The organism is Brevundimonas sp. UBA5866 (genome assembly GCF_002432125.1).
Classification (GTDB): Bacteria; Pseudomonadota; Alphaproteobacteria; order Caulobacterales; family Caulobacteraceae; genus Brevundimonas.
The window spans coordinates 31,878-131,692 of record NZ_DJFS01000079.1; the positions used below are offsets into that span (position 1 = coordinate 31,878).

Annotated in this window: 107 protein-coding genes and 4 tRNA genes; 34 read left to right on the forward strand and 77 right to left on the reverse strand. The window is 60.6% G+C overall.

The window, feature by feature from the left end:
- A partial coding sequence (locus B3H86_RS10390) for an LON peptidase substrate-binding domain-containing protein (RefSeq protein WP_292053578.1) occupies positions 1–993 on the reverse strand: 993 nt, incomplete at its 3' end.
- A 257-nt stretch (positions 994–1,250) separates the two neighbouring features.
- On the reverse strand, positions 1,251–2,519 hold the full coding sequence (clpX, locus tag B3H86_RS10395; protein WP_242913428.1) for an ATP-dependent Clp protease ATP-binding subunit ClpX: 1,269 nt from the start codon (positions 2,517–2,519) through the stop codon (positions 1,251–1,253).
- Between the two features lie 266 nt (positions 2,520–2,785).
- On the opposite strand from clpX, the gene B3H86_RS10400 reads away from it, so the two are divergent.
- Entirely contained in the window at positions 2,786–3,373 is a 588-nt protein-coding gene (locus B3H86_RS10400; protein WP_292053579.1) for an HAD-IB family hydrolase, read from the forward strand.
- Between the two features lie 21 nt (positions 3,374–3,394).
- Here B3H86_RS10400 and B3H86_RS10405 read toward each other — a convergent pair whose 3' ends face one another.
- The 5 genes from B3H86_RS10405 to tig all read right to left on the reverse strand — a co-directional run bounded on the left by B3H86_RS10405 (position 3,395) and on the right by tig (position 7,547).
- Positions 3,395–3,715 carry a hypothetical protein gene (locus B3H86_RS10405; protein WP_292053581.1) on the reverse strand — a complete coding sequence of 107 codons (321 nt, stop codon included), beginning with the start codon at positions 3,713–3,715 and terminating at the stop codon, positions 3,395–3,397.
- Positions 3,716–3,748: 33 nt separating this feature from the next.
- Positions 3,749–4,279 (reverse strand): cytochrome b, encoded by a 531-nt coding sequence (locus B3H86_RS10410; protein WP_292053583.1) that lies wholly within the window; start codon positions 4,277–4,279, stop codon positions 3,749–3,751.
- Positions 4,280–4,376: 97 nt separating this feature from the next.
- Positions 4,377–5,018 carry an ATP-dependent Clp protease proteolytic subunit gene (locus B3H86_RS10415; protein ID WP_292053825.1) on the reverse strand — a complete coding sequence of 214 codons (642 nt, stop codon included), beginning with the start codon at positions 5,016–5,018 and terminating at the stop codon, positions 4,377–4,379.
- A 107-nt stretch (positions 5,019–5,125) separates the two neighbouring features.
- A complete protein-coding gene (locus B3H86_RS10420) occupies positions 5,126–5,998 on the reverse strand; it encodes a hypothetical protein (protein WP_292053584.1) in 873 nt (290 codons plus the stop codon).
- Positions 5,999–6,203: 205 nt separating this feature from the next.
- Positions 6,204–7,547: a trigger factor gene (tig, locus tag B3H86_RS10425; RefSeq protein WP_292053586.1), complete on the reverse strand. Its 1,344-nt coding sequence runs from the start codon at positions 7,545–7,547 to the stop codon at positions 6,204–6,206.
- A 174-nt stretch (positions 7,548–7,721) separates the two neighbouring features.
- Here tig and B3H86_RS10430 point away from each other — a divergent pair, with 174 nt between their 5' ends.
- A complete protein-coding gene (locus B3H86_RS10430) occupies positions 7,722–8,423 on the forward strand; it encodes an MBL fold metallo-hydrolase (protein WP_292053588.1) in 702 nt (233 codons plus the stop codon).
- A gap of 143 nt (positions 8,424–8,566) precedes the next feature.
- Entirely contained in the window at positions 8,567–8,809 is a 243-nt protein-coding gene (locus tag B3H86_RS10435) for a general stress protein (RefSeq protein ID WP_292053589.1), read from the forward strand.
- Between the two features lie 56 nt (positions 8,810–8,865).
- Here the strand turns inward: B3H86_RS10435 and egtD are convergent, their stop codons facing one another.
- The 7 genes from egtD to B3H86_RS10465 form a co-directional block, all read right to left on the reverse strand.
- Positions 8,866–9,786, reverse strand: coding sequence for an L-histidine N(alpha)-methyltransferase (gene egtD / locus B3H86_RS13905; RefSeq protein WP_312820771.1), 921 nt, complete (start codon positions 9,784–9,786; stop codon positions 8,866–8,868).
- Complete coding sequence (gene egtB / locus B3H86_RS13910; RefSeq protein WP_312820772.1) at positions 9,762–11,015, reverse strand: ergothioneine biosynthesis protein EgtB; 1,254 nt, start codon at positions 11,013–11,015, stop codon at positions 9,762–9,764. Before egtB ends, egtD begins: the two co-directional genes overlap by 25 nt.
- Before the next feature lie 84 nt (positions 11,016–11,099).
- Complete coding sequence (locus B3H86_RS10445; protein ID WP_292053591.1) at positions 11,100–12,311, reverse strand: acyl-CoA dehydrogenase family protein; 1,212 nt, start codon at positions 12,309–12,311, stop codon at positions 11,100–11,102.
- Positions 12,312–12,428: 117 nt separating this feature from the next.
- Positions 12,429–12,731: an SCP2 sterol-binding domain-containing protein gene (locus B3H86_RS10450; RefSeq protein WP_292053593.1), complete on the reverse strand. Its 303-nt coding sequence runs from the start codon at positions 12,729–12,731 to the stop codon at positions 12,429–12,431.
- A gap of 125 nt (positions 12,732–12,856) precedes the next feature.
- Complete coding sequence (locus B3H86_RS10455; protein ID WP_292053595.1) at positions 12,857–13,537, reverse strand: TorF family putative porin; 681 nt, start codon at positions 13,535–13,537, stop codon at positions 12,857–12,859.
- 179 nt (positions 13,538–13,716) lie between these two features.
- Complete coding sequence (locus B3H86_RS10460; protein WP_409450217.1) at positions 13,717–15,099, reverse strand: ammonium transporter; 1,383 nt, start codon at positions 15,097–15,099, stop codon at positions 13,717–13,719.
- A gap of 281 nt (positions 15,100–15,380) precedes the next feature.
- The gene (locus B3H86_RS10465) at positions 15,381–16,235 is read right to left on the reverse strand and encodes a LysR substrate-binding domain-containing protein (RefSeq protein ID WP_292053601.1); all 855 of its coding nucleotides are present in this window, start codon (positions 16,233–16,235) and stop codon (positions 15,381–15,383) included.
- Between the two features lie 109 nt (positions 16,236–16,344).
- Between B3H86_RS10465 and B3H86_RS10470 the strand changes: the two genes are divergently transcribed.
- Both B3H86_RS10470 and B3H86_RS10475 read left to right on the forward strand, forming a co-directional pair.
- Complete coding sequence (locus tag B3H86_RS10470; RefSeq protein WP_292053603.1) at positions 16,345–16,887, forward strand: DUF4865 family protein; 543 nt, start codon at positions 16,345–16,347, stop codon at positions 16,885–16,887.
- 133 nt (positions 16,888–17,020) lie between these two features.
- Positions 17,021–17,656, forward strand: a complete 636-nt coding sequence (locus B3H86_RS10475) for a glutathione S-transferase family protein (RefSeq protein WP_292053605.1) — start codon at positions 17,021–17,023, stop codon at positions 17,654–17,656.
- A 178-nt stretch (positions 17,657–17,834) separates the two neighbouring features.
- Here the strand turns inward: B3H86_RS10475 and B3H86_RS10480 are convergent.
- Positions 17,835–17,926: transfer RNA gene (locus B3H86_RS10480), tRNA-Ser, on the reverse strand.
- Positions 17,927–18,065: 139 nt separating this feature from the next.
- On the opposite strand from B3H86_RS10480, the gene B3H86_RS10485 reads away from it, so the two are divergent.
- The 4 genes from B3H86_RS10485 to B3H86_RS10500 are packed head-to-tail and all read left to right on the forward strand — an operon-like array spanning position 18,066 to position 22,923.
- Positions 18,066–19,616, forward strand: a complete 1,551-nt coding sequence (locus B3H86_RS10485) for an exopolysaccharide biosynthesis polyprenyl glycosylphosphotransferase (protein ID WP_292053607.1) — start codon at positions 18,066–18,068, stop codon at positions 19,614–19,616.
- On the forward strand, positions 19,616–21,070 hold the full coding sequence (locus tag B3H86_RS10490; protein WP_292053610.1) for a lipopolysaccharide biosynthesis protein: 1,455 nt from the start codon (positions 19,616–19,618) through the stop codon (positions 21,068–21,070). The genes B3H86_RS10485 and B3H86_RS10490 overlap by 1 nt, the downstream gene beginning before the upstream one ends.
- Positions 21,071–21,114: 44 nt before the next feature.
- Entirely contained in the window at positions 21,115–21,993 is an 879-nt protein-coding gene (locus B3H86_RS10495; protein ID WP_292053613.1) for a glycosyltransferase family 2 protein, read from the forward strand.
- Positions 21,994–22,923 (forward strand): glycosyltransferase family 2 protein, encoded by a 930-nt coding sequence (locus tag B3H86_RS10500; RefSeq protein WP_292053616.1) that lies wholly within the window; start codon positions 21,994–21,996, stop codon positions 22,921–22,923.
- Here B3H86_RS10500 and B3H86_RS10505 read toward each other — a convergent pair.
- Together B3H86_RS10505 and B3H86_RS10510 are read right to left on the reverse strand one after the other, a co-directional pair.
- Complete coding sequence (locus B3H86_RS10505; protein ID WP_292053618.1) at positions 22,912–23,610, reverse strand: hfsB; 699 nt, start codon at positions 23,608–23,610, stop codon at positions 22,912–22,914. The genes B3H86_RS10500 and B3H86_RS10505 overlap by 12 nt on opposite strands.
- Before the next feature lie 44 nt (positions 23,611–23,654).
- Positions 23,655–25,052: a GumC family protein gene (locus B3H86_RS10510; protein ID WP_292053621.1), complete on the reverse strand. Its 1,398-nt coding sequence runs from the start codon at positions 25,050–25,052 to the stop codon at positions 23,655–23,657.
- Positions 25,053–25,213: 161 nt separating this feature from the next.
- On the opposite strand from B3H86_RS10510, the gene B3H86_RS10515 reads away from it, so the two are divergent.
- Positions 25,214–25,888, forward strand: coding sequence for a polysaccharide biosynthesis/export family protein (locus B3H86_RS10515; protein WP_292053625.1), 675 nt, complete (start codon positions 25,214–25,216; stop codon positions 25,886–25,888).
- A gap of 29 nt (positions 25,889–25,917) precedes the next feature.
- Here B3H86_RS10515 and B3H86_RS10520 read toward each other — a convergent pair.
- From B3H86_RS10520 to B3H86_RS10545, 6 genes are all read right to left on the reverse strand, one after another.
- Positions 25,918–25,994 (reverse strand) — tRNA-Pro (locus tag B3H86_RS10520).
- 56 nt (positions 25,995–26,050) lie between these two features.
- Positions 26,051–26,524, reverse strand: a complete 474-nt coding sequence (locus B3H86_RS10525) for a DUF192 domain-containing protein (RefSeq protein WP_292053627.1) — start codon at positions 26,522–26,524, stop codon at positions 26,051–26,053.
- A gap of 28 nt (positions 26,525–26,552) precedes the next feature.
- On the reverse strand, positions 26,553–27,071 hold the full coding sequence (locus tag B3H86_RS10530) for a cold-shock protein (RefSeq protein ID WP_292053631.1): 519 nt from the start codon (positions 27,069–27,071) through the stop codon (positions 26,553–26,555).
- Between the two features lie 229 nt (positions 27,072–27,300).
- Positions 27,301–27,375, reverse strand: a tRNA-Glu gene (locus B3H86_RS10535).
- 112 nt (positions 27,376–27,487) lie between these two features.
- The gene (recJ, locus tag B3H86_RS10540; protein ID WP_292053827.1) at positions 27,488–29,293 is read right to left on the reverse strand and encodes a single-stranded-DNA-specific exonuclease RecJ; all 1,806 of its coding nucleotides are present in this window, start codon (positions 29,291–29,293) and stop codon (positions 27,488–27,490) included.
- Positions 29,294–29,414: 121 nt separating this feature from the next.
- The gene (locus B3H86_RS10545) at positions 29,415–29,861 is read right to left on the reverse strand and encodes a hypothetical protein (RefSeq protein WP_292053634.1); all 447 of its coding nucleotides are present in this window, start codon (positions 29,859–29,861) and stop codon (positions 29,415–29,417) included.
- Positions 29,862–29,935: 74 nt separating this feature from the next.
- Between B3H86_RS10545 and phaC the strand changes: the two genes are divergently transcribed.
- Together phaC and B3H86_RS10555 are read left to right on the forward strand one after the other, a co-directional pair.
- The gene (phaC, locus tag B3H86_RS10550; protein ID WP_292053637.1) at positions 29,936–31,903 is read left to right on the forward strand and encodes a class I poly(R)-hydroxyalkanoic acid synthase; all 1,968 of its coding nucleotides are present in this window, start codon (positions 29,936–29,938) and stop codon (positions 31,901–31,903) included.
- Between the two features lie 23 nt (positions 31,904–31,926).
- Positions 31,927–32,280 carry a hypothetical protein gene (locus B3H86_RS10555; protein WP_292053640.1) on the forward strand — a complete coding sequence of 118 codons (354 nt, stop codon included), beginning with the start codon at positions 31,927–31,929 and terminating at the stop codon, positions 32,278–32,280.
- Positions 32,281–32,325: 45 nt separating this feature from the next.
- Here the strand turns inward: B3H86_RS10555 and B3H86_RS10560 are convergent, their stop codons facing one another.
- Positions 32,326–33,384, reverse strand: a complete 1,059-nt coding sequence (locus B3H86_RS10560) for a COX15/CtaA family protein (RefSeq protein ID WP_292053643.1) — start codon at positions 33,382–33,384, stop codon at positions 32,326–32,328.
- Between the two features lie 137 nt (positions 33,385–33,521).
- Here B3H86_RS10560 and B3H86_RS10565 point away from each other — a divergent pair, with 137 nt between their 5' ends.
- The 3 genes from B3H86_RS10565 (at position 33,522) to B3H86_RS10575 (ending at position 34,845) form a co-directional block, all read left to right on the forward strand.
- Entirely contained in the window at positions 33,522–33,773 is a 252-nt protein-coding gene (locus B3H86_RS10565; RefSeq protein ID WP_292053646.1) for a transglycosylase, read from the forward strand.
- Positions 33,773–33,976 carry a DUF2842 domain-containing protein gene (locus B3H86_RS10570; protein WP_292053649.1) on the forward strand — a complete coding sequence of 68 codons (204 nt, stop codon included), beginning with the start codon at positions 33,773–33,775 and terminating at the stop codon, positions 33,974–33,976. The genes B3H86_RS10565 and B3H86_RS10570 overlap by 1 nt, the downstream gene beginning before the upstream one ends.
- Before the next feature lie 104 nt (positions 33,977–34,080).
- Positions 34,081–34,845, forward strand: coding sequence for a TylF/MycF/NovP-related O-methyltransferase (locus B3H86_RS10575; protein WP_292053651.1), 765 nt, complete (start codon positions 34,081–34,083; stop codon positions 34,843–34,845).
- 65 nt (positions 34,846–34,910) lie between these two features.
- Here B3H86_RS10575 and B3H86_RS10580 read toward each other — a convergent pair.
- The 7 genes from B3H86_RS10580 to B3H86_RS10610 all read right to left on the reverse strand — a co-directional run bounded on the left by B3H86_RS10580 (position 34,911) and on the right by B3H86_RS10610 (position 39,015).
- Positions 34,911–34,987 (reverse strand) — tRNA-Pro (locus B3H86_RS10580).
- Between the two features lie 71 nt (positions 34,988–35,058).
- A complete protein-coding gene (locus B3H86_RS10585; RefSeq protein WP_292053654.1) occupies positions 35,059–35,448 on the reverse strand; it encodes a MerR family transcriptional regulator in 390 nt (129 codons plus the stop codon).
- A gap of 2 nt (positions 35,449–35,450) precedes the next feature.
- Positions 35,451–35,759, reverse strand: a complete 309-nt coding sequence (locus tag B3H86_RS10590; protein WP_292053656.1) for an integration host factor subunit alpha — start codon at positions 35,757–35,759, stop codon at positions 35,451–35,453.
- 75 nt (positions 35,760–35,834) lie between these two features.
- Positions 35,835–36,812, reverse strand: a complete 978-nt coding sequence (locus tag B3H86_RS10595; RefSeq protein ID WP_292053658.1) for a beta-ketoacyl-ACP synthase III — start codon at positions 36,810–36,812, stop codon at positions 35,835–35,837.
- The gene (gene plsX, locus B3H86_RS10600; RefSeq protein ID WP_292053662.1) at positions 36,809–37,876 is read right to left on the reverse strand and encodes a phosphate acyltransferase PlsX; all 1,068 of its coding nucleotides are present in this window, start codon (positions 37,874–37,876) and stop codon (positions 36,809–36,811) included. Before plsX ends, B3H86_RS10595 begins: the two co-directional genes overlap by 4 nt.
- Before the next feature lie 93 nt (positions 37,877–37,969).
- Positions 37,970–38,491 (reverse strand): YceD family protein, encoded by a 522-nt coding sequence (locus tag B3H86_RS10605; protein ID WP_292053665.1) that lies wholly within the window; start codon positions 38,489–38,491, stop codon positions 37,970–37,972.
- Positions 38,488–39,015, reverse strand: a complete 528-nt coding sequence (locus B3H86_RS10610; RefSeq protein ID WP_292053667.1) for a ubiquinol-cytochrome C chaperone family protein — start codon at positions 39,013–39,015, stop codon at positions 38,488–38,490. Before B3H86_RS10610 ends, B3H86_RS10605 begins: the two co-directional genes overlap by 4 nt.
- A 91-nt stretch (positions 39,016–39,106) precedes the next feature.
- Between B3H86_RS10610 and B3H86_RS10615 the strand changes: the two genes are divergently transcribed.
- The gene (locus B3H86_RS10615; protein ID WP_292053669.1) at positions 39,107–39,586 is read left to right on the forward strand and encodes an outer membrane protein assembly factor BamE; all 480 of its coding nucleotides are present in this window, start codon (positions 39,107–39,109) and stop codon (positions 39,584–39,586) included.
- A gap of 60 nt (positions 39,587–39,646) precedes the next feature.
- On the opposite strand, the gene B3H86_RS10620 is transcribed toward B3H86_RS10615, so the two are convergent.
- The 11 genes from B3H86_RS10620 to hemA all read right to left on the reverse strand — a co-directional run bounded on the left by B3H86_RS10620 (position 39,647) and on the right by hemA (position 47,772).
- The gene (locus tag B3H86_RS10620; protein WP_292053671.1) at positions 39,647–40,015 is read right to left on the reverse strand and encodes a hypothetical protein; all 369 of its coding nucleotides are present in this window, start codon (positions 40,013–40,015) and stop codon (positions 39,647–39,649) included.
- 112 nt (positions 40,016–40,127) lie between these two features.
- Positions 40,128–41,117 carry a thiamine-phosphate kinase gene (thiL, locus tag B3H86_RS10625; RefSeq protein WP_292053674.1) on the reverse strand — a complete coding sequence of 330 codons (990 nt, stop codon included), beginning with the start codon at positions 41,115–41,117 and terminating at the stop codon, positions 40,128–40,130.
- Positions 41,104–41,598 (reverse strand): transcription antitermination factor NusB, encoded by a 495-nt coding sequence (nusB, locus tag B3H86_RS10630; RefSeq protein ID WP_292053828.1) that lies wholly within the window; start codon positions 41,596–41,598, stop codon positions 41,104–41,106. Before nusB ends, thiL begins: the two co-directional genes overlap by 14 nt.
- Positions 41,599–41,633: 35 nt before the next feature.
- The gene (ribH, locus tag B3H86_RS10635) at positions 41,634–42,122 is read right to left on the reverse strand and encodes a 6,7-dimethyl-8-ribityllumazine synthase (RefSeq protein ID WP_409450215.1); all 489 of its coding nucleotides are present in this window, start codon (positions 42,120–42,122) and stop codon (positions 41,634–41,636) included.
- On the reverse strand, positions 42,092–43,225 hold the full coding sequence (gene ribB / locus B3H86_RS10640) for a 3,4-dihydroxy-2-butanone-4-phosphate synthase (protein WP_292053677.1): 1,134 nt from the start codon (positions 43,223–43,225) through the stop codon (positions 42,092–42,094). The genes ribH and ribB overlap by 31 nt, the downstream gene beginning before the upstream one ends.
- Entirely contained in the window at positions 43,225–43,815 is a 591-nt protein-coding gene (locus B3H86_RS10645) for a riboflavin synthase (protein ID WP_292053680.1), read from the reverse strand. Before B3H86_RS10645 ends, ribB begins: the two co-directional genes overlap by 1 nt.
- A 3-nt stretch (positions 43,816–43,818) precedes the next feature.
- Complete coding sequence (locus B3H86_RS10650) at positions 43,819–44,445, reverse strand: RibD family protein (protein ID WP_292053683.1); 627 nt, start codon at positions 44,443–44,445, stop codon at positions 43,819–43,821.
- Positions 44,445–44,924, reverse strand: coding sequence for a transcriptional regulator NrdR (gene nrdR / locus B3H86_RS10655; RefSeq protein WP_292053685.1), 480 nt, complete (start codon positions 44,922–44,924; stop codon positions 44,445–44,447). Before nrdR ends, B3H86_RS10650 begins: the two co-directional genes overlap by 1 nt.
- A 9-nt stretch (positions 44,925–44,933) precedes the next feature.
- Positions 44,934–46,217 (reverse strand): serine hydroxymethyltransferase, encoded by a 1,284-nt coding sequence (glyA, locus tag B3H86_RS10660; protein ID WP_292053688.1) that lies wholly within the window; start codon positions 46,215–46,217, stop codon positions 44,934–44,936.
- A gap of 98 nt (positions 46,218–46,315) precedes the next feature.
- On the reverse strand, positions 46,316–46,549 hold the full coding sequence (locus tag B3H86_RS10665) for a DUF6898 family protein (RefSeq protein WP_292053691.1): 234 nt from the start codon (positions 46,547–46,549) through the stop codon (positions 46,316–46,318).
- Positions 46,546–47,772: a 5-aminolevulinate synthase gene (gene hemA / locus B3H86_RS10670; protein WP_292053694.1), complete on the reverse strand. Its 1,227-nt coding sequence runs from the start codon at positions 47,770–47,772 to the stop codon at positions 46,546–46,548. The genes B3H86_RS10665 and hemA overlap by 4 nt, the downstream gene beginning before the upstream one ends.
- Positions 47,773–48,004: 232 nt before the next feature.
- Here hemA and hemB point away from each other — a divergent pair, with 232 nt between their 5' ends.
- On the forward strand, positions 48,005–49,012 hold the full coding sequence (gene hemB / locus B3H86_RS10675) for a porphobilinogen synthase (protein ID WP_292053697.1): 1,008 nt from the start codon (positions 48,005–48,007) through the stop codon (positions 49,010–49,012).
- A 28-nt stretch (positions 49,013–49,040) separates the two neighbouring features.
- Here hemB and B3H86_RS10680 read toward each other — a convergent pair whose 3' ends face one another.
- A complete protein-coding gene (locus B3H86_RS10680) occupies positions 49,041–49,544 on the reverse strand; it encodes a flavin reductase family protein (RefSeq protein ID WP_292053702.1) in 504 nt (167 codons plus the stop codon).
- Between the two features lie 111 nt (positions 49,545–49,655).
- Between B3H86_RS10680 and B3H86_RS10685 the strand changes: the two genes are divergently transcribed.
- Together B3H86_RS10685 and B3H86_RS10690 are read left to right on the forward strand one after the other, a co-directional pair.
- The gene (locus tag B3H86_RS10685) at positions 49,656–50,558 is read left to right on the forward strand and encodes a flagellar motor protein MotB (RefSeq protein WP_292053706.1); all 903 of its coding nucleotides are present in this window, start codon (positions 49,656–49,658) and stop codon (positions 50,556–50,558) included.
- Positions 50,559–50,678: 120 nt separating this feature from the next.
- A complete protein-coding gene (locus tag B3H86_RS10690) occupies positions 50,679–51,419 on the forward strand; it encodes an arginyltransferase (protein WP_292053709.1) in 741 nt (246 codons plus the stop codon).
- On the opposite strand, the gene B3H86_RS10695 is transcribed toward B3H86_RS10690, so the two are convergent.
- The 7 genes from B3H86_RS10695 to kdsA form a co-directional block, all read right to left on the reverse strand.
- On the reverse strand, positions 51,416–52,453 hold the full coding sequence (locus B3H86_RS10695) for a M48 family metallopeptidase (RefSeq protein ID WP_292053712.1): 1,038 nt from the start codon (positions 52,451–52,453) through the stop codon (positions 51,416–51,418). The two genes, B3H86_RS10690 and B3H86_RS10695, sit on opposite strands and share 4 nt — an antisense overlap.
- A gap of 7 nt (positions 52,454–52,460) precedes the next feature.
- A complete protein-coding gene (locus tag B3H86_RS10700; protein WP_292053715.1) occupies positions 52,461–53,030 on the reverse strand; it encodes a LemA family protein in 570 nt (189 codons plus the stop codon).
- A gap of 98 nt (positions 53,031–53,128) precedes the next feature.
- On the reverse strand, positions 53,129–55,330 hold the full coding sequence (parC, locus tag B3H86_RS10705) for a DNA topoisomerase IV subunit A (protein ID WP_292053718.1): 2,202 nt from the start codon (positions 55,328–55,330) through the stop codon (positions 53,129–53,131).
- A gap of 61 nt (positions 55,331–55,391) precedes the next feature.
- Entirely contained in the window at positions 55,392–56,501 is a 1,110-nt protein-coding gene (locus B3H86_RS10710; RefSeq protein ID WP_292053720.1) for a DUF3089 domain-containing protein, read from the reverse strand.
- Positions 56,501–57,502, reverse strand: coding sequence for an ADP-glyceromanno-heptose 6-epimerase (rfaD, locus tag B3H86_RS10715; RefSeq protein WP_292053725.1), 1,002 nt, complete (start codon positions 57,500–57,502; stop codon positions 56,501–56,503). Before rfaD ends, B3H86_RS10710 begins: the two co-directional genes overlap by 1 nt.
- Positions 57,499–58,968 (reverse strand): D-glycero-beta-D-manno-heptose 1-phosphate adenylyltransferase, encoded by a 1,470-nt coding sequence (gene rfaE2 / locus B3H86_RS10720; RefSeq protein ID WP_292053728.1) that lies wholly within the window; start codon positions 58,966–58,968, stop codon positions 57,499–57,501. The genes rfaD and rfaE2 overlap by 4 nt, the downstream gene beginning before the upstream one ends.
- A 27-nt stretch (positions 58,969–58,995) precedes the next feature.
- A complete protein-coding gene (kdsA, locus tag B3H86_RS10725; protein WP_409450218.1) occupies positions 58,996–59,880 on the reverse strand; it encodes a 3-deoxy-8-phosphooctulonate synthase in 885 nt (294 codons plus the stop codon).
- A 147-nt stretch (positions 59,881–60,027) separates the two neighbouring features.
- Between kdsA and sseA the strand changes: the two genes are divergently transcribed.
- Positions 60,028–60,864 (forward strand): 3-mercaptopyruvate sulfurtransferase, encoded by an 837-nt coding sequence (gene sseA / locus B3H86_RS10730; RefSeq protein ID WP_292053733.1) that lies wholly within the window; start codon positions 60,028–60,030, stop codon positions 60,862–60,864.
- Here the strand turns inward: sseA and B3H86_RS10735 are convergent.
- Positions 60,861–62,147, reverse strand: a complete 1,287-nt coding sequence (locus B3H86_RS10735) for a dicarboxylate/amino acid:cation symporter (RefSeq protein ID WP_292053736.1) — start codon at positions 62,145–62,147, stop codon at positions 60,861–60,863. The genes sseA and B3H86_RS10735 overlap by 4 nt on opposite strands.
- 61 nt (positions 62,148–62,208) lie before the next feature.
- Positions 62,209–63,318, reverse strand: a complete 1,110-nt coding sequence (locus B3H86_RS10740) for an amino acid ABC transporter substrate-binding protein (RefSeq protein ID WP_292053739.1) — start codon at positions 63,316–63,318, stop codon at positions 62,209–62,211.
- A 76-nt stretch (positions 63,319–63,394) separates the two neighbouring features.
- On the opposite strand from B3H86_RS10740, the gene metC reads away from it, so the two are divergent.
- Both metC and B3H86_RS10750 read left to right on the forward strand, forming a co-directional pair.
- On the forward strand, positions 63,395–64,573 hold the full coding sequence (gene metC / locus B3H86_RS10745) for a cystathionine beta-lyase (protein ID WP_292053741.1): 1,179 nt from the start codon (positions 63,395–63,397) through the stop codon (positions 64,571–64,573).
- Between the two features lie 69 nt (positions 64,574–64,642).
- Entirely contained in the window at positions 64,643–65,824 is a 1,182-nt protein-coding gene (locus B3H86_RS10750; protein WP_292053744.1) for a DNA cytosine methyltransferase, read from the forward strand.
- A gap of 92 nt (positions 65,825–65,916) precedes the next feature.
- On the opposite strand, the gene B3H86_RS10755 is transcribed toward B3H86_RS10750, so the two are convergent.
- The gene (locus tag B3H86_RS10755) at positions 65,917–66,654 is read right to left on the reverse strand and encodes a hypothetical protein (RefSeq protein ID WP_292053747.1); all 738 of its coding nucleotides are present in this window, start codon (positions 66,652–66,654) and stop codon (positions 65,917–65,919) included.
- Between the two features lie 87 nt (positions 66,655–66,741).
- Between B3H86_RS10755 and B3H86_RS10760 the strand changes: the two genes are divergently transcribed.
- Positions 66,742–67,362 (forward strand): TIGR00730 family Rossman fold protein, encoded by a 621-nt coding sequence (locus tag B3H86_RS10760; RefSeq protein ID WP_292053749.1) that lies wholly within the window; start codon positions 66,742–66,744, stop codon positions 67,360–67,362.
- Between the two features lie 105 nt (positions 67,363–67,467).
- Entirely contained in the window at positions 67,468–67,758 is a 291-nt protein-coding gene (locus B3H86_RS10765) for a CC_3452 family protein (RefSeq protein ID WP_292053752.1), read from the forward strand.
- 71 nt (positions 67,759–67,829) lie between these two features.
- Here B3H86_RS10765 and gltX read toward each other — a convergent pair whose 3' ends face one another.
- From gltX to B3H86_RS10780, 3 genes are all read right to left on the reverse strand, one after another.
- The gene (gltX, locus tag B3H86_RS10770; protein WP_292053755.1) at positions 67,830–69,164 is read right to left on the reverse strand and encodes a glutamate--tRNA ligase; all 1,335 of its coding nucleotides are present in this window, start codon (positions 69,162–69,164) and stop codon (positions 67,830–67,832) included.
- Between the two features lie 144 nt (positions 69,165–69,308).
- On the reverse strand, positions 69,309–69,743 hold the full coding sequence (gene dksA / locus B3H86_RS10775) for an RNA polymerase-binding protein DksA (RefSeq protein ID WP_292053758.1): 435 nt from the start codon (positions 69,741–69,743) through the stop codon (positions 69,309–69,311).
- A 191-nt stretch (positions 69,744–69,934) separates the two neighbouring features.
- On the reverse strand, positions 69,935–70,357 hold the full coding sequence (locus B3H86_RS10780) for a flagellar assembly protein FliX (RefSeq protein ID WP_292053760.1): 423 nt from the start codon (positions 70,355–70,357) through the stop codon (positions 69,935–69,937).
- Between the two features lie 182 nt (positions 70,358–70,539).
- Between B3H86_RS10780 and B3H86_RS10785 the strand changes: the two genes are divergently transcribed.
- From B3H86_RS10785 to B3H86_RS10800, 4 genes are all read left to right on the forward strand, one after another.
- Positions 70,540–71,658: a flagellar basal body P-ring protein FlgI gene (locus B3H86_RS10785; protein ID WP_409450216.1), complete on the forward strand. Its 1,119-nt coding sequence runs from the start codon at positions 70,540–70,542 to the stop codon at positions 71,656–71,658.
- Complete coding sequence (locus B3H86_RS10790; RefSeq protein ID WP_292053763.1) at positions 71,658–71,969, forward strand: rod-binding protein; 312 nt, start codon at positions 71,658–71,660, stop codon at positions 71,967–71,969. The genes B3H86_RS10785 and B3H86_RS10790 overlap by 1 nt, the downstream gene beginning before the upstream one ends.
- Entirely contained in the window at positions 71,969–72,406 is a 438-nt protein-coding gene (locus tag B3H86_RS10795) for a flagellar basal-body protein FlbY (protein WP_292053765.1), read from the forward strand. The genes B3H86_RS10790 and B3H86_RS10795 overlap by 1 nt, the downstream gene beginning before the upstream one ends.
- 92 nt (positions 72,407–72,498) lie before the next feature.
- Complete coding sequence (locus B3H86_RS10800; protein WP_292053769.1) at positions 72,499–74,094, forward strand: EAL domain-containing protein; 1,596 nt, start codon at positions 72,499–72,501, stop codon at positions 74,092–74,094.
- Positions 74,095–74,155: 61 nt separating this feature from the next.
- Here the strand turns inward: B3H86_RS10800 and B3H86_RS10805 are convergent, their stop codons facing one another.
- Positions 74,156–74,290 carry a hypothetical protein gene (locus B3H86_RS10805; protein WP_292053771.1) on the reverse strand — a complete coding sequence of 45 codons (135 nt, stop codon included), beginning with the start codon at positions 74,288–74,290 and terminating at the stop codon, positions 74,156–74,158.
- Positions 74,291–74,433: 143 nt separating this feature from the next.
- On the opposite strand from B3H86_RS10805, the gene B3H86_RS10810 reads away from it, so the two are divergent.
- Positions 74,434–74,955, forward strand: a complete 522-nt coding sequence (locus B3H86_RS10810) for a group III truncated hemoglobin (RefSeq protein WP_292053773.1) — start codon at positions 74,434–74,436, stop codon at positions 74,953–74,955.
- 123 nt (positions 74,956–75,078) lie between these two features.
- The gene (uvrA, locus tag B3H86_RS10815) at positions 75,079–78,012 is read left to right on the forward strand and encodes an excinuclease ABC subunit UvrA (RefSeq protein ID WP_292053775.1); all 2,934 of its coding nucleotides are present in this window, start codon (positions 75,079–75,081) and stop codon (positions 78,010–78,012) included.
- A 60-nt stretch (positions 78,013–78,072) separates the two neighbouring features.
- Here the strand turns inward: uvrA and B3H86_RS10820 are convergent, their stop codons facing one another.
- Positions 78,073–78,933 (reverse strand): hypothetical protein, encoded by an 861-nt coding sequence (locus tag B3H86_RS10820; protein ID WP_292053777.1) that lies wholly within the window; start codon positions 78,931–78,933, stop codon positions 78,073–78,075.
- Between the two features lie 16 nt (positions 78,934–78,949).
- A complete protein-coding gene (locus B3H86_RS10825) occupies positions 78,950–79,861 on the reverse strand; it encodes a hypothetical protein (protein ID WP_292053779.1) in 912 nt (303 codons plus the stop codon).
- Positions 79,862–79,973: 112 nt separating this feature from the next.
- Here B3H86_RS10825 and trmFO point away from each other — a divergent pair, with 112 nt between their 5' ends.
- Positions 79,974–81,395 (forward strand): methylenetetrahydrofolate--tRNA-(uracil(54)-C(5))-methyltransferase (FADH(2)-oxidizing) TrmFO, encoded by a 1,422-nt coding sequence (gene trmFO / locus B3H86_RS10830; protein ID WP_292053781.1) that lies wholly within the window; start codon positions 79,974–79,976, stop codon positions 81,393–81,395.
- A gap of 39 nt (positions 81,396–81,434) precedes the next feature.
- On the opposite strand, the gene B3H86_RS10835 is transcribed toward trmFO, so the two are convergent.
- The 3 genes from B3H86_RS10835 to B3H86_RS10845 are packed head-to-tail and all read right to left on the reverse strand — an operon-like array spanning position 81,435 to position 83,100.
- Positions 81,435–82,211, reverse strand: a complete 777-nt coding sequence (locus B3H86_RS10835; RefSeq protein ID WP_292053782.1) for a sulfite exporter TauE/SafE family protein — start codon at positions 82,209–82,211, stop codon at positions 81,435–81,437.
- A 4-nt stretch (positions 82,212–82,215) separates the two neighbouring features.
- Positions 82,216–82,749, reverse strand: coding sequence for a rhodanese family protein (locus B3H86_RS10840; protein WP_292053783.1), 534 nt, complete (start codon positions 82,747–82,749; stop codon positions 82,216–82,218).
- Between the two features lie 33 nt (positions 82,750–82,782).
- Entirely contained in the window at positions 82,783–83,100 is a 318-nt protein-coding gene (locus tag B3H86_RS10845) for an ArsR/SmtB family transcription factor (RefSeq protein WP_292053784.1), read from the reverse strand.
- Between the two features lie 68 nt (positions 83,101–83,168).
- Between B3H86_RS10845 and B3H86_RS10850 the strand changes: the two genes are divergently transcribed.
- A complete protein-coding gene (locus B3H86_RS10850) occupies positions 83,169–84,050 on the forward strand; it encodes an MBL fold metallo-hydrolase (protein WP_292053785.1) in 882 nt (293 codons plus the stop codon).
- A gap of 3 nt (positions 84,051–84,053) precedes the next feature.
- On the opposite strand, the gene B3H86_RS10855 is transcribed toward B3H86_RS10850, so the two are convergent.
- The 11 genes from B3H86_RS10855 to B3H86_RS10905 form a co-directional block, all read right to left on the reverse strand.
- Positions 84,054–84,353, reverse strand: a complete 300-nt coding sequence (locus B3H86_RS10855; protein ID WP_292053786.1) for a hypothetical protein — start codon at positions 84,351–84,353, stop codon at positions 84,054–84,056.
- A gap of 1 nt (position 84,354) precedes the next feature.
- Positions 84,355–84,981, reverse strand: coding sequence for a squalene/phytoene synthase family protein (locus tag B3H86_RS10860; protein ID WP_292053789.1), 627 nt, complete (start codon positions 84,979–84,981; stop codon positions 84,355–84,357).
- Positions 84,982–85,105: 124 nt separating this feature from the next.
- On the reverse strand, positions 85,106–86,086 hold the full coding sequence (secF, locus tag B3H86_RS10865) for a protein translocase subunit SecF (RefSeq protein ID WP_292053790.1): 981 nt from the start codon (positions 86,084–86,086) through the stop codon (positions 85,106–85,108).
- Positions 86,086–87,684 (reverse strand): protein translocase subunit SecD, encoded by a 1,599-nt coding sequence (secD, locus tag B3H86_RS10870; RefSeq protein ID WP_292053794.1) that lies wholly within the window; start codon positions 87,682–87,684, stop codon positions 86,086–86,088. Before secD ends, secF begins: the two co-directional genes overlap by 1 nt.
- A gap of 43 nt (positions 87,685–87,727) precedes the next feature.
- Positions 87,728–88,015: a preprotein translocase subunit YajC gene (gene yajC, locus B3H86_RS10875; RefSeq protein WP_292053834.1), complete on the reverse strand. Its 288-nt coding sequence runs from the start codon at positions 88,013–88,015 to the stop codon at positions 87,728–87,730.
- A 182-nt stretch (positions 88,016–88,197) separates the two neighbouring features.
- Positions 88,198–89,268, reverse strand: a complete 1,071-nt coding sequence (locus B3H86_RS10880; RefSeq protein WP_292053797.1) for a peptidoglycan DD-metalloendopeptidase family protein — start codon at positions 89,266–89,268, stop codon at positions 88,198–88,200.
- Between the two features lie 143 nt (positions 89,269–89,411).
- On the reverse strand, positions 89,412–90,056 hold the full coding sequence (locus B3H86_RS10885; RefSeq protein ID WP_292053799.1) for a protein-L-isoaspartate(D-aspartate) O-methyltransferase: 645 nt from the start codon (positions 90,054–90,056) through the stop codon (positions 89,412–89,414).
- 10 nt (positions 90,057–90,066) lie between these two features.
- Complete coding sequence (surE, locus tag B3H86_RS10890; protein WP_292053800.1) at positions 90,067–90,858, reverse strand: 5'/3'-nucleotidase SurE; 792 nt, start codon at positions 90,856–90,858, stop codon at positions 90,067–90,069.
- A 9-nt stretch (positions 90,859–90,867) separates the two neighbouring features.
- Positions 90,868–92,196 (reverse strand): serine--tRNA ligase, encoded by a 1,329-nt coding sequence (gene serS / locus B3H86_RS10895; RefSeq protein WP_292053803.1) that lies wholly within the window; start codon positions 92,194–92,196, stop codon positions 90,868–90,870.
- A 96-nt stretch (positions 92,197–92,292) separates the two neighbouring features.
- The gene (locus B3H86_RS10900) at positions 92,293–93,597 is read right to left on the reverse strand and encodes a YceI family protein (RefSeq protein WP_292053805.1); all 1,305 of its coding nucleotides are present in this window, start codon (positions 93,595–93,597) and stop codon (positions 92,293–92,295) included.
- 75 nt (positions 93,598–93,672) lie between these two features.
- Positions 93,673–94,383, reverse strand: coding sequence for a YceI family protein (locus B3H86_RS10905; RefSeq protein ID WP_292053807.1), 711 nt, complete (start codon positions 94,381–94,383; stop codon positions 93,673–93,675).
- A 197-nt stretch (positions 94,384–94,580) separates the two neighbouring features.
- Here B3H86_RS10905 and mutL point away from each other — a divergent pair, with 197 nt between their 5' ends.
- On the forward strand, positions 94,581–96,491 hold the full coding sequence (gene mutL, locus B3H86_RS10910) for a DNA mismatch repair endonuclease MutL (RefSeq protein WP_292053810.1): 1,911 nt from the start codon (positions 94,581–94,583) through the stop codon (positions 96,489–96,491).
- Between the two features lie 16 nt (positions 96,492–96,507).
- On the opposite strand, the gene B3H86_RS10915 is transcribed toward mutL, so the two are convergent.
- Positions 96,508–96,984 carry an Ltp family lipoprotein gene (locus B3H86_RS10915; RefSeq protein ID WP_292053812.1) on the reverse strand — a complete coding sequence of 159 codons (477 nt, stop codon included), beginning with the start codon at positions 96,982–96,984 and terminating at the stop codon, positions 96,508–96,510.
- A 155-nt stretch (positions 96,985–97,139) separates the two neighbouring features.
- Here B3H86_RS10915 and B3H86_RS10920 point away from each other — a divergent pair, with 155 nt between their 5' ends.
- Positions 97,140–97,607 (forward strand): low molecular weight protein-tyrosine-phosphatase, encoded by a 468-nt coding sequence (locus tag B3H86_RS10920; protein ID WP_292053814.1) that lies wholly within the window; start codon positions 97,140–97,142, stop codon positions 97,605–97,607.
- A gap of 16 nt (positions 97,608–97,623) precedes the next feature.
- Here B3H86_RS10920 and B3H86_RS10925 read toward each other — a convergent pair whose 3' ends face one another.
- The 3 genes from B3H86_RS10925 to rsmD form a co-directional block, all read right to left on the reverse strand.
- Positions 97,624–97,953, reverse strand: coding sequence for a DUF2322 family protein (locus B3H86_RS10925; RefSeq protein WP_292053816.1), 330 nt, complete (start codon positions 97,951–97,953; stop codon positions 97,624–97,626).
- A 72-nt stretch (positions 97,954–98,025) separates the two neighbouring features.
- Positions 98,026–99,042, reverse strand: coding sequence for a Kelch repeat-containing protein (locus tag B3H86_RS10930; RefSeq protein WP_292053819.1), 1,017 nt, complete (start codon positions 99,040–99,042; stop codon positions 98,026–98,028).
- A gap of 19 nt (positions 99,043–99,061) precedes the next feature.
- Positions 99,062–99,637, reverse strand: a complete 576-nt coding sequence (rsmD, locus tag B3H86_RS10935; protein WP_292053820.1) for a 16S rRNA (guanine(966)-N(2))-methyltransferase RsmD — start codon at positions 99,635–99,637, stop codon at positions 99,062–99,064.
- Between the last annotated feature and the right edge of the window lie 178 nt (positions 99,638–99,815).

Consider the following 99,815-nt stretch of genomic DNA (forward strand, 5'->3'; position numbering starts at 1 on the left):
GATGATGCGCTCCTTGACCTTTTCCAGACCGTAGTGGTCGGCTTCGAGGATGTCCTCGGCTTTGGAAAGGTTGATCGGCTTGGTCTTGGCCTTGCCCCACGGGATCGACAGCAGCCAGTCCAGATAGTTACGGACGACGGTCGATTCCGCCGACATCGGGCTCATGTTGCGCAGCTTCTTCAGCTCCGCCTCGGCCTTCAGTCGGGCTTCTTTCGACAGGCGCGTCTTGGCGATGCGCTTTTCGAGTTCAATCAGTTCGTCACGGGCATCGTCGGTCTCGCCCAGCTCGCGCTGGATCGCCTTCATTTGCTCGTTCAGATAGTACTCGCGCTGGGTTTTCTCCATCTGGCGCTTCACGCGCGAGCGGATCTTCTTCTCGACCTGCAGGACCGAGATCTCGCCTTCCATCAGGCCATAGACCTTCTCGAGGCGCTCGGTCACGCTGACGGTTTCCAGCAGCGACTGCTTCTCGGCGATCTTCACGGCCAGATGCGCGGCCACGCTGTCGGCCAGCTTGGACGGCTCTGCGATCTGCGGGATGGAGCTGAGGGCCTCGGGCGGGACCTTCTTGTTCAGCTTCACATAGTTTTCGAACTGCTCGATGACGGCGCGCAGCAGGGCCTCGGACTGCGAGGCATCGCCCGGCTCGTCGGCGATTTCGACAGCTTCAGCTTCGTAATAGTCCTGACGGTCGGTGAAGTTGATCAGGCGCGCGCGCGACTTTCCTTCCACCAGCACCTTCACGGTGCCGTCGGGCAGTTTGAGCAGTTGCAGGACGGTTGCCAGTACGCCGGTCGGGTAGATGGCGTCGGTCGCGGGATCGTCGTCGGTAGAGTTCTTTTGGGTGGCCAGCAGGATCTGCTTTTCACCCTTCATGATCTCATCGAGGGCACGCACGGATTTTTCGCGGCCGACGAACAACGGCACGACCATGTGCGGAAAGACAACGATGTCTCTCAACGGCAGGACTGGGAGGATTTTGCTCTCGGTCATGGTGCTTACTTTCGCGGGGCCTTCGTGAATCTCCGGCCCGCCAAAGCCGATCCGCATGAACAACCTGTCCCGCTTACCGACTCGGCCCGCCTATCAGGCGGCTTTTCAAAAAGAGTATGTGGGACCTGATATTGCCGGTTCAAGCTTAACAGACCATCGACCCACAGAAGTCGAAGTTTCAGTGTTGCTCATGGGCCATAAACGCAACAAGGCGGCCCGATGAAGGACCGCCCTGCCCGTTTAAGTTTGCCTTAAGGTCAGGCTGCCGGATCGGCCTTCTTCTTCTTCGATTCGGAATAGATCAGCAGAGGCTGGGCACGGCCCTCGATAACCTCGGCATTCACCACCACTTCTTCCACGCCCTCATAGGTGGGCAGGTCGAACATGGTTTCCAGCAGTACACCTTCGAGGATCGAACGCAGACCACGCGCACCCGTCTTGCGGGTGATGGCCTTCTTGGCGACAGCCGACAGGGCGTCGTCGGTGAAGGTCAGGTTCACGTTCTCCATGTCGAACAGGCGCTTGTACTGCTTGACCAGAGCGTTTTTCGGCTCGGTCAGGATCTTGATCAGCGCCTCTTCGTCGAGGTCTTCCAGCGTGGCCAGAACCGGCAGACGGCCGATGAATTCCGGAATCAGGCCGAAACGCATCAGATCGTCCGGCTCGACTTCCTTGAGGATTTCGCCGGTGCGACGCTCGTCCACTTCCTTGACCTTGGCACCGAAGCCGATGGACACGCCATCGCCACGGGCCGAGATCACCTTTTCAAGGCCAGCGAACGCGCCGCCGACGATGAACAGGATGTTGGCGGTATCGACTTGCAGGAACTCCTGCTGCGGGTGCTTGCGGCCACCTTGCGGCGGGACCGATGCAACCGTGCCTTCCATGATCTTCAACAGGGCCTGTTGAACGCCCTCGCCCGACACGTCGCGGGTGATCGAGGGGTTGTCGGACTTGCGGCTGATCTTGTCGATTTCGTCGATGTAGACGATGCCGCGCTGGGCGCGTTCGACGTTGTAGTCCGACGCCTGAAGCAGCTTCAGGATGATGTTTTCGACGTCCTCGCCCACGTAACCGGCCTCGGTCAGGGTGGTGGCGTCGGCCATCGTGAACGGCACATCGATGATCCGCGCCAGGGTCTGGGCCAGTAGGGTCTTACCCGAGCCGGTCGGACCGATCAGCATGATGTTCGACTTGGCCAGCTCGACGTCGTTGTTCTTCGCCGCGTGGTTCAGGCGCTTGTAGTGGTTGTGCACGGCAACCGACAGCACCTTCTTGGCGTGCGATTGGCCGATCACATAGTCATCGAGAACGTCGCGGATTTCTTTCGGGGTCGGAACCCCGTCCTTCGACGTTTTCAGCGTGATCTTCTGTTCTTCGCGGATGATGTCCATGCACAGCTCGACGCATTCATCGCAGATGAACACGGTCGGGCCCGCAATCAGTTTGCGGACCTCATGCTGGCTCTTTCCGCAGAAGGAGCAGTAGAGCGTGCTTTTGGCGTCAGTGCCGGCGGCTTTGGTCATAGACCCATCTCACTCTCCGCCATTTCCACCGGGATTGGTGCAAAAGGCGACAACCTTGATGTTAGACACTAGAATCTAAGCAGCAAAGTCTTCAAAAAATAACAATCACCCATCAGAGGTTCCGCCACAAGCCCGTTTGGGTACCGTGACGCCAGAAACGTCACTCCGCAGGAAGTATGGGGAATACAGGCAGTATGTCACAGATGGGTAATGAGGACGCTTCGCGCCAGTCCCCTTTTCGCACAAGCGAAATGCCAAAGGAAATAGTGGCGTTCGATTTTGATGGCACTCTTTCGATTCGCGACAGTTTTACCGATTTTCTCAAGTGGCGGGTCGGTCCTCTGGCATGGCTGGCAGGCATGGCGCGGCTGGTTCCGGCGGCGATTTCCTATCTGGGGAACCGCGACCGCGGAAAGATCAAGGCCGCATCGGTGCGGGTCTTCCTCAAGGGCATGCCGCGCGATGTGCTGTCCGCCCAGGCCGAGGCCTATGCCGACGAACTTTGGGGGCGCTTCATGCGTCCGGATGCATTGACCAAATGGAACGAATGGGGCGAGCGCGGGGTGCATCGCGTGATCGTCACCGCGTCTCCTGAAACGACCATCGCCCCGTTCGCCCAGCGTCTGGGGGCCGAGAACCTGATCGGCACGCGGTTGGAGTTCGATTCCGATGACCGCGTGACGGGGCGTTTCGAGACGCCGAACTGCCGCCGCGACCAGAAGGTAAAACGTATCCAGGCCGTCTATGGCCCTGATGTGCGCGTTCGGGCGGCCTATGGCGATACGTCGGGCGACGAACAGATGATCGCTATGGCCGAGGAAAAAGGCTTCCGCGTTTTCACGCAGAAGCCCTGATTTTTCTGATGCGGGCGGTGATCAGTTGCCGTCCGCGTCCACATCGAAGTTCACGGTCTTGCCGCGTGATGCAGGCTCCCAGCCCGCCTCGATGATCGAACGGACGGTGTTTTTCAGCACTTCCAGATCGATCTTCTGCTTCTCTAGATTCGGAGAGCCGTTCGGGCGGTAAAGCGCCGGGTACTGGGCCACGGCCTCACGCTTGTAATCCTGATGGCGGAAGGCGATGGCGATGCCTTCCCAAGCGTTCTTGCCCACCGGACGCTGCTGCCGGCGGAGTTCCCAAAGATAGACGTCGCCATCGACCTCTATCGTGCCCTTGGTATCGTTGGTGTACTGCATGGCCGTGCCGATAGCACAGAAAAGCCCGACGGATCAGCCCGCCATGCGCTTCAGCGTGCCGTCCTTCCAGACGAAGTGATGGACAAGCGCCATGATCAGGTGGCCAACGATGGCAACCAGCAGCACCCAGCCCAGTTCGCCGTGCCAATCGCCACCCAGCTTGGTCATCCACTCGATCCTTTCGTGACCGCCCGCCATCAGGGGAATGCCGAAAGGCTCGAACGGACGGCCTGAACCATACTGGCGGATCAGGGCAATCGCGGGCACAGCCAGCACCAAGACGTACAGGGCCAAATGCCCAATGACCGCCAGCCTGCCGATCAGGCCCTCATGCGGCTTTGGCCGACGGGTCAGGTTCACCAGTCCCCACAGCGCACGGATCACGGCCAGCACAAACAGGGTGAAGCCGACGGGCTTGTGGCTGCTGCCCCATGTCTCGGTCAGGGGTGTTTCGCCCAGAGCGGCCCCCGCGACGACACCACCCAGTTGGTAAACCAGCAAGGCCGCCATGACCCAGTGCAGCACGCGCGTCACCAGACCGTACTTCAACCCGTTATCGAACATGCAGCCTCTCCCGCCTCAATCCGCTGTCAGCAAACATGATTCGGGGCGGCCCGATATATCGGACCGCCCCGCGTCATTTTGTCTTTGTGCTTAAGGCTTAGGGAGCCTTCACACCGTCTGCATCGGCCTGAAGGCGGCGGTCGTAGACGTGGTCCACGATGCCCCATGCCTTGGCCTCCTCAGCAGTCATGAAGTGGTCGCGGTCAAGCGTGCGCTCGACCTCTTCGTAGGTGCGGCCGGTGTGCTTGACGTAGATTTCGTTCAGGCGGCGCTTGGTGGCGATGATGTCCTCGGCGTGGCGTTCGATGTCCGAAGCCGTGCCGCGGAAGCCGCCCGACGGTTGGTGCACCATCACGCGCGCGTTCGGCAGGGCCACGCGCTGGCCGGCTTCACCGGCCGTCAGGATCAGCGAACCCGCCGATGCGGCCATGCCCATCACCACGGTCGAAACCGGCGAGCGGATGTATTGCATGGTGTCGTAGATCGCCAGCGCCGAGGTCACCTGACCGCCCGGGCTGTTGATGTACATGCTGATTTCCTTTTTCGGATTTTCCGATTCGAGGAAAAGCAGCTGGGCGCAGATCAGCGAGGCCATGCCGTCTTCGAACGGGCCGGTCAGGAAGATGATGCGTTCACGCAGCAGGCGCGAGAAGATATCAAACGCACGCTCGCCGCGGCTGGATTGCTCCACCACCATTGGAACGAGGTTGTTGGAGATGTAGTCGATCGGATCGCGCATGTGGGCCTTTTCGAGAATCTCGGGGCGACTCACAGCCGCCCTCAGCAGGTTTCAGGATATCATCACCCGGCAAGGGCGATGCAAGGCCACATGCACCGATTGTTCGATTAAGACCGATCCGGGGACTCTGCTTTCGCCTGATTGCGCTCCAGCGGGCGGATCTGGCGGGTTTCCATCAAACGGGCGATCTCTCCCATCTGCTGGTTCTTGGATACGCCGGTCAGCTCTGCGCTGTAGAGAGCGCGCAGATAGGCCATGTCCCAATCACTGATGCTGGCGAACTGGCGGTCCGTCGGGAACGACAGGATGGAATCGAAGCCCGAGAAGTCAGCGTCCAGATCGACCTGGGAATAGGCGACCATAGCCGCGAAGTCGGCCACTTGCTGCGCGTTCGACCCTTCGAGTTTATCGAAATCGACGATGATGATCACACGACTGATGTCGTCACGGATTTCAGTGCGCAAACGCGAGGCGGTGCCCTTCACCATTGGAGGCTCTTCTTCACCGGGCAAGCGTACAGCGACCTCACCGGTGTGGGCATCCATCGGGATAGATACATGCCACCAACGGATCGGAACATCCGACGTCTGGAAGCGCTGCAAGGCCGCGCGGTTGCGGGACATGCTACTTATTCCGGGATTGAAGACCTTGGGGCGGGCATCAACCATGCCCTTTGCCAGGGCCGCCGCATCATTGGAGGCGATGATCAGAATATTGGGGGCACAGCCCGGTTCGCCGGGCTCCAGACCGATATCCATACCGATCTGGGAGACGCGATCCACGACATACTGGGCCATGTCTCCGCGCATGTTCACCGCGCCGACACAGACATTCCGTTGAAATCTGGCGACGCGCAGATTGCGGTCCGGAACGGAGATTTCATCCAGAAAGCTGCGGATCTGCCGATCTAGTGAGCGACCGGAAACAACCACATCATCAACCGCCGTCGGCGTATCGGTGGCGGACTGGGGGACTTGCATCGCAAGCGATCCAGCAAGCGCGAGGGCAGCGATTAACATAACAGACTCCGAACGGTTTCGGATGCCGTACCATCGCTATTTCTAGACCGACAGTTAAATCGAAGAATGAATTAGGGCGAACTGGTGGCGAAATCTTCACGCCGCGCAAACATTAAGGGCGGCGCTTTCGCGCCGCCCTTGAACGTTTTCAGCGAAGTGAAACCGATCAGGCTTCTTCTTCGTCCTTCAGCAGCTCTTCCTTGGTGATGGCTTCATCCGTCACCTTGGCGACCGAGACGATCAGGTCCACGACCTTCTCCTCGTAGATCGGAGCGCGCAGCTGGGCGGCTGCGTTCGGGTTCTGACGGTAGAAGTCCAGAACCATACGCTCTTGGCCCGGATAGTTGCGGGCTTCGGCCATGATGGCGTTCGACAGTTCCTGATCGGTCACGTTGACGTTGTTCAGGCGGCCGATTTCGGCGAGCACGAGGCCCAGACGCACGCGGCGCTCGGCGATCTTCTTGTACTCGGCCTTCAGTTCGTCTTCCGACTTCTTGGCGTCGTCTTCGGTCAGGCGGCCAGCGTCCTTGTCGGCCGAAACCTGAGCCCAGATGCCTTCGAATTCAGCCTCGACCATCTTCGGCGGCAGCGGGAAGTCGTGACCTTCGTCCAGAACGTCCAGCAGGGCGCGCTTCAGCTTGAAGCGGGCAGCGCCAGCGTATTGCTGGTTCAGGTTGGCCTTCAGCAGCTCTTTCAGCTTGTCCAGCGACTCAAGGCCGATGCGCTTGGCGAACTCGTCGTCGATAGCGGTTTCGACTTCAGCCTTGATAGCCTTGACTGTGACGTCGAAGGTCGCGGCCTTACCGGCCAGGTGAGCGGCTTGGTATTCTTCCGGGAAGGTGACCTCGATGGTCTTCTCTTCGCCGACCTTCGCGCCCTTCAGCTGCTCTTCGAAGCCCGGGATGAAGCGGCCCGAACCGATGACCAGATCAGCGTCGGTCGCAGCGCCACCGTCGAACTCGACGCCGTCGATCTTGCCGACGAAGTCGATGGTCAGTTGGTCGCCTTCGGCGGCCTTGACGGTCTTGCCCTTCTTGTCCTCGTAGGACTTGGCTTGCGAAGCCAGTTCCTTGAGGGCTTCGCCCATGTCTTCGTCTGAAGCTTCATAGGTCGGACGCTTCAGTTCGAGCGTCTTCGGGTCAACCGGGGTGAATTCCGGCATGACTTCCAGCGACATTTCGTAGGTCAGGTCTTCGCCGCCGGCGATAACCTTGTCCATGTCCGAGATCAGCTTCATCTCGGCCGGAGCGGCCGGACGAACCTTCAGCTCGTCCAGAGCGCCCTGGCTCGACGAGTTCAGCTCGGCGTTGATGATTTCGCCCATCAGGTCGCGGCCGAAGGTCTTCTTCACGTAGGAAGCCGGAACCTTGCCCGGACGGAAGCCCTTCAGCTTCATCTGCGGAGCAACTTCCTTGATACGGGCTTCAAGCTTTTCGTTCAGCTCTGCAACCGGAATGGTGACCGCGATAACGCGGCTAAGGCCTTCGTTCGACTTTTCGACGACTTGCATGGTCGGATATCTGACGCTCTGGGGCGACGCCCAAAAGGCGCGCGGGTGGAATAAAGCAAAAGGACCGCCCCACCGGAGCGGCACCCTCGAAGCCCGCCCTTATGTCGATCTGAGCCGCTTACGTCAACGCGCAGCGGGTTTCTTTGATGTCCTCACGGCGCTATTTCAGTGTTTATGAACCAGCAAACCGCACCCATTGGCGTTCTCGTCAGCCCTGTCACACCGCTCCAGCAGAACTGCACCATCGTCTGGTGCACCCGGACATTGAAGGCTGCGGTCATTGATCCCGGCGCTTCGGCACAGGCCTTGTTCGATGAAATCAAGCGCCGTGATCTGACACTGGAAGCCATCTGGATTACGCACGGCCACCTTGATCACGCCGGCGGCGCACAGGATCTTCAGGACATTTCGGGGGTAGACATCATCGGCCCGCATACCGCCGACCAATTCTGGATCGATATGATTCCCGATCAGGGGCTGCGCTGGGGCCTGCCCGATGCCCGAACCTTCACCCCTACCCGCTGGCTGTCTGATGGTGACAAGGTGTCGCTGGGGGAAACGGAGTGGGATGTCTACCACTGTCCCGGCCATACACCCGGTCACGTGATCTTCTTCAACCGTGCCGCTCGATTCGCACAGGTCGGCGACGTGCTGTTCCAAGGCTCAGTCGGACGCACCGATTTCCCCCAAAGCTCGCATTCGGACCTGGTCAACTCGATCGTCCAGAAGTTGTGGCCGCTGGGCGATGACGTCACATTCATTCCCGGACACGGTCCGCACTCGACATTCGGTCAAGAACGCAGAACCAATCCCTTTGTTGGTGACGACGTTGTAAATAGTGATAAATTGTCAAATAATAACGTCGGTCCGGCATGATTAACTGAATTTAATGTGAGCTTTTACAAGCTTTTGAACGAGAGAACCCGCGAAGGTTGTAAAATCGACATAAGGAACCGGAACCTTAGCCGCCGCTGACTCCTTCTTTCTGTGAGTGCCAAGTCTAAAAGGGAGTTCGCATAATGGCCGATCAAGTACCGGCTAAGCCTTCTGGTATTTCCAAGCGTGGGTTCGCATCTATGGATCCCGCTCGCCAACGTGAAATCGCCCGCAAGGGCGGTGCAAGCGTACCGTCTGAAAAGCGTAGTTTTTCTCAAGACCGCTCTCTCGCCGCTCAAGCGGGTCGCAAGGGCGGCGAAGCATCCCACGGCTCGCGCAATAAGGCCGATCGTAAGGATCAACCTGTTCCGCCGCGCGCCAACTGACTGTGGCAGACTGAATGATAAAGGGCGGCTCGAAAGAGCCGCTCTTTTCTTATGCCCTAACAGGCTTCAAGCAGTGCCAGTGCGACGGACGGTGCAGGGCTTTCGACCCATTCGACGGTTTTCCAGCCCGCTTCACCCGCAAGATCATCCACACGTCTGCGATCGAATTTGCGCGAACTTTCGGTATGCAGGCTCTCGCCTTTTTCAAAGGCAAATTCGTGATCACCCAGTTTGACGGTCTGCGGCCTCAGCGCTTCCAGATGCATTTCCATGCGTGACTGTCCATCGTTCCAGACGGCGCGATGACGGAAGGCCGTGATGTCAAAGTCGGCTCCCAATTCACGATTGGCCCGTTCCAGCAGGTTCAGGTTGAACTCTGCCGTCACGCCTGCGGCATCATCATAGGCTGCCACCAGAACATCCTCGTCCTTGATCAGGTCGACGCCGAGAATGAACAGGGCCCCTTCGCCCAGCATGCGCCGGGACGATTCCAGCAAATGCCTGGCTTCTTCGCGCTCCAGATTTCCGATGGTCGAGCCGGGGAAAAAGCCGACCCGCCTTCCGTCAGGCAGATCCGGCGGCAAGTCCGGCAGATTGGCGAAATCGCCCAGCACAGGCCGGATATCGATCTGCGGATAATCGGATTTGAGCGATGCGGACGCCTGTTCAAGAGCTGTCTTGCTGATATCCAGCGGAACATAGGCTTTGATTTCAGGTATGGCATCCAGAACGATGCGCGTCTTTTCGCTGGCCCCGGACCCCAGTTCGACCAGTACCGCGTCCTCACCGATGGCCTGCCTCCATTGCGGTATCGTGGACGTCAGCAGGGCCATTTCCTGACGTGTCGGATAGTACTCGGGCAACTGGGTGATATCTTCAAAGAGCTCTGACCCCTTCGCGTCATAGAGCCATTTGGGCGATATCGATTTCGGTACGGCACTCAGCCCTTCGATTAATTCACTGCGAAAGGCCTGCATGCCACCTCCGGCTTTTGTTGAAGGCCGTGTGCCAGCCTCAGGCCCGTGAAGGCCCAACGCTGGTGGGGGTAATAGAAGTTGCGATAGGTCGCGCGCACATGGTCACGCGGGGTGGCAAAGCTGCCCCCTTTCAAGACCATCTGGTTCGCCATGAACTTGCCGTTGTATTCGGCGGCCGTGCCTTCGGTCGGTTTGAAACCGGGATAAGGCGCGTAGGAACTCTGGGTCCATTGCCATACCTCGGTGTCCAGGTTCGAGAAGTCGCCGGCGCGGGTTGTGGCGGCGTATTCCCACTCTGCCTCCGTCGGAAGGCGTGCCTGCGACCAGCGGGCAAAGGCATCGGCTTCGTAATAGCTGATGTGGCGGACAGGCATTTCCGGATCGACAGGCTTTTCTCCCGTCACCGTAAAGACGGTCCAGTTCTTCCCGACTTGGTGCCAATAGGCCGGACTGTTCCAGCCTTCGGATTTTACGACCGCCCAACCGTCGGAAAGCCACAGCTCGGGCCTGCGGTAACCCCCGTCTTCCATAAAGGCCAACCAGGCTTTCTGGGTCACCAGATCGGCATCCAGCGCAAAGGCATTCAGCCATTGGCGGTGAAGGGGCATTTCATTGTCAAAAGCAAAGCTATCATCCGGCTCATGGCCGACGGTGACCAGCTTTTCGGCGAAATGAACCTGTCCGCCCTTGGGGTGTGACAAAGGCGCATGTCTTGGCTCTTCGGCCCACAAGGCTGGAGCAAGGGGATTGCAAGAAAACAGGTGCAGCAGATCTTGAACAAGCAGTTCCTGATGTTGCTGCTCGTGGTTCAATCCCAGCTGGAAAAGATAGTCTTCTTCCGCTGTAAAAGGATCGTTGAAGCGGGCCGCCATCCTGCGGTCCACCTCGGCTCTGTAATGCATCACCTCGTCGAGCGAGGGGCGTGTCATCAGGCCGCGTTGGGGGCGCGCCACCCGTTTGCCGAGCGCTTCATAATAGGAATTGAACATCTCCTGGAAGCGCGGATCGACGGGCATATAGCCTTCCTCGCGTCCCAGTATCATGGCCTCGAAAAACCACGTCGTATGGGCCAGATGCCATTTACCGGGGCTGGCATCCGGCATCGACTGCGCCCCGAGGTCCTCGGAAGACAGGCCTGACGTCAGCTGGAGTGTTTTGAGCCTGATACGGTTGTATTTCTCGTGCCGGACAGTCTCGGCCAGCGGTAGAGGTCTTGGAGCAGGACGCATCGTTTCCCTCTGTATGTCGGTGCGTTGATCGCGCCGTTACAGAAGGAAACGCGGTCCGGTCGTAGGGCGTTCCCCGACCGTTGATTACCCGACAGAAGCCACGGCTCTTGCGGCATACTCCAGTCGCGCGATCGTGCGGTTATGGACTTCGTCCGGACCATCAGCGATGCGCAGGGTCCGAACGGTCGCGTAAAGTTCGGCCAAAGGCGTGTCCGCAGAAACCCCGGCACCGCCATAGGCTTGGATGGCGTCATCAATGACCTTCAGGGCCATACGCGGCGCGGCGACCTTGATCTGGGCGATCTCGGATCGGGCCCCCTTGGCTCCGACCTCGTCCATCATCCATGCCGCTTTGAGAACCAGCAGGCGGCACATTTCGATCTGGGTCCGGGCTTCGGCGACGCGCTGTTCCCAGACGGAATGCTCGGCCAGAGCCTTGCGAAACGCCACACGGTTCAACAGACGGTCAACCATCAGCTCCAACGCCCGTTCGGCGGCCCCGATCACCCGCATGCAGTGATGGATGCGGCCCGGTCCGAGACGCCCTTGCGCGATCTCGAAGCCCCTGCCCTCGCCCGCAATCAGGTTCTCTACGGGAACGCGGACGTTTTCCAGCACCACTTCCGCATGGCCGATGGGGAGTTCGTCATAGCCGAAGACGGACAGCATCCGCTCGACGCGGAAACCGGGGGTATCGACGGGAACGATGACCTGACTTTGCTGCTGGTGAACCGGCGCGTCGAAATCGGTTTTGCCCATGACAATGGTCATCGCCAGATTGGGGTGCGCCATATTGGTTGACCACCATTTGCGGCCATTGATCACATAATGGTCGCCATCCCGCTCGATGCGGGTTTCGATATTGGTGGCGTCGGACGAAGCCACAGCCGGTTCGGTCATCAGGAAGGCGGACCGGATATCTCCGTCCATCAGCGGTTCCAGCCACTGGCGTTTCTGCTGCTCGTTTCCATAGAGATGCAGCACCTCCATATTGCCTGTGTCGGGGGCGTTGCAGTTGAACACCTCGGCGGACCACAGGTGGCGGCCCATCATTTCGGCCAGCGGGGCATAGTCCTGATTGTTCAGGCCCGCGCCGTGTTCGCCCGGCAGGAACATGTTCCACAATCCGGCTTCTTTCGCCTTTGCCTTCAGCTCCACCATGACCGGCGAATGAATGCGGGGATTGGCGCGCACAGAGGCAATGTAGGCATCCTCCTGCGGGATGACATGATCCTGCATGAAGCGCGATAGCCTGTCCTGCCAGGCCAGAGAACGATCGGAAAAGCGAAAATCCATGACACCCCTCCCCTGGGGTCTGTTGGGTTCGTTGCTCTTTGAGTGGCGACTTTGAACCAGAAAAAAGGCGCGGCTCCTGAGAACCGCGCCTTACTTTTCAGCCTAACCGGCCAAGGATCAACGACCCTTGAGCAGCGGAGCGAGCTTTTGTGCGAGCATCATGTCGCCAGCGACCTTCAGCTTGCCTTGCATGAAGGCCATCATCGGGTCCAGACGGCCTTCGGCCAGGGCGATGAAGTCGTCCATCTTCAGCGAAACGGTCGCATCGGCAGCGTTGTCGTCATTGGTGACGGTGTTGTTGATGCCGTCGATGAAGATCTTGCCGGCTTCGCCGAGGTCCAGCTTGATGGTCTTGCCGAAGCCGCCGTTGGTGTTGATGGCTTCTTGGATTTTTGCGGTGATTTGAGCCAGATCGGCCATGAGCGTCATCCCTTAGACGTTTGATACCCAAGAGCTAGCGGTTGCCGGCCCCCGTGCCAAGATCACCTAGCGTAAGGCTTTTTCACTTTCATCAGTTATTTTCATCGATGAAAACAGCGTAGCCGTTAGAATGACACCCCTATACCGACCGTAACGCGGGCATCGCTGAGCGAGGAGCGCACACCTGAATCCCAGTAGCGTAGGTCAAGTGCCAGATTTTCGGTGAAGGCGTACCCTACCCCTGCGTTCCAGGAGTTGTAGTCGGTTCCCACATCGAGATATTGCCGCCCCACACCGCCGGATAGCGACCATTTGTCGTCAATCGCATAGCCTATCGTGGCTTCGACATAGGTCGCCTGCTCGTCGATGCCGAAGAAGTCAGGCGAATAATAGACAGCGCCGCCTATCGTCAGGGCATCGATGGTCTTGGACAGGCCCAGTTTGAATTCGACGAGGTTGTAGTCGCTACCGTCAGGCGCTCCGACATAGGTGAAATAGGTCAGGCCCACATCGTAATCCAGGCCGCCAGCCGTACCGGTTACACCGGCATAAAAATCCCACTCGAGATCCGTGCCGTCGCCGAAGTCCACGGTCGATGCCCAGGTTCCGGCGTAGAACGGGCCATAGTTGAAATCGATACCGCCCTGAACGGCTGCATCGCCATCGGTCTGGCTGAAGCCTCGGTAGACATAGTCACTGATTACACCGGCATTGAATGACCATTCGGGCACGGGCTCTTCGGCCATAGCGATTGCAGGAAAGGTCGTCAGGCCCAGCACGGCAAGGCCAAGGATTGCGTTTTTCATGATGTATCCCCTGGAAGTCGTTGAACTGTAGGCACGCCAAATCCACCGACAGCGAAGAGAGGGCCGTCGGGTCACCGAACTCGTTACTCAGGGAAGGCTGCGTGCCGGATGGCGGTGGGAGGACACACCACCCGGCACGACTTGGGTATCAAGGGGCAAAGCCCCTGCGGTTTTACCGCTTAGGAGACAGGCTCCAGAGCCTCACCATGCAGGTGGGTGTCGAGGCCCTCGTCTTCGACCTTGCTGTTGACCCTCAGGCCAACGGTGTATTTGCAGATGACCAGTACGATCAGCGTGCCGATGGCACTCCACAGTATGGTCCAGACCAGACCCATGAACTGGGCCAGGACGGTTGCGCCTTCCGACAGGTCGTTCACGGCGGTCGTCGCCAGAACACCCGTCAGCAACGCACCAACAAGACCACCCGCACCGTGCAGACCGAAGGCATCCAGGCTGTCATCGTATTTCAGCAGCTTCTTCAGCCACACCGAAGAGATATAGCAGACCGGGCCGGACACCAGACCGATGATCAAAGCGCCCATCGGGCTGACGAATCCGGCGGCGGGCGTAATGCCGACCAGACCGGCGACGATGCCCGACAGTACGCCGATGAGCGACCATTTGCGCTTCTCGATGCGCTCGATGAACTTCCAGCTGAGCGAACCGGCAGCCGCGGCCACCAAGGTGTTGATCAGAGCAACAGCCATAAGGCCGTCTGCGGCCCCGGCGGACCCTGCGTTAAAGCCGATCCAGCCGACCAACAGCAGCGAAGCGCCGATCATCGTCAGAACCGGATTGTGCGCTGTGATCGTTTCGACGCCGTAACCCTTACGGGCACCGAGGAAGATCGCGCAGACCAGACCCGCCACGCCGGAGTTCACGTGAACCACAGCGCCACCGGCGAAGTCGAGAACGCCGTCCTGACCCAGGAAGCCGCCGCCCCAGACCCAGTGGGCAATGGGCGCATAGACGATCAGCGACCAAAGGGCGATGAACAGCAGCAAACCTGAATATTTGATCCGCTCGGCAAATGCGCCGGTGATCAGGGCGGGCGTAATGATGGCAAATGTCAGCTGGAACGACAGCCACAGATATTCAGGAATGCCGGGCAAGGCCGAATAGGCCGTATCCTTGGTCACGCCATTCAGGAACAGGGCGTCAAAGCTCCCGACGAACCTGTTCCAACCCTCGTCGGGATTGACCCCGAAGGCGATGGTGTAACCGGCAATCATCCAGACCAGTGTCACGACGGCGAATGACGCGACCGATTGGGTGATGGTGGCGATAACGTTCTTTCGGCGCACCATGCCGCCATAGAACAGGGCCAGACCGGGCAATGTCATCAGCAGCACAAGGGCTGTCGATGTGCCCAGCCATGATGTTGCGGCCGCATCCAGTTCCAGCGGAACCTGATGTGAAAACAGCGCCGGAGCGGTTTGCTCTGACGCTGTTATGGCGGCGCTAGCGATGTTGGTCGCTACCTCGGGAGTAGCTGCGGCACATGCCGCACCGGCGGTGAGGAGACCACCGGCTATACAGGCCAGGGCGGCAAGCCCCGGCATAATGCTTTTTGTGTGCGTCACTTGAGTATCCCCCTCTTCGTTTACGCATATGCGAAATGTTTATCGCAACCGCGAAATGAGCAAGAGGAAAAATGCCCGCTTCTGGATTATTTTTTCATCAGGATGGATGCTAGCCGCAACCGAGGAAAATATTTATGCAATCTATCCTAGATTTAAGAGGTTTGTTGCGCGACATTTTCAGTTCACGCCGCATCTTTTTCCGAATTTTTCAAATCTTGAATGTTGGTTGAATGGGCGGTGACATGCTGGAGCGTGACGTCTTAGACGATGTTGGCCAGGGCTTCGGCGACAGTGCTCAGCCCCTGCCCGCGTCGACAGACAATGACATCCAGCGACGGCAGTTCAGGCAGAGTGCAATCTTCCCCAAGCACCCGAACACGCCCCGTCAGTCCCAAGGTGGTGCGCGCACTGATGCCCATGCCCGCCGCCGTTGCGGCCCACAGTCCGGTCAAGCTGGAGCTGACGAAGTTATGCCGCCAGACAATCCCCGCCCTATCCAGTGCAGCGGTGGCCCAGCGACGCATCAGGCACGGGGCCTCCATAGAGATGAGCGGCAAGGCCGCGTCCGAACCGGGCGACCACGGCACGGGATGATCCGCCGAGGCGATCCACCGCAAGGGTACGGACCCGATCACCTTATGGTTTTTGGTAATGACGCCGGTATCCCACGCCAGACCGACATCCACCTTTCCGCTGTGCAGCGCCTCGACCAGTTCGGATGTCCGCATAATGCGCGTGTCGATCTTTTCACCGGGGAAACGTTCTGCAAAGCGGGACAGAATGTCTGTGAGCAGGCCGTCGCCGAAATCGGGCCCCACGGCCAGACGGACCCAGCCTTCACGCCGATGCCCCTGAACGGCGCTGACCGCCTCATCGTTCAGTTCCAGCATGCGGCGCGCATAGGCCAACATGGTTTCACCGGCATCGGTCAGCACCAGTCCGCGCCCTGCCTTCTTCAGCAGCAAGGCACCGACCTGTTCTTCCAACTTATGCATTTGGGTGCTGATGGCCGAGGCGGAGCGTCCCTGCGCGTCAGCGGCCTTTGAAAAGCTGCCCAGCTCGATCCCGGCCACAAAGCTGCGAAGGACGTCCAGATCGAAGGTCACACGGGCCATGTGTTCGTTCCAAAAAGCCGAAGCCGTATTTTCAAACATCCAAATTATAAAATGCATCCTTGGGTGTCACTTCTTTCCCGTCAAGCCACCACCATCGGGAGAAAACGACATGCTGGCGATGCAGTACAAAATCGACTTTCCGGACAAGTTCGACATGGACCGGATCCGGCAGAGGATTGCCGACAAGGGACACCTTTTGGACGGCTACGAAGGGCTGGTGTTCAAGGCCTACCTCTATTCGGAAGCTGACAACGCCACGTCCCGGAACCGCTATGCGCCGTTTTACGTCTGGCATGACAGTCAGGCGATGTGGCGCTTCTTGGGAAGCGAGGGATTCGCAAAGCTGTGCGAGGACTTCGGGCGTCCCAAGGTGAACGTCTGGTACCTGAATGACCGGAAGATTTTCCGCGACATCGACCAGACATCCCACGTCATGATCGGTGAAAGCCAGCGCAAGCCCATGCCGTCACTCGCCTCTGCGAATGACCCCGGCTGCCTCGCCGTTATCGAGGCGATCGATCCCTGGAGTTGGGAGTCAGTCACCGTCTACTTCGCGCGCATCCAGCCCAGCGCGCACAGCGACAGGGCCACCTATGTCTGCGGCTATCTCGCACACGGGGCAGACTTCGATTCCGTCAAAGCAACGGTTTGACCCAAGGCCCTTATTCGACGCGTCATGACCTTGCATCAAGATGGCGTCTGCCTCCTCGCAGATGGGCGCGGCGGCCCCACACCTTCACCGGGTTACCGCCGTGCCCTACCGACCGTTCCTATCGGAGGACAGGATGTACACCCTCTATTATTCACCTGGCGCGTGTTCGATGGCCGTGCACATCGTTCTGGAAGAGCTGGGCGTTCCCTACACGCTGCAACTCGTATCGGTACGCAGCCGCGACCACGAGCACCCCGACTATCTCAAGATCAATCCCAAGGGCCGCGTGCCTGCCCTGGGCGTTGATGGACAGATACTGACCGAGGTCGGGGCAATCCTTCCCTATCTAGCGGATGCCCATCCCCGGGCAGGGCTTTTGCCCGTTGATCCCCTCGCCCGTGCGCGGGTTCAGGAACTGATCTCTTGGCTGTCCAGCGATGTGCATGCGGCCTTCAAGCAGGTGTGGCGCGCCGAACGCTTTTCTATCCACGAGGATGACTATCCGGCGATCAGGGCCAAGGGGAAGGTGAACGTCAGCAGCTTCATCGGCGACATAAACACCCTGCTGTCCGACGGCCGCACCTATGCGACAGGCAATCTGTACACCGTCGCTGACCCCTATCTGCTTGTCTATTACGGCTGGGCCCGCTCGGTCGGTATCCCGTTGGATCAATATCCGGCCTTCGGCACCTATGTCGCGCGATTGCTGAAGAACCGCCCTGTCATCGCTGCCGTCATGCAGGCCGAAGGTCTACCTCTGGCAGCCTGAGTTCACATTTACCGGCGTTCCAGTTTCAAACCTGCCCTCGGCCCTATGGTCGGGGGCTTTTCTGTCGCGTAGCAGCTTGTGTCAGATTGGTCTGCTAGGGTTTCCACCTGATCCAGATGCAGCACCCATTTGCGATAAACCCCCGCCCTGTGCGGGAAAGCCAGTCCACAAAAGGGACTGGCGGAGACGGAGGGATTCGAACCCTCGGTACCCCTTACAGGGTACGACGATTTAGCAAACCGTTGCCTTCAGCCACTCGGCCACGTCTCCGGCAGGCGCGCTGGATAGCCCGTAACTGTCGGGTACGCAACGGGGATTTCAAAAAATCTGCGCGTTAACCGCGGCTATTACGCTCCAATTCAGATTTCGGTGTAATACGACACTGTAATGGCGGTCCGTTGGGGGATGGGTGGGCGTATATTCTTACAAAGACCGCGCGCAATCGGCGCGGCTGGAGGCTGTCACGGAGGGGGCAAACGAATCAGCCAAAGCTGATGCGAAGCCTTCACGGCACCGTCGCGGCCCTTTTCGCCCGCTGTCATGGACCAATGCACGGCAACGCGCCGCCTATCGCCTGAGGGTTTTCTATTACCGCGGTATCGATCTGGCCCTGACTGCCACGCTCACCCTGGGCTGGGTCACCTATCCGGGCGGCATCCATCAGATCGGACAGATTACGCTGGCACAGTTCGCGCCCTATGCCTTGGGCTGGACCGTGGCCATGTGGTTCATGCTGGCTTCAAGTCTTTACAGCTTCACGTCGCCAAGGGGCATTGTGCGCCATGCTCTGGTTGCCGCCCTGTGTGCCGGATCGGGGGCGATAGCGGGAATACCGCTCCAGCTGGTTGTTGAGACTGCGGATATCGGGCGCTTTTCTGGCTGGGCCATCGCCTTGGCTGGATGCATCCTGGTTCTGCACACCATCTGGGCTGCGGCCATTTCGCGGGGCCGACGAACAGGGGCCCTGATTCCCAATGTCGTCCTGGTCGGTGCCACACGAAGCGCCGAGCGTATGGTACAGGCAGCCCTGAACCGTCGTGACGTAAATATCATCGGCATATTCGATGACCGAAACGACCGCGTACCCGAGGGCATAGCCGGCGTTCCGGTTCTGGGCACTACAGACGAGCTGTTGGCGCACCATCTGACACCGTATCTGGATTGTATCGTATTGGCCGTTCCCGCGGAGGCCAGCGAGCGATTGCGCATTCTAGAGCGTCGGCTGTCGTCACTGCCCAATCGCATAGCGACCCTGATCCAGAGCGCGGACCCGTCCAATTCAGAGATCGGTGCGGCGCTGGACAAATTATCGGCAACGCCCGTGGCCGCGCTACGCCGACGGGCCCACCCCGAGCTTTCCGCTTTCTACAAGCGGCTTCAGGATGTGCTGATCGGCGGTATCGCCCTGTTGGCTCTGTCGCCGCTGCTGCTGCTCATCGGTCTATGGATAAAGTTGGACAGTCGCGGGCCCGCCCTGTTCAAACAGGAGCGCCACGGTTTCAATCAGGAACGGATTGTCGTCTGGAAGTTTCGCACCATGCGCATAGACCGCATGGATCGATCCGGTGCGCAGCAGGTCACCCACGATGACGACCGTATTACCCGCGCGGGCAGGTTCCTGCGTGTCACCAGCCTGGATGAACTGCCTCAACTGTTGAATGTGCTGAGGGGCGAAATGAGCCTCGTCGGCCCCCGCCCCCACGCCATATCCATGCGGACCGGCAATGTCGTGTCCTCACAGATCGTAGCCGAATACGCCCACCGGCACCGTATCAAGCCCGGCCTGACGGGCTGGGCGGCCATCAATGGATCGCGCGGCCCGATGCATACCGCCGAGGAAGTGCGCCGTCGGGTGCAGTTGGATATCGACTATATCGAGCGCCAAAGTTTCTGGCTGGATGTCTGGATCATGCTGCGGACGCTGCCCGTCTTGCTGGGTGACAAGCTGGCGGTACGCTGATGTTTGTACGCGGACTGATGGGCTATCTGCCCGCAAACCTGCTGCAGGCGTTGATCGGTGTCGTCAGCATATTGGTTTTCACGCGCCTGCTTACGCCCGAAGAGTTCGGCATCTATGCGCTTTCGTTTGCACTGATGGCACTGGTTCATGTCGCCGTGTTTTCATGGGCCGAAGCGGCGATGGAGAGACACTGGGCGGCAGAGGTGTCGCCGAACAGGCAGCCGGTGCTTTATGCGACCCTTTACAGGGCTCTGCTGGTGCTATCGGTCGCTTTTGTCATCGTGATCATACTGGTCTGCGCCTTTTTGCCGGTTTCTGATGTTTTAAGATCGGCCGTCCTTGTCGCCCTGTTGGGCGTGCCGGTACGCAGCCTGTTCAACATGGTGAAACTGGCCCATCGGGCGCGCGGTGACGTGGTGCGGGCCGCCGGACTGGATATCTATTACACCCTTTGTGTGTTCGCTGTCGGTGTTGCCGCGGCCTTTATAGGTGCCGGAGCCAGCGCCCCGTTGATCGGTCTGCTTGTCGCTCCATTGGCGATTTTGCCGTTTATCCTGCCGACAGAGTTGGCCAAGGCGCGCGACGGCATCTGCGAAGGAGCCTCGCTAAAGCGGTACGCGCGATACGGCTATCCCATCTCGCTGTCTCTGGGCATGGCGCTGGCCCTCGCCTCTACCGATCGGTTCATGCTGGAGTGGTTGATGAACGCGGCCGCGGTCGGGGCCTATCACGCCAGTTACAGCATTGCGAACCGGACACTGGACGTGATTTTCATATGGTTGGGGGCTGCGGGCGCACCGGCCATGATCATGGCTCTGGAACGCGGTGGCCAAAGCGCGCTGTCTGTCGCGGCCAAGGACCAGTTCCGCATCTTCATGCTGGTGGCCATTCCAGCGGCTGTGGGCGTCGCCCTTGTCGCAAGGCCTCTGTCCGAGGTGGTGATCGGTGAGGCACTGAGGGCGGATTCCGCCTTGGTGACGCCCTGGATCGCGCTGTCCGCCTTGATGTCCGGATTTCTGTATTACTATTTCAATCAGGCTTTTACGCTGGCCAAGCAAACCCGCGTGCTGCTGCTGACCATGCCTTTGCCTGCGGTGGCCAATATCGGATTCAACTGGTTTCTGATCCCCCGGATGGGGATCGAGGGAGCGGCCATCGCGACCGTTCTCGGATATGGCGTTGGCCTGTGTGTCTCCATCGCTGTGGGCCGCCATGTTTTGCCCATGCCCGTGGCGTGGCGGGACACTGGCAAATGCCTGATCTGTGCCGGTGTGATGGCATTGGCGGTCATTGCGATACCGAATCTTGGCGGCCTGTTGGAACTGGTGCTCAAGAGCATGGCCGGGGCCGTCGTTTATGCCGCGTGCGCCTATCTTCTGGATGCCGCAGGTGTGCGTCAGCTGGTTGTGAACCTCAAAACTGAAATCCTCTCCAGACCAAAGGTGCGGGCGTGATGCAGACCCTGCACAATCCGGCGTGGCATGAAGCGCGGCCAAGCATGTCAGTCTTGATCCCCTTTCTTCGGGAAAGTCCCGCAGATCTGGTCATCGGTCTTGAGGAACAGGCCCGCAATCTGGATCAGACCATAGAGATCGTGATCTTTGATGATGGCACCTGCGACCAAGCCCTGACGCATGAACTTGAGCGTTTGCTTTCGGGATTGAGGGTGCCGGCCCGCCTGGTCAGCAGCCGCACCAACCACGGACGGGCCAGGGCGCGGAATCTACTGGCGCAACAGGCCCGCGCAGAGGTCTGTCTGTATCTTGATGCCGATATGAGAATGGTTTCGCAGCAGTTTCTCGCGCAATGGATGAAGTATCATAACGACCGCGCGCCCCATCTTGCCTTCGGCGGCTTCGTCGTTACGGGTCCTGTCGATCCGGCCTTCGAGGTCCATTGTGCAATGGCGAGAGGCAGCGACTGCCTGACGGCGCAGGAACGGGCGCGGGATGCCGCAAAGTATGTCTACACCTCGAACCTGCTCGTCCGCACCGAAGTGGTGCTCAAATATCCTTTTGACGAAACATTCTCGGGTTGGGGGTGGGAGGACGTGGAATGGGCCCTTCGCGTCTCCAGGGACAATCCGGTCACCCATATCGACAATCCGGCGCACCACAGCGGTCTGGATACGGTCGAAGTCCTGATGGCAAAGTACAGGCAGTCCGTGGCGAATTTTGCGCGCATATTGGCCGTGCATCCTGAGACTGTTATGCGGTTCAAAGCCTATATGGTCGCGCGCTGGCTCAATCGCATGGGTATGGGCGCAGCAGCGGCTTCATTAAGTCAAAGGGTTGTGCGTCTATCAGTCGCACCGGTGTCCGCAAGAGCGTTCGCGCTGAGACTTTATCGCGCCGCGCTTTATGCGCAGGTGGTCTAGATGGCGGTCGTTACGGTCATGATCCCGACCCTGCGAAGGCTTGAAGCCTTGCAGCGGGCCGTCCGATCACTGTTCACGGCAGGGAATGCACGACACATCGCCCGACTGGTCATTGTCGATAACGACCCCAATGCCAGTGCGCGTGAGTGTGTGGGCGCTCTGACTGCCGAGGCTCCCTTCCCCGTTCTATATGTGCTTGAATCGGTCGCGGGCGTCGCAACAGCCCGCAACACGGGCCTGGGGCACGTGGGCGACAGCCAGTTTGTGGCCTTTCTTGATGATGACGAGATGGCATCGCCGGATTGGCTGGACAGTTTATGCAAGGTCCAACTGCAAACCGGCGCGGATGTGGTTTTTGGCCCCATCCGCGGTATCTCGACATCTGCGGATGAAGACCTGAAGCCTATGGTCGAGGCTTTCTTTTCACGGATCGGTCCTGCGCACGATGGCTTGATCGACCATGCCTATGGCTGTGGTAACAGCATGGTCCGGTGCGCGGTTCTGGACATGCCCGACGCGTTCGAGATTGCGGCAAACGAGACAGGTGGAGAGGACGACATTCTGTTTTCCCGTCTCAAAGCCAAAGGCTGCCTTTTCGCCTGGGCGTCACAAGCCTGGGTTGAGGAGCACGCATCGCGAGAAAGGTCACGTTTGGGATATCTGCTGAAACGCGGATTTGCCCGCGGGCAGGGTCCAAGCCAGACATCGCGCGCAGAGCGTCGTTGGCTGGCCCTACTGGGATGGATGGCTGTCGGTGCGGCGCAGTTTGCGGCCTTTGGGCTGGCGGCACTGATAGTGCGCCCCGTTTCCAGATCACGGGGCTATGCCCTGATGCTCAGGGCCAGTGAAGGCTTGGGAAAAGTCTTTTGGATGACGGTTTTCGAGCCGCGTTTGTATGGCGCTGCCCTGAATGGAAACTCAGGCCAGTAATCTTCTGAGGGCGCGTGGCGGCCTGTAGGTGGCGCGGTTGATCACCACACCCGACAAACGCCCACCTGCGGCTTGGATCTGTTGGGTAAGATGGCGTGGCGGATCGACATCCGCCCCCTCGCCTACGACCAACACAATGTCATCCATGAACGGAGCCAGTGCGAGCGCAGTATCATCGCGGTCCAGCGAGGGTGCATCGACAATGACAACGTCGGCATGAGCGGCCAAGGCTGACCAGTAATCACCCTGTTTGACGACAAAGGCGTTCTGTCCGGCCTTGATGGCCTCGTGCTGGAAGCGCGTGACGTACAGGCGTCGGCCTAGGAAGGCCTGCGCGGTCAACAACCGGGCCGGTCGAATGCGCTGTCCGTTTTCATCGACAAATGGCGGGCGGATGGCAAAGAAGCAGGAACCATCCGGAGAGCCCGCCACGACAGCACCCGAGCGGCCAAAGCGTTCAGGCTGTTGGATCACCTGCACCTGTTGCCTTTGCTCCATCAGATCGGCATCGACCAACCAGATCGGCCGGTTCGCCCGCACCGCCGCCAATCGAGAGAACTCTCTGGCAACGGTGGATGTACCCTCGCCCGAAACGGCGCTGACAAACATGATCAGCCGACCGCGATGGCTGGGCGCAGCGCCAAGCGCTGTCCACAAGCCTGCCATCTCTGCTGTCAGGTCGATCATCCGAATCGGTTCGCCTTTAAATCACGGCGCGATCCTAACACGGCTTAGCTTTTTGCAGGCGCTACAGCTAACACCGGAAGATTAAACGTACGGCGGGCCGCCGATGGCGTCAGAACGCCTTTGCGGGTGAAGACCCTGATGAGGCCGGCACACAGGGCGGTAATGCCCGAGAACATCAGCAAAACCACCATCAGGGGCAACTTCATGCTGTGACCGCTGAGCGGCGGCTGGGCACGCTCGATAACCGTCACATTGTCTGCCCCCGCCGAGACGAGTTCGCTATCGGCACGGCTTTGGGTTTCGCGCTGCTGGAACTCTCGAATGGACTGGCTCAGCACTTCGCGGTTGCCAGCCAGGGTGGCATTTCGCGATTCCAGCTCGGTCAGCCGTGACAGCTTGGCGGTGATATCGGCCACCTGGCCGTTAATGACGCCTAGACGCGCCCGCAATGCATCACGCTCTGCCAAAGCCGAGATGCGGGCGGTTTCCATTTCGACCCAGACCGGATTGGGGCCGGTGCGCACCTCTTTGGCCCCGACCGAAGTTCCGGTTTGAACGAAGGCCTGAAGCTGACGGATGCGGGCGTCGATTTCCTGTACAGGCGGGGCATCGGCCTGATAGCGGGACAACAGATTTTCACGCTCCGTGCGAAGCTGCAAAATCTGGTCCTGTGCCGAGACATTGAGGTCCTGCTGCAAGGCGATTTCTGCCGGCGTTCCCGCTTGCTGCGAAGCGATAGATGCGGCCCGCTGGCCTGCCTGGTTCAATTGAGCCTGCACGGCAAGACGCTCTGCGAACAGGGTTTGATAGCTCTGCGACAGGGCGGCCTTGGCCGTTGCAAAATCGCCTATGGCATTTGATTTGAGGAAATCCTCATAGGCACGGTCGGCAGCCTCCAGCTCCTGCTCGAACGCCGCGCGCTGGCTACGGATGGCTGGCGTCGCGCGATCGCGGAACACTTCGCGGCGATAGGTCAGATAGTGATCGATGACCGAGTTCAGAATCTGGGCGGATTGCCTTGGATCATGGCTGGCATAGGTCAGTCCAATCACCGGGCTCTCGGGCGAGACATTGATTTTGAGGGACCGGCTCAGGGTATCGATAGCGGCGGCTTCAGCGCGGGCTGCGGCGACAGGGGTCCCTAGCGGCGGATGGAAGGTCTCTACGCCCATCGCGCGCACGACGCGCTGCTTGACTTCAAGGCTGTTGAGGATCGCGGCTTCCGATTGGGCCACCTCGGACGGCAGCGGTGTGGTGCTGTTCCCCGCGCCGACGCGGGGTTGGTACACATATTCCTGACCGATACCGACAAACAGGGACGCACCGGCCGAGTAGGTCTTCTTGAGGCCGAGAATCGCGACGGTCCCCAGCGCCATAAGCACAAAGAAAACAAGGCCCATCAGCCATAGCTCGCGCCACAGGAGCGCGATGACATCAAGCAAGCCATATCGGGGTCGCCCGTGTCCGGCACTGGAAGCCGCCATTCTGTCCACGTCCGCTGAAATTAACCTCGGCTGTATCCATGCATGAACGGCGTTAATCAGACGTGAACCATAAATCCCGATGTTCTTTCAGGACAAGTCGGGGGATGGTCGGGATCTTGATGATTGATCGCAGAACAATATGGCTCGGTGCCATCACGGCCTGTGCAGCCGGTAGCCTCTCTACGCCTTATGCGTGGGCTTTGGATCAGGGCTGGTCAGCGCATGAGCCGGAGTATGTGCTGTTTCCCGGTGATGAGCTGGATATTGCACTGCCCGCGGCTCCGGAGTTGAACCGTACAGCCGTCGTTGCCCCTGATGGCAGGTTGTCATTGCCGTTGGTGGGTCATGTCGCCGCGAGCGATCTGACCCTCGCGCAGCTCGAAGCGCGGATTTCGCAGGCCTATGCCAGTCATTTGATCCGCCCGGCCGTCGAGATAACCCTGCGCAGGGCCGCCCCCGCCAAAATCTGGATTGACGGGCAGGTCCGCACGCCCGGTGCCTTTGATCTGCCGGGGGAAGCCATTGATGCCCGTCAGGCCATACTTCTTGCGGGTGGAGCAACCGTGGGTGCCCGATCCAGACGCGCCCTGCTGATCCGAAGAGGCAGTGATGGCCTGCCGCGGTCCACCATCGTGGACCTAGGCGCGCGCAGCCAGAACGCCCCGCGCGTCTATCGCGGCGATATTATCTTTGTGCCCAGAAATGCGGTCGGTGAAATCGGTGCCTACATGTCGCAGATACGCGACGCGCTGCCGGTCGGCTTCAGCTATGCCCTGAATGGACGCTGGAACTAGGCGATCTGGATTTCAGGAAGGTTATTCCGTGGTCGGGGCACAAGGATTCGAACCTTGGACCCCCTGCTCCCAAAACAGGTGCGCTACCAGACTGCGCCATACCCCGAGCCGCGGAAGTCGCTCTGATGCCACGATGCGCGCGGCTTCGCAACAGAAAAACTTCTACGGTTTGAAGAAGTTGTGTTTAACGACGTCGCCAGGCTTGGCACCGATTTCGTCCGCTCGACCAGCGCGCAGCTCCAGCACACCGTTCGCCGCACCATAGGATGGGATCGGCGCATCCGAATAGGGTGTGGTGTGTTTGGCGATGGAAATGATCTTTCCATCAGGTGCGATGTAGATGATGTCCAGCGAACTGGGCGTATTGCGCATCCAGAAGGATTGCTCGCTCGCGCGCGGGAACTGGAACAGCATGCCCCGATCATCCTCCAGCGGAGGACGGAACATCAGTCCCCGCGCACGCGAGGATTCATCGTCAGCGATTTCGACAAGAAACGAATGCTCGCCCGAGGCCGTGACTATAGACAGCGGCTCTAACGGGCGCCCGCGCTCATCTACGGCCTGTTTGCCAGCGGCGCAGGCCGAAAGGGTAAGACCGACAGCGATAAAAGCGAGGGTGCGGCGCGTGAACTTCATTGAATCGCCTCCGAATAGAGGCGTGAACTTACTGCGCCGGACGAATTTCGGCTACCACCAATCCTTTAGGCCCCTCGGCAAAACGCACGTCCACGGCGTCACCCGGCAGAAGGTCCTCAAGGCCATTGCGGCGAAGCGTCTCGACGTGGACGAAAATGTCGCCCTCGGCGCTATTGCGTACGACGAATCCGTAGCCCTTGGTTCGGTTGAACCATTTCACGACGGCCGGCTCCATCTCGCCGATAGGCGTGGCAGCGACGCCGCTACGTTGGATCAGCGGTCGTTGCGGGCGCGGTTCGGCCACAGGCTCAGCCAGATCGATAATGGTTACGACCTGCCAGCCTTTGGCTCTGCGCGCGCACTCGATGCTGATGCGGGCGCCCTCTTCCGCGTCTTCACGGCCCAAATCCCTCAGGCTCGTGACGTGCAGCAGGACATCCTTTTGATCGGTTATGCTGGGGTCATCGGGCACGATGAAACCGTACCCCTTCCCCGGATCAAACCATTTCACGCGCCCCTCGACGCGAACGGTATCGTTTTCTTCCATCCCCACGGACCCAAGCAAAGCAGACAAGGTGTTCAATCTTAGCGAGAAGCTTCAGTTGAACGAACACCGAAACGTAACACAAATTAAGTGTCTCGCAGAGTGAAAAATGATTCTTTTGCACCGTTGTTATTTAAAACTCTACCAGAACGCGCATGGCGAAACAGTAAGAGTCCGCATCAAGGTGCAGAAAAATCAATATTTTGGGGAGGGTTTTATGAAAAGCTCCGCGTGGCAGTCCCTAGGGGAATCGAACCCCTCTTTTCAGGTTGAAAACCTGACGTCCTAACCGATAGACGAAGGGACCGCGGCGCGAACGAGTGGCTTGATAGTTGCCATTTTCGTGGATGGCAACCTGCCTCAAACGATTTTCTGTATTTTTTTTCAAAGACCTGCGGGTGCCGAGCCCTTTCGGCCTGCTAGGAACTCATTCGGGGGTCGGCAACATCCTCGATCTCGAGCTGGACGCCGCGCCGACCGTTCCAGTCATCGGCTTTCAGGCGCCCAGACACGCACAGCCCGCCCTGACCAGACAGCAGGGTCTGGCCAAGCGGCAGGTCCGCACAGCGCCAGGCGATCGCGCGTACCGATGCACCATCCGGCCCGACCAGACGGCAGCGTACGTGCCCTCCGTTCATGGCCATTGGCTCACGGACCTGCATATGTTCGAACGCAAAAACAGGTTCGGGATTGGCAGGACCATAGGGTGCCAGCTGCTCGAAACTTTCGAACAGGTCGCGGGTGGCCGAGCGCGCATCGATGAGGGCATCGATCTCAACCCAGTCCATAGCAATCGCGGCTTCCTGCTCTCCTGAAAGAGCTTCATTCAGATAGTCGCGAAGAACATCCAGCTTGTCGCTTTCGACCGTCAGGCCCGCGGCCATCGCGTGCCCTCCTCCCGCAATGAGGACGCCCGCTTCCCATGCCTTTTGTACGGCGCGGCCAAGGTTCATGCCCTGCTGGGAGCGCCCCGAGCCCTTGCCGATCCCGCTGACTGGATCCAGACCGATAACGACCACAGGTTTGCGCCAACGTTCGCGCAGACGTCCCGCGACAATACCGACAACGCCGGGGTGCCAGTCTTCATCGCCCACAACAACACAGGCGGAATCATCCTGATGGGCACCCGTCGCCTCAACGCGTCGGATGGCCTGTTCCGTTACATCGGCCTCAACGTCGCGGCGCGCACGGTTCAGCATGTCCAGCTCTTCGGCCAGCATTGCGGCCTCTCGCGGATCATCAGTGGATAGCAGCTGCGCGCCCAGATCGGACTTTCCGATTCTGCCGCCCGCATTGATCCGTGGCCCAAGAACGAAGCCTATGGTTTGCGACTTGGCTTCGCCGGTTTCCGATCCTGCGGCACGCATCAGGGCAGCCAGACCGGGATTGCGCCACGCCGAAAGGGTTTTCAGACCCAAACCGGCCAAGGCACGGTTGAAGCCGGTCAACCGTGTGACGTCGCAAATGGCCCCCATCGCCGCCAGGTCCAGCCATTGGCGGATATCCGGTTCAGGCGTGTTGGCGAACAGTCCACGGCGACGGCCTTCGCGGTTCAGAGCTGCCAGAAGCACGAAGACCACGCCCGCCGCCGCCAGATTCCCCTGCCCTGACGGACACCCCGGCCTGTTGGGATTGACCACAGCCAGACACTGGGGTGGCTCTTCGCGCATCATGTGGTGGTCGATGACCACGACTTTCAGACCGATACTGGCCGCATGGGCGACGGCTTCATTGGCGGCGGCCCCACAGTCCACTGTGATCACCAGGTCCGCGCCACTGGCCTTCAACCTGTCAAAGGCGGGCGCGCTGGGCCCATAGCCTTCCTTCAGCCTGTCCGGCACATAGATAGGAAGATCGGCACCGATGGACCGGAACCAGCGCACCAGCAGGGCGGCACTGGATGCACCATCGACGTCGTAGTCGGCAAAGACGTGGATGCTTTCATTGGCTTCGAGAGCGTCCAGAATCGCATTGGCGGCCTTGTCCATATCCATGAAGCTGGATGGATCGGGGAACAGCGCCCGCAACGTCGGTGTCAGAAAGTTCTGCCCTTCCTCCGGCCCGACCCCGCGCGAGGCCAGGGCGCGCGAAAGCGCCTCACCCAATCCGAGTGACTGCATATGTGCGCGGGTGACCGCAGGATCGGCCGGGCGCATTCGCCAAGCGCGCCCCGACAACGAGCGGCTGAAGCCCAGAAACGACGAAGGTGTCAGATCATCCGCCATAGCGGTCACGCATTATCCTTTGATCCGGGGCAAGCGCCACAGAACGACAGGGCTCAAGGCGACGCTGATTCTAGGAAGAACATAAGATGGCGTCACTATCGGACGCACCACGGTTGCTCGCCTAACGAAGCGAGCGATCGATAGGTGGCGGAGCCTTGGCGCGCTGCCTCAGGGATTCGGCAAAGGCTTCGATCTGTGCAGGGGTGTCGGCCGTGGGAATGGAGACTTGATCACGCGCCAGACGTTCGCGGATCTGAGCCACATATTGGTCCGCGCTCTCGGTCAAGGCCCAGTCGATGGCGGCGACCTGCGTCTCCAGTGCGGACTGCGACTGCTGCAGCTGGCCGACAGACGAGCGCACATAGGCGGCGTCGGGCACATTTACCGGAGCGGCCGGAAAGTCTTCCAGGCGGGGATAGTCACGCTTCTCCGCAACAATCTGTTCGATACGCGGCGTCAGCGGAGACGAAGATTCGGATGTCGGATTCGTCGCACAGGCCGCCACTGCGCCGCACCCTGCGACAACAGCGATCGTTCGAAGCGAGATTTTCACAAGATACGCGTTCATTTCACCCACCGATATATGCCAACATGTGGACGCGAGGAAGGCGCGAGACACTTTCGTGCCCAAGGAGGACGGAAATGGCCAAACCCGTGACGCCCACCACGACCAAAAAGACCGCGCCCAAGGCCGCGTCAAAAACGGCGTCAAAGCCTAAACCGGCAACCAAGCCGAAAGCCTCGTCCAAGCCGAAAGTCGCGGCACAAGAAGCCCATACAGCATCCGCTGATCCTTCGCCCCAGACCTCTGCCAAAGCTGAAAAGGATCATGGCAGCGGCTTCGGAGCCGAGCAGTTGCAGCAGATAGAGCAGTTGTCGCTCAACCTCGCCAAGGCTGCGATGCTGGCCCAGTCTGCGGTTGCCGAGGCCGCCCTGTCCCAGGCCGACCGCCCGGCGGCCTTGAGTGCGGATCCCTTCAACGTCACCCCCGCGATGGGGGCCGTCATGACCAGTCTGGCCGCCAAGCCCGACAAGCTGTTTCAGGCCCAGGCCGATCTGTTCGGGCGATATATGAACCTGTGGTCCTCCGCCACGCGTCGCGCCTGGGGACAGCCGGATGATGAGCCTACCCCCGCGGACAAGCGGTTCCGCGACCCAGCATGGTCTGAAAATCCGCTCTTTGACATGATGCGCCAGTCCTATCTGACGACAGCCGACTGGATGAACAATCTTGTCGCCAGCGCCGATGACATCGACCCTAAGGTCAAGCGCCAGGCCCAGTTCTTTACGCGCCTGCTGACCGATGCGCTGTCACCGTCGAACTTTCTCGCCTCCAATCCCGTCGCGCTCAAGGCTTTGGCCGAGACGAACGGCGAGTCTCTGGTTCGTGGCATGCAGAACTTTGCCACCGACCTTGAAAGAGGGCGTGGCCGTCTCTCAATCCGTCAAAGCGATGACAGCGGTTTTGAGGTTGGGGTCAATGTCGCCACCGCACCGGGACAAGTGGTCTGGCGTGACGAACTGTTCGAGCTGCTTCAATACGAACCGGCGACCGCGCAACAACACGCCATTCCGTTGCTGATCTTCCCGCCGTGGATCAACAAATTCTACATTCTGGATCTGCAGCCCACCAACTCTATGGTGCGCTGGCTGACGGCGCAGGGCTTCAGCGTATTTGTCTGTTCCTGGGTAAATCCAGACAGGGACAAGGCCCATTTCAACTTCGACGACTATCTTGAAAAAGGCATCTACCGCGCCGTCGAAAAGGTTTTGGAGCAGACCGGCCAGACCAAGGTGAATACCGTCGGCTATTGCATCGGCGGCACCTTGTTGGGCGCAGCCCTCGCCCATGCCGCCGCCAAGAAGGACGCGCGCATCAACAGCGCTACCTTCTTTGCCGCCCAACATGATTTCGCCGAGGCGGGCGATCTCACCCTCTTTACCGACGAGCATTGGCTGGCCGAGATCGAGCGCCAGATGGACGATGCCGGCGGTGTTCTGCCCGGCGCGGCTATGGCCGACACCTTCAATGCCCTTCGCGGGAACGATCTTATCTGGTCGTTCTTCGTGTCGAACTATCTGATGGGCAAATCTCCGCAGCCATTCGATCTGCTGGCGTGGAACGCGGACCAGACCCGCATGCCCAAGACCCTCCATCTGGAGTATCTGCGCAAGATGTATGGCCAGAATGCCCTGGCCAAGGGCGAGATGCAGATGGGCGGGGTGAAGATAGACCTGTCACGCGTAAAGATACCCGTCTATTTCCAGGCCAGCCGCGAGGATCATATTGCGCCTATGCGCTCGGTCTACCGTTCGGCGCGTCTGTTCGGCGGCCCCACCACCTTCACGCTGGCCGGTTCGGGCCATATCGCGGGCGTCATCAATCATCCGGATGCTGCGAAATATCAGCACTGGATCAATCCCGCGCTTCCCGAAACAGTCGAAGAGTGGCAAGCCGGCGCCGAACAGCGCCCCGGCAGCTGGTGGCCGCACTGGGCCGCATGGCTGGCGGGTCATTCCGGTAACATGGTCGAAGCCCGCAATCCCGAGCGCGGGCCTCTGCCCCCTATCGAGCCAGCACCCGGCTCATACGTTAAGGTAAAGTCTTGATGCGTCTCGAACCCAATGCCCTGTTGGCGGTCACTACGGGCTGTTCACTGGGGCTGTTGATCGGCAGTGCGGCCATTTTCGGTGAACCGGGCCTGCTTTTGAAATATGTGCTGATCGCGATAGTCGTTACGGCAGTATTTCCGCCGATGAATAATTTCATGCGTCGTCGCATGGGTTTGCCTACCAACGCGATCATCACGCTGGAGTCACCCAAATCCGCACTATGGGCCACGCTCTACCCGGGCATGATCACCTTGCTGGCCCTGATCCCGATGTTCTGGACCGGCCGCGATTTTGGCCTGCTGGTGATTATTGGCGCAGTCTGGTTTGGCGGCACGATCAGTTCGGCCTTGGTGGCCCGAAAGAATGCCCACTAAAGCAAAACCCCGGAGGATATGACCTCCGGGGTTTTTCATTTCAGGTCAGGTACGCGGGCCCGATTTGAAGATCCGCGGGCGCGAACGGCGCACCAGCCAGAGATTCAACGTTGCCAGACCCAACACCAGAGCCGCCATAGCCTGGTGCAGGACCCCAAGGGTGAGAGGTACCGCGTGCATCAAGGTGGCGATGCCAAGAAGGGCCTGCCCCCAGATGGCCGCAGCCAGCGCCAGAGCCGACGCGCCGGAACCTTCCGCAAGCCGCCAGCGCCATGCGTTCACGGCATAAAGTGTCGCAAATAACAGCAGCCCATAGGCCACCATGCGGTGATTGAACTGCACAAGACCCTGATCATGCAGGAAGGCCAGACCGCCCGCGCTCCATTCCACAGGCGGGAATACAGCGCCGTTCATCAGCGGCCAGTCAGTATAGACCATTCCGGCCTTGGCACCGGCAACAAGCGCGCCCAGCAGACATTGCAGGAAGACAACTACCAGAAGGGCTGTCGCTCCAATCGTCCAACTGCGCGGGGCGCGGTTGAACTGTTGCCCGGACCATGCTTCCAGACCCGTCCAGATCAGGGCGGAGAAGATGATAAAGGCCAGACCCAGGTGAACCGCCAGACGCTCGGGCGCGACATCGACCCTCTCGCTGAGGCCCGAGCTGACCATCCACCAGCCGATCAGACCTTGCAGGCCGCCCAGCCCCAGCAGCACCACACTGCGCCACACAAGGCGGCGGGGCATTATCTTGAACACAACGAATATCAGGAAGGGCAGTGCAAAGACGACACCGATCAAACGGCCAATCACGCGATGCAGCCATTCCCACCAGAAAATGCCCTGGAACTCCTGCAGGGACATACCGGCATTGACCTGTTGGTACTGGGGAATGGCCTTGTACTTCTCGAAGGCCACCATCCACTGCTCGTGGTTCAGCGGCGGGATCGTGCCCATGATGGGCTGCCATTCCGTAATAGACAGGCCAGAACCCGTCAGGCGAGTAACACCGCCCACAACGACCATTGCGAACACCAAGGCCGCACAGACATACAGCCAAATCGCGACGGACCGGCTTTGGGTGGTTTCACCAATACGCATCATTCGACGCCTGCTCTTTGCCCCGATATGGTGACCGTCTATCGTCAGACGGCCCGTACAGGGGTATGCCCCTGACTCGCGGCGATTTCGAGTCGCATTCTTCTTTTAAGCGTCACGGTTGGTTGAGGAGCGTCAATTTAATGCCCTATGTCGAAGCAGCAGTGACCATTTTCGTCGCCCTGGCGTTGGCTTGGCTGGCTGATCTGATCACCGGACGACGCGACTTGCCGGGCTTTGTTATCGTAGCTTTGACGGGTGCGGCAGGCGGTGCTTTTTTGGCGCTGCGTGTTTTCTCGCTGGCGACGATTGATAGCTGGCTCTGGCCTATGGGCGCTGGCATCGGCGCTGTTGCGGCTATCGTGCTGTATTTTCTGTTCCGGAAACAACGTTGATGCCCCCTCGCCTACGCCGGTTCGTGGCCGCAATCGCCGTGCTGGTCTTTCTCGTTTTCTGGGTTTGGGGTGCCGTGACCCTGAACGAGTATCTGCCCGACATTTGGTGGGTGGATATGATCTTCTTCACCGTGGCCGGTATCGGTTGGGGCTTTCCCCTCATTCCTCTGCTGCGTTGGGCAGAACGCGAAAACCGGAAATAAGGCGCGTACATTAGCCGGTGTACATACCTTCGGTTGTGCGTCTATAGATACACGCCAATAGCGTAGCTTGCGTAGCCTTCTCACTGAGTCCGTCAGGAGACGCCATGTCCGCACTGGTACGCGCTGGTTACAGCGATATTGTTCTTCCGCCCATCAATATGGTCCGCCAGATCACGAATGGCCGCAGTCTGTATGACGGCACCATCCGTGGCGTAGGCCTGGAATACGGCAACACCGCCCAGCTGCTGGAGCAGCACCCGCTATTCATCGAAGCATGCGAGAACGCACAGGGGCGCTCCGTCATGCATTACCATCGAACGATGAACCTGTTTCTGATCATGGTTCTGCATTTCGAGCAGCTGGCTTCACGCGATGTGATCGAGTTCGGCTCATATCGCGGAGGAAGCGCAATCTTCATCGCGACCGTGCTCAAGCGGCTTTATCCCGAAGCCAAGGTCTATGCCTGCGACACCTTTGCCGGCATGCCCACGACCGACAAGTCGGTAGATCACCACAGCGAAGGCGATTTCGCGAACTCCGACGAAGAAGAGATCAAGGATTATGCCCGCTCGATCGGGTTGGATAATCTGGTAACGGTCAAAGGCCTTGTCGAAGAGATCTTTCCGTCCCGGTTCTCTACGGACCACAGATTCGGTCTGGCCCATATCGATCTCGATATCTACCACCCGATCAAATACATCCAGAATGCGGTCCATCCGTATGTGACGCCCGGCGTTTACGTCATTTATGACGATGCGACAGCCTCATCCTGCCTAGGGGCAACGCAGGCGGTCGAAGAATGGATCGACGAGCGTGGTGCACGGTGCGAACAGATCTATCCGCACTTTGTTTTCCGCGCGCATCTGTAGATATCGAGCGCAGCAAAAAGGGCACCCGAAGGTGCCCTTTTCCATGCCAACTCCCCGAAGGGAAATGGTCGGAGCGACAGGATTCGAACCTGCGACCCCTTGACCCCCAGTCAAGTGCGCTACCAGGCTGCGCCACGCTCCGAAGGCGCTCCGTATAGACGGACCACGCGCACTCCGCAAACCAAAAAACGGCTTATGAACAATAAGCTGCGTCTAATGGGACAGAACGGCCGCCAAACGGGCCTGCGCGGCCTCGATCCGCGCCAGCGTCAAAGATAGCTGTTCGCGTGTGACAGCCGACAAGGCGTTGTTTGACGCGGTTCCAGGTGCAGCGATCTGAACAGCTGCACGCGGCGGCCGCGCCTTCTTGTCTTTATACAGCCGCTCGACGCCCTTGATCGTCATGCCCTCGTCATGGAGCAGGCGCCGGACGTCCTTGAGCAGCTGGATATCCTCGGGGCGATAGAAACGTCGCCCACCCGCACGCTTCACAGGCTGGATGAAATCCAGCTTGCCCTCCCAGAACCTAAGGACGTGCTGGGGAACCCCCACCTCGTCTGCGGCTTCGGAAATGGAGCGGAAAGCTTGCGGACTCTTGGACAATCTTAATCCTCGACAACGGCGTCGTGGACCCTCGATTTCATGATCTGGGAAGCGCGGAAGCTGATGACACGGCGCGGATTGATCGCGGCGGGTTCACCAGTTTTGGGGTTACGGCCCATACGAGCCCGCTTTTCCCGGACTTGAAACACGCCGAAACCGGACAGTTTGACCGTTTCGCCGCGCTCAAGGGATTCGACCACTAATTCGAGCGTACGTTCTACTAGACCGGAGCATTCCTGTCGCGATAGGCCCACTTCTTCGTGGACCGCGTCGCACAGGTCAGCCCGGGTGAGAGTGTGCTGTACCGTCACTTGTGTCTCCCCGTTGATCATCCGGGAATCATACAAAGCCAAAACAGCGAAAAATCAAAGCACTCTTTGCGAAAATCAGTAACGGAAGGCGCAGGCGCCCCAGGTCAAACCGCCACCCATTGCCTCGACAACCACAAGATCACCCCGTTTTATGCGGCCATCCTTGATCGCGGCATCCATCGCCAGAGGGATCGAAGCGGCGGATGTGTTCGCGTGGCGGTCAACGGTGGAGACCACCCGATTCTCGTCCAGACCCAAACGCTCGCCCACACCGCGGATGATTCGCTGATTGGCCTGATGCGGCACGAACCAGTCGATTTCCGGAATGGTGATGCCGGCGACGTCAGACGCCGCAACGATCGCCTCGGAAATATTCACCACGGCGTGACGGAAGACCTGATTGCCGACCATACGCAGATGGCCAACCGTTCCCGTCGTGGACGGACCACCATCAACATATAGCAGATCGGTTTTGGAACCGTCGCAACGCAGGGCGAAACCCAGAACGCCCTGATCGTCCTTGGTGCCGGAACCTTCTCGCGGCTCGACAACAAACGCCCCTGCCCCGTCACCGAACAGAACGCAGGTTGTGCGGTCGTTCCAGTCCATCAGGCGGGTCATTTCCTCGGCACCGATCACCAGTGCGCACTTGGCCTGGCCGCGAGAAACAAAGCCGTCCACGACGCTGAGCGCATAGACAAAGCCCGAGCAGACAGCCTGGATGTCAAACGCAATACCCACCGGCGCGCCCAGCTTCTGCTGAACGATCGCCGCGGTCGCCGGGAAGGTGCTGTCAGGCGTGGTGGTGGCCACGACGATCAGATCGACATCGGCAGCCGTCTTTCCAGCATCGGCCAAAGCGCGTTTGGCGGCTTCGACCGCCAGATCGCTGGTCGGTTGATCATCCGCAGCCTTGTGACGCTGGCGGATGCCGGTGCGTTCGACGATCCATTCATCGGACGTATCGACCGTCTTGCTCAGTTCTTCGTTGGTGACGACGGTTTCCGGAAGAAATGATCCGACGCCCGTGATGGCCGTTCTGATTACGCTCACTCGGAAGACTCCGTTTCGGTCTTGGCAACCGCTTCGGCCATTTCGGCCATACGCGCCAGATTGGCACCGACCTTGGTCAGATAGTCGCTGCGGGCCAGATCAACGGCCACACGGATGGCATTGCCGAAACCCTCGGCCGTGGCCCCGCCGTGGCTCTTCACCACCAGACCGTTCAGGCCCAGCAAAGGGCCGCCATTGACGGCGCTGGGGTCGATCTTGCGCGACATCTGCTTCAGGGCAGGCATGGCAATGAGGGCACCAATCTTGGACTGGAGCCCGGATTTAAGAGCATCTTTCAAAAGTGTGCCGATGAAGCGGGCCGTGCCCTCAGCCGTCTTCAGCGCGATATTGCCGGTGAACCCGTCGGTGACGATCACATCGACCGTGCCCTTGGCAATGTCATCACCTTCGACAAAGCCGTAGTAGTTGATCGGCAGATGTCCCGAACGCAGCATGGTGTGGGCCTCACGCACCTCGTCGTGACCCTTCATATCTTCAGAGCCGACGTTCAGCACGCCGACAGAAGGATTTTGCGTGCCGTGGACCGCGCTCTGGAAAGCTTCGCCCATGATGGCGAATTCTACCAATTGCTTGGCGTCGCTGCCGATATTGGCCCCGACGTCCAGCACGGAGGTCGTACCGCGCAGCGTCGGCCACGAGGCCACAATCGCCGGACGCTCGAGCGCCGTTGACTGCATGCGAAGCTGTAGCTTCGAAATCGCCATCAGTGCGCCGGTGTTACCCGCCGAGACGACGGCGGCCGCCTCGCCGTTTTTGACGGCTTCGATAGCGTTCCACAGGCTTGAACCCTTGCCACGGCGCATGGCGGTGGCGGGCTTTTCGTCCATCGCCACAACCTTGTCGGTGTGGCGAACCGAGACTTCCGCGTCGGTAAGGCCATTCTTGGCCATCTCCGCGCGGATTGCGGGTTCATCGCCGTGCAGGAGGAAATGGACGCCCTCGCCGCCATAGCGGGCGCGATAGGCTTTTACGCCTCCAACAACGACCGAGGGGCCGTGATCGCCACCCATGGCGTCTAGAGAAATCAAGGTCGAGGATGCCAAAATCGTCGGGTCTCCGGCACCGCATACAGCGGTGGATACTGGGGTAGTGCGAACTATTGTCGCGCTGTTGGATGCTACCAAGGCGACGCTAGGTCAACCTTGGCTCTTATCTTTCAAAGCTTGCAAGGCTGCAAACGGAGAGATTTCCACGGGCTCGGGCGGCTGCTCGAAAACAGCTCCTTCCTTGCGCGGGAACGGGTCCAGCGACAGGAACAGCTGTTCGACAGCATATTGTCCCAGATCGATCTTGCCTTCCTCGACCTCGTCCGGGAATTCGTCGTCCAGCTCGATATCGATTTCGCCGTCCTCGTTGACGGGTACTTCCAGCTTTTCCACCAGATTGACCGTGAAGTCGCGATCGATATGCGACGGCAGCGGCTCCAGCGTCAGGCCACAGGCCTGCACCACATCGGCAATGACACGGCCTGTCATCCGCCAGCCCGAAACCGTCGGCACGACATTCAGATCAGCCGTGAAATTCTCCAGCGAAACCAGATCCAGCGCCTTGGCGATGCGGGCGCGCTGCGCGGCATCCGGCTCCAGCGAGCGGCTAAGGCTGGTGCCAATCTGGTGGAGGCGAACGGGTTCGCTGTAGGGAAGCTTATTTTCAGTCATTCGCTAATTTGCGCCCAATTGGGTCGGCGTTCAATCTCGGCAATGGTCTGGCTGGCCAGTGCGGCGTGACAGGCAAAGGCATAGTCGGCCAGAACGGCAGCATGTTCGCTGTCGTCCTGCCCGTAGACATTGCGGGCAATGCCAGCCTTCAGGGTTTCCAAGTCGAATTCCGATAGCGCCTTTTCATAGCTGGCCATACGCCCGTACAGGGCCTCACCCAGTTTGCGCATCTTTTTGCCGACCGACACGTCACCTACACCCAGTTCACGCAGAACATTATCCAGAGCGGAGACGTAGTGATCGAACATGGCCTGCGCCAGTTCCGCGCTGCGCGGGCTGTCATGCCGCAAGCGGACATAAAGCAGCAGAACATGCAGGGTGTAGAGTTCGAATCGCGCATCAATGCGGTCCTCCACGCCCAAGGTCGTGTAAAAGACCGGCTGTCGCGCCTGCTCGACGGCCAGAGCGTAAAGGTCCAATGCCTCACGATGGACAGGTTTGGCTTTGAATAGTGACTTGAACATATTATTTCACGACCCTCTTAACTCCGCGACGTTGCACTAAGGTGCTACGGGCGCTAGGTCAAAGAACTCGTTTCGCAGAGGCCCATCGCAGATGCTCCGCACCAAGTCGCTTCTCGCCGTCATTTCCCTGACAGTCCTTACCGCTGCTTGCGCGCCGCGCATCGCCACGCAGGGCTTTCAGGTCATCGACAACAAACCCGACGATATTGTCGTAGGCACCGACACGCGTGAAACTGTGCTGGCCAAACTGGGGTCCCCATCGACCGCTTCGACCTTCGAGGCCGAAAACGTCTGGTATTACGTCACTCAGGTCACCGAGCGTTACACCTATTCGACGCCCAAGGTGACCCAGCGCAACATTACCGAAATCACCTTTAACGAGGGCAATGGCGTGGTCGCCAATGTGCGCACCGTCAACCTGGATGACCAGGTCGAAATCGCTATGGCCAAGCGCGAAACCCCGACCCGCGGTCGCTCCCTTACCGTTCTGGAGCAGCTGTTGGGTAACGTCGGCCGCGGCCAGCTGCCGCGCACCGATCAGGACGTACCGGGTCAACAACGCCGCGACTGATCGATTCGCGCAGAATTCAAATAACGGCTCCGTCGAATGGCGGGGCCGTTATTTTATGGCCTAGCCCACTGGATTGCGCACACGCATACGCGGTGTCTGGCGCACGATCTCGACCCTGAGCACATTGCCACGCCCCAACTGGGTATTGGCAATCTGTTGTACCGCTGCCGCCAGGGCGCGCTCGTCTATGCGGTTCCAGTTGCGCGCCTCTCCGAACGAACGCTGATGCCCCTGACGTATCAGGGCATCGCGCATGAGAGCATCCTTCGCCCTCGCCTGTTCAGGCGCAAACCCCGGTTTCAGGTGCAGCTTCAGCTCGACAAAGACATGATTACGTACCCGCCCCTCGGCAAAAACAGGCAAGCCGACACCGGTCATCGTGACCCACGCGGCTTCTGCGGGGGCTTCTTTTTCTGGCGATGAAGCCACAGCCACAGATGAAGGAAGGCTAAGGCTCGTTCCCAGCAAGGCGCCGATTGTTATGAGAGTGCGTGCTGACATGGCCCCAGCCTACAGCCGAGCTGTTATCAACTCATTGCAGCTAGTCGTGGGTCCAGCCCGTAACGGCGGGCTCGATGACAGCACCGCGATAACGCACGGTCAGACCGTTACCGGCCTCCATCGTACCCACCCGCGTCAAACGGATATGCCGGCGATCCGCCTCGCGCCTCAGCGTTTCTTCCAGTGCGGGCGGCGCGGTGAACAGGATTTGGTAGTCATCGCCGCCTGTTGCCAGCTGCTCCAGCGCAGCCTGCTCGTCGACACGTCCTTCAAACCACGAATCCGCAGCGGCCGAACGCGGCGTGACCTCCAGATCGATCGCAACACCCAGACCGCTGGCCGTCGCCAGACGTCCCGCGTCGGCCAGCAGTCCGTCCGATACGTCCGCACTGGCCGTGGCATATCTGAGGACGATGTCGGCAAAATCAGTCTGGGGCATAGGGGTTCTGTAGACCCGCCTGAGATAGTCCAGCCTGTCTTGCGCCAACTTCAGCGTCCCCTGACAGGCCTGTAGCCCCAACCAGCCGTCACCGATCGTGCCGGTGACAAAGACGGCATCACCGGCATTTGCACCTCCACGGTGAACGGCGCGCCCTGCTGGAACCCAGCCCAGCATCGTTACCGAGAATGACAGGGGGCCGGGAGTACGGACGGTATCACCCCCTATCAGATGGATATCGAACATCGCCTGATCGCGGCGCAGGCCCGCCACGAACGCCTCGCGCTCGGGCCAGCCGCAGCGTTCGGACCAGTGACAGGCCAGAAGATAGCCGAAAGGCACCGCGCCCTTGGCGGCGATATCGGACAGGTTCACGCGCAAAAGTTTCTGCGCCACCTCGTCCAGCGGATCTTCGGGAAGGAAATGGACCCCTTCGACCAAGGCATCCTTGGTCAGGATCAGATCAAATCCCGGGCGGGACGGAAGGGCGGCGACATCGTCGGCCAGCCCCCTCGCCCACTCGGGATGGGCCAGCGGCTTCAGCAGCCGCTGGATAGTCTCGAATTCGCCTACGACATCAATCGCGGGCATCGCGTGCCACGGCGTCCAGCGCCGCGTTCACGAACTTGGCCTCGGCGTCGTCGAAGAAGGCCTTGGCCAGCTCGACATATTCGTCGATGACGATTTCCAGCGGCACTTCCGGCTTGTGCTTCAGTTCCCACGTGCCGCAGCGCAGCAGGGCACGGACAGTCGAATCCAGACGCTCCATGCGCCAGTTCGACGCCAGATGCGACTTCACCAGCGTGTCGATCGACGCTTGGTCGGCCACCACACCATTCACGATGTCTGCGAACCAGTCCTCGTCGGCCTCGGCCATCGTCTGGCCGTCGATATCGCCGTCAAAGCGGAAGTTACGGAACTCGCGGACCACCTTCTCGGCAGGCTCGCCGACCAGTTCCATCTGGTACAGGGCCTGAACGGCGGCCAGACGGGCCACGGTACGGGCGCGGCGCTGGCGGCTGGTCAGCTGCGGCTCGGCGTTGGCCTTTTCGGACTCAGCCAGTTGGGCCATCACCTCGGCCACGGTGGCGGGTTTGGGGGCGTCCGTCACGAAGCCAGTCCTTTCACAAGGCGTTTACGCAGGTTGATCAGATCGATGCACGCACGGGCGGCAAAACCGCCCTTGTCGGCTTCCGAACGCTTGGCGCGGTGCCAGGCCTGATCTTCGTCTTCGGTCGTCAGGATGCCATTGCCGATGGCAATGCCCTTCAGACCCAGTTGGGTGATACCGGCAGCCGATTGGTCGGCCACGATCTCGAAGTGATAGGTCTCGCCACGGATGACGGTACCCAGGGCGACGTAACCGTCATAGCGCGGGGCGGTCGGCAGGCGACCGGCCTCTTCGGCCATAGCGATAACGGTCGGGATCTCGAGAGCGCCCGGAACGGTGACGACGTCGTATTCAACGCCTTGCGCGCGCAGGGCATCGGTTGCGCCGTCCAGCAGCGCATCGGCGAGATCGTCGTAGAAGCGTGCCTCGACGATGAGGACGCGATAGGGATCGGTCAGGATTGCTCTTCTCCGTCCATGTCGCACCAGCCGACAATGCGAAGGCCATAGCCATCGAGCGCCGTCGGATTGGGGCGGTTGGAACTCATTACAGTCATGTCGCGAACGCCCAGATCCAGCAGGATCTGCGCGCCTACGCCATAGTTTTTAAGGGCTCTGTCGACTGCCGCAGGTTTGTCGCCACCGACAAGACGCTCCGAAAGCCTGTGAAGGCCCGGATCGCGCAGAAATACGGCAACGGCAGGGCCGTCATGACGGCTCATAGCCTTAAGCGCGCGCGGAATATAGTCCTGACGGGCCTCGATATGGCCCAGCAGGTCCGCGGCAAAGTCGATCTGGTGCATCCGCACGCGGGTGACCTGATCGGGTGTGATGTCGCCCTTCACCAGCGCCACGTGCTCGTGACCTTCGATGGTGTTGCGATACACGATCATGCGGAAGGTGCCGCCATAGATGCTCTCGAACGGCGTATCCAACGTGCGCTCGACGAAACGTTCGGTGCGGCGGCGATAGGCGATCAGGTCGGCGATGGTGCCGATCTTAAGCCCGTGCTTCTGCGCGAAGGCCACCAGATCGGGCATACGCGCCATCGTGCCGTCGTCGTTCATGATCTCGCAGATCACGCCTGCGGGGATCAGGCCCGCCATGCGGCTGATATCGACAGCAGCCTCGGTGTGGCCGGTACGGACCAGAACGCCGCCGTCACGCGCGACCAGCGGGAAGATGTGGCCCGGCGAGACGATATCGTCCGCGCCCTTGCTGGGGTCGGATGCCACCTGAACGGTGCGCGCGCGGTCAGCCGCCGAGATACCCGTCGTCACGCCTTCCTTAGCCTCGATCGAGACGGTGAAGGCGGTGCCCATGCTCTCGCGGTTTTCCGCCGCCATCGGCGGCAGGCGCAGTTGCTTGGCCCGTTCGGCGGTCAGGGCCAGACAGATCAGGCCGCGCGCATGCTTGGCCATGAAGTTGATCTGGTCCGGCGTGGCGAACTGGGCCGGAATGATGACGTCGCCCTCGTTCTCGCGGTCTTCGGCATCCACGAGGATGTACGGACGGCCATTACGGGCGTCGTCGATGATGTCTTCGATCGGGCTGATCGGGCTGTCGGGGGTGGCGGACGTCAGTTGCATTATGCAGTCTCCTGCCACCGCGCGAGGTATCGCGCCAGCATATCAATCTCCAGATTGACCTTATCCCCTACCTTTAGCGTACCGAGGGTGGTCGCGTCCCAGGTGTGGGGGATGATATTCACGCCGAAGGTCTGTCCTTCGACCTCGTTCACGGTCAGGGAAACGCCATCGACGGTGATGGAGCCCTTGGGCGCGATGAAACGGTGCAGCGGGGCCGGTGCCTCGAACACCAGACGGTGGGATCCGTTTTCCGGCGTGATCGAGACGACTGTACCCAGGCCATCGACGTGGCCCGAGACGATGTGGCCACCCAGTTCCGAACCCAGCGTCGCGGCGCGTTCAAGGTTGATGCGCGAACCTTCGGTCCATTCGCCCAGCTTAGTTTTGGACAGGGTTTCGGCGGACACCTCGACCGCGAACCAGCCCTCGCCCTTCTCGGTCACTGTCAGGCAGCAGCCCGCGTGTGAGACCGAAGCACCCAGATCGATGGTGGACGTGTCCCACACAGTCTCGATCTCATAGCGCCAATCGCGGTTGGTGCGGCGGACGTCCCGAACGCGCCCGATGTCAGTGACAATGCCTGTAAACATACTTCATGCCTTCTCGTAGCGTTCCCACAGGTCGTCACCCGAAGGCGAAACCGCAAGACGCCTGAACCTTGGCGTATCCGAAAGTCGGTCAAAACCCAGAGCCGCAATGGCCGGACGCCCCTCGTGACCCAGCAAAACAGGGGCCCGGAACCACTCGATCACATCGACCAGACCTGCCTTTACAAAGGATGCGGCCACCCGGCCACCACCTTCGATCAGGACGCTGCCGATTTCGCGGCTACCCAGCAGTTCAAGCACAGCCTCGGGCGAAGGGCGGCCGGACGCATCAGGAGCGATCTGGATGACCTCACCCCGCCCCAGATCGCGCGGTGTGGCTGTTGTCACAACCCAGGCCCTGTCCAACAGTTTGGCGGAGGGCGGCGTACGCAAAAGACTGTCCAGAACGACAGGCCGCGGATCGGTATGGTTCTCGCCATCGATGCGGACATTCAGGCGGGGATCATCAGCCAATACCGTCTCGACACCAACCAGAATGGCATCGTGGCTGGCCCGCAGACGATGGCCGTGCAAACGGGATTCAGGGCCGGTGATCCACTGGCTTTCGCCGGATGCCATAGCAATCCGCCCGTCGAGCGACGTCGCCAGTTTCAGAGTGACGCGCGGGCGCATCAGCCGAAATCGCCGCGCGGCTTCGTCTCGTCAAAACCTTCTTCGCCAAGGAATTTGGCGAAGTCGCTGGTATGGCGGAAATCCTTGTAGACCGAGGCGTAGCGCACATAGGCCACTTCATCGACGCTCTTGAGCGCCTTCATGATGAAGTCACCGACCACGCTGGACTGGATTTCGGTTTCGCCGAGGCTTTCCAGCTGGCGCACTATACGGCTGACCAGTTGTTCGACCTGATCGGGCGTGACCGGACGCTTCCGAAGCGCGATGCCCAGCGAGCGTTCCAGCTTGTCGCGATCAAATGGCGTGCGGCGGCCATTGCGCTTCAGGATGACCAGCTCCCGCAGCTGAACCCGCTCAAAGGTGGTGAAGCGCCCCCCGCATTGCGGACACGAGCGGCGACGGCGGATGGCCGATCCGTCATCCGACGGTCGGCTATCCTTCACCTGGGTGTCAGCATTTCCGCAGAAAGGGCACTTCATTTCAGTACCTTAGCGATAGATCGGGAAGCGGTTGGTGAGCTCGCGCACCTGAGCCGCGACCGAGGCGATCACAGCAGGATCGGCTTCGTCGCCACCGTTCATCGACGAGACAACGTCGGCGATCCAGTGACCGATCTGACGGAACTCTTCCTCGCCGAAACCACGGGTGGTTCCCGCCGGCGTACCCAGACGGATGCCCGAGGTGACCGTGAACGGTGCGGTGTCGAACGGCACGCCGTTCTTGTTGCAGGTCATTAGGGCCTTTTCGAGCTCGTGCTCGGTGGCCTTGCCGGTCACGCCCTTCGGACGCAGATCGACCAGCATCAGGTGGCTGTCGGTTCCGCCGGTGACGATGGCCAGACCGCGCTCGATCAGAGTCTCGGACAGGACCTTGGCGTTCTTCACGACCTGTTGGGCATAGGCCTTGAATTCCGGTTTGAGGGCCTCACCGAAGGCCACGGCCTTACCGGCGATGACGTGCTCCAGCGGGCCGCCTTGCAGACCCGGGAACACAGCCGAGTTGATCTTCTTGCCCAGATCCACATCGTTCGACAGGATCATGCCGCCGCGCGGACCGCGCAGGGTCTTGTGGGTGGTGGTGGTGACCACGTGGGCATGCGGCAGCGGGTCCGGATAGACGCCGCCTGCGATCAGACCGGCATAGTGGGCCATGTCGACCATCAGATAGGCACCGACCGAGTCAGCGATCTCGCGGAAACGCTTGAAATCGATCTGACGGGCATAGGCCGAAGCACCGGCGAGGATCAGCTTGGGCTTCTCGCGCTCGGCCATTTCGGCGACGTTGTCATAGTCGATGGTGTGGTCGTCTTCGCGGACCTTATAGGTCACCGGACGGAACCACTTGCCCGACTGGTTGGCGGGCGAACCGTGGGTCAGGTGACCGCCGCAGGCGAGGTCCATGCCAAGGAAGGTATCGCCCGGTTGCAGCAGGGCGAAGAACACGGCCTGGTTGGCCTGTGCGCCCGAGTGCGGCTGGACGTTGACGAATTCGCAGCCGAACAGCTTCTTGGCGCGCTCGCGGGCCAGATCTTCGGTGATGTCCACGAACTCGCAGCCACCATAGTAGCGACGGCCCGGATAGCCTTCGGCGTATTTGTTGGTCAGGACCGAACCCTGGGCTTCCAGCACCGCCTTGGAGACGATGTTTTCAGAAGCGATCAGCTCGATCTGCTCCTGCTGGCGACCCAGCTCGCTTTGAATGCCGCCGAAAATCTCCGGATCGGCATCGGCCAGAGACTTGGTGAAATAGGAGTCGTGGGTGAAGGCGGTCACTGTGAGAATCCCGAAGGCTGTGGGGAAAACGGTGCTTCTATCTAGGCTGCGTTGCCGAACACCACAACATCTAAGGGATGATCACGCCCCCTGCCCCATCATATCGTGGTGAAACGACGTGGCGCTGAACCGTTATTCGCGGAATTATCAGGCATCAGCGCACGCTTGAGCTTGGCCACAGCGACGCGCTCCACGCTACGCGGATCATTGGCCGGTCCCACGGCGCTGACCTCGCGGCCCGTGGCGACGTGAATGGCCGAACATTTCAGATAGGCACCATTGCGGACGAACTCGACGATCACCTCGCCGAGTTCGCTGTCACGCTGGCTCATGCGGCAACAGGACGACGCGCGACGTTGCAGTGCGAGAACAGCTTGTCCATAGCATCGACCAGCTTGTTCATCATGTCGTCGTCATGGTTGGGAGACGGCGTGAAACGCAGGCGCTCCGTCCCCTTGGGCACGGTCGGATAGTTGATCGGCTGGACGTAGATGCCGTAGTCGTCCAGCAGCATGTCCGAGATCTTCTTGCAGTGGACCGGATTGCCCACCAGCACCGGAACGATGTGGCTTTCGGACGGCATGACCGGCAGGCCAGCGGCGGCAAAGCGGTCTTTCAAGGCCTGTGCCCGCTCCTGATGCTGCTCGCGCAGTTCGGGGTGCGATTTCAGGTGACGTACCGATGCCAGCGCACCGGCGGTCAGCGCCGGCGGCAGCGAAGTCGTAAAGATGAAACCAGAGGCCCAGCTGCGGACGGCATCGACGATAACGGCATCGGCAGCGATATAACCGCCCATGACGCCAATCGCCTTGCCCATCGTGCATTCGATGATGTCGATCTCGGCCAGAACGCCATCACGCTCGGCCACACCTGCGCCGGTCGCGCCGTACAGGCCAACGGCATGCACTTCGTCCAGATAGGTCATGGCGTTGTATTTGCGGGCCAAGGCGATCGTGCCCTTCAGGTCCGCGATGTCTCCGTCCATCGAATAGACCGACTCGAAGGCGATCAGCTTGGGCGCATCGTCCGGAGCCGCCGCCAGCAGCTCTTCCAGATGTTCCAAGTCATTGTGACGGAAGATATGACGCGGGCCGCCGCCGTGACGGATGCCTTCGATCATCGAGGCATGGTTCAGGGCGTCAGAAAAGATGATCAGACCCGGCAGAATCTTTTGCAGCGTCGAAAGCGTCGCTTCGTTGCCGACATAGCCCGAAGTGAAAAGCAGCGCGGCTTCCTTCTGGTGCCAGCTGGCCAGTTCGGCTTCCAGATCGACAGCCGAACGTGTCGTTCCCGAGATGTTACGGGTACCGCCTGCGCCAGCGCCGACCGTATCGATGGCTTCGTGCATGGCATCCAGAACGACCGGATGCTGGCCCATGCCCAGATAGTCGTTCGAGCACCAGATAACGACGTCCTGTTCGCTGCCATCCTCACGACGGCGCACGGCCTTGGGAAATTGGCCACGCACGCGCTTCAGGTCAGCGAAGACACGGTAACGGCCTTCGGCGCGGACCTGCTCTACAGAGTTCTGAAAGGCGGATTTATAGTCGAACAAAACTGCGTTTCTTTTCTTTATAAGGGCTTTAGCCTATTTGCGCTCTTGCCGCTGTGATGTCCACGGTTGAGGCCGGACAAAATGACCCAGTTCGACCAACTGATAACCGTTCGCACGCAAAGCCAAGCTTCTGTCGTTGTTCACATGAACGAAAGAAGACGTTTCTTGGCGTGTTTTGCACACGCTAGCGGATTGGTTTAGCACCGCCATTCGCGTTCCAAGGACAATCGCCATGAGCACTCCTCCCTTTCAGCCCGCCGCCTTTCCCTATGCCCGCCCGCGTCGTCTGCGCGCGGCACCGTGGGTGCGCAGATTGGTTGCTGAAACCACGCTCACTCCGAACGACCTGATCTGGCCGATCGTGGTCCATGACGGCGACGAAGACAAAGTCGCCGTACAGTCCATGCCGGGAGTATTCCGCCTGTCGCGCAAAGAAGCGGTTAACGCTGCGCTGGAGGCCCGCGATCTGGGCATTCCGATGATCGCCCTGTTCCCGAACATCGCCCACACGCCCAAGAACAATGTCGGCTCGGGAGCCACCGACCCTGACGGCCTGATTCCCGAAGTGATCCGCGCCATGAAGGACGCGGCACCCGAAGTCGGCATCATGACCGACGTGGCGCTGGACTGTTACACCGACCATGGTCAGGACGGCGTGATGGAAGGCGACAGGATCGCCAACGACGTCACCATCGAGCGCCTTGAGGAACAGGCCTTCATCCACGCCCATGCGGGTGCCGATGCGGTCGCTCCTTCGGACATGATGGACGGCCGCATCCAGGCCATCCGCAATGCGCTGGAAGCCAACGGCTATCAGGACACCATCATCATTTCCTATGCCGCCAAGTTCGCCTCGGGCTTCTATGGCCCGTACCGCGATGCCGTCGGCTCGGCCACGGCGCTGAAGGGCGACAAGAAGACCTATCAGATGGACTTCGCCAACACAGAGGAAGCCCTGCGTGAAGTGGCGATGGACATTTCCGAAGGTGCCGACGCCGTAATCGTCAAGCCGGGCATGCCCTATCTGGATATCGTCCAGCGCGTGACCGAGACCTTCCACATCCCGACCTTCGCCTATCAGGTGTCGGGCGAGTACGCGATGATGAAGGCCGCCATCGCCAATGGCTGGCTGGACGAAAACCGCGTCATTCTGGAAAGCCTGCACGCCTTCAAACGAGCGGGTGCCAGCGGCATCATCAGCTATTTCGCACCCGAAGCCGCCCGCAAATTGGGCGCATAATCACGGCTTGCTGCCCGGTCCCGTCGCCTCAGGCGGTGGGATCGGGTGCCGTTCCATATTGACCACGGAAATAGGTCAAGGCATCGCCCGGGCGCGTTTCAAACGACATCACGCGCCCGACGATCACAAGATGGTCCCCCATCACAATCTGCCGGTCCGTTTCGCATTCAAGACGGGTCACGGCATTACGCAGTCGCGGCGGCGCGGGGTTTGTCGTGTCGAACTCATCCTCGCTGAGACGTGCCGCGCCCCATGCGAAACGGTCGGACATGGCCTTGTCTTCGACAGGCAGCATGTGGACCGCAAACTGCCCGGCACCTTTGAAGGCGTCATGTCGGTCTGATTTGATGTCCATGCACCACAGCACCAGCGGCGGATCCAGCGACACCGATGTGAAGGAATTCACCGTGATGCCCAAAGGACCATCAGCGGTATGGGCCGTCACGACACACACCCCCGTGGCAAAGCCACCCAGTGCACGGCGATAGGCACGGGGATCAAAAGCGGAAGATTTTTCAGAAAAACCGGTCACAAGCCCTGACTAGGCCGTACCGCTTCGCGCAGCAAGCCCGCCAAAAGACAACCGCTTCTTAACGCCCGTCGTGACATTAAGCCTGACGAATAAGGTTAAGGTTTCGGAATAATGGCGCAGAGCGACCGCCCCATCCTGATCAAAAAGGTCAAAAAGGTGCAGGGGCACGGCCACCACGGTGGCGCGTGGAAGGTGGCCTATGCCGACTTCGTGACCGCGATGATGGCCTTCTTCCTGCTGATGTGGCTGATCAACACGACCGATCCGGAACAGAAGCGCGGCATCGCGGAATATTTCGCGCCCTCCTCCGTATCCGCGACCAGTTCCGGCTCAGGCGGTCTGCTGGGCGGGACATCGCTGGGCGACGATGTGGGCGCCAAGGGCGCTGGCTCCAACAGCATGATCGAACAGCTTGCACCGCCGGCACCGGAATCGCCCGAGGATGCGGGTCAGTCATCCGACCTGGCATCCGCCAGCGAAGCCGCCCTTCGCGCCGAGATCGCGCGTCGTGAGGCCGCTGATTTCGCCAGCGCGGCCGAATCCCTGCGTCAGGCCATGCAATCCATGCCCGAGCTGGCCGAACTGTCGAAGCAGTTGATCATCGACCAGACGCCGGAAGGCCTACGTATCCAGTTGGTGGACCAGGAAGGGCGTTCGATGTTCGAGAATGGCTCGTCCCGCCCCAATCCACGTGCGCAAACCCTGCTGCGCGCGGTGGCACGTGTGATCAACCGCTTGCCGAACCGTATCTCGATTTCGGGCCACACCAGCGCCGTTGCCGGTTCCAACCGCGCCAGCGCACCCGGCGACTGGCCTCTTTCCTCCGCACGCGCGGATGCTTCACGCCAAATCCTGCAATCAGCCGGCGTAAATACTGACCGCATCTATTCGGTAGCGGGCAAGGCGGGATCCGACCCGCTGTATCCGGACGATCCTTCGCTGGCCGGCAATCGCCGTATCGCCATCGTTCTTCTGCGTGAAGCGCCGGTTTTGCCACGAGATACTAGCCTTTAAGCCAATGAGCGCCCCCTTGCGAAAACAACGGCACGGGGCGCACTATCGGATGATGATCCGTGTGCGGCATTCAAAACCAGGCTCGTGGTTGGCGATCCTCCCTGTTTTGCGGAGCATCGCATGACGGAGCACATCCCGACCCGACAGTTGAAATTCTATGTCACTGCCGAGGCCCCCTGTCCGTATCTTTCGGACCGGATGGAGAAGAAGGTGTTCGCGCACCTGCCATTCGCGGACGGGGCCGATGTCAATGATGCCCTGTCCCACGCCGGTTTTCGCCGCAGCCAGAATATCGCCTATCGACCGGCCTGCGAGAAATGCGCGGCCTGCGTTTCGGTGCGTATCCCCGTGGGACTGCACACACTCAACCGCACGGACCGCAAGATCCGCAGCCGCAATGCCGATCTGGTACGGACGATTGTCGATCCCGTAGCGACAGAAGAGCAATACGACCTGCTCAAACGCTATCTGTCCGCCCGCCATCCCGAAGGCGGTATGAACGAGATGTCCGAAAGCGATTTCGTGACCATGATCGAGGACAGCAGCGTCCGCACGCATGTGATCGAATACCGGTTACCGGTTGCCGATGGTGGGCGTGGCCCGCTTGTCGGCTTTGCCTTGATCGATGTCCTGTCCGACGGTTTGTCTATGGTATACAGCGCCTTCGATCCCGAAATGCCCAAACGCAGCCTGGGGCGAAACACGGTGCTGGACCACATCGATCAAGCCCGGCGCGTCGGCCTTGCGTACCTATACCTCGGCTATTGGGTGAAGGGGTCGCCCACGATGGATTACAAGGCCAGCTACCGTCCCCTTGAGGGACTGACCCTTTTCGGCTGGCAACGCCTGGACCAACTCTAGCTCAAGGGTACGGATGTCGATTGCGGCTGATAGGCCGCAGCCTCTCGTTCAAAGGCGATATCGCGGCCACACGAAAACTCGATCAGCGCCGCGATCCGGCGTTCGATCGGCGGATGGGTGGCAAACAGACCGGAAAATCCGCTCTTGTCTGCTGTGTTGTCCAACAGCATTCCACGCAGTTCCTCCGGCGCTTTGATGGCTGAAACGCCTGACACTTTGCGCAGGGCCGAGATCATCGCGTCAGGATTTTTCGTCAGTTCTACGGCCCCAGCATCGGCCACATATTCGCGTGTGCGTGATAGGGACATACGGATCACAATAGCCAGACCGTAGCCGATAACGCCGATCGCAAGGCCGATCAGCATCAGGGGCACGGCGTTCTTGCTGTCCCCGCCCCTACGCCCCCTGCCAGAGTGGAAAAGCGCGCGGAATATGATCTCGGCAACAACACTGATGATCCCCGCAAAGATCGAAGCGATCACCATCGTGCGTACATCGCGGTTCAGAATATGTGTCAGTTCGTGCGCCAGCACACATTCCAGTTCGTCACGATCCAGTCTTTCCAGCAAGCCACGTGTGACCGTCACACAGTACTGGCCATCATGCAGACCTGAGGCATAGGCATTCAGTGCGTGGGTCTCGATGATGCGCAGGGATGGCATGGTGATCCCGCGTGAAATGCACAGGTTCTCCAGCAGATTATAAAGCTGCGGTTCGGCTGTGCGACTGACAGGGCGCGCGCCGGTTATGGCATCTATCAGCGACTGCTGGCCGAAATAGGCGATCGCGAACCAGATGACCGCCCCCAGCAAGGCCACGGGGATGCTGCGCAGGCTGTTGTCCGCGGCAAGCACAAGATCGTCCTGCAGAGCGCCGCCGGAGCTTCCAATCAAGCCCCAGCTGATCGCCAGAACATTGACGGCGAAGACGAGCATGACCAGCAGAACCGGAAAACCGGCCAGAAGCAGCGCGGAACGGGCATTGTTCTGCCAGATGAAGGTCTTGATGCCGACCGCAGGGCCGAAACCTTTCATCACCGTATCAGAACTTCACCGTAGGCGGAGCAGAGTTCAAGGCCGCCCTTTCTTCGGAACCCACATCGAAGAAGGCTTTGTCCGTACCGAAACCGAACATTCCGGCGAAAAGAACGGTCGGAAACTGACGGCGGGAGGAGTTGAACTCGTTGATGGCGTTGTTGAAGAAACGACGCGCAGCAGCCAGCTTGTTCTCAATGTCCGACAGTTCCAGTTGCAGCTGCTGGAAGTTGGTATTCGCTTTCAAGTCCGGATACGCCTCCGAGACGGCAAACAGGCGGCCCAGAGCCCCCGTCAGCATGTTCTCGGCCTGTACCTTATCATCCAGCGTACGGGCACCGGCGGCAGCGGCGCGGGCCTGGGTTACCGCGTCCAGCGTGCCCTTTTCATGCTCGGCATAGCCTTTCACCGTCTCGACGAGATTGGGAATCAGGTCCTGACGTTGCTTCAGCTGCACGTCGATGTCGGCGAAGGACTGGTTCGCGGCCTGGTCCAGCGCGACCAGACGGTTGTAGGCCCCGATAACCACAAACGCCAGAATGGCGATGATGGCGACTACGACGATCAAACCCAGCATCAAAACGCTCCCCTATGCCTGACGGATAGCGGGAGTATGCGGGCTCGTTCTGCCGTTTGATAGTGACAAATCAGACAGAAGAGCCCGCCTTTTCGGGATTAGCGGAATTTGCGCATTCCGCGCGGTCCCTGACGGCCCGCACCGGCGCGCTTGCCGAGCCAGTCGCGCCAGTCATCCCACTTGCGCTTGCGACCGCCACCATCGACCCATTCCGGACCGGTTTCGGCGTTGAACACAGCCACGTCGGCCAGTCCGCCCTGTTTGAAGTTCTGCAGCTTCACGCCCTTGCCACGGCCCATTTCAGGCAGTTCGGCAATCGGGAAGATCAGGGTCTTGATGTTATCGCCGATGGTGACGACGTGGTCGCCATTGACGCGCAGCATGGACTTCATCTCGCCGTTCAAGACCTGCTTGCCGCCGCGCTTCTGGGCCAGCAGATCGTTTTCCGGTGCCACAAAGCCGTAGCCAGCCGTCGATGCGACAAGAAGCTTTGCATTAGGTTCGTGCGCTACGACATTGATAATATCGGCCTTTTCATCAAGGTCGATCATCAGGCGCAGCGGCTCGCCGTGACCACGTCCCGACGCCAGCTTGTCGGCACCGACCGTAAAGATACGGCCATCCGATGCCCCGATCAGCAGCTTGTCGGTCGTATAGGCGGGCACGAGGAAGGCCAGCTTGTCGCCTTCCTTGAATTTCAGTTCAGACGGATCATCGACCTTACCCTTGGCCGCGCGGATCCAGCCACGCTCCGACAGGATAACGGTGATGGCCTCACGCGGGATGAAGGCTTCGGGCGCGACAAAGGCCGAGCTATCGACCGCGTCCGCCATGACCGTGCGGCGCGGCGACAGCATGGCCTTGCGAACAGCCTGCAGTTCCTTGCCGATGGCCTTCCACTGTTTAGCTTCGGACGAGGTCAGGGCCTTAAGGCCAGCCAGCTCTTCGGCCAGTTTGTCGTATTCCTGCTGGATGACCATTTCTTCCAGACGGGCCAGCTGGCGCAGGCGGGTATCGAGAATGAAATCGGCCTGAACTTCCGTCAGGTTGAAGCGCGCGATCAGGGTCGCCTTGGGATGCTCGTCCTCGCGGATGATGCGGATGACCTCATCCAGATTGAGGAAGGCAATACGCAGACCTTCCAACAGATGCAGGCGCTTCTCGATCTTCTCGATGCGCCATTGCGAGCGGCGGTTCAGAACCTCGCGACGGTGGTCGAGGAAGGCCCTGAGGCATTCCTTGAGGCTCATGACGCGCGGCGTGCCCGTGGCATCCAGCACGTTCATGTTGATAGGGAAGCGGGCTTCCAAATCGGAGAGCTTGAACAGGCTCTCCATCATCATTTCCGGCTCGATCGTGCGGTTCTTCGGCTCGAGGATCAGACGGATGTCCTCCGCCGATTCATCGCGCACATCGGCCAGCAACGGGGCCTTCTTGTTCTCGATCAGGTCGGCCAGCTGTTCGATCAGCTTGGATTTCTGGACCTGATACGGGATCTCGGTGAGGACCACGCGCCAGACGCCGCGACCGAGGTCCTCGGTCTCCCACTTGGCACGGACGCGTACGCCGCCACGGCCCGTCTCATAGGCTTCGCGGATGGATGCCGCGCCCTCGACCGAAACACCGCCCGTCGGGAAGTCCGGCCCCGGCACGAACTGCATCAGGTCGTCGGTATTGGCTTCCGGCTTGTCCAGCAGCAGTTGGCAGGCGTCGATCAGTTCGCCGACGTTATGCGGCGGGATCGAGGTCGCCATACCCACGGCGATGCCCGACGAACCATTGGCCAGCAGGTTCGGGAAACCGGCAGGCAGAACAACCGGCTCTTCGTCCTGATCGTCATAGGTCGGGCGGAAATCGACGGCATTCTGGTCGATGCCTTCCAGCAGCAGAACAGCGGCGGGCGTCAGCTTGCATTCGGTGTAACGCATCGCCGCGGCGCTATCGCCGTCGATGTTGCCGAAGTTCCCCTGACCGTCCACCAGCGGGTAACGCTGGGCGAAATCCTGGGCCAGACGGACCAGGGCTTCATAGATCGAGGCGTCACCGTGCGGGTGGTATCCACCCATGACCTCACCCACCACCTTGGCGCATTTACGCGCCGCAGACTGCGGGTTCAGGCGCATCTGGTGCATGGCGTACATGATGCGGCGGTGAACGGGCTTGAACCCGTCACGCACATCCGGCAGCGCACGGTTGGTAATCGTCGACAGCGCGTAGGCCAGATAGCGGCGCGACAGCGCCTCGGCCATCGGTTCTTCGACGATGCGGCCGCCATTCGGCGGAGTGGTGTGAACGGTCATACGATTTCGAATCGGAGATCAGAGGCCGGAAGTCTAGCCCGTTTGCGCAACCGCTTGGGGGTTATGGACGAAAAGCGGTGTCTTTCTTGTTGTGCCACGCCGAAAGACGGGCCTGAACATCCGCCATTATGTCGGCATAGAAGAGGTTGTAGGGCTTTGCCTTGCGCCGGTCGGTCCAAGCACGCTGCTCGCGAAACGATTCCGACTTCAGCGGTGTATTGCGCAAAAAGCCGTCGCGGCACTGGGCCGCCACAGCGCGGTCAATAAAGGCCGGACGGACGCCCCATTCCAGTCCCGCCGCATTGGCAGCGCCCAGATGGCGTCTAGGATCGGTCTTGAGCATGTCGTCAGCACCGGAAACCGGATTTACGCAGATGATTGGCCGGTCCCCCGATTCCACCAGACGCCCTTTGTCGTCCCAGAACAGGGCGCGGCGTTGCCTACGCGAGACGACGCCCGTTGTCCCCTCGTCCACCATCGACCAGGCCAGCAGACATCCGCTGTCCTCGCGATTTGAACAGATAGGCAGCGCAATCGCATCTTTCGGAACCATTGCGTCAATCATATAGGCCGCGACCAGCCGCTCCTTGAGTGCCGCATCCCGGGCCACCCGATCACGTAAAAGGCGCGCCAGAAGTTCAGCACCCTGTTCGACACCGGCCAGAACGATCGGGCCATCCGGATGGAGCGCCAGCCAATGCTCGAATGCATCTTCGACATCGCCATAGGCAAAGGCACGGGCTTCACGCGCGTCTTCACGGAGTGTCAGGCGGCTATACAGACTGCCTTGCCGGTACAGCGGAGCAGAGACATTGCCGGCGATGGCAAAGGGTGCCGCGAAATTCGGCAGAACAATCTGTTCCAGATAGGCGTCGGCCTTTGCATCGCCGATAGGCCCGTTCCACTCCTTGCCGCCGTCAAAGGTTGTGGAATGCAGGAAGAAGACCGAGGCATCACCCGAACCGGGAGTACTGGCATTACGCAGTGCCCAGGCCGAACTCTTGGCATAATCCGGTGCCGCAGGCGGCGTATACGTCTGGAACGGCACCTGGGGATCAAGTGCGGCCCGCAGGATATCACCGCGCCAGACCGCCAAGGCGACAAGCAGCAGGAGCAGCAGCGCGAATAGCGACAGCCTGAACCAACGCTTGAAGCTTGGACGCTTGGACATCAGCGATAAGGATCCTCTGTCGCCAGAAAGTTCTGCACATACCGTCGGACGCCTTCTTCCAGCGGCGTTGACTGGCCGTCGTAACCCAAGGCCCTCAGTCGATCCATGCGGGCTTCGGTAAAGTACTGGTACCGGTCGCGGATCGAAACAGGCATGTCGATATAGGCGATCTTCGGCTCCTTGCCTGCGGCGGCAAAGGTGGCCTTTGCCAGATCGGCAAATGAGCGGGCGCGCCCTGAACCTGCGTTAAATACGCCATTGATTTCAGTGCGCTGCAAAAGCCAGTTGATGATCGAGACAATGTCGTCAACGAACACGAAGTCACGCAGCTGGCCCCCGTCGGCATAGTCAGGACGGTGGGATTTGAACAGGCTGACCGTCTCGCCCGCGGCAACCTTGGGCCAGATCTGCGCAATGACGGATTTCATCCCGCCCTTGTGCCCTTCATTGGGCCCATAGACGTTGAAGAACTTCAAACCCGCCCACTGGGACGGTGCCCTGCCACGTCCCGACTGGCGGACAGCGTATTGATCAAACAAATATTTTGAATAACCATATGCATTTAGAGGACGAAGTTTAGACAGGCTGTCAAAATCATCGGCATCCTCAAAGCCCTGCTCCCCATCGCCATAGGTGGCGGCAGAAGAGGCATAGATCATGCGGACCTGATGCGCCGCGCACCAGTCCCATATGTCGCGTGACAGGGTGAAGTTGGTGCGCATGATCAACTCGGCGTCCGGTTCGGTCGTCGAGGAGATCGCCCCCATATGGATGATCGCTTCGATGTTTGCGGCGTGGTGATCCAGCCGCTCGAACATCTCTTCCGGCTCCCAGAAGTCAGCGATCGGGTGTTTGGCAATATTCTTCCACTTGCCAAGATCAGCCGTTTCCAGGCGGTCGCAGACGACGACGTCCCACGTTCCGGCCTCGCAGAGACTGGCAACGATGTTGGAGCCGATAAATCCTGCACCGCCCGTTACAACGATCATACGCGGGCTCATGCGGTCTTCTCCGAACCGGACTTCATTTTCTCGATGGTGCGCGTTGTGGAATAGCCGTCCTCGAAACTGGCCAGACGCACCTCCCCGCCCCAGCTTTCGACCTCCACAGCGCCGACCACCTGCTCCTTGGTGTAGTCGGAGCCTTTGATCAGAACATTCGGGCGCAAACGGTTGATCAAATCCAGTGGCGTCTGCTGGTCGAAATAGGTCACGGCATCGACGCTGGCCAACGCACCGATAACGGCCGCACGACTGTCCAGGTTGTTCACCGGTCGCGTCGGCCCCTTGAGAGCGCTGACAGAGGCATCCGTGTTCAATGCAACCACTAGGCGGTCGCACCAGCCACGGGCCTGCGCCAGATAGGCCACATGGCCGCGGTGCAGGATATCGAAGCAGCCATTGGTAAAGCCGACCTTCAATCCATCAGCCTGCCAGCGTGCCACCTGGTCGGCGAGTGCTTCAACCTCGTACAGGTCATTGGCAGAGACGCGGCCGCCCCGCGTACGTTCTGCATCGATCAGTTCGCGCGGCGTGACCACGGCAGTACCGGCCTTACCCACGACCACACCCGAGGCGAGAATCGCGAATTGAACGGACTGTTCGAGTGACAGCCCCGCAGCCAGACCGAGGCCGAGTGCGGCCAGTGCCGTATCGCCCGCCCCCGAAACATCGAAAACCTCACGCGCGCGACCGGGGAAATGAACCACCTTGCCACCGCGCTGGATCATGCTCATGCCCTTGCCGGCACGTGTCACCACAACGGCGCGTACCGTTGTGGTGTCGATCAAAGCGGCCAAGGCACGCTCTACTTCCTCGTCCGTCCCCACAGGCAGGCCCGTCGCCGCAGAAAGTTCGCTGGCGTTGGGTTTGATCAGATCGACAGAACCGTAACGGGCAAAGTCGGTGCCCTTGGGATCCACAATAAGGGGTGCGCCTGTGCTCTTGGCCGCTTCCAGCGCCAGAGCGATCACGCCATCGTTGACCACGCCCTTGGCATAGTCAGAAAGCAGAATGGCGCCACAACCCTCGAACACCGTCGGGTCCGAGTAAGAGGCCCCGGAGGTGGCCTCCTCGTCCAGACGCAGCAACTGCTGGCCTGACGACACGAAACGGGTTTTGACGATGGTCCCGGCATCTTGCGGACGGGAGAGTACATCCTCGATGCGGGCTTCGTCTGCAATCAGCGCGGCCAGTTCGTCACCGGCAGCATCCGAACCCGCGACCGCGCCCAATCGGGCCGTCGCACCAAGGGCGGCGATATTTCGCGCCACATTGCCCACTCCGCCCGGCATGGAAACCGAGCGGCGGGTCTTCAGAACCGGAATGGGCGCTTCCGGTGATATTCGACTGACCTCGCCATACACAAAGCGATCGAGCATCAGGTCGCCGACACAGGCGACCTTGATGCCTTTGATACGCTCCAGAAGGTTCTGGAGCTCTGCGAGATCAAAAGAGCGTTCAGCCATAATGCCGAACTAACGGATTCCTGCCGATCAGGCCACAGGGCCCTTGGCACCAACCTTGATTGCCAGATCATCAAAGGCAATCAATTCGGCAGCCAAAGCCTCGAACTTGTCCAGCGGGACCATGTTCGGGCCGTCAGACGGGGCATTGTCCGGATCTTCGTGGGTTTCCATGAATACGGCGTCTACGCCGACTGCCACGGCCGCACGGCCGAGAATCGGTACGAACTGACGCTGACCGCCCGAAGACGTTCCCTGGCCACCCGGTTGCTGAACGCTGTGCGTGGCATCGAAGACCACAGGACAGCCGATGGACTTCAGCTCGGGCAGGGCGCGCATATCGCTGACCAAGGTGTTGTAGCCAAAGGATGCGCCGCGCTCGCAGGCCATGACGTTCGGATTACCGGCGCCGGTAATCTTGGCGATGACGTTCTTCATGTCCCAGGGAGCCAGGAATTGGCCCTTCTTGACGTTGATCGCCTTGCCTGTGGCCGCTGCGGCCAGAAGCAGGTCGGTCTGGCGGCAAAGGAAGGCCGGAATCTGCAGCACATCGACCACTTCGCCGACCGGACCGCACTGCGCCTCGCTATGAACATCCGTCAGGGTCGGCAGGCCATAAGTCTCGCGGATTTCCGCAAAGATCGGCATGGCGCCGGCCAGGCCGATACCGCGCGCGGCATTGGCGCTGGTGCGGTTCGCCTTGTCGAAGCTGGTTTTGTAGATGATGCCGACATCCAGGCGCTCACCGATCTCTTTCAGGCGGTGGGCGGTTTCCAGGGCATGCTGGCGGCTTTCCATCTGGCACGGACCGGCGATGAAAACGATGCGGTTGCCCCCACCGATCACGACGGGCTTGGCCAGACCTTCGGACAAGGTGATGACGGAGTTGGGTTGGGTCACGGCGTAACTTTCAATCACGAGTCAGCGCATTGCTGCGCCACAGTCAGGCGTTAGGTGGCGTCACATGCGGCAGAACGCAAGTTATCACGCGCTCACCTTTGGTGACCACACTGACACAATCATTTCGCAGCCGCTCCCGTTTGATCATGTTAGGTGTGACAGATGACCCAATCTGCAGCGCCCGTCATTACCGCCGCCGAACTGTCCGCCATCCTCGACCAGCCCGATCTGCGCATTATCGATGCCAGCTTCTGGATGGATAAGCGCGATGCGCGCATCGATTTTGTCGAAGCCCATATTCCCGGCGCTGTGTTCATCGATATCGATGAGGTGTCGGATGCCGCTTCATCGCTGCCGCATACCTTCCCGTCGGCTGAACAGTTCGCCACGGTCCTTTCGGCGCACGGTATCGCAAACACGCATCGCATCGTGGTCTACGACACACAGGGCCTGTTTTCGGCAGCACGTATGTGGTGGATGCTGCGGGTCTTTGGCGCGGAAAACGTACAGGTGCTCAGCGGCGGGCTGCCGTACTGGATTCGCAGCGGCCATCGCGTGCAGAGCGGTCAAGGACCCGCCCTGCCCCCGGCCCGGTTTGTACCGACGCTGGATGCACACGCCGTCGCCTCTATCGACGATGTACGCTCAGCGCTGGGCACAGACACGCAGATCATCGATGCCCGCAGCGCGGCCCGCTTCAACGCCGAAGTGCCCGAGCCACGCGAGGGTCTGAGAAGCGGCCATATGCCCGGCGCACTCAACCTGCCTTACAGCACGCTGCTTAACGCCGATGGCACGATAAAAGGCGGCTCCGAACTGGAAGCCGCCTTCAAGGAAATCGGTGTAGATTTCGATCGCCCCGTCATCACCAGCTGCGGTTCGGGCGTTACCGCAGCCATCCTGACACTGGGTCTGGAAATACTGGGCAAGCCGTCGCGCATCTATGACGGGTCATGGTCGGAATGGGGGAGCCGCAAGGACACCCCCATCGAACCCTAGGCCGTCACCGTTTCAGGTTCCGGCTCGGCATCCGGCGTATCTTCCTCGCCGCGCGACACCAGGGTCGCCACGACCAGATCGCCCGAGACGTTCAGCGTGGTACGGCACATATCCAGGAAGCGGTCCACGCCGAGGATCAGGCCGATACCTTCCGGCGGAACGCCGACGATACCAAGGATCATGGCCACGACCGGCAGCGAGCCCGCAGGAACGCCCGCCGTACCAATACCGCCAAGGATACAGATCATCATCACGATGAACTGCTGGCCAAGGCTGAGGTCCACACCGAAGAACTGGGCGAGGAACAGCACGGTCACGCCTTCGAACAGCGCGGTACCGTTTTGGTTGGCCGTCGCACCGACGGTCAGCACAAATCGGGAAATCTTGCGCGGCAGGCCCAGCTTTTCTTCAGCGACGCGGAGCGACACAGGCAGGCTGGCATTCGAAGAGGCGGTCGAGAACGAGACCACGACAGCTTCACGGATATCCTTGAAGAAGGTCACCGGGTTGCGGCCACCCATGCTCCATATCAGCAGCGGGTAGACGACGAACATGTGGATCGCCATTGCGCCGACGGCCACACCGACGAAGGCGGCAAGGCGCAGCAGCAGGTCCCAACCGAACAGCGCCGCCAGATTGAACATCAGACAGGCAATCGCATACGGGGCCAGTTTGATGACGAGGCCGATCAGCTTCATCATCACCTCGAAAACGCCTTCCAGCGATTTCAGCAGGTGGTCGGTCGCGCTGTTGCGCACCATGACAACGCCGATACCGAAGAGCATGGCGAAGACCATGACCGGCAGGATTTCATTGTTGGCAGCCGCAGCGAACACGTTCGAGGGCACGAGATCGAGGAAGAACTCGCCAGCCGTCGAGCCTGCCTTGGCGTTCTCGACGATACCGGCAGCACCGGCCTTGCCCTGATCAAGCAGTTGTTGCGCCACCGCGGGATCAACGCCGTCACCAGGACGGAAGATGTTGACCATCACCAGACCGATCAAAACGGCCACGGCAGAAACGAAAACGGTAAAGGCCAGGCTCTTGAAGCCCGCGCGCCCCAGAACCTTCAGGTCGCCCATCTCGGCCACGCCGACAACCAGCGCCGAGAACAGAAGCGGCAGCACCAGCATGAACAGCAGGCGCAGGAAAAGCTGACCAATCGGGCCGGTCACATTCGTGGTGACCCACTGGACCCACTGCGTATCGCCACCCACCGTTGTGTTGACCACCAGGCCGCCGGCAAGGCCGACGGCAAAGCCGATCAACATCAACACGTGCATTGGTAGGCCGCGCTTCGATGCCTGATCCATGAATCCCCCTTACAAAACTGGATTATGCCGCCTAGCGGATAGGCAAGCCGTAAATCAAGCCACCCTGAGCGGAGCTCCATTGCGCATTCAAACCCCGCTCCAAATCAAGCGGAGATTGCGTACCGATGTTCTTTTCGAAAATCTCGCCATAGTTGCCTTCGGCCGCGATGGCATCACGCGCCCATGTGCGGCCAAGACCAAGGCGGGGACCAAAGTCACCCTCGTATCCCAGAAGCCGTTGTACGGCCGATGCGCCCTCACCCTCTTTGATGGTCTTGGCGGTCGCCTTGGTCACACCCAATTCTTCCGCGGAAATCAGGGCATTCAAGACCCATCGAACCACGGCGGCCCACCGCTCGTCGCCCGCGCGGACAACGGGTCCCAGTGGCTCTTTGGAGATCACCTCGGGCAGCACAACATGCTGGCGCGGATCCGACATCAGGCTGCGTGCGGCGGCCAGTGCGGACACATCCCCGGTCAATGCATCACAGCCCTCGCGTGCATAGATCTGGCGCGCTTCTTCCTCGCTGGAAGCAACCACAGAGCGAACATCAATTCCGCGTGTACGGAAATAGTCCTCGGCATTTAGTTCGCTTGTTGAGCTTCCGTGGACACAGATGCGGGCACCGTTCAATTCGGTCGCGCTCGACAAATTCAGTGCACGGCGAACAAGGAAACCCTGCCCGTCGTAGTAATTGATTCCCGCAAACACGAGATCGCCACCCGTATCGCGGCTCATGGTCCATGACGTGTTGCGCCAAAGCACATCTACGCGCCCCTCTTTCAGGGCGTTGAACCTCTGCGCGGAAGACAGTGGAATATAGCGGACAGCGTTCGCGTCCCCCAGAACCGCCGCTGCCGTCGCGCGGCAGAAGTCGACGTCAAAGCCGCGCCACTGCCCGCGATTATCCGTATAGGCGAACCCGACCAGCCCTTCGTGTACCCCGCAAATCAGATGCCCGCGGGCCTTCACACGCAGCAAGGTGGGGCTGGAATGGACGATTTCCGGCAAGTCACTGGCGGCGGCCGGGACCGAGGTCTGCTGCTGCGGGTCGGCCTCCGGTTTACAGCCGGCCAGCACCAGACAGGCCGCGAGTGTCGCAAAACCCAGCGCCCGACACGCTACCGACGTAACTTGCATACCAAATCTCCTGCGGCCGCTTGCGTCCGTGCCTCTTTAGACCTCTGTATGCGGCAAGCTGCAACCCGGGATAACGATGAACGCCCCCAAGGATAAAGACCATAGTCTGGCGACCCGTATCATTTCGCCTGCGACCGAACGCGGACGCGGGCGTCGCCCTGTCAATCCGCCGGTCGAACGCGCATCGACCATGCTGAACGACGATCCGGCGCGGATGAACAATCCCTCCGACGGGCCTGTCTATGGATTGGATGGCGGCACGGCAGCACGACAGTTGCGTCGCATACTGGCCGATATGGAGGGCGCAAAGGACAGCTATATCGTGCCATCGGGTCTGGCCGCCCTTACGGTCCCGTTGTGCGCAGTGCTGCGTCCCGGTGAAGAGATACTGTGTACGGACGCCGTATACGGTCCCACGCGTCGTTTTCTATCCCGACACCTGGGGCAGCGCGGCGTCACCGCCCGGTTTCATCCAGCCGCCTTCACGGCCGATCAGATCATTGCCGAAATCGGCGAGCGAACCCGTGTGGTGCTGATCGAAGCCCCCGGGTCGCTGACCTTTGAAATGGTCGATATCGCTGCAATCGGGCGTGCCTGCCGCGAGCGGGGCGTCATTACCGTGGTGGACAACACATGGGGCGCCGGTCTGGCCTATCGCCCTCTGGAGCATGGTCTGGACATCAGCGTGCAGGCACTCACCAAATATGTGGGCGGCCATTCCGACATTCTGATGGGCAGCATATCGGTCGCCGACAGCAGACTGTCGCAATCGATCTTCGAGACAATAGACGACAACGGCTGGCACGTTTCACCGGATGATGCGTGGCTGGCCTTGCGCGGCATCCGCACCCTGCCCATACGCTATCGCACCCAGTTCCAGTCCGCTCTTAAAGTCGCCCGATGGCTGGAGGCGCAGGACGAAATCGCCGAGGTGCTTTATCCGCCCCTGCCATCTTCCCCCCATCACGAGCTGTGGCGTGAACAGTTCGAGGGCGGCGCTTCTCTTTTGGGTGTGGTGATGAAGGGCGGAAACCGTGCGGACGTTCATCGTTTCATGTCGGCCCTGTCGCTGTTCGGCATGGGCTATTCGTGGGGCGGCTTTGAAAGTCTGGTATCCAATGACACCGCGCAGTTGGAATGGCGCATTCACCAGCCAGCCCTCGCGGGTGAAATCCTGCGCTTTCACATAGGTCTGGAAGACGTTGATGACCTGATTGCCGATCTAGACCGTGGACTAATGGCGTGGCGCGGCTAAAGCCGGGTTTACGCCCTTACTGACGGGGTTCAGACTTCGACCATCCGATTCCCGCCCTGTGATGTCTTGATGCCAACCTTCTACGAGTTCTTCGCTGGCGGCGGCATGGTGCGTCAGGGCCTTGGCCCGGACTGGCGCTGTGTCTTCGCCAACGACTTCGATGCCAAGAAGGGCCTGTCCTATCAGGCGAACTGGGGCACGGGCGGAGAATTGCGCGTCAGCGACATCCGTGACGTTGCAACAGACGATCTGCCCGGAAGGGCCGACATGTGCTGGGGCAGCTTCCCCTGTCAGGATCTATCACTGGCGGGATGGGGCAAGGGATTGGCCGGCGAACGCTCGGGCACTTACCACGTCTTCTGGTCGATCATCGAACAGCTCCGCGCCGAGGGCCGCGCCCCGCGCATGGTCGCCGTGGAAAATGTCTGCGGCGCGCTCAGCTCCCGAGGGGGCGCGGACTTTATCCGCATCTGCCAGAGCTTTGCCGACGCGGGCTATCGTTACGGCGCGCTGGTCGTGAATGCCGAGCAATTCGTACCCCAGTCACGACCTCGTCTGTTCGTGATCGGTGTGGCCGAGGATGTCACCATCCCCGACGAGCTGGTCAGTGCGGAGCCCGTACCGCCATTCCACAACGCACCGCTTCGCCGTGCCGCCGGCAAACTGCCGGACGACATTCTGGCCTCGATGATATGGTGGAACCTGCCCACGCCTCCACGCCGTCCCTATGACTTCGTGGACATCATCGAAGACCGCCCCAAAGGCGTAGAATGGCATTCCGCGGAAGACACCCGGGCACTTCTGGCCAAGATGTCTGAAGTCAATCTTGCCAAGGTTACTGCGGCCAAGCGTTCGGGGCGGCGTATGGTGGGCGGCATATACAAGCGCACGCGTCGCCTGCCCGATGGCACCAAGGTTCAAAGAGCCGAGGTCCGCTTTGACGATATCGCCGGCTGTCTGCGAACCCCCTCTGGCGGTTCAAGCCGCCAGATCATTATGGTCGTGGATGGCCGCAGGGTCCGCACACGCCTGATATCGCCGCGGGAAACCGCGCGGCTGATGGGCCTGCCCGACAGCTATCGCCTGCCAAAGAACTATAACGACGCCTATCACCTGACCGGAGACGGCGTGGTGGTACCTGTCGTCGAACATCTGGCGACCTACCTGTTCGAGCCTTTGCTGGGCGAGCGGATGGCAGGCGACGAAAAAATACCCGGCGCGATGGAGCGCCGGGTGAAAGGTATTCGGTGATGGTGGGTGTCTCTAGAAATTCAGAGAACACCCCTAGATCGTTCCGTTTTGGTTAACAAAAGCTTAACGGTAAAGATTTCCTTACCAATCATCTACATATCGACGGGGATCCACGTCGTTTGCACAGCATTTCCCCCAAGATCTCGCGTAATCAACCACCCTCCGTTGACCGGGCGGGCTCCTGATTCCCCGCCGATGCCGGGGAACTCATAATGCTTGCCTTCTATGCCGATCGAGACCGGTCCCGCCCCATTGGTCACCAATGACCAGCGCCCGTTCGCATCGGAACGCGTGGAATAGGTCTCTGCTCCAATATCGACACGGACATTCGCGGAACTTTTTGACCGTCCCGAGAAAATCAAAACCGCGCCATCGCTATCCACCGCGTCCAGAGGACCGCTCGTGCCTACCCTCCGGCTGGCCTCGCCATTGATGAGGGTGATGGCCAACGGCCCCGGGCTGGCCAAAAGATAGACCTCACCCAAACCGTCCACGAAGGTCTGACCGATCTGGGAGCGTGGTTTCAGCCATAGACCCGAAGGCGGAACATTCAGGCTGATATCGAATCGTCCATCCTGGTCGGCATTGCCCGCGTGCACAGAACCGCCAGCCTCGGCAAAAACCACGCGGCTGTACGGCTCGGCCTCTCCGAGCAGAACAACCCTGCCATCGCTCCAGCGCGCCTCGGTGATCGACGGGGGGCGCTGCCATTCGGATGCATTGGACGCCGTTTCGCTGGGGCGCGGCTCATCACCCCCGCATCCCGTCAGGCCGACCAGCGTGAAAATGGCAGCGCAGGTCAGGGTTTTGGCCAATACGCTACGTTTCATCTTTCAAAGCCCTGCGAATTCTCTTCTAGATTGCTGCATGCCCCATTAAATGGGGAAAGTCTTTCTATCCCCCCAAATTCGAGTGTCATGACTGAACTTAAAAACACTGTCGCGCCCTATGATGGACAATCGGTCTGCCTGTTCTGCGCATCGTCTGACGGCGTAGACCCGATCTATCTGGAGTCTGCCCGCGAGTTCGGTCGTCGTACCGCCGAGGCGGGCTGGCGTCTGGTTTACGGCGGTGGCGGCGTTGGCCTCATGGGCGGTGCCGCACGTTCTGCACACGAGATTGGCGGCCGTGTCGTGGGTATCATGCCGGGCTTCCTGCGCAGCCGCGAGCGCCTTTTCGACGAAGTGGAAACGGTGGTCGTCGAGTCGATGCACCAGCGCAAACAGATGATGTACGACGAGTCCGACGTCTTCGTCGTGGCCGCCGGTGGCATCGGCACTCTGGAAGAAGTTGTCGAGCTTCTGTCGTGGAAGCGCCTCGACCTGCACGCCAAGCCTGTGATTTTCCTGAATATCAATGGCTTTTGGGATTCATTCTTCCAACTGGTGGAAGATACGGTCAAGGCCGGCATGACCCCGCCCAGCTTCCTGAAGGCCTATACGGTCGCCAACTCTGTAGACGAGGCCATTGCCCAGATGCTGGCAGCGCGTGAGACACCTGAAATCCGCCACGATCCACGTGCCCCTGCGACAAACTGATCATAGATCACAGATCGACGTTCAGTTAGGTTGACAGTAGCTAAAAAAGACGCACAACTCCCGCCCAGAGGCCCAGACAAGGGCCCTTGGTTCAGGAGATAATCTATGCGCGCCCTTACCCTCGCGGCCGTCGTTCTGTTCGCCACTCCGGCTTTTGCCGATGCACCGGCAACCCGTGCAACCCTGGTTGACGCCAGCACGGCACCGGCCAACCGCATCATCATCGATGGTGCCAGCTGGAGCTGCAACGGCGCGGAATGCACTGCCAGCGGCGGCTCGGCCCAACCGGCTACCCGCGCATGCCGTCGTGTTGTCGCCCGCATCGGCAAGGTTTCGGCCTTTGCCTACAAGGGTCAGGAACTGACCGCCGAACAGATCGCGGCCTGCAACGCCTAAGCGACATCTGATCGATATAGAAAAGGCCGCTCCGGTTTGGAGCGGCCTTTTTTGTTGGCTTGCCCTGAAGATCAGGCGGTCTCGCCCTTCAGGCGGGCAACCAGCTTGTCGCGGCTGATCATCGGCACGATCGCGCCCATGTCCGGGCCGTGCTGCTGGCCGGTCAGCGCCAGACGCAGCGGCATGAACAGGCCCTTGCCCTTGGCGCCCGTCTCGGCCTTCACGGCTCCGGTCCAGACCGACCACACATCGGGGGTGATCTCTTCCGGCAGCAGCTTCAGGGCCGCTTCGGCGAAGGCGGCATCCTCGATCACCGGAGTGATCGGGCCGTTGATGATGGCGGCCAGACCGACAACATCCTTGAAGAAGTGCAGGTTCGGACGCACGGCGTTCCAGAAGGCTTCGCCCAGATCGACGCCCAGTTCGGCCAGACGCGGCTTGGCGGTGGCGTAATCCATAGCCTGCAACGCCTGTGCGTTCAGACGGCCCAGATCGGCTTCGTCATAACGTGCGGGCGAGCGGCCCATCTTGGAGAAGCTGAAGCTTTCGCCCAGTTCCTTCAGCGAGCCGGCGATCTCGAGGTTGTCCGAGGTACCGATCTTGCCTAGGTGGCTGGTGATGGCCAGCGGCTCATAGCCGTCGTTGCGCATGTCGATGATCGACAGCGAGCCCAGACGCTTGGACAGGGCCGAACCGTCAGCACCGACCAGCAGCGGCATGTGCGCGAAACCCGGAACCTTGGCACCCAGCGCCTCGAAGATTTCGATCTGCGCGCCGGTGTTGGTCACGTGGTCTTCGCCACGGATGATATGGGTGATCTCCATGTCGATGTCATCGACAACCGACGGGAGGGTGTAGAGGAACAGGCCGTCCTCGCGGATCAGCACAGGGTCCGACATCGAGGCGGTGTCCACCTCGGCGTGACCACGCGCCAGATCTTCCCAGGCGACGCGTTTGCCTTCCAGCTTGAAGCGCCAGTGCGGACGGCGGCCTTCAGCCTCGTACGCAGCCTTTTCCTCGTCCGTCAGGTTGAGAGCGGCACGGTCATAGATCGGCGGCAGGCCGCGCGACAGCTGCACCTTGCGGCGACGGTCCAGCTCTTCGGCGGTTTCATAGCAGGGATACAGACGGCCAGCGGCCTTCAGCTTCTCGGCGGCGGCCTCATAGGCGTCGAAACGTTTGGACTGGTTGTAGCGCTCGTCCCATTCCAGACCGAGCCACTTCAGATCGATCTCGATGTTGTCTTCCGACTCCTTGGTCGAGCGGACCAGATCGGTGTCATCGATACGCAGAACGAAGGTGCCACCCTGCCCCTTGGCGAACAGCCAGTTCACCAGAGCGGTGCGGACATTGCCGACGTGGAGTTTACCCGTGGGCGACGGAGCGAAACGGACCTTAACGGACATGGTGGCCTTTGACCTCGAATTGAGGCGGTTAGGTCGCGCTCCAGCCCCGCGAAGTCAAGGCGCGAGGACGATTATTGCATCTGTCCGATGGTCTGAAACGAAGAACGGCCACCGAACCCATGCTCGGTGGCCGTTCCTGATCGTTCAGTCGTCGCGGTGAACGCGCTCGCGGCGTTCATGACGTTCCTGCGCCTCAACCGACAGCGTGGCTGTCGGACGGGCTTCCAGACGCCCAAGGCCGATCGGTTCGCCGGTTTCCTCGCAATAGCCGTAAGACCCATCCTCGATGCGGCGCAGCGCCTCATCGATCTTGGAAATCAGCTTGCGCTGTCTGTCACGGGTACGCAGTTCCAGCGCACGGTCGGCTTCGGATGATGCCCGATCCACAAGGTCGGGATGATTTTCGGTCTCTGATTTAAGATTGGAAACCGTTCCGCGTGCTTCGAGAAGGATATCTTCCTTCCACTTGAGCAGCTTGCTCTTGAAATAAGCCAGCTGCCGCTCGTTCATGAACGGCTCGTCTTCCGAAGGACGGTAGGTCACCGGCTCTTCACGGACCAAAGAAGCGGTTGCGTTCATTGGTTTAACGCTCGTTTCCATCGCGCCCCCCTGTGGCGCAGTCCGGCGTATATTCAACGTCGTATTATGTAGCAATCCCATTCGCGTTTCCGTGATACGGCAAAGCTTTCCGTATCAGTGGATAACGCAACCTGCTCAATCCAGGATTGCAACGCCGGACCTGAGGCTAGATTACGGAAAACCCTAACCTATCAGACTTTACGGGCCTCGGCTTTTGCAAGCTCCACAGCCGCGCGCAGGTCTATTTGGTCTAACACAGATTTAAGATTGGGTTCTTCGTTGCCGTCGCGCGATTCAGCCATAGCGCGTGCGAGGGACTGCAAATTGACGCTTTGCGACTCACCGCCCAGCAGCGCCAGTTTCAACTCGTCCAGGCGGTCCAGCAGGTTGTTTCCGCGACGGATGGCACGGCGACGGCGCTCCGTCGCATCCTCGACACCTTGCAGGGCCATGAGCGCCGAAACACCCGTAACGCCCCCTGCGGCGCTGGCCGCACTGGCTGCTGCCGCAGGCGCTGAACCCTCAGAGCCTGTCAGGCTAAAGCCCGCGCCCGAACGCGTCGACGGACGAGACGTCGGGGTTGTGGACGGACCACCTACTCCATTGACCTTCATCAGCCTAACTCCTGCCTACCCCTGCAAGCTCTGCCATGAGCCTGAAATCTTGGTTAATGCCCCGGCACTTTTTGCCGCCACAGCGCCCCTGATTACCAACCGTCCATTGTAATTGCTGTACAATTTTTACGGCACAAACTTCGCATGGTTAAGAGCGAACGCCAAACAGGGACGCCTGTCGAATGCAGAAGTTTCTTACCACCTTTATGGCTCCGATTGCAGCCTTTGCGATCATGGCCATTTCCTCACCGGATACGGCTGTTGCCCAGTCGCGCATCAAGGATGTCGCGACGGTCGAAGGCGTCCGCAGCAACCAGCTCATGGGATACGGACTGGTGGTCGGCCTGAACGGCACCGGGGATTCCCTGCGGAACTCTCCCTTCACCCGCCAGTCGGTCGAAGGGATGATGGAACGTCAGGGCGTCAACATCCGTGGAACCACCGCCAACACCAAGAATGTGGCGGCTGTGATCATCACGGCCGAGCTGCCACCGTTTGCAGTTCCCGGTTCACGACTGGATGTGACCGTTTCGGCGATGGGTGACGCCAAGAGCCTTTTGGGCGGCACACTGATGGTCACCGCGCTTCAGGGTGCTGACGGTCAGGTCTATGCCGTTGCGCAGGGCGCAGTGCAGACAGGCGCGGTATCGGCCTCGGGCGGTTCGGGATCGTCCATCACGCGCGGCGTACCGACGGCTGGCCGCATTGCTTCGGGCGCTGTTGTGGAACGCGAGACAGGCTTCAACCTCCAGAATATGGATATCCTGCGTCTGGCCCTGCGCAATCCCGACTTCACCACCGCGCAAAGGGTTGCGGCATCGATCAATAACGCTTTCCCCGGCACCGCCCATGCCGAGAACGGCACTGTGATCGCCCTCCGCGCGCCTCAGGGGCAGTCGATCGCCAACTTCATCAGCAGCGTCGAGAACATGCCCGTCGAGGTGGACAGCCCCGCCAAGGTGGTCATCGACGAGGTCAACGGCGTGATCGTGATGGGCGAAGCGGTCCGTGTCTCCACGGTCGCGATCGCACAGGGCAATCTGACCGTTTCGGTTCAGGAAAACCCCAGCGTCAGCCAGCCCAACCCGTTCAGCAACGGCCAGACGGTTGTCACCGCCCAGTCGTCGGTACAGGTGGACGAGGAAACCGGCCGCCAGATGCGCATTGTGGGAAGCAAGACCTCCCTCTCCTCGCTGGTCAACGGCCTGAACGCACTGGGCGTCAGCCCACGCGACATGATCTCCATTCTCCAGGCCATCAAGGCCGCAGGCGCGCTTCAGGCCGATATCGAGGTGATCTGATGGAAACCAATCCGCTCAATGCCCTCGCCATACAGTCTGCCGGGCGTCTTGGCCGCCCTGAGGATGACGCATCACACGCCCAAATGCGCAGGGTCGCGGTCGATTTCGAAGCGACCCTGCTGTCCCAAATGCTGAAGCCGATGTTCGAAGGGCTGAAATCCGACGGTCCATTCGGCGGCGGTGCCGGTGAAGAGATGTGGCGCGGCTTCCTCGTCGAGGAAATGGGCAAACAGGCCGCTCGCTCCGGCGGTATCGGCTTGGCCGACAAGGTAATGGCCCACATGCTCAAGGCACAGGAAGGTCTGGTTTGATGCTGGATGAAGAAATGGCAGGCTTTCAGGTCCGCAAACTGATCCAGCTGACAGACGGGCTGACCGAGCGCCTGCAAACGGAGCTGGACCTGATCCGTTCGAACAAGGCTGCCGAAATCGCCAACGGCATGGTGCAGACCGCCGATCTGGCCAATGAGTACCGCCGAGAATCCGCACGGATCAAATCCGACCCCGGTCTGATCGCCAATGCTCCTATGGAGCTGAAAAAGGCGCTCGTCTCGGCGACCGAAGCCTTTGACGAAGTTCTGGCCAAACATTCCGAAGCCGTAGAGGCCGCCCGACAGATATCCGAAGGGCTGGTTCGCACCATCGCCAACGAGATCGCCGGTCAACGGGCAATGGGTACGGGATACGGTGCATCCGGCCATGCCGTTTCAGGCGATGGACGGGCCGTGGCGATGGATCGGAAGGCCTGATCAGACAAGCTTTGCCATAATTCATTGCGCAGCTTTGATACCAGCGGCATTCTAGAGGCCTAAGTTCAGCCGAGAGTTTCGATTCCCAGCCTATGTCTCTCGCCCCGCGCCTTCTGGGTCTGGCATTCTCTGCCGCAGACTCCCTCATTGAACTGGATGCAAAGGGCGTCGTGCGATTTGCATTGGGTGCCGGTCCTTCCGCGTCCATGCCGATCGCATCGTGGGTAGGACGTGAACTTACCGATCTCCTGACACCCGAAACGGCTGCAGAAGTCAGGGCCAACCTTGGCGCACTGAAACCCGGCCACCGCAGCACGCCCCTGGCCATCCACATACCTTGCGGTCAGGGCGTTGTACGTCAGGCCAGCCTGTTCGCTTTCAAACTGCCAGAGCTGGCACCGGCGGTCTCCTGTTCGCTGACCTATACGGATCGTCTGGCCGCGCCCCAGCAAGCTGCGGCACCGGCATCCGAGATTACCGACGCCCAGGAACTGCTGGCGGACCTGCGTCAAACTCTGAGCCAGAAATCCGGCACCGAGCTTGAGCGGATGTCCCTGTCATTTGTGGATGTCAGCGGCATAAACGCCATACCCTCAGACAAGCAGGCCTCGCTCTACGCCGGAATATTCTCGGTTCTGAAATCCAACTCGATTGACGGATCCAGCGCAGGCCGGATTTCGGATTCCCGCTACGCCCTCGTTCGCGATAACGACAATGGGCGCGACATCGAGGCCGAAATCCGTGCCGTGGGCGAAGAAGCCGGAATACCCCTGTGCGCATCCTCGCAACAGAACAGTCTGGGCACCGACGCGGCGGCGGCGCTGCGGGCGATGCGTTTTGCAATCGAAGCCTGCCTACGCGACGAAGGCCTGGAGCATCCAGCGGCAAACTTTGCCAACACGCTGGACCGCACCCTCAAGGATGCGGAGCGTTTCCGCTCTATCGTGCGCGACCGCAATTTCAGCCTGCACTATCAGCCGATTGTGGATCTCAAAACCCGCTCGATCCACCACTATGAAGCCCTGACCCGCTTCCCCAACTCTGCGGGTCCGGCACCCGCCATCCGTATGGCCGAGGAGTTGGCCCTGATCGAAGGCTTTGACCGCTCGGTCGCAGAAATGGCCATACATCGTCTGCGCACCCTGGGTCAGGGTCAGCTGCGGGTGGCGATCAATGTTTCGGGCGCTTCCCTTTCCAGCGATGACTACGTGACGGCCCTTCTGGCCATGACCGCATCCGCGCCCGAGGTCCGCAGTCGCCTGATGGTCGAGGTCACGGAAACGGCCGCCCTTGCAGAGATCGCATCGGCCAATCGACGTCTGAATGCCCTTCGTGAAGTGGGTATCAAAATCTGCATAGACGATTTCGGCGTGGGATCGGCCAGCTTTGACTATCTGCGCGGACTGAATGCCGACATCGTCAAGATCGACGGTTCCCTGATCCGCGACATCGGTCTCGAGACGCGCAATCGCACCCTGATCAGCCACCTTGTCGATCTCGGCAACTCTCTGGGGCTCGAAACCGTGGGTGAGATGGTCGAGACAGAGGAACAGGCCCGTATACTGGCCTCTCTCGGCGTAAACTATGCCCAGGGCTGGCTGTTTGGCCGCGCCGAGGCAGAGCCGCGCACGTCGCTGGGTGCACCTGTTGTCGCGAGGCGCAAGGGCGTTACCGAAAGCTGGGGCTAAGGATTATTATCCGATAGATCCCGACGGCATTGGTGCCGAAATCGGCACGAAAGCATTTCCGTCAGTCGCGGGAGCGACGCACGTCGCGGGCGTCACGCGTACGGACGGGGACGCGCTTGGGCTTTGGCTGAGCGGCATGGAGCACCATAAGCAGCGTGGCGGACAACAGGGTTGCGGCGGCCAGGGCGCTGATCATGATGTTCGAGCCTCCTCTACAAATGTGCTCGTGAAGAATGATGGGGTCTGGTTTCGGCAGGCGCAAGTCCAAAACGTGGTTATTTCCCGAACGGAACCTTCGCCGCCCTTGGGAAGAAGGTTGCCTGCACCTATGTAGTCGCCATGAGCCAGCCGCACCGCCAAACCCTGACATTCGCCATTCAGACCCCTGAAGAGCGGGGGCAGGCACAGTCACGGCGCGACGAAGCCACGGCCCGTATCGAGCGCGAGACAGGCATTACGCAGGAGCTGATCGATCGGCTGGTCGATACCTTTTACGGTCGTGTTCAAAACGATGATTTGATCGGGCCGGTATTTGCAGACGTCATCGGCGACTGGACCCCCCACCTGGAGCAGATGAAGCTGTTCTGGTCCTCGGTAGCGCTCTCGACCGGCGTCTATCAGGGCCGCCCCATGCCAAAGCATCTAAAGCTGCCCATAGATGCGCGGCACTTTGATCGATGGCTGCATTTGTTCGAAAGCACTGCCTCCGACATTTGCACGCCCGTTCAGGCTGAGCACTTCATGGTGCGGGCACGTCGCATTGCCCAAAGTCTGGAACTGGGCGTTGCCAGTGCCAATGGTGTCCTTCTCGACAACGGCGAGCGTTATCGTGGCACTGGTCAGGTTTGGACACCTGAATAGTTGCGACGGAACGGGACTCGACTAAAGTTCCCATTTTGTTCTAGATGAACCAAAGCCTTTGGATGACCATATAAGCGGTCTCTCCAGACGAACCTGTTTTTCCTCCCGCGTTCACGGGCCCTGATGACCGACAAGCACAACACCATTCGTGTGCGCGGCGCGCGCCAGCACAATCTCAAGAATGTCGATATCGACATCCCCCGCGAGCAGCTGGTGGTGATGACGGGCCTGTCTGGCTCGGGCAAATCCTCGCTCGCCTTCGACACCATCTATGCCGAGGGCCAGCGCCGCTATGTCGAAAGCCTTTCGGCCTATGCGCGCCAGTTCCTGGAGCTGATGGGCAAGCCGGATGTGGACCTGATCGAGGGCCTGTCACCGGCAATCTCCATCGAACAGAAGACCACGTCCAAGAACCCGCGCTCGACCGTGGGCACGGTGACGGAAATCCATGACTATATGCGTCTGCTGTGGGCGCGTGTGGGTGTCCCCTATTCGCCGGTCACAGGACTGCCGATCGAAAGCCAGACCATCAGCCAGATGGTCGATAAGCTGGTCGCCCTGCCTGACGGCGAGCGTATCCTGCTGCTGGCCCCCGTCGTGCGTGGGCGCAAGGGCGAGTACAAGAAAGAGATCGCCGAGTGGCAGCGTCAGGGCTTCCAGCGCCTGAAAATCGACGGCGAGTTTTACTCCATCGAGGACGCGCCCGTTCTCGACAAGAAGTTCAAGCACGACATCGACATCGTGGTGGACCGGATCGTCACCAAGGAAGGCCTTGAGGGCCGCTATGCCGACAGCCTGCAAACCGCGTTGGGCCTGGCGGACGGTCTGGCGGTGGCCGAATGGGCCAAGCCTGCCGAGGGCGAGACCGAACCTCGCACCCTCACCTTCTCCGAACGCTTTGCCTGTCCGGTATCGGGCTTCACCATCACCGAGATCGAGCCGCGCCTGTTCTCGTTCAACAATCCGTTCGGGGCCTGCCCGAAATGCGACGGTCTGGGTGTGAAGCTGGCGTTCGATGCCGATCTGATCGTGCCGGATCGTGACAAGACCCTGCACAAGGGTGCGATTGCGCCGTGGTCCAAGGGGCAATCGCCCCTCTATACCCAGACGCTGCAGGCGCTTTCGCTGCACTATGGCTTCTCGATGGACAAGCCGTGGCGCGAACTGCCCGCCAAGGCCCAGCAGGTCATTCTGCACGGCACCGGCAGCGAGAAGATCAAATTCGTCTATGACGACAACGCCCGTAAATACGAGGTATCCAAACCCTTCGAGGGCATTCTTCCGAACCTGGACCGTCGCTGGCGCGAGACGGACTCGGCCTGGGTCCGCGAAGAACTGGGCCGTTATCAATCCGAAACGCCCTGCGATGCCTGTGGTGGCAAGCGCCTGAAACCCGAAGCGCTCGCGGTGAAAGTCGGCGGTGCCGACATTGCCGAAATCTCGGAGCTTTCGATCAGCAAGGCCTTCCTGTGGTTCTCCACACTGGAAGACAGCCTGACCGAAAAGCAGATGGAGATCGCGCGCCGTATCCTGAAAGAGATCACGGACCGGCTGCGCTTCCTGAACAATGTCGGGCTGGAATACCTGAACATGTCGCGCTCGTCCGGCACCCTTTCGGGTGGCGAGAGCCAGCGCATCCGTTTGGCCAGCCAGATCGGCTCGGGTCTGACGGGTGTACTCTATGTGCTGGATGAGCCGTCCATCGGCCTTCACCAACGGGACAACACGCGCCTGCTCGAAAGCCTGAAGGGGCTGCGCGACCTTGGCAACTCGGTCCTCGTGGTCGAGCATGACGAGGAAGCCGTTCTCTCAGCGGACTATGTCATCGACATGGGCCCCGGTGCCGGTGCCCACGGCGGTCACGTCTGCGCGGAGGGCACGCCCGAGCAGATCATGGCCAACCCAAAGAGCCTGACCGGTCAGTATCTGACGGGCGAGCGCGAGATCGCCCTGCCCGCCGATGGCCGCCGCCCCGTGAACCGCAAGCGCATGCTGACCGTATCGGGAGCCACAGGTAACAATCTGAAGAATGTCACCGGCGAAATCCCCGTCGGCCTGTTCACCTGCATCACGGGCGTGTCGGGCGGTGGCAAGTCCACCTTCACCATAGAGACCCTGTACAAGGCTGCGGCCCGACGCCTGAACAATGCCTCGGCGGCACCGGCGCCGTTCGATCGCATCGAAGGGCTGAACCACTTCGACAAGGTCATCGACATCGACCAGTCACCGATCGGCCGCACGCCGCGCTCGAACCCCGCGACCTATACCGGTGCCTTCAATCCGATCCGTGACTGGTTCGCGGGATTGCCGGAATCCAAGGCGCGCGGCTATGGCCCCGGCCGTTTCAGCTTCAACGTCAAGGGTGGCCGCTGCGAGGCCTGTCAGGGTGACGGTGTCATCAAGATCGAGATGCACTTCCTGCCGGATGTGTACGTGACCTGCGACGTCTGCAAGGGCAAGCGCTACAACCGAGAGACGCTGGAAATCCTGTTCAAAGGCAAGAGCATATCCGATGTTCTTGATATGACAGTTGAAGAAGCCGCCCGCTTCTTTGACGCCGTGCCTTCGATCCGGGACAAGATGCTGACCCTCACCCGCGTGGGCCTTGGCTATGTAAAGGTCGGCCAGCCGGCCACCACCCTGTCCGGCGGGGAGGCCCAGCGGGTCAAGCTGGCCAAGGAGCTGTCCCGTCGCGCAACGGGCAAGACGCTCTACATCCTGGACGAGCCAACCACGGGCCTGCACTTCGAGGACATCCGCAAACTTCTGGAAGTGCTTCAGGAGCTGGTCGACAACGGCAACACCATCGTCGTCATCGAGCACAACCTCGATGTCATCAAGGTCGCCGACTATATTCTGGACTTCGGCCCCGAAGGCGGTGACGGCGGCGGCGAGATCGTGGCTGTCGGTACGCCTGAGGAAGTGGCCCGTAACGACAAGAGTTGGACGGGCCGTTATCTGAAAGATGTTCTGGACCGACACGAGGAACGCCGAAAGGCCCGCGTCGCCGCCCTTACCACTGAGGCCCCAAGGAAAAAGGCGAAAGCCAAGGCTTAAAGAAAAGGCCGGAGAGCATGCTCTCCGGCCTTTATCTTTTTCCGCAGCACCTGCCCCGGTTCAGGCGTTCAGCGTTTTCCACGCCGACGCCGCCGGAGCGTAAAAGATCAGCATCTGTGCTGCGGTCAGCAGTGCACTGACAGCAACCCAGACAAACAGACCCGCAACCATCGGCCCGGAAATCGCAGCGCTGCCGTCAAGGACAGTAAGCCCACCACTCAACATGGTCAGCGGACCTGTGACTATGGAGCCGAGGAAGTTGACGACAATAGACAGCACAGACGCCAGCAAAATCATGCCCAGCAACGGCCAGAAGCGGCCTTTGGTCAGGGAAATGCTCTTGAAGATCGTGATGCGCCCTTGTGCGAAGGTCATTGGAACGGCGAGGCAGAACCGAACCCCCAGCGCAATCAGACCCGCCCCGACAGCCAACATCAACAGGGTCGCGAAAACCGCCAGAGCAGGCATGCCGTTCATCGCAAAGCCCAGCAGAACGCCCACTATTCCGAAGCCCAGCACCGCTGCGGCCGTGAGGATCAAGGACACGATCACGTTCACCGCGATCACCCGCAGTTCGTTTTTACCGAAACGCAGGTAGGCAAAACGGTTGTCCTCCGGTGTCAGCACGCTGCGTACAACCGCGGACTGTACGATGGAGTTCACAACCATTGCCGGCAGCGCAGAGATCGCAACGATCTGCCCATAGGCCTTCATCATCGCAAGGACCTGCGACTGGTCCGGCTGCTCTCCGGCACTGACGACCGATGCCAATCGTACCACCTGGCCCAAAGGGTAATAGGTCAGTGCCAGGATTATCGCACTGAACACGGCATACAGCAGCGCCAATGCGATAATCATCTTGGGTTCACGACGCGTCAGGCGAAAGCCCTCGAACGCAGCGTCGGTCGGCGAAAACGTCATGGATATGCCTTTGGGATCAGATCTGTGCAGCAGGTTCGGCCCGAATGACTTCGGGTTCGACGGTGCTGTGGTTGAGTTGTTTCCAGACCGAATACCACGGCCCTTGCATCATCACGACCTGAATACCCCCCAGAACAGCCACAGCCGCAAAATACAGGATCAAGCCCGGAACGATCAGAGCGATCATCGTGCCCGTCGCGGGAGTGTCGAAGTTCCAGCCCGTCGCCACACCTGCGATCAACACAAACACCAGCGCGGCGGCCATGAGCGAGGCAACAAAGATCAAAGCGATAAGGATGGTGCAAAGTAGGGCCAGCAAGGCTGTACCCAGCAAACGCCAGAAATGGCCCTTGGTCGCTTTCCAGCCCTCGACAAATGCCAACTTCCCGCGATCCAGCGTCGCCGGAATGATCAGCGATGCCCTTATGCCGACCCATACAAAGCCCGCCAAGGCCACGAGAACCAACGGAACAGAGATGGCGACGGCAGCGCCCTCGGACGCCAGGCCAACCGGAAATGCGATCATTGCGATCACGATGGCAACGACCATCGCTCCGAAAAATGCAGCTGCCATAATCGCGAGTAACACGAGCAGGATGCGCCCTTCATCCATTCCAAAGCGCAGTCCCAACCACGTCTTGGGCCGCGAACGTCCCCACATCATGAAGCCAAGGGCAGCGTAGATCAGCACCATGACGCCGACCGTCAGAAACTGAGAGAGACCATTGGCGGCATTGATCGCGAGCGAGGATCCAAACCCCAGCGCTTCTGGATCAAAAGAAGTGCCACCCGAAGCAGCAGCCGCGATCAGGATCGGCAGCATAGCCAGCATCACCACCACGAACGGCAAATACAACAGAAGCCCCCACACGGCCACGCGCATAAAATGGCTTTTCAGAATGGCAAATGCGTCTGTGATCGCCACCATCGGATCGAATGTTGAAATCGTCATATGCGTACCAGCCCGTTTGATTCCAGAACTAGCCTATACCAACGTATAGCGGCATGACAGCGACGCCATTGACCGCTAGAAGCCCCCCATGTCCACCAACACTTCTATTCGCCCCGTCCATGTCATCGGCGGCGGCATGGCCGGCTCTGAAGCCGCATGGCAAATCGCCAACGCTGGCGTTCCCGTCATCCTGCACGAGATGCGCCGCGACGAGACGACCGCTGACGGCGAGGTCGTAAAAGTTCGCACCGACGCGCACCAGACGGCCGGTTTTGCCGAGCTGGTCTGCTCCAACTCGTTCCGTTCGGACGATTGGGAATACAACGCCGTCGGCCTGCTGCATCAGGAAATGCGCGAGCTGAACTCGATCATCATGGCCTGCGGCCACGAGCATCAGGTTCCGGCTGGCGGCGCGCTGGCCGTTGACCGTGACGGTTTCTCGGCCGACGTGACCAAGCGTCTGATGGAGCATCCGCTCATCACCGTGGTGCGCGAAGAGATCGCTGGCATTCCGCCGGAAGACTGGGACAACGTCATCGTCGCCACCGGCCCGCTGACGTCGGAATCGCTGGCTAACGAGATCCTGAAGCTGGGCGGCGAAGAAGGCCTGAGCTTCTTCGACGCCATCGCACCGATTATCCACGCCGACAGCATCAACTTCGACATCGCGTGGCGCCAGTCGCGCTATGACAAGGAAGGCCCCAGCGGCGAGACGGCGGCCTACGTCAACTGTCCGATGGACAAGGAACAGTACGACGCCTTCATCGACGCCCTGTTGGCCAGCCCAACCGCGGTGTCGAAGGAATGGGAACACGTTCCCTATTTCGACGGCTGTCTGCCGATCGAGGTCATGGCCGAACGTGGCCGCGAGACCCTGCGCCACGGCCCGATGAAGCCGGTCGGCCTGACCAATCCGCGCAACCCGACGGTGAAGTGCCACGCCATCGTCCAACTGCGTCAGGACAATGCGCTGGGTACGCTGTTCAACATGGTCGGCTTCCAGACCAAGATGAAGTATGGCGCGCAGACCGAGGTCTTCCGTATGATCCCGGGTCTGGAGAACGCACAGTTCGCCCGCCTCGGCGGCCTGCACCGCAACACCTATCTGAACAGCCCCAAACTGCTGGACAAGCAACTGCGCCTGAAGGCCATGCCGCGCCTGCGCTTTGCCGGTCAGGTCACCGGCGTCGAGGGCTATGTCGAAAGCGCCGCCATGGGCCTTCTGACGGGCCGTCTGGCCGCCGCACAGGCTCTGGGCAAGGAACTGGCCCCGCCGCCGCCGGAAACGGCCATCGGCGCGCTGGTGGAACATATCACCGGCGGCCACATGGAAGGCTCGAAATTCCAGCCTATGAACATCAACTACGGCCTGCTTCCGCCGCTGGAAGCCCCCAAGGTCGATGAGGACGGCAAGCGCATCCATCCCAAGGAACGCGGCCGCGCCAAGAAGCGCCTGCAATCCATCCGTGCCCTCAACGCCCTGAAGGCATGGCGCGATAACCAAGCCTGATAAGACAAGGGCGGCTGATCACCTCAGCCGCCCTTTTTCTTAAAGCGCCATGATGGCCTGCCATCCGACATAGAGGGCAACCAGCAGGATCAGGACCGCGAACATCTGCCGTCCCAGACGGGTGTGCTGGCCCAGCCGCTTGGATATGGGCAGCCCGATCATGGTACCAAACACGCCGCCCGCAGCCATAGCGCCCACAACCCACCAGTTCATCAGGCCGGACAGGCTGTAGTTGATCGCAGTGCTGGCCCCGAAGGCGACGACGCTGAGCAAGGAGGTAGCCTGCGCCGCCGCCAGCGTCATGTTCGTGGCCCACAACAGGCCCGGCACGATCAGAAAGCCGCCACCGATACCAAAAAAACCTGCCATTCCGCCCACGCCCGAGGCGGTCACAGCGATGCGCGGCGCGATCCGACGGTTCAGGCGCACGCTCGGATCGCCCTGCCCCTTGGCCGGACGAAGCATCGAGCCGCCGATCAGGGCCATAGCCACAGCAAAGGCCAGCAACAGGCTGTCACCGTCGATGGCCTTTGCCAGACTGGATCCCGCCCACGCGAATGTGGCCCCGACCACGGCGAACAGGATGGCACAGGGCCAGCGGACCCGCCCTGCCCGTGCCTGTCCGGCCAAGGCCGTCAGCCCGTTCAAGGCAACGCCCGCCGCAGACGCCGCAATGGCCACGTGCGGCTGATCAATCCCGACGAGATAGATCAGAAGCGGCACGGCCAGAACCGATCCACCGCCTCCGAACACCGTCAGCAACAGGGCCACCAGCCCTCCACTGAGGGCGGCCAGAAGCAGTTGGATCGGCTCCACGACTTCAGGCCTTCTTCATGGCGCGGTTCCACGGCATCAGGATCAGGATATTGGCCATGCCGCAGAAGCCCGTGGCCCCTGCCACGAACAGGCCCGCGCCGACAAAGGCGCTGATGCCCCAGAAGCCCGGGTGGATAACCGTGCCCAGAGCGGCACCCAGCAGGATCAGACCACCAGCCACCATCTGGACCTGACGCATCAGCTCCAGGGGTTGCTTGGCGTCTACACGTACCTGAAGCCCCTCGGCCTTCCATGCCTCGACACCGCCGTCCAGAACATGGGCCGTGCCTGCCACGCGGGCAGCCAGACGATCGGCAGCCGTGCGCGTACGATTGCCGCTGCGGCAGGTGAAGATCACCTGCTTACCGGCAATGGCCGATAGATCTGCCGTTTCGAATGACGACAGAGGGGCCGAAACGGCACCGGCGATATGGACGCGGGCGTATTCATCGGCCTCGCGCACATCCACAAGAACGGCCTGACCGGAAGACAGGCGCGTTTGAACATCCTTCGGTTGAAGGGGATTGAGAGCGTTCATGGAGAAAGTCCTGTTTAGTGAATAACCGCGCGCCTATCCGGCGGCAGGGGGACAGTAGATTTCAGCCAGAGTGGCTATGACCTTGAGCGCCGAAAGATCGCTGATGCGATAAAACACCGCCGTACCTTCCCGACGCGAGGTCACCAGTCCGTCATCACGCAGTCGCGCCAGATGTTGCGACAGCGCCGACTGGGACAAGCCCAGCTTCAGATCGCCGACCTGACATTCGCCCTCGCCGATCTGGCAGAGGATCATCAAGCGACTTTCATTGGACAGAGCCTTCAACAGGCGCGATGCCTCTCCGGCATTGGCCTGAAACTGCTCCAAACTCATCTGCGTGAAATCAACCATGCCGCCTATATATTAGGTATTGCTAAATTAGCAAGTGCTAATATCTAATACGGGAAACGGAGGCACTGATGACCTTACTCCCCCAAACCCACCATCCCGATGTGACGGGCTTTTTTGACGAAGCCACCAATACCGTGACCTATCTGGTCGCAGACCCTGCTACGGGCGAAGCGGCCATCATCGATCCGGTGCTGGATTATGATGCCGCAGCGGCACGGACCTCTACCGCCTCGATCGAACGGGTCCTGAACGCGGTAACGTCCCGCGGATTGAAGCTGGTACGCGTGCTGGAAACCCACGCCCATGCCGATCACCTGACGGGGGCCGACGAAATCCGCAGCCGCACCGGCGTGCCTATCGGTATCGGCCACAACATCACCAAGGTCCAGAAGGTCTTTGGCAACCTGTTCGATGCCCATGACGTCACCCCCGACGCCATCGTCTTTGACGAGACATATTCCGAGGGCGACCGCTTCAACATCGGTTCGCTGGAGGTCCGCGTATTGCACACGCCGGGGCACACGCCGGCCTGTGTGTCCTATGTTGTGGGTGACAGTGTCTTTGTCGGCGACACTCTGTTCATGCCGGATTTTGGCACGGCGCGTTGCGACTTTCCGGGCGGCGACGCACGTACCCTATATCGATCGATCCACAAGATACTGGCCCTGCCGGAAGAGACACGGGTCTTTGTGGGTCACGACTATCTGCCCGAAGGACGTTCCGACTATCAGTGGGAAACCACTGTGGCGGCCGAAAAGCGCGAGAACATCCATATCGGCCAAGGCCGCGGCGAGGACGATTTTGTCGCCCTTCGCGAGGCCCGTGATGCCGGTCTATCGGCACCCAGGCTGATCCTGCCTGCGCTTCAGGTCAACATCCGTGCAGGTGCCCTGCCACCGGCAGAAGAGAACGGCAAACGTTTCATCAAACTGCCGCTCAACGCCCTGTAAGACCTAGATCAGGCGGCTGAGGATCAAGCTGATGGCCCACATCAGGATGGGCGGCGTCGCCACGATCAGCGACAGTGCATATCGCCGACGTAGCAACAGCCACCATGCGATCAACGGGCAAACCATCAGCGAGCAGTAAGGGATCATGGTGAGCATTGCCGTAAGCAGGCTCACCTGCCCCTCACGGAACGCGCCCCAAATCAGGACCGCCGGCAACAGGCCCACAATCGTTCCGGCGAGGCCAAACAGTGTGGTAACCGCCAGCCATAGTGCAGCCGGTTTTCGCAGGTTCGCTTGGCTCATGTCAGATACGGCCCCTCACCGTGTTCCAGAACAGTTGTAGTCGTTTGACGGATTCGGGATGTGCAGGCGACAGGCTGGCGTGGGCCACCGCCGGAAATGCCTTTGCCGGAAGTGATTTCAGCGACCTGTTGGCCGCCCCCCTCATCGCCCTGGCCTCAGGCTCGCGTCCGGTCTGCATCAGGCCGAACAGGCGACCGGCTTCGTCCACGGCCTGCGCCTTGTCTCCTGCCCCCAAAATCCGCGCTGCAATTCGCATAGGCCCGACAAAAAAGGCGTCCAGGTCGTGCGGTTCTTTGTGTACGCGCCCGATGTGGGCCTCGATCAAGGCATCGAACGGTGCCCGATCGAGCTGGTGGCGCGTGACCATAGCGGTCATAGCTTCCAGCACAGGATGCCCGACACGGGGCGTATTGCTGAACACGCCGTCCATCTGCTCGGCCCACCACGTAAAGCGCATCTCGGCCAGAAGCGGTTGGGTGACGCGCGACGGAATGGCCACAAGCTCGGCCTCGAACGCATAAAGCGCGATCAGGTCGGCGCGTCGCTGGACATCATCGACGAAGCGGCTGGACAGCCAGCGGTCGAGATCCGCCGTGCGGACTTGGGCATCAAGATCAACAGAAGTCATGTTCCCCCTGCCATGCGGGACTAAGGCCCGCTGTGCAAGTGCTGGATTGCCGCGCGCGCCGTTCAAACAAAAAACCCGCCGATCCCAAGGACCGGCGGGTCTGATGTCTTGGCCTTAATGTCCTTTACGGACGGCTGGCCATGCCGAACTTCACCGGCTTCAGGTCGCCATCGTCGTTGCGGCTGATATTGCCGCGCTTCACGCCCCACAAGAGGACGATCGGCGTGCCGACGTAGATCGAGGAGAAGGTACCGATGATGATACCGACCATCAGAACGATGGAGAAGCTGAACAGCGCCTCGCCACCGAACAGGGCCAGCACAGCCAGAACACCAACGGCCGTGACGCCGGTCATGATGGTACGGGTCAGGGTTTCGTTCAGCGACAGGTCGATCACCTGAGCCAGCGGCATGGTTTTGTACTTGCGCAGGTTCTCACGCAGTCGGTCGAACACCACCACGGTATCGTTCATCGAATAACCGATAACCGTCAGGATGGCGGCCACAGTATTCAAGCTGAACTCGAAGCGCAGCAGCACGACCAGACCAAAGGTCAGCACCACGTCGTGGACAAGACCGACAATAGCACCAAAGCCGAACTGCGGTTCAAAGCGGAACCAGATGTACAGGAACATCAGGAAGATAGCCGCCGCAAGGGCATAGATGCCCGAACGGAACAGCTCGCCCGAAACCTTCGAGCCGACCACGCTGACGTTCGAATAGGTCACGTCACCGACAGCGTTCTGGATCGCGCTTTCGACCTTGTTGACGATAACCGTCTGGTCTTCGCCTTCAGGAACCTGGAAGCGAACGATTGCCGCTGAGGCGCTGTCGATACCCTGAACCTGGACGTCGCCCAGACCCAGTCCGCCCACAGCCGAACGCACGCGGTCAAGTTCCAGAACCTGTCCGGCAGGCTTGGACACTTCAAGCGATGCGCCCCCACGGAAGTCGATACCCAGATTCAGACCCGGATAGAAACAACCGATCAGAGAGACCACGCAAAGCAGGGCGGCAAGACCGCCCATAAGCTTGGCGTGCTTCACGAATTGGAAGTTGGTTTTCTGCGGAAGCAGTTTGATGAGAGGCCATCCACGCATCGGCATTACTCCGCGATCGGCAGTTTTTTAGGCTTGGCCACTTTAAGCCAATAGCCAAGGAGAACTTGGGCGACCATCACCGACGAGAACATCGAGGTGAACACACCGATGGTCAGCGTCCAGGCGAAGCCGCGAACCGGACCGGCACCGAACATGAACATGATCAGAGCCGCGACAAGCGTAGTCAGGTTGGCGTCAACGATCGTACCCATAGCGCGGTTGAAACCGGCATCCATAGTCGCGATCGGGGAACGTCCCAGACGGGCTTCGTCACGCATGCGCTCATAGATGAGGACGTTGGCGTCCACGGCCACTGCGAATGTCAGCACCAGACCCGCAATACCCGGCAGGGTCAGGGTGGCACCGAAGGTCGCCATCGCAGCGATGATCAGAATACCGTTCAGGATCAGGCCCAGAACCGAGATACCGCCGAACAGGAAGCCATAGAAGGCAATCATGATGACGATGATCAGGACGAAACCGATGATGGTCGAAATAGCACCGGCCTTAACGGCATCGGCACCCAGTTCTGCGGTCACCACGCGGCGCTCCTGAACTTTCAGCGGTGCCGGAAGTGCGCCGCCGTTCAGCAGGTTCACCAGTTCCGAAGCCGACTGGATCGAGAAGCTGCCGGTGATCTGGCCGCTACCGCCCGTGATCGCGCCCTGAATGGTCGGAGCCGAGATCACCTTGCCATCAAGGATGATGGCGAAAGGCTTGCCGATGTTCTGGGCCGTAGCTTCGGCGAAGCGACGTGCGCCTTGGCCGTCAAACTGGAAATCGATGGCAGGGCGACCGTTCTGATCGGTACCCACACCCGCACGGGTCAGGTTTTCACCCGACACCAGAATGCGGCGCTTCACCAGATACGGTGTGTTGGAATCATCCAGCAGCAGTTCCGCATCGGGAGGCACGCGGCCTGCCATTGCATCCTGCAGACCGTTCGGAGAGACATCGACCATCTGGAAGGTCAACTGGGCCGTCTGGCCCACCAGACGCTCCAGTTCGCCCGGATCGCTCTGGCCCGGGGCCTGAACAACGATACGCTCGGCACCCTGACGGGTGATCGAGATTTCCTTGGTGCCGGTGCTGTCCAGACGGCGGCGGACAACTTCGATCGATTGATCGACGGCCGTCGCGCCCATGTTGGCCAGCGCCGTATCGGTAAAGCCGTAGCGGATACGGTTGCCGCTCAGGCGGGTAACGGCACGGTCCGAAACGCCCGATGCGCCAATGCCCGTGTTGGCCAGTTCACGCAGCGCATTGAACGCCGCCTGGTTCTGGGCCGGGTTTGACAGGGTGACCACCACACTGCCCTGTTCACGCTGCAGACTGCCGATGGAGATCTGTTGAGCGTTGAGGGCGACGCGGACGTCTTCCATCAGGTTGCTGACGCGTTTTTCACGCATCGCCGGAACGTCCACTTCCAGCAGGAGGTACGAACCACCCTGAAGGTCGAGGCCGAGGTTCACGGCTTGTTTCGGCATCCAGCCCGGCAGCGCTTCGCGCTGTTGGGGCGTGAGCATGCTGGGGAAGGCCAGCAGTAGCCCGATTACGAGCGACAGCAGGACCACGACGACTTTCCAGCGCGATAGCTGAATCATGTCAGGGCTTCTCCGGGCGGTAAGCCGCCGTTAATGGGGGGCCTTAGCCTTTGTCGTTGGCAGCGATGGCGGTGCGGTTGCGCACCTCGGCGATCATCGAACGGACAACGCGAACAGAAACGCCCTGGGCGATATCGACCATAGCTTCGTTCTCTTCGACGCGGGTCACCTTACCGACCATACCGTTCGACAGGACCACTTCGTCACCACGCTTCAGCGCCTTGAGCATGGCTTGGTGAGCCTTCATGCGCTTCTGCTGAGGACGGATCATCAGGAAGTAGAACAGCACGAAGATCAGCACCAGCGGTGCGAACTGGATAAGAGCGCCCATAGCGCCGGCGTCGGTAGTATTCAATTTAACAGCTCCCCGAATTGGGCCGCGCCCCACGCTGGGGGACCCACTGGAAATAAGGCGCGAAAACTAGGGTGCGCGACTTATATTTGCAACGCGACGCGATGGCAGGGACGGATCATTTCTGACAATCCGCCCCCTTTCGCTGCATTTTTTGACGATTAACGCGGCAAAACACCCAGAGGATCGACCGCGATGGGGTCATCGCCACGCATCTGGCGCACTTCATAATGGATCGACGGGCGTCCATCACCGGCGGTCAGACCGACCGTGCCGATGGACTGTCCGGCGCGAACCGATGCACCATCACGAACCGTGGCCGAACCCAGGTGGCTGTAAACCGTCCGCCAGCCATCGCGGTGAACGATCAGAACCGTCAGCCCCTGCCCCACGATATCATCGCCGACATAGGCGACCGTGCCATCAGCCGAAGCCTTGACCTCAGTACCGGCGGCAGCACCGATGTTGATGCCGTTGTTACGCTCGCCCAGTCCACTGGGGCCAAAACGGCGCAGGATTTCGCCGCGAACCGGCCATTGCAGAGCAATCCGCTGCCCGACCGGAGCTGGTGCAGGGGCAGGTGCGCTGGCCGCAGGCGTACCCACAGGTTGGGTTCGTGGCGCGGGCGGCAACGGGGCATTGCCGCTGGGCGGCGGTGGCGGCGGCGGGACGGACGCGCCGGAGCCCACAGTGACGCCCGCTGGCGTCGGGCCGGTCGCATATGGATCGGTACCACGGTCAATCGCCGTAGACGGGAGGGTCAGTCGCTGCCCCGCTGTGATGCTTCCACGCGGGCCGAGATTGTTCAGATCGATCAGGATTTGTACCGGAACGCCGAATCGACGGCCGACACCGGAAATCGTGTCGCCCTGTTGGATGACATAGGCCGCACCGGCCTGAACCGGAGCGGAAGATGCAGGCGGCGTTACGCGGACTGGCTCGCCCGTCGAGGGATAGGCCGGCCCCGCCGCAGGCGGCAGGCCACCGCCTTGAATGGTGCCCGATCCGGCAATCGGCCCCTGCTCTACGGGCGGCGGTGTATTGGGTTGGTAGTAGGGATTGTTGACGCCACCCGTATTGACCTGTGCAGGCGGGGTTTGCGCCGGAGGTGCATAGGGATTTTGGCCATAGGGGCCGGGTGCCTGTCCGGTCTGTACCGGACGCGTCGAATAGCGCGGCTCCGCCGGATAGGTTGAACAGGCCGCCAGCGTCAGTGCGCTCCCGGCCAGCATTCCCGCCCGAATCCAATTGCGGCTGCTCAGCATCCACGCCTCCGTCTTAACAAGTCACATCAAGATATCCGGGTTGGCCGGATTCGAATCCAAACCAAACGGCAAACTCGCGCGAAAGTGGGGCGAAATGGTTAAGGGCGGATTTACCCTTCTTTGGCCATGCCCTCGACCAGAGGCACGAAACGCACCTCGCACAGGCTTTCGCGTGTAAAGCTGCCGTCTTCCTGGCCGGTATAACGGTTCAGCATCTGAACCGAGGTGCGCCCCACCGGAGCCACCAGAATGCCGTTGGGCTTCAACTGCTTCAGCAGCTCGGTTGGCTCATGGGGAGAGGCAGCCGTCACCATGATCCGGTCGAACGGGGCCTGCTCGTTCCAGCCCTGCCCTCCGTCGCCATGACGGGTAAACACGTTTTCGATACCGAGGCGTTTAAGACGCCCTTCGGCTTCGTTCAGCAGGCTTTTGTATCGTTCGACGGTATAGACGAAACGCGCCATGCGGCTCAGCACCGCGCACTGATAGCCGCTGCCCGTGCCGATTTCGAGAACCCGGTGGCGCGGGCCGACCTTCAGGGCCTGGGTCATAAGGCCGACGATGAACGGCTGGCTGATGGTCTGGGCGCAGTCGATAGGAAGAGCCTGGTCTTCCCACGCCTGGTCCAGAAACTTCTCGTGGACGAAGATCGAGCGGTCCACATTCTCCATCGCCGCGAGGACGCGCGCATCCGTCACCCCCTGCCGCCGTAGCGACAGGATAAGGCGTCCAGCGCGATCGTCCCCGAGGTTCATGTGCAGTCTCTTATTGCTCGTGCGGTCCCTTGGGCGGCGCGCCGCCCAGAACCTTTTTCAGGTCGTTGATCATCGGCATGTGCGTCAGATCGATATGCAGCGGCGTGACCGAGATTCGGCCCTCTTCCATAGCACGCAGATCGGTCCCCTGCGGGTGTTCGTGCGGCGTGCCACGGAAGGCCATCCAGTAATACGGACGGCCACGCAGGTCATCACGGCGGATGGCGTGCAGTTCACCGATATCGCGGAACCCCTGACGGGTGATCTCGACTTCCTTCACCAGCTCGACCGGCAGTTTGGGGAAGTTGACGTTCATCACCACGCCGTCCGGCCATTTCTGGTCCAGCAGCTTTTTGATGATTCCCGGTGCGAAGGCTTCGGCGGTTTCCCAATGGGCCACCGCCTCGTCGTGGAAACGCTCCAGCGACTGCGACAGGGCAATCGAGCGGATGCCGAAGGCCATGCCCTGCAGCGCACCGGCGACGGTACCGGAATAGGAGACATCCTCGCCCACGTTGTGGCCGCGGTTCACGCCCGAAAGCACCAGATCGGGCTTTTCAGGCATCAGGTCGTTGACCGCCAGAATGACGCAGTCGGTCGGGGTCCCCGTAACCGAAAAACGCTTGTCGCCGTGCTTGTTGACGCGCAGCGGCTCGGTCAGGGTCAGGCCACGGCCCTTCCCCGACTGTTCGACCGCCGGAGCCACGATCCAGACATCGTCGGACAGGGTCCGCGCGATCTTTTCCAGACAAGTCAGGCCCTCGGCGTCGATGCCGTCGTCGTTCGTCAGAAGAATACGCATGAATACTCTTTATGCAGCGGCGATGGCGGTCAGACCGCCCATGTACGGTTGCAGCACGGTCGGAACAGCGATGCTGCCGTCTTCGCGCTGATAGTTTTCCATAACGGCGACGAGGGTGCGGCCAACCGCCAGACCCGAGCCGTTCAGGGTGTGCAGATACTCGGTCTTCTTCTCGCCAGCACGCTTGAAGCGGGCGTCCATGCGGCGGGCCTGGAAGTCACCGCAGTTCGAGCAGGAGCTGATCTCGCGGTAGGTGTTCTGCGACGGCAGCCAGACTTCGAGGTCATAGGTCTTGCGGGCCGAAAAGCCCATGTCGCCCTTGCACAGCAGCACCTTGCGGTACGGCAGTTCCAGCGCCTGCAGCACAGCCTCGGCACAGCCAGTCATGCGCTCATGCTCGGCTTCGCTGTCTTCCGGTTTGCAGATCGAAACCAGCTCCACCTTCTGGAACTGGTGCTGGCGGATCAGGCCGCGCGTGTCGCGGCCCGCCGAACCGGCCTCTGCGCGGAAGCAATAGGTCAGCGCGGTCATGCGGATGGGCTGGGCAACGTCTTCGTCGCTCAGAACCTGTTCGCGCACGAGGTTGGTCAGCGACACCTCGGCGGTCGGGATCAGCCAGCGGTTGCCTTCGATGTGCTCGACATCTGCGTCCGGATCACCGTCGGCGGCACGGAACAGGTCTTCCTTGAACTTCGGAAGCTGGCCGGTACCGAAGATGGCGTGGTCACGGACCAGCAGCGGCGGGTTCACCTCGGTATAGCCGTTCTGCGTGGTCTGCATGTCCAGCATGAACTGGCCCAGAGCGCGTTCCAGACGGGCCAGCTGGCCCTTGATGACGGCAAAGCGCGCACCCGACATGCGGGCGGCACCTTCGAAGTCGATCATCTTGAGCGCTTCGCCCAGATCGGCGTGGTCCTTGGCCGGACCTTCGGTGCGCGGCGTGCCCCACTTGCTGACTTCGACGTTGTCGTTCTCGTCCGCGCCATCGGGCACGTCATCGGCGGCGATGTTCTTGAGGCCCGCCAGCAGGTCGCGCAGCTCACCGCCCTTGGCGGCTTCGGCTTCACCGGCCTCGGCGATGACGCCCTTGAGCGTTTCGACCTCGGCCTTCAGGCGTTCGGCCTCGGCCATGTCCTTCTTGCCCATGGCCGCGCCGATGGCCTTGGAAGCCGCGTTGCGCTTGGCAAGGGCTTCCTGACCGGCGGTCTGGGCCGCGCGCAGATCGACGTCCAGCGCCAGAATCTGATCGACCACGGACTGGGCGTTTTCGACACCGCGCGACGACCAGCCCGCTACGAAAGCTGCGGGATTGTCTCGGATCGCTCTGATGTCGTGCATGATCTTGGCCTAAAGCTAGGGCAGTTAATGAAAGGCCCCTGCTCTACCGTTACTGACGCTATCAGGCAAACCCGTTAGCCATAATAGGCGGTAACATTAGGCCGCTTTTTTAGCGCGAACGTTGATCTCGACCTCGATCATCTTCGAGACCCAGCTGGCGGCGGCATCTGATACCATGCCCAGATCGAGCCGGGTACGATCCACCGCGACCTTGCCCGTCACGGTCGCCTCTCCAGAAGCCTCGTCAAAGGTGAAAGGCAGAACCACTGGCTGGGATGCCGATTTGATTCGCAGCGTGCCACGCGCTTCATAGCGGTTGCCGTCCAGAGCCACGAATTCCGTCGCCTCGAAACGGGCCGTCGGAAACTGGGCCGGGTTGAACCACTCGGCTCCCTTCAATGAGCCGTCCTTGGTCGCGTCGCCTGTCTGGGCCGAGGCGGTATCAACCGTCACCACCGCCGTCGAGCCTGCCAGATCGGCCGGATCAAAACGGATATCGGCTTCCCACTTTTGGAAACTTCCCGTGAAGGGCGCGCCCGAGTGGGTACCGCTGAAGCTGATCGAAGAAGCCGATGCATCGACAGTCCATGCCGGTGCCGTGCCTGCCATGACCGAAGTTTCGGCCACAGCCACCGGGGTCGTCTCGGCGGCGGTCATTTCCGCCTTTGGTGCAGGCTTGGCGGCAATAGCAAAGGCCACGCCGATAACGGCCACGAATGCCACACCCGCAAAACGCTCCAACCATTTTTCCTTGGCCGAAGGCGGCGATGCCAACGGCACGTCTGCATGCGGCAGCACCGGCACCATATGCGCCAGAACGCCATCACGGTTCAAAAACTGGTGCTTCAGGGCAGCGCCGACGTGCAGAGCGACAAGGACAATCGCGCCCCATGCCAACTTGCTGTGGGCACCCATCGCCATATAGCCAACCGTACGGCGTACGGCCTCGCTCGCATGTTCGATGAAGCCGATGTGCGGAATGGTGAACAGGCCGAACCACAGGGTCGGCACCGGCAACGGCGTATCGGTCACCACCGCCCAACCGCTGGATACATAGGCCCAACCTGTCAGCGGCAACGCCAGCATCAAGGCGTAGAAGGCCACATGGGTCGCCCGTGCGGCAAAACGCTCCCAACCGTGCATCTGAGCCGGCAAAGCCGGAACCGGATGCGTCAATCGCCAGACAATCCGCACGAAGGTCAGAGCCAGGATCAGAAAGCCGACAGACTTGTGAATCTGGAACACGCGATAGGCCAAGGCCTGGGTTTCAGGCTGTTCAATCGCATCGCCCATCCACCACCCCATCGGGATCATGGCCAGAATCGACAGACCGATCAGCCAGTGAAGGGCGATCGCTACGGCGGAATAGCGGTCTTTGCGGGCAAGGGCGCGGGTGGACATGGCTTTAATCGCTAACCTGTAGGTTCAGCTACAAAAACGGGTGGAGAGACACTCTCTCCACCCGCACTTGAAAGTTTATTGTGCAGCCGCCGGAGCAGCATCCGCCTGCTTCAGGAACTCACCATCGAAGCGGACCGTGACTTCGTCACCGACATAGCCCAGAGCCATACCGAAATCGGTACGCTTGAAGGTGCCTTCAGCCGCAAAACCGATGGCCGGAACCTGCATGAACGGGTGGCTCTCGATCTCGCCGTTGAAGGTGGCCTTGAAGGTCACCGGCTTGGTCACGCCGAGGAAGGTCAGGTCGCCGGTCACGTCTGCGGTGCGATCGCCGGTCTTGGTGACCTTGGTCGATTTGAAGGTCATCTGCGGGAACTGGCGGGCGTTCAGGTTCGACGGGCTGTTGGCGATGTCCTCGTTCCAGCTCTTGAAGCCGCTGTTGGCGTGGGTGCCGACATAGTCACCCGGGAAGTTGGCATCGACCGAGGTCGGATCAACGGTGAACTCGACGGAGCTGTTTTCCAGATTGGCCGGATCCAGCGTCACCTTTGACTCGATCTTGTTGAAACGGACCGTGTAGTTCGAGATCGAGTTGTGCAGAACCGAGGCCTGCAGAATGGCGTGGGTCGGGTCCAGAACATAGACGCCGGCAGGTGCCTTCAGATCAACCGGACCTGCGGCAGCAGCAGCCGGGACCGTCGATGCGTCATTGTTGTTGGCAGGAGCGTTACAGGCTGCCAGCAGGGCAGCAGCGGACACAGCGATGAATGCAGCTTTAATCTTCACTTTCGGACCTCTTGGTAGCTTGCCCCGTTCACTTCATGCGAGGCCTTGACGACGGAAGTTTCCGCCTAAGAACGGTAACAGTATATGTATCAGTTTTAGTTGCGCAAGCCTTCATGAACAAAAAATCCCAGCGAAATGTCCGGTTCCCGAAAACGGTGGATGCGCGGACGATTTCCGGGGCCTATCTTGGGACCTGCATGCCTATTCGTCGTCTCCCGCCCGAAACCGTCAACCGCATCGCCGCCGGCGAGGTGGTCGAACGCCCTGCCAGCGCCATCAAGGAACTGGTGGAAAACGCCATCGATGCGGGCGCGACCCATATAGAGATACAGGCGGACGGCGGCGGCCTGACCCGCATCCTGATCGCCGACGACGGCAAGGGCATCCCCAAGGATGAACTGCCCATCGCGGTCGAGCGCCATGCTACGTCCAAGCTGGAGCCGGACGATGCGGGCGATGTTGACCTTCTGCGCATCTTCACGCTGGGCTTCCGTGGCGAGGCCCTGCCCTCCATCGGCTCGGTCGCGCGCCTGACCATCACCACCCGCGCCAAGTCCGACGCCGGACAGCAGGACGCATGGGCCATCACCGTCGAGGGCGGTGATCACAAACCTGTCTCGCCCGCAGGCTTTCCCGGCCCCCACGGTGCCCGCGTCGAAGTGCGCGATCTGTTCTATGCCACCCCTGCCCGTCTGAAGTTCATGAAGTCGGAACGGGCCGAGGCGATGGCCATCTCCGAGGAGATCAAACGTCAGGCGATGGCCCACGAGGATGTGGCTTTCACTCTGACACTGGACGGCAAGACCACGCTGCGTCTGCCCGCCGAACACAAAGGCGATGAAGGCCGCCTGCGCCGTCTGGGGGCGCTGTTGGGCCGCGAGTTCGAGGCCAATGCTCTGCTGATAGATCAGGAACGCGATGGCGTGCGCCTGTCGGGTTATGCGGGCCTGCCGACTTACTCGCGCGGAAATGCCGCCCACCAGTTCCTGTTCGTCAATGGTCGCCCCGTGCGTGACCGCCTGCTGCAGGGGGCGCTGCGCGGGGCCTATGCCGACTTCCTCGCCCGCGACCGCCATCCGGCGGCGGCGCTCTTTATCGATATCGACCCGCTTTACGTTGACGTGAACGTCCATCCGGCCAAGGCCGAGGTGCGTTTCCGCGATCCCGCGCTGGTACGCGGCCTGATCGTCGGGGCACTCAAACACGCTCTCCACGCGGCAGGCCACCGCGCCTCCACCACCGTGGCCGCAGATGCCCTGTCGGGTTTCCAGCCGCATACGGGCGTCCAGACCTATGGCGATCAGCCCGCCCTGCCCCCTTCCGCCGCCGGATTTTCCGGCTGGGCCGGATGGTCAAAGCCCGATGCGGTCATCCAGATCATCCCCGGACTCTCAGAACGTTCGGCCCGCGTCGAACACACATGGTCCGGCCAGCAGGCCGCGCCGACCTTCCGCACTCTGGCCGAGGTTCAGGCCGCACACGCCGGACAGATTGCCCCGCAGCCGGACACGCCAGTCGATCCCATCGACTTTCCACTGGGCGCGGCCCGCGCACAGCTTCACGCCACCTATATCGTTGCCCAGACCCGCGACGGCCTCGTCATCGTGGACCAGCACGCCGCCCACGAGCGCCTCGTCTATGAACGGATGAAGGTGCAGATGGAGGGCGGCCACGTCACCCGCCAAGCCCTTCTGACGCCCGAAGTGGTCGAACTGGACCCCGCCGAGGCCGAGCGCATCGCCGCCAAGGCCGACGAACTGGCCGAGATGGGCCTGATCGTCGAGCCGTTCGGTTCGGGCGCGGTCCTTGTCCGCGAAACGCCCGCCTTGCTGGGCGACACCGACGTGCAGGGCCTGATCCGCGATATCGCCGACGACCTGTCGGAACATGGCGCAGCGCTGTCGCTGAAAGAACGCATGGCCGAGGTCTGCGGCACCATGGCCTGTCACGGATCGGTACGCTCTGGCCGCGTGCTCAGCGCGCCGGAAATGAACGCCCTGCTGCGCCAGATGGAAGCCACCCCCCACTCCGGCCAGTGCAACCACGGTCGCCCGACCTATGTGGAGCTAAAACTCCACGACCTCGAAAAACTGTTCGGGCGACGCTGATTGAACCTATCGTGGATCAGCAGGCGCCTGCCTGCTGCGCCCCATAGGTGGCCTGACTGACCGTGTATTTATCGCCATATTCGGACGAGAGTTGTTCGATCAGGCCACGGCATGAGAATCCGGAAATACTGAGATATTGCCGGGCCGAACGGGCTGCATTGTCGTTCCAGTCAGCATTTAAGCTGTCAACAGCAACGGTGGCGTCCGCCCGCTCATAGCCATCGCCATAACTGGATGACAGCTGCTCAATCAATCCGTCCCGCGAAAAACCACTGATTTCAAGGTATTGCCGAGCAGACCTCACCGCATTTCTCTGTGCCCCTGTCAGACGGCTTACAGGCTCTGGTGGGCTCGAAACGGTGCCTTCAACACTTGTGCCGACCGCACCTGCCGTTTCCGTATTGGGTGCACCGCCTTCGACACCACATCCCGCAAGCGCCATAGACAATGCCGCAACCGACAGGCCAGCACCGAGCCTTTTAAGATCAAACATTTCCGCCCCCTCCGACATATGTTCAAATCCGCTAGACCATACTGTCTCAAGCCAAGCCCAAAAATGTATGAACAGCCGCGCTTCCACCCCCTAGGTATCTATTTTATCCTTCGAAACGTCTTCGATGTTTTGAAGGACTCTAGCGGTTCAGGGTCATGTTTAAGTCTGTGCTCTTCGTCTGCCTTGGCAATATCTGCCGCTCGCCCTTGGCCGAGGGCGCGTTCCGTGCCGAGGTGGCCAAACGCAAGCTGCCTATAGTGACCGACAGTGCAGGCACTGCCGCCTATCATATCGACGAAAAGCCCGATCCCCGCGCCATCGCCACGGCCAAGCGCAATGGGGTGGATATCTCCGGTCTGCGCGGGCGTCAGATCAAACCGGCGGACTTCACCCGCTTTGATCATATTGTGGCGATGGATACCGATAACCTCGCCAATCTGAAGCGCATCATGCCCGCAGAAGCCACCGCCCAGCTCAGCCTGATGCTGGACTGGGCAGGCCGTGCGGGTGAAAGCGTTCAGGATCCCTATTACGGCGACGAAGACGGCTTCAATGTCACCTGGGCCGACGTTTCCGCCGCGGCGAAGGGTCTGGCCGACCATCTGGCGCAAAAACCGGAATAGTCGGCCCTAAGCCCGATCAGGCCGAAACCGGATTGATCGACAGCGGCGCACCGCCTTCTACGATCTCGATCAGACGGTCGATATTGGGGTGCGCGCCGGGGCGGGCCTTGGCATCCGGCGTATGCTCGCCGAACAGTTCAAGACCGTGCGCGGCGGCCTCGGCCGTCAGACCGCCAAACGCTAGGTGCAGATACTGATAGACGGCCAGCGAACCCTGCTTGCCCGGCTGGTTCTCGATGATGGCGACAACGGTCCCCGCCCCATCCAACAGTTCGATGCGGGACAGACCCTCGATCGACGGCAGCAGTTGCAGATTGTCTTTGAACGACGCGGTTGGCTGGATCATCACTCTGGCCTTGAAACAAACGAAGCTGCCCGATTAACAGGTCGGGCGACCGCACGAAACGGCCTTGGAATTTCAGAGTCTCAGGGCCTCGACCACACCGCTGGCCTTGGCACCGGAATAGACCTCGCCGCCGGCCAGCGCATAGACCACCCCGTCAACCGCACAGCCCGCCAGTCCGTGTCTCGGCACGCCCATGTCAGGTCCACGATCCCAGCGATCAGAAGCGATGTCGTAGATCCATGTCTCGGTGAACACGCCGCCCGGCCTCGTCAGCCATTCGCCGCCAAAGGCGACCAGTCTGTCGCCCACGGTGGCCATTGCCAGTCCACCGCCGACCTGTTCGCCCGATGTCGGCGACGCAGGAATTGGCGCCAGCGTTTCCCAGCTATCGGTACGGGCGTCATAGCGATCCAGCCGTCCTGTCCCGCGACCGCCTTCGACCCTGCGGCCACCGGCGACATAGATATGCCGGCCATGCACACTGGCGGCGGCGCTATTGCGGGCCTCGGGCGCGGGGCGCGCTGTGTGCCATGTGTTATCGGACGCATCGAAGACCATGTGGGTGGCCACATCGAACTGATCGTACCAGCCGCCGTTCCCGTCCTTCGGCGAGCGGCCCGTCACCAGATGCACCCGGTCGCCGACCGTCACGCCGACCGTCTCGGCCAGCGGTTGCGGCATCTGTCTGACCGGATGCCACAGACCATCATCCAGCGCCCAATAATCGGTCATCGACGTCCACTCACCGCCCTCGCGACGGTCATAACCACCGAAGGCCCAGACGCGACCGCGCGCAGCCGCCATCATCGGGTGATGCCTTGGCTGCGGCAGGCGCGGTCCTTCGCTCCAGCTATCGGTCGTCGGATTGTAGATGCCGACCCTATCATTGATCCGCGTCGTGATGCGGTCGCGGATCAACCCGCCCGCGACATAGATCAGACCGTCCAGAACGGCGCAGTAAACCTCCTGCGTCGCCCACGGCATATCGGCCCGTCGCTGCCAGCGCGGGCTCGATTGGCTGATGGCGATGTTGGGAAGGGCCGCCGTTGCGGCGACCGAGGCGATGAGGCTGCGGCGATGAATCATCATACGCCACAGCCTATCAGCGTTATTGCGAAGCTGCGACCTTCAGGAACAGCACGCGTGCCGCGCCGTAATCGCGGGCATCCATGCGTTCGTAGCCGGGGGTTTCGATCTCAGGCTCGTCAGAGCCGCGCTCAAAGACCACCACCGCATTCGGGGCAAGCCAGTTGCCTTCCAGCAGCTTGGCCAGCGTCTGCTCGCCCAGACCCTTGCCATAGGGCGGATCAAGGAAGGCCAGAGTGAAGGCTTCACCCGCCGAGCCGGGGCGCGGGCCAAGGTCGGTCGCACTGCGGCGATGGACGCGGGTGCGACCGAACAGACCATAGGCGTCCATGTTCTCGCGGATAGCACCGCGCGCACCGTCGTCGGTCTCGACGAACAGGCAGAAGGCACCACCGCGCGAGATGGCCTCATAGCCCAGAGCGCCCGATCCGGCGTACAGGTCGATGACCCGTGCGCCGTCCAGTACGTCTTCGGCCCATGCGGCGTGTTCCAGCACATTAAAGATGGCCTGCCGTGCGCGGTCGGAGGTCGGGCGGGTGCCCTGCCCCTCCGGCGCGACGATGGCGCGGCCTTTCAGACTGCCAGCGACAATCCTCATACGGCTGGGTCCTTACGAACGGCCACGCGGGCCGCCACGACCGCCCGAAGGCTTGCCGCCAAACGGCTTGCCACCCGACGGACGCCCAGCGGGTTTGCCGCCAAAAGACTTGCCACCCGAACCGCCACGACGCTCGCCGTCACGGCCCTGCGGCTTGCGGCGGTCGTCGATGAACTGG

What these genes read in the sequence shown, in the direction of transcription:
- clpX (WP_242913428.1), bottom strand. Translation starts at nt 2,519, where the DNA reads ATGACCAAAGCCGCCGGCACTGACGCCAAAAGCACGCTCTACTGCTCC.
- B3H86_RS10405 (WP_292053581.1), bottom strand. Translation starts at nt 3,715, where the DNA reads ATGCAGTACACCAACGATACCAAGGGCACGATAGAGGTCGATGGCGAC.
- B3H86_RS10410 (WP_292053583.1), bottom strand. Translation starts at nt 4,279, where the DNA reads ATGTTCGATAACGGGTTGAAGTACGGTCTGGTGACGCGCGTGCTGCAC.
- B3H86_RS10415 (WP_292053825.1), bottom strand. Translation starts at nt 5,018, where the DNA reads ATGCGCGATCCGATCGACTACATCTCCAACAACCTCGTTCCAATGGTG.
- B3H86_RS10420 (WP_292053584.1), bottom strand. Translation starts at nt 5,998, where the DNA reads ATGCAAGTCCCCCAGTCCGCCACCGATACGCCGACGGCGGTTGATGAT.
- tig (WP_292053586.1), bottom strand. Translation starts at nt 7,547, where the DNA reads ATGCAAGTCGTCGAAAAGTCGAACGAAGGCCTTAGCCGCGTTATCGCG.
- B3H86_RS10430 (WP_292053588.1), top strand. Translation starts at nt 7,722, where the DNA reads ATGAACCAGCAAACCGCACCCATTGGCGTTCTCGTCAGCCCTGTCACA.
- B3H86_RS10435 (WP_292053589.1), top strand. Translation starts at nt 8,567, where the DNA reads ATGGCCGATCAAGTACCGGCTAAGCCTTCTGGTATTTCCAAGCGTGGG.
- egtD (WP_312820771.1), bottom strand. Translation starts at nt 9,786, where the DNA reads ATGCAGGCCTTTCGCAGTGAATTAATCGAAGGGCTGAGTGCCGTACCG.
- egtB (WP_312820772.1), bottom strand. Translation starts at nt 11,015, where the DNA reads ATGCGTCCTGCTCCAAGACCTCTACCGCTGGCCGAGACTGTCCGGCAC.
- B3H86_RS10445 (WP_292053591.1), bottom strand. Translation starts at nt 12,311, where the DNA reads ATGGATTTTCGCTTTTCCGATCGTTCTCTGGCCTGGCAGGACAGGCTA.
- B3H86_RS10450 (WP_292053593.1), bottom strand. Translation starts at nt 12,731, where the DNA reads ATGGCCGATCTGGCTCAAATCACCGCAAAAATCCAAGAAGCCATCAAC.
- B3H86_RS10455 (WP_292053595.1), bottom strand. Translation starts at nt 13,537, where the DNA reads ATGAAAAACGCAATCCTTGGCCTTGCCGTGCTGGGCCTGACGACCTTT.
- B3H86_RS10460 (WP_409450217.1), bottom strand. Translation starts at nt 15,099, where the DNA reads ATGCCGGGGCTTGCCGCCCTGGCCTGTATAGCCGGTGGTCTCCTCACC.
- B3H86_RS10465 (WP_292053601.1), bottom strand. Translation starts at nt 16,235, where the DNA reads ATGGCCCGTGTGACCTTCGATCTGGACGTCCTTCGCAGCTTTGTGGCC.
- B3H86_RS10470 (WP_292053603.1), top strand. Translation starts at nt 16,345, where the DNA reads ATGCTGGCGATGCAGTACAAAATCGACTTTCCGGACAAGTTCGACATG.
- B3H86_RS10475 (WP_292053605.1), top strand. Translation starts at nt 17,021, where the DNA reads ATGTACACCCTCTATTATTCACCTGGCGCGTGTTCGATGGCCGTGCAC.
- B3H86_RS10490 (WP_292053610.1), top strand. Translation starts at nt 19,616, where the DNA reads ATGTTTGTACGCGGACTGATGGGCTATCTGCCCGCAAACCTGCTGCAG.
- B3H86_RS10495 (WP_292053613.1), top strand. Translation starts at nt 21,115, where the DNA reads ATGTCAGTCTTGATCCCCTTTCTTCGGGAAAGTCCCGCAGATCTGGTC.
- B3H86_RS10500 (WP_292053616.1), top strand. Translation starts at nt 21,994, where the DNA reads ATGGCGGTCGTTACGGTCATGATCCCGACCCTGCGAAGGCTTGAAGCC.
- B3H86_RS10505 (WP_292053618.1), bottom strand. Translation starts at nt 23,610, where the DNA reads ATGATCGACCTGACAGCAGAGATGGCAGGCTTGTGGACAGCGCTTGGC.
- B3H86_RS10515 (WP_292053625.1), top strand. Translation starts at nt 25,214, where the DNA reads ATGATTGATCGCAGAACAATATGGCTCGGTGCCATCACGGCCTGTGCA.
- B3H86_RS10525 (WP_292053627.1), bottom strand. Translation starts at nt 26,524, where the DNA reads ATGAAGTTCACGCGCCGCACCCTCGCTTTTATCGCTGTCGGTCTTACC.
- B3H86_RS10530 (WP_292053631.1), bottom strand. Translation starts at nt 27,071, where the DNA reads ATGGAAGAAAACGATACCGTTCGCGTCGAGGGGCGCGTGAAATGGTTT.
- recJ (WP_292053827.1), bottom strand. Translation starts at nt 29,293, where the DNA reads ATGGCGGATGATCTGACACCTTCGTCGTTTCTGGGCTTCAGCCGCTCG.
- B3H86_RS10545 (WP_292053634.1), bottom strand. Translation starts at nt 29,861, where the DNA reads ATGAACGCGTATCTTGTGAAAATCTCGCTTCGAACGATCGCTGTTGTC.
- phaC (WP_292053637.1), top strand. Translation starts at nt 29,936, where the DNA reads ATGGCCAAACCCGTGACGCCCACCACGACCAAAAAGACCGCGCCCAAG.
- B3H86_RS10560 (WP_292053643.1), bottom strand. Translation starts at nt 33,384, where the DNA reads ATGATGCGTATTGGTGAAACCACCCAAAGCCGGTCCGTCGCGATTTGG.
- B3H86_RS10565 (WP_292053646.1), top strand. Translation starts at nt 33,522, where the DNA reads ATGCCCTATGTCGAAGCAGCAGTGACCATTTTCGTCGCCCTGGCGTTG.
- B3H86_RS10570 (WP_292053649.1), top strand. Translation starts at nt 33,773, where the DNA reads ATGCCCCCTCGCCTACGCCGGTTCGTGGCCGCAATCGCCGTGCTGGTC.
- B3H86_RS10575 (WP_292053651.1), top strand. Translation starts at nt 34,081, where the DNA reads ATGTCCGCACTGGTACGCGCTGGTTACAGCGATATTGTTCTTCCGCCC.
- B3H86_RS10605 (WP_292053665.1), bottom strand. Translation starts at nt 38,491, where the DNA reads ATGACTGAAAATAAGCTTCCCTACAGCGAACCCGTTCGCCTCCACCAG.
- B3H86_RS10610 (WP_292053667.1), bottom strand. Translation starts at nt 39,015, where the DNA reads ATGTTCAAGTCACTATTCAAAGCCAAACCTGTCCATCGTGAGGCATTG.
- B3H86_RS10615 (WP_292053669.1), top strand. Translation starts at nt 39,107, where the DNA reads ATGCTCCGCACCAAGTCGCTTCTCGCCGTCATTTCCCTGACAGTCCTT.
- thiL (WP_292053674.1), bottom strand. Translation starts at nt 41,117, where the DNA reads ATGCCCGCGATTGATGTCGTAGGCGAATTCGAGACTATCCAGCGGCTG.
- nusB (WP_292053828.1), bottom strand. Translation starts at nt 41,598, where the DNA reads ATGGCCCAACTGGCTGAGTCCGAAAAGGCCAACGCCGAGCCGCAGCTG.
- ribB (WP_292053677.1), bottom strand. Translation starts at nt 43,225, where the DNA reads ATGCAACTGACGTCCGCCACCCCCGACAGCCCGATCAGCCCGATCGAA.
- B3H86_RS10645 (WP_292053680.1), bottom strand. Translation starts at nt 43,815, where the DNA reads ATGTTTACAGGCATTGTCACTGACATCGGGCGCGTTCGGGACGTCCGC.
- B3H86_RS10650 (WP_292053683.1), bottom strand. Translation starts at nt 44,445, where the DNA reads ATGCGCCCGCGCGTCACTCTGAAACTGGCGACGTCGCTCGACGGGCGG.
- nrdR (WP_292053685.1), bottom strand. Translation starts at nt 44,924, where the DNA reads ATGAAGTGCCCTTTCTGCGGAAATGCTGACACCCAGGTGAAGGATAGC.
- B3H86_RS10665 (WP_292053691.1), bottom strand. Translation starts at nt 46,549, where the DNA reads ATGAGCCAGCGTGACAGCGAACTCGGCGAGGTGATCGTCGAGTTCGTC.
- hemB (WP_292053697.1), top strand. Translation starts at nt 48,005, where the DNA reads ATGAGCACTCCTCCCTTTCAGCCCGCCGCCTTTCCCTATGCCCGCCCG.
- B3H86_RS10685 (WP_292053706.1), top strand. Translation starts at nt 49,656, where the DNA reads ATGGCGCAGAGCGACCGCCCCATCCTGATCAAAAAGGTCAAAAAGGTG.
- B3H86_RS10690 (WP_292053709.1), top strand. Translation starts at nt 50,679, where the DNA reads ATGACGGAGCACATCCCGACCCGACAGTTGAAATTCTATGTCACTGCC.
- B3H86_RS10695 (WP_292053712.1), bottom strand. Translation starts at nt 52,453, where the DNA reads ATGAAAGGTTTCGGCCCTGCGGTCGGCATCAAGACCTTCATCTGGCAG.
- B3H86_RS10700 (WP_292053715.1), bottom strand. Translation starts at nt 53,030, where the DNA reads ATGCTGGGTTTGATCGTCGTAGTCGCCATCATCGCCATTCTGGCGTTT.
- parC (WP_292053718.1), bottom strand. Translation starts at nt 55,330, where the DNA reads ATGACCGTTCACACCACTCCGCCGAATGGCGGCCGCATCGTCGAAGAA.
- B3H86_RS10710 (WP_292053720.1), bottom strand. Translation starts at nt 56,501, where the DNA reads ATGTCCAAGCGTCCAAGCTTCAAGCGTTGGTTCAGGCTGTCGCTATTC.
- rfaD (WP_292053725.1), bottom strand. Translation starts at nt 57,502, where the DNA reads ATGAGCCCGCGTATGATCGTTGTAACGGGCGGTGCAGGATTTATCGGC.
- rfaE2 (WP_292053728.1), bottom strand. Translation starts at nt 58,968, where the DNA reads ATGGCTGAACGCTCTTTTGATCTCGCAGAGCTCCAGAACCTTCTGGAG.
- sseA (WP_292053733.1), top strand. Translation starts at nt 60,028, where the DNA reads ATGACCCAATCTGCAGCGCCCGTCATTACCGCCGCCGAACTGTCCGCC.
- B3H86_RS10735 (WP_292053736.1), bottom strand. Translation starts at nt 62,147, where the DNA reads ATGCACGTGTTGATGTTGATCGGCTTTGCCGTCGGCCTTGCCGGCGGC.
- B3H86_RS10740 (WP_292053739.1), bottom strand. Translation starts at nt 63,318, where the DNA reads ATGCAAGTTACGTCGGTAGCGTGTCGGGCGCTGGGTTTTGCGACACTC.
- metC (WP_292053741.1), top strand. Translation starts at nt 63,395, where the DNA reads ATGAACGCCCCCAAGGATAAAGACCATAGTCTGGCGACCCGTATCATT.
- B3H86_RS10750 (WP_292053744.1), top strand. Translation starts at nt 64,643, where the DNA reads ATGCCAACCTTCTACGAGTTCTTCGCTGGCGGCGGCATGGTGCGTCAG.
- B3H86_RS10755 (WP_292053747.1), bottom strand. Translation starts at nt 66,654, where the DNA reads ATGAAACGTAGCGTATTGGCCAAAACCCTGACCTGCGCTGCCATTTTC.
- B3H86_RS10760 (WP_292053749.1), top strand. Translation starts at nt 66,742, where the DNA reads ATGACTGAACTTAAAAACACTGTCGCGCCCTATGATGGACAATCGGTC.
- B3H86_RS10765 (WP_292053752.1), top strand. Translation starts at nt 67,468, where the DNA reads ATGCGCGCCCTTACCCTCGCGGCCGTCGTTCTGTTCGCCACTCCGGCT.
- gltX (WP_292053755.1), bottom strand. Translation starts at nt 69,164, where the DNA reads ATGTCCGTTAAGGTCCGTTTCGCTCCGTCGCCCACGGGTAAACTCCAC.
- dksA (WP_292053758.1), bottom strand. Translation starts at nt 69,743, where the DNA reads ATGAACGCAACCGCTTCTTTGGTCCGTGAAGAGCCGGTGACCTACCGT.
- B3H86_RS10780 (WP_292053760.1), bottom strand. Translation starts at nt 70,357, where the DNA reads ATGAAGGTCAATGGAGTAGGTGGTCCGTCCACAACCCCGACGTCTCGT.
- B3H86_RS10785 (WP_409450216.1), top strand. Translation starts at nt 70,540, where the DNA reads ATGCAGAAGTTTCTTACCACCTTTATGGCTCCGATTGCAGCCTTTGCG.
- B3H86_RS10790 (WP_292053763.1), top strand. Translation starts at nt 71,658, where the DNA reads ATGGAAACCAATCCGCTCAATGCCCTCGCCATACAGTCTGCCGGGCGT.
- B3H86_RS10795 (WP_292053765.1), top strand. Translation starts at nt 71,969, where the DNA reads ATGCTGGATGAAGAAATGGCAGGCTTTCAGGTCCGCAAACTGATCCAG.
- B3H86_RS10800 (WP_292053769.1), top strand. Translation starts at nt 72,499, where the DNA reads ATGTCTCTCGCCCCGCGCCTTCTGGGTCTGGCATTCTCTGCCGCAGAC.
- B3H86_RS10805 (WP_292053771.1), bottom strand. Translation starts at nt 74,290, where the DNA reads ATGATCAGCGCCCTGGCCGCCGCAACCCTGTTGTCCGCCACGCTGCTT.
- B3H86_RS10810 (WP_292053773.1), top strand. Translation starts at nt 74,434, where the DNA reads ATGAGCCAGCCGCACCGCCAAACCCTGACATTCGCCATTCAGACCCCT.
- uvrA (WP_292053775.1), top strand. Translation starts at nt 75,079, where the DNA reads ATGACCGACAAGCACAACACCATTCGTGTGCGCGGCGCGCGCCAGCAC.
- B3H86_RS10820 (WP_292053777.1), bottom strand. Translation starts at nt 78,933, where the DNA reads ATGACGTTTTCGCCGACCGACGCTGCGTTCGAGGGCTTTCGCCTGACG.
- B3H86_RS10825 (WP_292053779.1), bottom strand. Translation starts at nt 79,861, where the DNA reads ATGGTGGCGATCACAGACGCATTTGCCATTCTGAAAAGCCATTTTATG.
- trmFO (WP_292053781.1), top strand. Translation starts at nt 79,974, where the DNA reads ATGTCCACCAACACTTCTATTCGCCCCGTCCATGTCATCGGCGGCGGC.
- B3H86_RS10840 (WP_292053783.1), bottom strand. Translation starts at nt 82,749, where the DNA reads ATGAACGCTCTCAATCCCCTTCAACCGAAGGATGTTCAAACGCGCCTG.
- B3H86_RS10845 (WP_292053784.1), bottom strand. Translation starts at nt 83,100, where the DNA reads ATGGTTGATTTCACGCAGATGAGTTTGGAGCAGTTTCAGGCCAATGCC.
- B3H86_RS10850 (WP_292053785.1), top strand. Translation starts at nt 83,169, where the DNA reads ATGACCTTACTCCCCCAAACCCACCATCCCGATGTGACGGGCTTTTTT.
- B3H86_RS10855 (WP_292053786.1), bottom strand. Translation starts at nt 84,353, where the DNA reads ATGAGCCAAGCGAACCTGCGAAAACCGGCTGCACTATGGCTGGCGGTT.
- B3H86_RS10860 (WP_292053789.1), bottom strand. Translation starts at nt 84,981, where the DNA reads ATGACTTCTGTTGATCTTGATGCCCAAGTCCGCACGGCGGATCTCGAC.
- secF (WP_292053790.1), bottom strand. Translation starts at nt 86,086, where the DNA reads ATGCCGATGCGTGGATGGCCTCTCATCAAACTGCTTCCGCAGAAAACC.
- secD (WP_292053794.1), bottom strand. Translation starts at nt 87,684, where the DNA reads ATGATTCAGCTATCGCGCTGGAAAGTCGTCGTGGTCCTGCTGTCGCTC.
- yajC (WP_292053834.1), bottom strand. Translation starts at nt 88,015, where the DNA reads ATGGGCGCTCTTATCCAGTTCGCACCGCTGGTGCTGATCTTCGTGCTG.
- B3H86_RS10880 (WP_292053797.1), bottom strand. Translation starts at nt 89,268, where the DNA reads ATGCTGGCCGGGAGCGCACTGACGCTGGCGGCCTGTTCAACCTATCCG.
- B3H86_RS10885 (WP_292053799.1), bottom strand. Translation starts at nt 90,056, where the DNA reads ATGAACCTCGGGGACGATCGCGCTGGACGCCTTATCCTGTCGCTACGG.
- surE (WP_292053800.1), bottom strand. Translation starts at nt 90,858, where the DNA reads ATGCGTATTCTTCTGACGAACGACGACGGCATCGACGCCGAGGGCCTG.
- serS (WP_292053803.1), bottom strand. Translation starts at nt 92,196, where the DNA reads ATGCACGACATCAGAGCGATCCGAGACAATCCCGCAGCTTTCGTAGCG.
- B3H86_RS10900 (WP_292053805.1), bottom strand. Translation starts at nt 93,597, where the DNA reads ATGTCCACCCGCGCCCTTGCCCGCAAAGACCGCTATTCCGCCGTAGCG.
- mutL (WP_292053810.1), top strand. Translation starts at nt 94,581, where the DNA reads ATGCCTATTCGTCGTCTCCCGCCCGAAACCGTCAACCGCATCGCCGCC.
- B3H86_RS10915 (WP_292053812.1), bottom strand. Translation starts at nt 96,984, where the DNA reads ATGTTTGATCTTAAAAGGCTCGGTGCTGGCCTGTCGGTTGCGGCATTG.
- B3H86_RS10920 (WP_292053814.1), top strand. Translation starts at nt 97,140, where the DNA reads ATGTTTAAGTCTGTGCTCTTCGTCTGCCTTGGCAATATCTGCCGCTCG.
- B3H86_RS10925 (WP_292053816.1), bottom strand. Translation starts at nt 97,953, where the DNA reads ATGATCCAGCCAACCGCGTCGTTCAAAGACAATCTGCAACTGCTGCCG.
- B3H86_RS10930 (WP_292053819.1), bottom strand. Translation starts at nt 99,042, where the DNA reads ATGATGATTCATCGCCGCAGCCTCATCGCCTCGGTCGCCGCAACGGCG.
- rsmD (WP_292053820.1), bottom strand. Translation starts at nt 99,637, where the DNA reads ATGAGGATTGTCGCTGGCAGTCTGAAAGGCCGCGCCATCGTCGCGCCG.